This window comes from Paractinoplanes tereljensis (genome assembly GCF_016862435.1).
Lineage (GTDB): Bacteria > Actinomycetota > Actinomycetes > Mycobacteriales > Micromonosporaceae > Actinoplanes > Actinoplanes tereljensis.
Genome location: NZ_BOMY01000039.1, coordinates 1 through 114,342 on the forward strand (window position 1 = coordinate 1; position 114,342 = coordinate 114,342).

Sequence of the window (114,342 nt, forward strand, 5' to 3'; positions counted from 1 at the left end):
CCGGGCCAAAGCCGCCAGTTCCGGAAGCCCGACCCTGGTGAGAGTGGACGGTTATCGTGGAAATCGGCGCGCGTCGATCAGCGTGGCGAGTGCGGCAGGTGTCTAGATGGCTGGGCCGAGCGCCCGCAGGCCGGCTGCGAGCAGGGCCGGGACTGCCTGTTCGGCCTGGGCCGAGGTGGCGTCGGCGGCGGCTCCGCGCCGGGCCCGGTAGCTGATGCCCTGGGCGATCACGGCCAGTTTGAAGTTGGCCAGGGCCAGGTAGAACGGCCAGTGGTCGAGGGAGACACCGCGCCGCCGGGCGTACGCCTCGGCGATCGTGCCGGCATCCGGCAGGCGGTCGCTGGCCCACGCCGCGTCGAGGCCGAGAATCGGGTCGAGCTGGGGCTGGCGGTAGACGCACATGAGCGCGATGTCGGTCAGGACGTCGCCGACGGTGGCCAGTTCCCAGTCGACCACGGCCAGGACCTTGCTGATGTCGGTGCTGTCCAGCAGCGTGTTGTCGATCCGGAAGTCGCCGTGCACCACGCCGATGTGCGCCGACCGGGTCGGCAGGGCGGCGACCAGCCGGGAGTGCAGGCGGGACGCGTCGGCCAGTTCCTGACTCTTGACCTCGTTCCACTGCCGCCACCACAGTCGCACCTGGCGTTCCAGGAAGCCGTCGGGCCGGCCGAGGCCGCTCAGCCCGACCTCGCCGACGTCCAGGGAGTGCAGGTCGGCCAGCACCCGGACCAGTTCGGTGACGCACGACGCGAGTTCACGGTCGGTGTACGCCTCGAGCTGGGCGCGGGTCCGCACGACCAGGCCGGTGATGAACTCGGACACCGCGAACGGGGCGCCGATGACCGTGGTGTCCTCGCAGAGCGCGACCGCGGGCGGCACCGGCACGACGCTGTATTGCAGAGCCTCGGTGACGCGCCATTCCCTGGCGACGTCGTGGGCCGACTGGGTGAGGCCGGACAACGGGGGCCGCCGCACGATCCAGCGGTGGGTGCCGTCGGTGACCGCGTACGTGAGATTGGATCGCCCGCCGCTCACGAGCGAACTGGTCAGCGGGCCGGCCACCGGGATCTGCCGGCTCTCCAGAAATCTCCGGACGGCCCCCACGTCGAGGGCGGTGCTAGTCATCCCGGCCCACGATCGAGCGCGCGATGGTCAGGTAACGGTCGAGGAGGGCGTCGACCGGCAGCGACCCGTCCGGCCGGTACCAGGAGGCGACGCCCACGCACATCGACGCGATGGCCCGGCTCGCGTCCTTCGGATAGGGCGTCGAGAACACTCCCTCCCGTACGCCGTCGAGGACCACCGAATCGAGCATGCGCTGCTGCTCGTCGCGTTTCGCCACGTACCGCTCGCGGTTCCCCGGTTCCAGGCTGCGCAGTTCCGCGGTCGACACGGTCGCACCGATCCGCCGGTGCATGTGGAACCGCAGCAGCGATTCGACAAGCACGTCGAACTGCGAACGCGGATCGGCCGACGCCGTCGCCAGGGCCTGCCGGCTGCGGTCGAGCAGCTCGTCGATGACGACGTTCATCAGGTCGAACAGGATGTCCTGCTTGGACGGGTAGTAGTGGTAGACGCCGGGCACGGAGAGGCCGGCCCGGCGCGCTAGGTCGCGGGTCGTGGTGCCGTGGTAGCCGTGCTCGAAGAAGGCCTGCAGGGCGGCGTCGAGGATGCGGGAGAAGTCGAGCTCCTCGTACACGCGCCAGTCGGACTCGGCAGACATCAGCTCGGTCGTCGCCTCTCTCATCGTGGATCCCGCCGCACGCGTGCCGCCGTGATCAGCGCGTCGAGCGCCGCGGCGTCGTCGACGGCTCCGCGGTCGATCACGCGGTCGGGGTCGGCGCCCTGCAGTATGCGTTTGACGGGGACCTCGAGCCGTTTGCCCGTACGGGTGTGCGGCAAACTCGGCACAAAAATCACATCGTCGGGTACGTGCCGGGGTGAGGTTCGCTCGGCAATGGTCCGCCTGATCAGGTCGGCCGGCTCGTGCTTGCCACTGGGCACGACGAACAGCGGCAGCCAGTAACCGCCGTCCGCCTCCTCGACCCCGACGACCAGGGCGTCGGCCACCTCGGGCAGGTCGCCGAGGGCGGCGTAGATCTCGGCCGAGCCGATCCGGACCCCGTGCCGGTTGATGGTCGCGTCGGAGCGCCCGAGGATGACCACGGTGCCGCGCGCGGTGATCTCGGTCAGGTCGCCGTGCCGCCACACGCCGGGGAACATCCCGAAGTACGTGTCGTGCAGCTTCCCGCCGCCGGGGTCGTCCCAGAAGTACAGCGGCATCGACGGCATCGGCTCGGTGATCACCATTTCTCCCGGGGTGCCGGCCGGCGCCGGTGCGCCGGTGGAGTCCCACACCTGCAGCGCCGTGCCGAGGGCGGGTGCGCTGATCTCACCGTCGTAGACGGGAGTGGTCGGCGCGCTGGCGGCGAAGATGCCGACGACGTCCGTACCGCCACTCATCGATCCTAATTGGACCTTGTCGCTGACGTGGTCCCGGAACCACGCGTTGGCACCGGCCGGCAGCACCGATCCGGTGACCCCGACCAGACGCAGCGCCGACAGGTTGAGGTCCCTACCCGGTTCCAGGCCGGCGCGCTGGGACGCGTCGAGGTAGCCGGGGCTGGTGCCGAACACGTTCACCCCGAGGTCGGCGACCAGCCGCCACAGGGCGTCCGTCGGCCGCCCGTCGTAGAGAACGATGGTCGCGCCGTGCAGCAGCCCGCAGATCTGCGCGTTCCACATCATCCAGTTCGGCGTGGTGTACCAGAAGAAGGTGTCGCCGGCCCGCAGGTCCATGTGCAAGCCGGGCGAGACCAGCTGTTCGAGCAGCACTCCCCCGTGACCGTGCACGATGCCCTTGGGCTTGCCGGTGGTGCCCGAGGTGAACAGCACCCAGAGCGGATGGTCGAAGCCGACCGCCACCGGTTCGGGCAAGGGATCGCCAGTGCCACCCCACCCGGCGCCGGGTGCGGGAACCCCGGCGGTCTCGATGGTGATCGTGTGCTGAAGCCCGGGCAGCAGGTCCCGCAGCGTCGCCGCCTCGACGCGGCGGTCGTGCACCTTTCCGCCGAAGCGGTAGCCCGTGCCCGTGATCAGGATTTTGGGCGCGAGCTGGGCCATCCGCTCGGCGGCCGAGGGCGCCGCGTAGTCGAGGCCGGTCTGCGCCCAGACCGCGCCGACCAGGGCGGTCGCCACGAACGCGACCACCCCCTCGACGCAGTTAGGCAGGTACGCGGCCACCCGGTCACCCGGTTCGACACCGAGCTCGCGCAGCCGGCCGGCCACCGCGAACGACCGGGCCCGCAGCTCGGCATAGCTGATCGCGGTGCGCGAACCGTCCTCCCCCACCAGCACCACCGCGTCCTGATCGTCCGCGCCGGCCCGCAGCAGATGCGCGCCGAAGTTGAGCGTGCCGCCCGGGAACCACACCGCCCCGGGCATCCGCCGTTCGGCGAGGGCGGCCTGCGGCGGGGTCGTCCAGTCGACCGCGAAGAACGCGGCGACCGCGGCCCAGAAGTCCCCGGGCGAGGCCACCGACCAGGCATGCAGCGCGCGATAGTCGGTCACGTCGTCGAGCCGGGCGTGGCCCCGATCGACGAGCCACTGCGCGAACCGCACGATCCGGGTCGAGCGCACCCGCTCCGGATCCGGCCGCCAGACGCCGGTCATCGTCGCCCCGGCAGGATAGATCCGCGGGTAAGAACAACATCAACGGCAACGGCGATGATGAGTACGGCTCCGGTAGCGAAGTACTGCACCTCGGTGGTCAACCCCAGCAGCTGTACGCCGTTGCTGATCGACCCGATGACCAGCGCGCCGAGGATCGCCGACCAGATCGATCCGCGACCACCGAACAGGCTTGTCCCGCCGACCACCGCGGCGGCGATCGCGTTGAGCATCAGCGCCCCGCCGCCGGAGGAGACCGAGACGCCGAGCTGACGGGACGCGTCCACCATGCCGGCGACCGCGGCGCACGCCCCGAGGATGAGGAAGGAGTAGATGACCATCCGCCGGACCGGAACACCGGCGCGCTGGGCCGCCTCGCGATCACCGCCCACGGCGTACAGATGAATGCCGTATCGGGTTTGGGTGGTGAAGTACCAGGCGATAAGCAGCATCACCGCGACGATCAGCACCGGCATCGGCAGACCCCGCTGCCGGGTCAGTGTGAAGACCCCGCCGAAGAGCACGACCGCGACCAGCAACGAGGGTACGTAGACCGAGGTCGCCGAGATCCGCGTGCCGGTCGAGCGCCGCTCGCGGTACTGCAACAGCCGGTACACCGCGAAGAACACGGTCCCGGCCGCGGCCAGCCCGTAGCTGACGCCGACCGGGATCGCCGTGCTCGCGATCTTGGCGAACGGGGTGCCGGCCACGCTGACCGTGAATTCCGGCGGGAGCACGACCAGGATGAGGCCCTGCAGGATCACCATGCCGCCCAGCGTCACGATCAGCGACGGCACCCCGAACGTGATGACCAGGGCCTCGATGAAGGTGATCACCATGCCGGCGAGGATCGCCGCCCCGATCGCGATCGGCAGCGGCAGGCCGCTGTTGACGCAGAGGCCGGCCGCGACCGCCGCGCACACGCCGGAGAGCACCGCCGATGACAGGTCGATCTCGCCGACCAGCAGGACGAAGACCACGCCCAGGGCGAGGATCGCGGTGGTGGCGATCTGCAGGGTGAGGTTGGTGATGTTCTGGAAGCTCAGGTAGGCCGAGCTCTGGCTGTAGAAGACGGTCCAGATGATGGCCAGCACCACCAGCACCGGAATGCTGCGGTGCCCGCCGGCGGCCATCTCGATGACCCGGCCGACCGGACTCCGGCGGGTCTCCGTCGCGACGCTCACTGGTCTCCGCCTTCGTCGTCGAGGGGTTCGTGTGCCCCGGTCATCGCGCTGACCAGGTCGGACATGCTGTATTCGCCGCGCCGGAACTCGGCGACCTTGGTGCCCAGCCGCAGCACCACGATCCGGTCGGCGACCTGGCGCACGTCCTTCATGTCGTGCGAGACGACGACCACGCCCCGCCCCTGGTCGCGCAGCCGGTGGATCAGGTCGAGCACCTCGGCGCGCTGGGAGACGCCGAGGGCCGCGGTCGGCTCGTCGAGGATCACCACGGCCGGGTCGCTGATCAGCGCGCGGCAGATCGCGATGCCCTGCCGCTGGCCGCCGGAGAGCGCGACCACCGGCGTGCTGAGCGAGCGCAGCTTGACCGACAACGACTCGAGGATGCGCTGGGCCTGCTCCTCCATGGCATGCCGGCGGATGCGCCGGCCGGACCAGAACGAGCCGTGCCGTTCCTGGCCGAGGAACAGGTTCTGGACGGCGTCGAGGTTGTCGCACAACGAAAGATCCTGGAATACCGTACGGATCCCGGCGTCGACCGCCGATCGGGACGACACCAGGTTGGTGGCTTCGCCGCGCACCCGGATCTCGCCGGTGTCCGGCGACTCCACTCCGGACACGATCTTGACGAGGGTGGACTTCCCGGCGCCGTTGTCGCCGATGAGCGCGACCACCTCGCCCTCGTGCACCGCCATGTCGACCTCGTGCAGTGCCCGCACGCCACCGAAGTACTTCGAGATCTCGCTCAGCTCGAGCAGAGCAGTCATGACATTCCTCCGCACGGGTGACCGGCCGGGGCCGGCCACCCGCAGCCGACGGGGATGGGCTACTTGTTCTTCGTCTTGCAGGTCGCGGTGTCGGCAGCCGGGCCGGTGCAGATCTCCGCCCAGGTGAAGATGCCGAGGTCGACGGCCTTCTGTACGGCGTCGCCCGGGTCCTTGCCGTCCTCGAGGTGGATCAGCGTCGACTCGAGCTTGGCCGTGGGCACCTGCATCGCGCCGTTGTCGATGGTGTCCTTGACCAGGTCGGCCGGGGGTTGCTGACCGTTGACCGCGGCGAGGGTGATCTTGGCGGCGCCTTCGGCCTCGACCGAGAACGCCTTCAGCACGTCGTCCTGCTGGTCGCCGGTGAGCATGTACTGCAGACCGGTGAGTTCGGGGTTCTGACCGCCGTACACCGGCGTCTTGAGATTTTTGCTCTTGAGCGCCGCGATGATGCCGGCCGTGATGCCGTCGTAGAAGCCGAAGAACGCACCGACGCCGTTCTGGGTCTTGGTCAGGCACTGCTCGGCGGCCTTGGTGGCGTTGTCCGGCGCCCAGTCCTTGATGTAGTCCTCGCAGACCACCTGGATGTCGCCGCTCTGCACGAGCGGGTCGAGGACGCTGTTCTGACCGGCCAGCATCTGGGTGGTGTAGACGTCACCCTTGTTGCCGTACTGCCGGGCGATCTTGACCGGTTTGGCGCCGAGCTTGCCCGCGGCGACCTGCTCGGCGAAGTAGGTGGCCTGCTGGGCGCCGACCTTCTCCGGGTCGAAGATCACCTGGGCGAACATCGTGCCCTTGATCGGCGGGTTCTCGTACCCGATGACCGGGACCTTGGCCTGTTCGGCGGCCTGCAGCAGACCTGCGCTGGTGTTCGGGTCGGCGGCGACCACGACCAGGGCCTTGGCACCGGCCGCGATGGCCGCGTTGGCCTGCGCGAGCTGCTGGTTCGAGTCACCGCCGGCGTTGACCTGCTTGACCTCGATGTTCGGGTCGAGAGCCTTGAGGGCCTTCTCGAACGCCGGGCCGTCCTGCTGGATGTAGCGGGTGGGGGTGGTGTTGGGGGCCATGAAGTAGACAAGCTTCTTGCCATCGCCTCCGGCGGAGCCGGAGTCGCTGTTACCGCAGGCGGCGACGAGAAGGATGCTGGACATGGCTATGGCCCCGAAATAATGACGTCTCATGGTGCTGGCTCCTCTTTGTCAGGAGGGCAGGGGGGATCGCGCCCGGTGTCCCGGGCGTAGTGGTGATGCGCGGTTTATGCCGCGTGCTTCGCGGTGATCTGCAGGGCGAGGTGTTTGGAGTAGATGCGGACCCAGGCGAGCGGGCCACCCATAAACCAGAAACCCGGGTGACCGGTACGCCGGTAGAGTCCGCCGATCTCGCCGTCCTCGCCGATGCCGAGGACGAGCGGTAGCCGGTCGGCGACACCGTCACCGAAGAGCCGGCGAGCCGTCTCGCGCATGTTCCGGTAACCGGTCGCGAGTACGACGAGGTCGGCCTCCAGGGTGCGGCCGTCCTCCAGACGGATGCCGTCGGCGGTGAACTCCGCCAGCCCGGATCCCTGGGCGAGCTTGATCTTGCCGTCGGCGATGAGCCGGGAAGCGCCCACGTCGATGTAGTAGCCGCCGCCGTACGCGAGCGCGTAGCCCATCAGCCCGGTGCCGTCCGGCCCGTCGTTGAGCTTGAACCCGGCCGCTTCCAGGTCGGCGAGCAGGTCGGCGTCCTTGCGGGCCGTCTCCTTCACGCCTTCCTTGGCCATCTCGAGGACGAGCGGCCACGGGGTGCCGGCGGCGAGCAGGTCGGCGTACTTGGTCGGCGGGCCGTCCTCGGTGAAGTTGCTGCCGAAGATGGCCGGGATGCCGTGTTCCTGGCTGATGATGTGCGTCGACGACCGCTGGATCAGGGTGACGTCGGCGCCGGCCTCGTACAGGTCCTGGGCGATGTCGTGGCCGCTGTTGCAGGCGCCGACGACGATCGCTTTCTTCCCGGCCCAGCTGGCGGCCGAGTCGTGCCGGCTGGAGTGGTAGCTGACGCCCTGGAAGCCGTCGCGCCCGGGGACGTCCGGCACCCGCGGCTCGCCGGCGGCGCCGGTCGCCAGGATGACGTCGCGCGGGTGCAGCTCCCGCTCGCCGTCCGGGGTCGTGACCAGCAGCGTCCACCGGCCGGTCGCCTCGTCGTACTCGCTGGAGGTCATGTCGGCCGACGTCCAGACATTCAATTCCATGGCCGACGCGTACGACTCGAACCAGTCGGCGATCTTGTCCTTGGGGCAGTAGACCGGCCACGACTCCGGGTACGGCAGGTACGGCAGCGCGTCCGCCCAGACCGGGTCGTGCAGGACCAGCGAGTGGTAGCGCTTGCGCCACCCGTCGCCGACCCGCTCGCTCTTCTCCAGGACCAGGGTGTCGACGCCCATCAGCCCGAGGTTCGCGGCGACCGCGAGACCGCCCTGGCCCGCGCCGACGACGACCACATCCGGGTCGGAGCCGGCGTAGCGGACGTGCTCCTGTCGCTCCTCGAGCCAGTTGCGGGTGCGGTTCGGCTGGTGGCGAGGGCCCTTCGACCGGTGCGGGCCGATCCGGCGCTCGTGCCCGCGCAGATCGTCCAGTTCGGTCAGTAGGGTCCACCCTTTCCACCCGCCGTCCTCACGGCGCAGCCGCACCGCACCCCGCCCGTACCCGCGCGGTGTCTCGAAGGTGATGAATCCTTCGACGATGTCGTCGCCCTGGTAGCGCGGGCCGAACTCGGTGGTCGGCCGGATGTTGGTGATTGCTTGCGGGTGCTCGGTCAGCAGCGTGGTGACCCGCTCCTGGCCGTGGTAGGTGCCCAGGTCCCAGGTGAGGGCGAGCAGATCGCGCCACCAGCAGTCCTCGGCGAGCAGCGCGGTGGTCCCCGTTATGTCGGCAGCGCCGAGTGCCGCCGTGAATCGGTCCAGCCAGGCGGCGAACGTGGTCTCCGCCGTGACCTCGGTTGTCATGGCTTGATGTGTCTCCGTCGCCATTGACGCGCCCTTCCGTCCGTATCAGAGTGATACAGCCCGAGCGCTCGCTCGGTAGGCCAGAGTGTGGACCTTGAACGACGTGACAAGCAACACTCCGCCGCAACATTTCTGCAATGAGACCGTCACTTGCGAGGTGCCCATGACCAGCGGAATCGACGAACTTGTCGCCCGGACACGCAACTTCATCGATGCGTACGCCATCCCCGTCGAGGACGAATGGGATGGCGACGTGAGCGCCGCCGGCGGCGAGGATCTACGCCTTTCGCTGCAGGCGACGGCCCGCGCCGAGGGGATCTTCGCCCCGCACGCGCCACGCGAATACGGCGGGCTCGGGCTCAACATGACCGACCGGGCCCCGGTCTTCGAGGCGGCCGGCCGCTCCCTGTTCGGGCCGATGGCGCTGAACATCAACGCCCCCGACGAGGGCAACCTGCACCTGCTCGACCAGGTCGCCACCCCCGGTCAGCGCGAGCGCTACCTCGCTCCCCTGGCCCGCGGCGAACAGCGCTCGGCCTTCGCGATGACCGAGCCGCCGCCCGGCGCCGGCTCGGACCCGAGCGCGCTGAACACGCTCGCCCGGCCCGACGGCGACGGGTGGCGGATCAACGGCCGCAAGAAGTTCATCACCGGCGCCGACGGGGCCGGCTTCTTCATCGTCATGGCCCGCACCGACGAGGCGACGATGTTCCTCATTCCCGCCGACCGCCCCGGGATCCGGCTGATCCGGCACGTGCCGACCATGGACAAGTCAATGCTCGGCGGCCACTGCGAACTGGAACTGACCGACGTCCGCGCCGCACCCGAGGACGTGCTGGGCGCCGTCGACAAGGGCTTCCAGTACGCGCAGGTGCGGCTCGGCCCGGCCCGGCTGACCCACGTGATGCGCTGGCTCGGCGCCGCCCAGCGAGCCCACGAGACGGCAGTGGCGTACGTCAGCGAACGGCACGCCGGGGGCCGCCCGCTGGCCCAGCACGGCATGGTCGAACTGATGATCGCCGACAACGAGATCGACCTGGCCGCAACCCGCTCCCTGCTGCTGACCGCGTGCGCGGTGCTCGACGCGGGCCGTCCCGGCCGCTCCGGCCGCGAGGAGACCTCCCTGACCAAGGTCTTCGCCGCCGAGGCCCTGTATCGCGTCGCCGACCGAGCGGTGCAGATGTGCGGCGGCGCCGGCGTCTCCGCCGACCTGCCAACCGCCCGGATAGCCCGCGAGATCCGCCCGTTCCGCATCTACGACGGCCCATCCGAGGTCCACCGCACAGCCTTGGCCCGCCGAGCCGTCCGCCGCTACGGCAACCAGCCAACCCAGCCGTAGGCGACAAACCGGCAGCGCCGGTGCGTTACGAAGATGCGGAGAACGTCGGCGAGTTCAGCTCCGCGAGCACGTGTCGCATAACCCGCTTCGCGTCTCGTCCGATGACGCCCATACACGGCGCATACCCAAGAAAATGCAAGCCCGGCTGAACCGCCGGCTGCCGGTAGTTCAAGGGGTTACCCCGCTCGTCCAGCACGCCGAGGTGACCGACGACCGATGTGAGGCCGGACGTGTAGCCGGTTGCCGCAATAATCGCATCGGGCTGCAGCATCGTCCCGTCGGCCAGCCGCACACCATCGGCGCCGACCGAGGACACACTGGCAACTATTTTGAACTGACGGTTCCGGATGGCGTCGAACACGTCATCGCCGACGATGACCGGAGGGCTACCGTCGCGATGCAGACCCGTGAAGATGCCTTCCTTGGGCCGGCCCAATCCTGATTTCCTCAGGTCGCCGATGCTCGAACGCTGCACGAAACGACCGGCCGAATCAGCGACGCGAACGGGAGCTCGGTACAACGCCGCGGCGAGTAGATCGGTCGGGAGTCCGAGTGATTTCTTGCGCAACAAGTTGGGTTGTGTTCGGACCGCAACCTGCACGTGCGCCGCTCCGCCTTGAGCGAGATCACGGGCGATATCGAGACCCGAACAACCGGAGCCGACAACAAGCACGTCAAGACCTTGGAACTCCTGCGGGTTACGGTAGTGCCAAGAATGCACGATTCGTCCGGCGTACTCATCCTTGCCGGGCCAATCCGGCAGCCATGGGGTGTGTTGATGCCCGGTGGCGACAACGACTTGGCGTGCTGTCATCGGACCCGCCGACGTGCACACGCGCCAGCCCTCGGGGACGGATTCGATAAGGTCGACCTGCACACCGAACTGCACATCGACCTCGTGCTTCGCGGCGAAATTCTCGAGGTACGCAACAGCGTGCTCGCGCAACGGGAAAAACGGCGTTCCCGGCGCAAACCGATCGCCGACCCGAAGCACGGAATTCCAACGGCAGGTGTTGAGCCGAAGCGCGTCGTACCGGGTGCGCCACGACGACGCAACGGCGTCGGCACGATCGATGATCCGCGACGGAACGCCGTGGTGACGAAGCTCGGCCGCCGCAGCCAGCCCCGCCGGCCCCGCCCCGATGATCAAAACCGGTTCGACGTCCGGACCGACCCGCGTCGATTGTTTGTTGACCCCTCGGCTTGCCATCCTGCTCCCACCGCGTAGCACAGAGACCTCCCCCGTCGCAGGATGAACTTAGGCTTGTTCCGTTTCGACGGACAGGGTCGATGTGTTGATCTTAGGGCAACCTTGAGGACGGGATCAGCCAGACGTTGGTGCCTTCTCATAGGCGGCGCGCCTGTGGTAGGCAACGCCCGAGGCGGGTGTTGCACCAGCCTTCGCGAGGTACTCGAATACCGCTTACCGGGGCCGCGGTACGGGTGCACGGCATTGATCTTCGATCGCTGCGCTGCAGGTCAGCGGCTAAGGCTGCGGGTCGCTGCGGTAGGTCAGAAGTTGGTGGGCGGCGGGGGCGGCGGTGAGGTCGAGGGCTTCGATCAGGTGGGTGGTGCCGGGCAGGACTTTGCATTCGGTCGCCAGCGCGATGGCGGTGTCCCACAGTGCTGCGGCGGTGCCGGTCCAGGGCGGGTCGAAGGACGACCGCCCGAGGGGCATCCGATCGGCCTGCCGGTCGTCGGGCAGCAACTCGTGTTCGAGCAGTTGTGGCTCGGCGGCCTGCTGGGCGGCGGTGAGCGTGAGTCCGCGGTTGCGGAGTAGTTCGCCGCCGCGGTTGTGCTCGGTGTAGGCGGGGCGGAGTTCCCGTTTTGCCGCGGTTGCCTGCACGTCCATGCTCAATACGGCGAGCAGGATTGCGCTCGATTGCACGGCCGGGTGGCCGAGGATGACGGCCTGACGTGCGACCTCGAGCATGAGGACGGCCCGGCGGGGATCCCGCGCAGTGTGTCCCGGGCTTCTTTGACAGCGGTTCCCAGCAGATGGCCGTTTACGGCAGTTTCGGATCCGAGCCCCCCGCCGGAACATAGGACCAGACCTCGCTGTGCACCCCGACCGGCGACGGCGCGGGGTTGCCACCGCGCTCAGCGGCTGAACGGTGCCCGTGCGCGAAAGCCGGCGAGGTGACCCACGCCTGAAATGCCTCCTCGTCACGCCAGCGGGTGACCACGAGCCACGTCGTCCGCCCGTCCGCCGGCTGGAGCAACTCGAAGCCCTCGAAACCATCCTGGTCATCCACGGCACCGGCCCGCGCGGCGAAACGGCGTGCCAACTCGTCGCCGCTGTCCGCCGGCACAGTGATGGCGTTGATCTTGACGATAGTCATGCCCTGAGTCTCTCAAGCCCGCATAGCCCGATGTACCGGACCCAGCAGCATCCGGACGGTAGGCCGCCGACCGGCAGATCGCACGTACAACTGCGCACCCAGTCCGGACACCCTATGCGCCTCTCGGTGAGACTGATGATCACTATTCTTGAGTGATGTCCCCGACCCTCGATGAGCTGTTGCGGGCGCTCGCTACAGCGGGTCCGGGCGTGGATGTGCCGTCACTTGTCGATGACATCGAGGCGTTCGTAGAAGGCGATCCGGAGCGCAGCCGAACCGCGATCTGGTCCTTCGCCGGTGACGAGGGACTGCGGCTTCGGCTGGTCGGCTTCCTCGCAGATCCGCGCGACTTCGATGTTCTCGTGTCGGCCCTGGTCGATCCACGGCTGCGGTATACGGCGTTGGAAGGTCTCGCGAATCAGCCAGACGTCGAGCGCGTCGACGCGGTTGCCCGGTCGCTGCTTGACGACCCTGATCCGATGGTCCGTTCAAAGGCTGCCGGAATGGTGTCCTTCGGGGCGCGACCCGGGGCACTCGAGGTGCTGCTGCCGCTCGCCGGCGACCCAGTTCCGCACGTCCGGATGGTGCTCGGGTGGCACCTGGGCGGCCTGCGCGACCGAGCAGCCGAACCCGTCCTTCGCGGTCTACTCACCGATCCGGACGAGCAGGTTCGCAAGTTCGCCGCCCGCGGCCTAGCAAGGCTGAACAGGCAGTAGCCGACCCCGCCGACCGCCGGACGGCCCAATCGCGGCTCCGCACCACGAGCTAACGATCATGCACGGCGGGAAACTCGACGATCTCGTGTTCAATCTTGCGGCCCGTAACGAAGGCTTTCATACGACGTAGCGGATAGCTGCTGCCCAAGCGCGTCGAGGCACCGCTGATGTCCAGTATCAAAGAGGCACTGACGGTGATGCCTTTTGCGCTGTCCCGGATGAGCCGGGTAGGGCCACGCATGACGAGAACCGCCAGGTCGATCCGCTCCTGCAGTACTTCGAGCCGGTCGCTGTCCTCGTAGGCGAAGTCAACGCTCTCCGCGCCGGCGAAGGCAAGGATGAAGACCTCGGCCCCAAGGAAGACCCGCACCGTGGCCGGCCTTTCCGGGGCAGCATCGAGACGCAGCCGAAGTACCAGGTCCTCACGTGGTGCCCTACCAGAGAGCAGGTCCCACGAGCAGGTGGAGTGACGAACCATCATCTCCGGAACCAGCGCTACAAGATCAGGAACGTCCACCAGGATATTGGACCAGATCGGGATGTCCAGCAAGAATCAATCCGATAGGCGCGCCCGAATCGCGGCAAATGAGGATACTCAGCTCGCCAGGGCAAGGCTCAAGGTATGCGGGGCCCATAGACCCCCCGCCCGCGTGCTGCGCCGAATGCCAAGATCCCGAAAGTGCCGCGTGCGCACTCTAGGCATAATCGGATTATGGGCAGACAGGACATTAGCATATTGGTATCAGTCGCTTCGGGTACGGCCGCGCTTGTCTCAGTCTTGGTCGCGGTCTCTGTCGCGACGTCACAGCGCCGGCGGGCCAACTTTGACCTCGCTCGGGCATTGCATGTCGAACTCACTACCGGTGATGTTATGGCCGCGCGCGACAGGCTGACCACTTTCCATCAGCGAGGGAATGCCGCGCAGCTCAGCGGAACCGATTTCGATCGGCTGATGCTTGACTACTTCACGCTCCTCTGGTGCTTCGAGCGAATCGAGGCAGGACGCTACCTGCTCGCGGGGCGTTGGCGGAAATCAGGCCCGCAACGCTACCTGGATCGTCTCATTCGGTGGCACGTTCTGGAATGGGAGCAATCCTTGAACAAAGTGCGACGCCTGCTGGAGGCCCGCCTGGATGCGCCGCTCGACGACCGCGACTCCAGGCAGGCGCTGGCCAGACTCCATCGCGTATTTCTCGGCGGACGCTGGCACATGCTCACGTGATCTTGTGAGGTGGCACAGCGGCCCTACGAGGTTAGCGCCGGGCCGAATCCTCCGTTATCCGCGCGATGGTGGCTTCGATCTTCCGCTTGTATGCCGAATTACTGATCGCCCGCGATATCAACGGCCAGGCTCGCCGAACGTCGTCCGACGACAGCAACTCGTAGTGGTAGGAACTCGGTACGAACGGGTCATCCGTCACGGTCGACGGATCCCATATCGCCGCTGCCTTGATATGAATGCCGGCCGCAGTGAACGTCGCAATAAGATACGCGAACTCCTCGGCGGTGATCTTTGCCGCCCGCAGATCGTCGTCAGTGATCCGATAGAACCGCAGAACACTGGGCGTGTCCGCGATAGTCCGCTCCAGCGGCACAAACGATTGCTCGGCGGTGGCGAACAAGCTCGCTCGCATCTGCAGCCTGTTCTCCTCGAGTTCCCGCCGCGCGGCGTTCGCGAGTTCAGCTTGGTAGCGCAGCGCGGACTGAAGATGTTCGCGTGAGGAAAGTATGTCTGCCCGCTGGTAGATCAGCGTGCCGATGATGACCACAAATGCGAGGCCGGAGAACAGCGTATTCAGCCCGCCGAAACTCTCCCCCAATCGGGAGGCGACTTCGAGGTCCGCCGGGGAGACGCGCGTGTGCACCGGAATCAACATCAACGTGAACAGATAGACAGTGAAGATCAACATCACCATTGCGAAACACAGGGCCACGGGCAACCAGGGCCGGGTGGATTCCGCGGTAGAACGTCGGCCTGCTTGTCGAGCTGACAACTGTGTACCCCCATTTTCACCCGACTGTCGATTACATATCGACAACCGTCGCACGTTCTGGCACCAGCCCCCTCCCCCACCGGGCCGCAACATGACCTCGATCGCATGACGCACTGTCACCGGCAGACGCGAGGTGACCGATGGTCTTGTGCCCCAGCACCGAAAGGCGAGAACATCACGCATGATCGATACCTCGCCGGCCGTTTCCGCGGCGCGTTTCGTCGGTCGCGACCGGGAGTTGGCGGCGCTGCGAGGCGCCTTGGCCCGGCCTCCGGCGATCGTGCTGGTGGAGGGTGAGGCGGGGATCGGCAAGAGCCGGCTCCTGCGCGAGTGGCTGGCAGCGCCGGAAAGGCCCAGCGCTCTGGTTTCGGTGTGTCCGCCTCTTCGCGAGTCGTTGACGTTGGGGCCGATCGTCGACGCGTTTCTCGGGGTGGAGCGGCCGCTGCTCAGCGACCTTGCGGGCGCGTTACGGCCCCTGTTCCCGGAATGGGCCGCGGACCTGCCGCCCGCGCTGCCGCCGCTGGACGATGCGAAGGCGGCCCGGCATCGCCTGTTCCGGGCCCTGGACGAGTTGCTGCGGGCCTTGCGTGTCGAGGTTCTCGTGCTCGAGGACGCGCACTGGGCCGACGAGGTGACCCTCGAGTTCCTCCTGTTCGTCATCTCCCGGCAGCAGTCGGACGGTCCCAGCCTGGTGATCTCCTATCGGCCGGAGGAGGTGGGCGACGGTTCGCTGTTGCTGCGGCTGACGTCCCGGTTACCCGCCGGCGTGACCCAGCTGCGGATCGCCCTGGCGCCCCTGCGACCCGACGACACGGCGGCGCTGGTGTCCTCGATGTTGGACGGCAACCCGATCTCGCAGGAGTTCACGGCGTTCCTGCACGACCGGACCGGCGGCGTTCCCCTCGCCCTGGAGGAGTCGGTCCGGCTCATGTTCGATCGTGCCGACCTCGTCTTCCGCGACGGGCAGTGGGTTCGGCTCAAGCTGCGCGAGCTACGGGTGCCGCCGACGGTGCGCGACTCCACCCGGGAGCGGGTGAGTCGTCTGTCGCCGGCGGCGCAGCAGGCGTTGCGCGCGGCGGCCACGTTGGCCGTGCCCTCCTCGGTGGCGACGATCGCGATGACCGCCGACCTGTCACCGGACGCGTGCCGGGGCGCCATCGCGGAGGCGGCCGCCGCCGGTGTCCTGGACGGGGACGACCGCGGCCGGTGGCGGTTCCGGCATGTGCTGGCCTGCATCGCTGTCTACGAAGCGATCCCGTTGACCGACCGCCGACAATTCCACCTGCTGGCCGGCCGGGCCTTGGAGCAGCTGCATCCGCCGCCCGTGGCGCGCCTTGCCCATCACTTCCGCGAGGCCGGCGAGCCGCAGTCCTGGGCGCGGTACGCCGAGCAGGGCGCCGAGCTGGCCATGGCCTCGGGTGACCACACCAAGGCGGTCGAGCTGCTTGTCGATCTGCTGTCGCGGGCCGTACTGCCGCCGGTGGACCGGGCGCGGGTGGCGCGCATGGCCGGAGTCGCCGCGCTACGCCGTCGTGAACCGGTTGACGCGCTCTACCACCGGGTGATCCGTACCCTGCGCTCGGTGCTGGACACTCCCGGCCTCTCCGCCCGCCAGCAGGCCGAGATCCGCAACCCGCTGGGCCGGCTCCTGATCACCGGCGGCGAGGCGCAGGCCGCGCTCGGCGAGTTGGAGCAGGCGGTGGCCAACCTCGACCACGACCCGGTCGAGGCGGCCCGGGCGATGACCTACCTGGGCTGGGCGTACGCGGGACCGTGGCCGGCCTCGACCCATCGGCGCTGGCTGGATCGCGCGGCCGAGCTGACTGCCCAGATCGACTCCCCGGCGCAGCGGCTGAACCTGGCCGGGAACCGGGCCGCGGCGTTGCTCATGCTGGGCGAGGAGGAGGCCTGGGACCTCGTCGCCGGACTGCCCGTCGACGGCCCGACGACGGCGGAACGTCTCGACCTGGCCCGCATCCACGTCAACGTCGGCACCGGGGCGCTGATCTGGGGCCGGTACGCCGACGCCGAGGAACACCTGGCGGTGGCCATGCGCCTGGCCGAGGCCGAGCAGGCGTCGCGACTGCAGCACAACGTCCGGCTCGAACAGGCCAACCTGGCCTGGAACACCGGCCGGTGGGAGGGGCTCGCGGAGACGAGCGCCGAACTCGCCGACGCCGATCGGGACCGGCCGGCACATTATCTCGGCAGTATTCGCCTCGCGGCTCGGCTGGCGGCCGCGGCCGGCCGGCGGCGCGTCGCGGAGGAGCAGTTCCGGCTGGTCCTGGAGGAATCGGCCCGGCTCGGCGCGGCCGACGACACGATGGAGGCGGCCGCCGCGCTGGCCCGGCTGTGGCTGACCGACGGCAACAGCGCCCGGGCGCTGCAGATCACCGACGAGCCGATGGAGACCGTACGGCGTAAGGGCATCTGGATCTGGGCGACCGACCTCGTTCCGGCCCGGGTCGAGGCACTCCTCGCGGCCGGCGACCCGTCGGCCGCGAAACGCCTGGTCGACCAGTTCGCCCGTGGACTGCGTGGCCGCACGGCACCCGCACCCCGCGCCGCGCTGGCCGTCTGCCGGGCATTCCTGCAAGGGACGGCAACCGCCTACGACCGGGCGGCGCGCGCCTGGAGCGCGTTACCTCGTCCCTACGACGCCATGCGCGCCCGCGAGCGCCAGGCCGCGGCGCTCCTCGCGGCCGGCCACCTCGAGGAGGGCCGCGAGCTGCTCGCGGCCCAGTACGAGCAACTGTTCCGGCTCGGCGCCCGCGGCGACGCCGACCGGGTCGCCCAGCGGCTTCGCGAGCACGGCGCCGACGTGCCGCGACTGTGGCGCGGCGGCCGCCGCGGCTACGGCGACCAGCTCTCCCCGCGCGAGCTCGACGTGGTCCAGCTGGTCGTCGCGGGCAAGACGAACCGGGAGATCAGCCGGATCCTGTCCAAGTCTCCAGCCACAGTGGACCAGCAGCTGCGCGCGGCGATGCGCAAGCTGAACGTGAACTCCCGCACCGCGCTAGCGGTCAAGGCGGTCGAGGCCGGCGTCTTCGCCGATGAACTTTGACGTATCTGCTCAATAGCTAAGGGAGCTCGTTCCGCCCGAGCATGGCCCCATGCCTGAGGACGACGCCGCCACCGAGCACCCGCCACCTCCTGAGCTGTCGCGGGAGCCGCACGACGGCCCCGACGACGACGCCGACGACGCCGTCGATCACGAGTGCCACGACCCCTACCAACCCCTGTAGGCGGAGGACACCCATGAGACTCTCAGCCATCGCGGCCGCAGCGGTCGCCCTGACTATTCTCCCGTCACTACCGGCCTTCGCGGCCGAGCCGGATCCGGCCCCGGCCGCCGGCAAGATCGCGCCGGATCTGAAGGACCGCTTCCGCACGCAACCGTCCTCCGACTTCTGGATCACCTTCGAGACCGGGGCCGACCTCGCGCCGGCGAAGAAGATCACCGACTGGACCGCTCGTGGCCGGTTCGTCTACGACGCGCTGACCAAGGCGGCGAAGGACTCCGTGGCGTCGGTCTCGACCGAGCTCGACCGGGCCGGCGTCAAGTACACCCCCTACCCGATCGCCAACGCCGTGCTGGTCAAGGGCGGCACCGAGAAGCTCGCCCTCGACGTGGCAGCGCGGGTGCAGGTCGCCGAGATCCACACGACGCCGCAGGTCGCTCTCGTCGACCCGGTGGAAGAGAGAGCCGCAGAAGAGGGCGACACCGTCACCTGGGGTCTGGAGTCCATCCACGCCCCGCAGGCCTGGGCCATGGGCGCCACCGGCGCCGGCATCACCGTGTCCAACCTCGACTCGGGCGTGCAGTTCGACCACCCCGCCCTGGTCCACCAGTACCGGGGCACGAAGCCGGACGGCACCGTCGACCACAACTACAACTGGATGGCCACCCGGGGCTCGTGCACCGACGCACCGTGCGACAACGACGGGCACGGCACGCACACCATGGGCACGATGGTCGGCAGCGACGGCACCGACCACGTCGGCGTCGCACCGGACGCGCAGTGGATCGCGACGAACGGCTGCTGCGACAGCACCGGCGTCGAGTCGCTGCTGCGGTCGGGCTGGTGGCTGCTCGCCCCGACCGACCTGCGGGGCAACAACCCCGATCCGTCCAAGCGCCCGCACGTCATCAACAACTCGTGGGGTCAGAACGTCGAACACGACTTCGACGACTTCTTCCAGGCCGTCGATAACGCCTGGACCGCCGCGGGCATCTTCAGCACCTGGTCGTCCGGGAACACCTCGCCGTACGCGTCCTGCGATTCTGTCTCCTCGCCCGGCGCCGCCGCGAGCGCGTACTCCGTCGGCGCCCTTTCCCCGGATGGAACGCTCGCGTCGTTCTCCCGCAAGGGAGAAGGCGAAGGCGGCCGGATCAAGCCGGAGATCTCCGCCCCGGGTGACGGCGTCCGTTCGTCCTACCCGAACGACAGCTATATCGAGATGTCCGGTACGTCGATGGCGGCACCGCACGTCGCCGGCGCCGTCGCGGACCTCTGGAGCTACGACCCGACCCTGATCGGGCAGGTCGACGAGACCCGCCGCCTGCTCGGCGAGTCGGCCGTCGACGTCGACGACACCGAGTGCGGCGGCACCGCCGAGATCAACAACATGTACGGCGAGGGCAAGCTCGACCTCGTCCGCCTGCTGGAGCTCGCGCCCCGCAAGGGCGGCACACTTACCGGCGTCGTCACCGCCGACGGCAAACCGGTTCCCGCCGCCGACGTGACGATCAGCGGACCGTTCAGCCGGTCGATCGGCACCGACAAGGACGGCCGGTTCACCACGAACCTCCCGGTCGGCGACTACAAACTCAGCACCAGGGTCTTCGGCTACCTGACCGCGACCGCCGACGTCACGGTCACCCTCGGCCAGGACACGTCGGTCGAGCTGCCGCTCACCGCCGCCGTGAAGCACGACATCAGCGGCCGGGTCGTCGACGACAAGAAGCAGCCGGTCCCGAACGCCGACGTCACCATCAAAGACACCCCATTGAAGACGGTGCGTACGGATGCCGGCGGCGCGTTCACGATCGCCGGTGTGCCCGAGGGCGCGTACGGCCTGGCCGTCAAGCCGAACGCCTGTTTCTCGCCCACCACGGTCCCGCTGACCGTAGGCGCCCGGAACGAGCCGTCCGAGATCCCGGTCGGGCTCGTCGTCGACAAGGGCGGCTACAGCTGCGCCGTCTCCGCGGGCGACTACCTGCGCGGCAGCGACCCGGTCACCTTCACCAGCGGTGTGTGGGCGACGGTGAAGCTGCCGTTCCCGATCGCGCTCTACAACGGCAGCCACGAGACCCTCGGCATCGGGCTGCGCGGCGTCATCGCCCCGGACGGCAGCACCGGACCCGGCTACGGCGGTGCCGGCATCTTCCCGTTCTACGTCGAGAGCCCGGTCGAGTTCGCCCCCGGCGGCGGTGTCTTCACGGCGGCCACCAAGGTCAACGGTGAGGACGCATTCGTCATCGAGTACCGCAACGCCAAGCTCTGGGCCTGGCCGACCCGGTCGGAGTACACCGAGCCGGTCAACTTCTCGGCCACGCTCACCCGCTCGGGCACCATGATCTTCGGGTACGGCGACGGCGTCGGAACCGACGACCCGGTGACCGCCGGCGCGCAAGCCGTCACCGGCATCCAGGGCTGGGCCGGCGTCGACGGCATCCGGTTCTCCGACCATGCCGCGGTGCTGAGCGCCGGCATGATCGTCACCTACGACCTGCCGGACTTCGGGTACCTCGACGCGACCGTCGCCGACCAGAACGACGGGTTGCCGGTGGCCGGCGCGAGGGTCTCCTTCAGCACCAAGGACGGGCTCGTCGAGACCGTCACCACCAACGGGACGGGCATCGTGCACCGCCAGCTCCCGGTTGGCGACTACACCATGACGGTCGAGGCGCCGAACTACACGACCACGGCGTACCCCTTCGCGCTGAAGCAGCTCTACGCGAAGGCCGCCATCGACGCACGGCTGACCACGGGTGCCGCCGGGCTGAAGGCCGACGGCCTCGACGCGCTGCTGGGCACCGACCAGAACGGCGCGGGCTCGCTCACGCTGACCAACAACGGATCCGCTCCCCTCACGTACAACCTGGGCGAAGCCGCGCGGCACCCCGAGCTCGACGCCGCCGGCGCCACCGCGCGCACCGGCGCGGGTGCGGCCAGCACGATCGACCTCGCCGCCTGGAAGGCCGGTGCGAGCGGCGTCAAGCCGTCGAACGTCGCCACCTCGAGCCTTGCGGAAGCGCAGGCTGCGACCAAGGTCGGCGCGACCTCGGGCGGCGACGTCATCACCCGGATCGCCATCCCCGGCACGACCGCGGAGAAGGAACCCTCCGGCATCGGGTACGACGGCGACGTCTGGGTCCACGACTACAACGCGCGGACCAACACCGCCTACACGGTGACGGGCAAGAAGACCGGGAAGGTCTTCGACGCGTCGTGGAACCCCGACTACCGGGCGTTCGACATGGCCCTGGACACCAAGACCGGTGACATGTGCCAGATGGAGGACAGCCCCGCCAGCTACATCCACTGCTTCAACACCGAGACCGGAAAGGAGACCAGGCAGATCAAGGGTGACTGGTCCACGCTGCAGCTGACCGGTCTCGCGTACAACCCGGCCCGGGACGTCTTCTACGTCGGCGGCCGCCGGAACGGCATGATCGGGACCGTCGCCGGTACGTCGCACGACAACCCCGGCAAGCTCCTGTCCTACTGCGCCCCGCCGTTGCCCGAGGTGATGGGCCTGGCCTACAACCAGGCGTCGGACACGATCTGGTACACCGACCTCACCTACAACCGGCCCACCCGCCTGCTGCAGGTCAAACCCGACGACTGCTCACTGGTGAACGCGTGGTGGTTCCCGGGCCAGAAGGCGGGCCAGGGCGGCGGCCTCGAGACCGACAGCACCGGTGCGCTGTGGGCGGTGGACCAGCTCGCCGACGACGTCGTGCTCGTCGACGTCGAGGACGACCTGCTCACCGACCTGCCGTGGCTGTCGCTCTCCTCGACCGGCGGCACCCTCGCCCCCGGTCAGTCGACGACCGTCCAGGTCTCCCTCTCGTCGAAGGGCGCCGAGCCCGGAGTCCAGGGCGCGAACATCGTGGTCCGGTCCGACTCCGGACGCCAATCCAAGACCTACGTCCCGGTGACCCTGACGACCACGAAGTACCAGGTCGGCGTGAACGCCGGCGGCGCCAAGTTCACCGACGGCTCGGGCTTCGCCTGGTCCGCCGACCAGGCCGCCGGCAAGAAGTCCTGGGGCTACGAAGGCAAGACAAAGGTCAACATCACCAAGACCCCGATTGCCCGTACGACGGACGACGCCCTGTTCCAGTCCCAGCGCACCACGGCGGACAAGAGCCTGTTCTACCGCTTCCCGGACGCGCCGAAGGGCAGCTACGCGGTCGACTTCGGGTTCGCCGAGATAGACCGGGCAGGCAAGGGCAAGCGGGTGTTCGACGTGCTCGTGGACGGAGCGCTGACGGATTACGCGTACGACCCGACCGCGGCCGTGGGGCCGAACGCCGCCGACTGGCGTAAGGCGGTCGTGCAGCACGAGGGTGGCCCCCTGACCGTGGAGTTGCGGGGCTCGAAGGGCCTGAAGCCGCCGACCATCGCCGCACTGCGGGTGACGCTCGACCCACGCGCCGACGCGGCGGAGCCGGAGGACCAGCCCGAGGAGCCGGACCCGGGCCCGGTGCCGGTGGCTCCCGCCGGTCGCTCGTACACGATGAAGGTGACCGAGGGCCTCTACCGCCAGGGCACGCAGGAGTCCGGCTGGCACGGCGACGACCTCTGTGGCCCGCTGTTCTTCGATGCCGGCTACCTGCAGCCGTTCTACGACACCGCCTGGGACGGCGTGTGCGTGACGACGAACGGCACGCTGACCTTCGACCGCGCCTACACGTCCGGAGGCAACACGGCGCTCCCGTCCGCGTACCCGATCGACGCGATCTACCCGTTCTGGGACGACCTGGTAGTCGACGACGAGGCCGGCATCTACTTCGGCACGACCGAGGTGGACGGGGTGGCGGCGCAGGTAGTCGAATGGCGCAACGTCACCTTCTACAGCGACCAGACGGCCCGGGTCAGCTTCTCGGCAACCCTGATCGCCGACGGCCGAATCCAGATCGGTTACGGCGACGGCGTAGGCGGCGACAACCCCCTGACCCAGGGCCAATCGGCGACGGTAGGTGTGGAGAGCCTGAACCGCAACGCCGCAGCCCAGTACTCGGTGGACCAGCCCGTCCTGAAGGCCGGCCTGGGCCTGGAGTACAGCCTCCCGGCCGCAGGCACGATCGAGGGCACGGTAACCGACAAGAACGACGGAAAGCCGATCGCAGGCGCGATAGTCACGCTCAGGGGCCCCGCAGGCGAGCGGGTGATCACCACCGACACGAAGGGCCGGTGGAAGGCCCAGGCACTGATCGGCGACAACACCGTGCAGATTGAGGCGCCAAACTACGTCACCGCCAACCACCCGGTGAAAATCACCAAGAAAGACCAGGCCGAGGTACGGGACACCGCGTTGACCACAGGCATAGCCACCGTCACCGGAGCCAACCTGGATTGGCTGCTGGACAAGGCCCAGAAGGCAACGGCCGACGTAACCGTGACCAACAGCGGCTCCGCCCCGCTGGAGGTGCGAATCAGCGAGCAAACCGACCTTCCGTGGCTGACCCTCAAGGGCGCGGCGGCAACCGGCACGGTCACGCTGGCGGCCGGCACGTCCACCACGGTCACCGCGACGGCCGACAACGCCGGCCTCAAGCCCGGCGTGCTCGACGGCAACCTGCTGGTGGCGTCAACCGCCGGCAAGGGCGAGACCCAGCTCAAGCCGGTCCGCCTGGCGACATCGGCCTACTGGAAGGCCGTCGACGCCGGCGGATCCGGCTACGCCAACTGGTCACCCGACCAGGCGCTCAGCTCCCGCACCACCTGGGGCTATGCCGGCGGCAAGGTGACTACCACCCGTTCCGACATCGCCGGCACCGACGACGACGCCCTGTTCCGCACCCAGCGAACCGGCGAGACGTTCAGCTACGTCTTCAAGAACGCCCCGGCCGGCACCTACCGGATCGGCCTGGACTTCGCGGAGCTGGAGAGGGTCAAACCCGGCAAGCGCGCCTTCGACGTACTGGCCAACGGCAAGATCGCCCTCTACGACCACGACGTGCAGGCAAAGGTGGGTGCACTGGCCGCCGACACAAACACGGTCACCGTCGAACACCTCGGCGGCGACCTGACGATCGTATTCACCCGTGAGAAGGGCGAGGACGACCCGATCCTCAACGCCCTGAAGGTCCAGGAGGACCCGCGCCTCTAGCCCACCGACAAGGTCAGAGCCTCCTCGGCAAAGTAGCCGGGGAGGCTCTCGGCCCGGTTGATCAGTACGCTCGCCAGTGGCGCTGGTCGAACGCCCACCGCGGGTCCAACAGGCGTAGGGTTGGTGCCGGATCAGTTCGTCAGTGCGTTGACGGGCCGGCGCCCACCGGGCGTGCTGCTCAAGATCTCGGCAGTCCCATCGGACCACCCTCAGGTTCAAGGGCCGAGCGCCGCCCGGGCGACACTTGTCGCCGGCGGAAGGCGAACCATCATGACCGCGACAACCAGCTATCCCGACGGTCTCTACAACCTGATCCTCGGCCTGAACCGGTGGGTGCTGCGGGTCGCCGCGTACACCTCGCTGATGACCGACGCCTACCCGCCGTTCCGCCTCGACACCGGCGGCACCGACCCGGCCGAACCCGTCATCCTCCCAACCCGTTGACCACGACCCTGACAACGCCGCCGGGGCCTCGGCCGAGATATTGATCAACGCCACCACCGCGGCGGCTCGAGCTCCGTCCGTCCACGACACCCGGCCGTGGCGGTGGCGTCTCGGCGACGGCCGGATGGACCTGTTCATCCAGGACAGTCGCATTCTTGACCGCACCGAACCAGCTCACCGCCTGGCTGTCCTGAGCTGTGGCATGGCACTGCATCACGCCTTGAACAGCCTCGCCTCGGATGGCCGGCACACCACCGTCACCCGCCTTCCCGACGCGGCCGACCCACGGCACCTGGCCACCGTCCGGGTCGGCGCCGACATCCCCATCGAGGCGGGCGCGGTCCGGCATCTTCGGACCACCACCCTGCGACATACCGACCGCCGGCCGGAACTCAGCACTCCGGTCGACGCCGACAAGCTGCGCTCGATCGCCGCTGCCGCCGGCTCGGAAGGGGCGATGCTGCGCCTACTGCGTCCCCGCCAGGTCCTCGACCTCGCCTCCGCCGCCGGCCGCGCGCAGAACGCGGAGGCCGAGGAGACCGTGTGGGCGGGATTCCTCGGCTTCGCCGCGTGGGCCACCGGGGACGTGTCCGGCGCCCTGGAGACGTTCACCCAGGCGGTGGCCGGCCTGCACGCCGCCGGCAATTTCGTCGACGAGCTGAGCGCCACCGTGGTGCTCAGTGACCTCTGGCTCGCCGCGGGCCGGCCGGACCAGGCCCGCCGGCTCTGTGCGCAGGCACTGGCCTCGGCCGAAGCGTACGGATCACCGGTGCGGCGGGCCGCCGCCGCACTGCACGTGGCGCTGAGCGAGATGGACATCGAGGCGGAGGACCTGGAGGGCGCCGCGAGCCATCTCGGTGCCGCCGCCCCGGACGACCGGCCGATGACCGAGAGCAGCCATCGCTGGTTCGTCGCGAAGGGACTCCTCGCGTGGGCTCGCGGCGACGCGGAGGGGGCGGTCCAGCTCCTGAACCAGGCCGAGCAGCTCCACCGTCCGGGCTTCTTCCCGGACGTACGACCCATCGCCGCGCTCAGGGCACGGGTCTGGATCGAGCAGGGCCGGTTGCCGGAGGCCGCCGACTGGGCCCGCGAGCGAGGAGTGGCGGTCACCGACGACGCCCGCTATCTCCGCGAGTTCGACCACCTCACCCTCGTACGGTTGCTCGTCGCGCAGCATCGGGCCCGGCCCGACCGCGACCTGATCGCCCACGCGGCTCAGCTGCTCGATCGGCTGCTGGAAGCGGCTGAGGCGTCCGGACGGACCGGCAGCGTCCGGGAGATCCGCCGGCAGCAGACCCTGGTCCGGGAGGCGCAGGGCCTCCGGCCGTACGCCCGCGAGCCCTCGGCCCGGATGGCCGAGTCGTTGAGCGGACGGGAACTCGATGTGCTCAGGCTGCTCGACAGCGAGCTGACCGGGCCGCAGATCGCCCGCGAGTTGTTCGTCTCGCACAACACGGTGCGCACCCACACCAAGCACGTCTTCACCAAGCTCGGCGTCACCAATCGCCGGGCGGCGGTGCTCCGCGCCCGCGAATACGGCCTGATCTGACGGCACCCGGCCCGAACTCACCCGGTCGGTCACATCGTTGGGTGACGCCCGCTCACCCCGTCCGTCCCTAGGTTCAGGTGGTCCGGCGGCGCTCGCCACGGACCACCCAGGACACCTAGGACTCGACATGACGATCACCACCACCGCACTCACCCGGGCGGCCGGTCTCGCCGCCGTCGCCGGCGGCCTTCTGTTCATCGCCGTACAGATCAAGCACCCGCTCCTGGACGCCCCCTTCACCACCACGACCGAATACGCGGCGCGGGAAACCGCGAAGATCTTGATGGCCGTCCTCTCGTTGGTCGGCATCACCGGCATCTACCTGCGGCAGGTCCGGGAGTCCGAGGTGCTCGGCCTGGTCGGGTACGCCGTACTCGCCGTCGGCTACCTCACTCTGCTGAGCTTTCAGGTCGTCGGTGTGTTCGTCCTGCCGGATCTTGCCGGCCGTCAGCCCGGCTATGTCAACGACGTCCTCGCGGTAGCCACCAGCGGCACCCCGGTCGGTGACGTCAGCGGGCTGCAGAACCTGAGCACGGTCGCCATCACCTACATCGTCGGCGGCGTCATCTTCGGCATCGCGTTGTTCCGGGCCAACGTCCTCGCCCGATGGGCCGCAGCGCTCATGTCCGTCAGCGCCGCGGCGACAGTGGCCACCTTCCAGCTGCCGGAGCTCACTCAACGGCTCTTCGCCGTTCCGGCCGGCGTCGCCCTGATCGGCCTCGGCTACTCGCTCTGGCGCGACCGGCGAACCGCGGACGCTCGCCCCCTGACCACCTCGCAGCTGCATCCGGCCGACGCCCGATGACCGGGAAGATCGGTTTCTGATGAGCCACTACCGGCTGAGGGTCGGCGGACACCTCGACCAGCACTGGTCGTCCTCGTTCGGTGGCCTCACCCTGACCCGCGAGGACGACGGAACCACGAGCCTCACCGGTGCCGTCACGGATCAGGCCGAACTCCATGGGCTGCTCAGCAGGATCCGGGACCTCGGGGTCACCCTGGTCTCCGTGGAGGTCATCGACGTGGCCACCGAGCAGACGGACCGGCCGAACCGGCCGGTCGCGAACGAGCCGCTCAGTGCACCGCTTCCCCGTCAACGGTCGTAGCTCGAACATGGATGCGCTCGCCGGGCCGCCCGAAAATGCTGAGGACCTCGGCGGGACCGTCGCCGCAGCTGCCGAACCAGTGCGGCAGCTGCGTGTCGAACTCGACCGCCTCACCCATGCCGATGATGAAGTCGCGGCCGCCCAGGATAAGCCGCATCCGCCCGGACAACACGTACAACCATTCGTAGCCGTCGTGCACCCGCGGCCTGGGCGTCGACTGGGTCGCCGGAATGATGATCTTCCACGCCTGTACGCCGTTCGGCTGCTGAGTTAGCGGAAGCACGGTGCGGCCATGAATCCGTCGCGGCTTGAGCCGGATCCGGGGGTCGCCCACCTCGGGGGCACCGACGAGATCGTCCAATGGCACCCGGTAGGCCGATGCGAGTGGAAGCAGCAGCTCCAGGCTGGGACGACGCTGGCCGTTCTCCAGGCGCGACAGGGTGCTTGTGGAGATACCGGTGCGCTCGGCCAGCTCGGCCAGGGTGACCTCTCGCTGGGCGCGGATCCGTTTCAGTCGCGGACCGACCAGGTCCAGCGCCACAGCGATCCGCGACAGGTCGTCCATCGGCTCATCACACTGCGCTTTCCCGGTTTTAGCAACAATCATTGCTGCATCTGCAAAGGAAGGCGACGGTGAGCACCTGAGCGAACGAACCCGATGCATCACCAGAGGAGTTGCGCCCATGTCCGTACAACCGCCTTCGAAGCACCAGCTGGCCCTGATGATCTGGCTGGCTGTGTTCCCCACCCTTGTCGTCCTGAACCTGGCCCTCAGCCGCCTGCTCGACGGACTGCCCGTCGTGGTTCGGACCTTCGTTCTGGTCACGATCGCCGTGCCGATCGTCATCTACGGCCTCATGCCCCAGCTGCACCGGCTCCGCGCACGACTCGTCACCGTCAAGGAGATCTCGTGACCTACCTGCAGCAGTCCGCACCCGCGGCAGCGCCGGCCGGGCAGCTCGCCCTGTGGCGCCTGAACCTGCTCCGCATCGGCTACCTCGTCATGGGAGTCGGCCTCGTCGTGGTCAAATGGCCTCTCCTGTTCGCCGACCGGTCCTGGGGCCTGGCCGAAGGCACCGTCGAGTGCCTGCTCGTGGCCATGTCGGTCCTGGCTCTGTTCGGACTTCGGCATCCCCAGCGGATGCTGCCCATCCTGCTGTTCGAGGTCGCGTGGAAGCTGCTCTGGCTCGGCGTCTTCGCCCTGCCGCCGTGGCTGGACAACCAGCTCGACAGCGGCACCCGCGAGCAGGCCGGCACCATCCTCTGGGTGGTAATCATCATCGTCGTCATCCCCTGGCGCCATGTGTTCACCCAGTACGTGCTGGCCTCGGGGCAGCCGTGGCGCCGACATACCTCTTGACCGGTAGGAAATATCCTACCTATTGTTGGGGCATGACGATCACACACATCGACGTGGTGTCCCTGCCGGTGAGCGACCAGGAGCGGGCCCGCGACTTCTACGTCGGAACGCTCGGCTTCGAGCTGGTGCGCCAGAACAAGATGGGCCCGGCCCAGCAGTGGATCCAGGTCGCGCCGAAAGGTGCGCAGACCTCGATCACGCTGGTCACCTGGTTCGACACCATGCCGGCCGGGTCGCTGCAGGGCCTGGTCCTGCACGCCGACGACATCGACGCCGAGGTCGCGGCGCTGACCGCGAAGGGAGTGCAGATGCCCGACGGGGTCCAGGACGCGCCGTGGGGCCGGTACGCGGTGTTCACCGACCCCGACGGCAACCGGCTCGTCCTGCAGGGACGACCGCCCCGTGCCTGAGGTCGACGTCTTCACCGCGATCGCCAACCCGGCCCGCCGCGAGGTGCTGCGACTGCTGCGCGACGGCGGCCCGCACCCCGTGGCGCGGCTGGCCGAACGGTTCGACATGAGCCGGCCCAGCCTGTCGGAGCATCTGCGCCTGCTCAAGGACGCCGGCCTGGTCACCGAACGCCGGGCCGGCCGCCAGCGGCTCTATTCCTTGGAGGCCGGGCCCTTGCAGGAGCTGGCTGGATGGCTCGCGCCCTACGAACAGTTCTGGCGCGGGAAGATGAGCGATCTCGCGACGTTCCTGGATGCCGACGATGACTGACGAGCCGACCTCGATCGAGGTCGACCAGTACCTGCCGCATCCGCCGGGCAAGGTGTGGCGGGCGCTGACCGACCCGGCCCGGCTGGCCACCTGGTTGATGCCGAGCGACTTCGCGCCGGTCCTCGGGCACCGGTTCACGTTCCGCACCGCACCGCGGCCCGGGTTCGACGGCATCGTGCACTGCCAGGTGCTCGATCTGGAGCCCGAGCGGCTGCTGCGCTGGTCCTGGTGCAACGGCACCCTCGACAGCACGGTGACCTGGACCCTGACCGCCGAGGGCCACGGCACCCGCCTGTTCCTGCGCCACGACGGCTTCGACCCCGGCGATCCCTGGCAGCAGCAGGCCATGCGGATCATGGGCGGCGGCTGGCGGTCGCACATCATGCGGGCTCTGGAGGCCGAACTCGCCGCCGGATGAATCGCTGCTAAGTTGATCGGAGGTGTGCCGGGAAGTCTGGTCGGCGATCGATGACGGCTGACCGAGTTCCAGGGAGAAACCTGCGTGGGCGTGCTCGCCTGGATCGCGGTGGCGGTGTTCGTGACGGCGTACGCACTGATCGCCACCGAGAAGATCAACCGGGTGGCGGTGGCGCTCGCCGGAGCGTCGATCATGCTGGCGCTCGGGATCACGGACGCCGAGCACGCGTTCTTCTCCGAGGACTCGGGCATCGACTGGAACGTCGTCTTCCTGCTGCTCGGCATGATGCTCATCGTCGGCGTGCTGAAACAGACCGGCCTGTTCGAGTACGTGGCGATCTGGGCGGCCAAGAAGGCGCGCGGCCGCCCGTTCCCGATCATGGTGATTCTGATCGTCGTCACCGGTGTCGTGTCGGCCGCGCTCGACAACGTGACCACCGTACTGCTGGTGGCGCCGGTGACGCTGCTGGTGTGCGATCGGCTCGGCGTACCCCCGGTGCCGTTCTTGATCTCCGAGGTTCTCGCCTCGAACATCGGTGGCACGGCGACGCTGGTCGGCGACCCGCCGAACATCATCATCGCCAGCCGGTCCGGGCTGACCTTCAACGACTTCCTCAGCGTGCTGGCCCCGTTCATCGTGGTCGTGCTCGCGGTGCTGGTGGTGCTGTGCCGGTTCATGTTCCGGGCGGCGTTCCGCTACGACGCCGCCCGGGTCGAGCGGGTGATGGCGCTCCACGAACGCGACGCCATCCGGAATCCCCGCCTGGTCGCGCTCAGCCTGGCGGTGCTGGGCGCGGTCCTGGTCGCGTTCGGCCTGCACACCCTGCTCGGCCTGGAGCCGTCGGTGGTGGCGCTGCTCGGCGGGTTGCTGCTGCTCGCGCTGTCTCGCCTGGACGCGACCGAGGTCGCCAAGGATGTCGAGTGGCCGACCCTGGTGTTCTTCGCCGGCCTGTTCGTCATGGTCGGTGGGCTGGTCGCCACCGGGGTCATCGACAGCCTCGCGCACGCCGCCACCGACGCGGTCGCCGGCAAGCTGTGGCCGGCCACCCTGCTGCTGCTCTGGGCCTCGGCCGGTCTGTCGGCGGTCGTCGACAACATCCCGTACGTGGCCACGATGAGCCCGATCGTCGCCGAGCTGGTCGACGCCTCGGGCGGCAACGACCACGCCCAGGTGCTGTGGTGGGCCCTCGCCATCGGCGCCGACCTGGGCGGCAACGCCACCGCCGTCGGCGCCTCGGCCAACGTCGTCGTGCTCGGAATCGCCGAACGGGCCGGGCATCGCATCTCGTTCTGGGGCTTCACCAAGTACGGGCTGATCGTCACCGCCATCTCGGTCGCGCTGGCCGTGCCGTACCTCTGGCTGCGCTTTTTCGCCTTTTCCTGATTCTCAGGTCCCGAGCATCCGGTCGAGCAGACCGTCGAGCGTTATCGCACCGGTCATCACCCGGTCGGCGTCGACCACCGCGACCAAGGGCACGTTCGAACGGGCCATCACCGAGGCAACCTCCAACAGCGTCGCGTCGGCGCTGACCGCCGGAAGCTCCGGCCGGTTGCGTGGCAGCAGGTCGGCCACCGTGCGGTCGCCGATCCCGTCGAAGATCACGTCGGCGGCGGCCTCGTCGATCACCCGGGCCAGGGCCGGATCGTCCTGGCAGTAGGACGGCAACGCCATCCGCAGCACCTGCGTGCCGGCCAGCACCGTCAACGGACGACCCTTCCCGTCGACCACCACCAGACCCGGCAGATCCTGCGCCGCCAGCACCCGGGCCGCCTCCCGAGCCGGCATGCTCTCCACCACCGTGGTCATCTGGACAGCCACGTCCCGTGCGCGCATGACCCGACCCTACGCTCAAGCGCGCAGGTCCCGGCGCTGGTAGATGTCGGGGATGTCGTCGCGGTCGCGATCCACCTGCTCGGCCTCCCGGATCCGCCGGTAGACGCGGTTGCGGGCCCGCAACACGACCGACGCCAGCATCGCGGCGACCAGCGAGCCCAGCAGCACCGCCACCTTCACGTGGTCGTCCCGCTCGCCGGCGCCGAAGGCCAGCTCGCCGATCAGCAGCGACACCGTGAACCCGATCCCGGCCAGCACGGCCAGGCCGGCCATGTCGATCCAGGACAGGCCGGAGTCGATCGTCGCCCGGGTGAAACGGGCCGTGAGCCACGTCGCGAGCAGGATCCCGATCGGTTTCCCGACGACCAGCCCGACCATGATCCCGATGGCGATCGGATCGGACAGCGCCGAGGTCAGACCCTCGACGCCGCCGATCGCGACGCCCGCCGACATGAACGCGAAGACCGGCACCGCGATCCCGGCCGAGATCGGCCGGAACCGGTGCTCGAAGTGCTCGGCCAGACCCGGGCCGGCGTCCGGGCCGCCGGCCCGCTCGGAGCGCAGAACCGGGACCGCGAAGCCGAGCAGCACCCCGGCAACGGTCGCGTGGATCCCGGAGGCGTGCACGAGTGCCCACGCCGCGAACGCCAGCGGCAACAGCAGCCACCAGGATCGAACCCGCCGCTGCACCAGCACGGTGAACAGCGCCAGCGGCAGCAGAGCCGCGAGCAGCGGCAACACGGACAGGTGGGCGGTGTAGAAAACGGCGATGATCACGATCGCCAGGAGGTCGTCCACGACCGCCAGGGTCAGCAGGAACGTGCGCAACGCCGTCGGCAGCGACCGCCCGACCACGGCCAGCACGGCCAGCGCGAACGCGATGTCGGTCGCCGTCGGGATCGCCCAGCCCTGCACCTCGCCGCCCAGATTGACCAGCGTGTAGAACACCGCGGGCACGATCACGCCACCGGCCGCGGCGGCCACCGGCACCGCCGCCCGCCGCGGATCGCGCAGATCACCGGCCACGAACTCGCGTTTGAGCTCCAGCCCGGCGACGAAGAAGAAGATCGCCAGCAGGCCGTCGGCCGCCCAGGTGCCCAGCGACAGGTCCAGGTGCAGCGCGGACGGGCCGACGGTGAAGCCGACCAGTTTGTCGTAGCCCCCGGACCAGGGCGAATTCGCCCAGATCAGCGCGACCAGGGTGCCGGCCAGCAGCAACGCGCCGCCGATCGTCTCCTTGCGGAGCACGTCGGCGATCCGCCGCGCCTCACCCCAGGAGCCGGGGCTGAACAAACGGGGTGCTTCACTCACGGACGGGCCAGCTTTCGGGGTCGGGACAGTCACTTGCCGACCAGACTTCCCGGCGCACCGTGGACCAACGTACCCGCTCCGGAGCCGAATATCCGGTCAGGCCGACAACAGCAGTGGGGCGACGATCGCGTACGCCAGGGTCAGCAGGACACCGTCGAGCCGGGTGAGCCGCAGGCCGCGGCGCAACAGCAGCCAGGCCAGGCCGGCGCTCAGGACCATGGTCAAGGTCAAGACCATTCCGGCGTACGCCGTGGCGCCGTCCGCGAAGCCGATCACCGCGCCGCCGACGAGGCTGTTGAACAGGTTGCTGCCGAACAGGTTCCCGACGACCAGGTCCGACTCGCCCCGGCGTTGCGCCTGCACCGAGGTGACCAGCTCGGGCAGGGAGGTGCCGAGCGCCACCAGGGTGAAGCCGATGACCAGCTGCGACACGCCGAGACTGGCCGCGACCGCCGACGCGCCGGTCACCAGCAGCTGAGCTCCGTCCAGCACGCCGAGGAGGCCGAGAACCGCCCGCAGCACCTCCAGGCCGGTGCGGTGTGGACGAGCGACGAACTCCTCGACGTCGCCGGCCAGCCCGGCCTCGGCGCGGCCGTCGCGGGCCCACCGCACCAACAGCCACAGGGCGGCCAGGCCGGCCGCGGCCAGGATCACGGCGGTCCGCACGCCCAGGCCCACGACGACGGCGATCAGCCCGAACAGGCCGACCGCGGCGACGGCGAGCGGCACCTCACGCCGGATCACTCGCGACGCCACCGGGATCGGGGCGATCAGCGCCGCACGCCGAGCAGCAGCGTCAGGTTCAGGATGTTCGAGCCGACGATGTTGCCGACCGCGATGCCGTTGTCACCGCGGGCCGCGGCCAGACCGGAGACCAGGAACTCCGGAGCCGAGGTACCCAGGCCGATCACCACGACACCGACGACGACCGGAGATATCCGCAACCGGCGGGCGAGCCGGGACGAACCGAGCACGAGATGGTCGGCCGCAACGGCCAGCAGGATCAGGCCGGCGACCGCGCCGGCAATGTCGAGGATCATGGTGTGCCCCCTGTGGACGGCCTTCTACCTCATCGCCGACCAGGCTTCCCGGCACACCTTCATTCACCGTACCGGACGCAGCGGAGCTCCGGGTGGGGTCGCGGCTCAGACGACGCGGCCCGAGAACGCGACGAGGCGGTCCAGCACAGGCGCATCCTCGCTGATCGGGATCGCGGGGCCGAAGCCCGCGCTCTCGCGCAGCTCGGGCGTGACGATCTGCTCGGCGAGGCCGAGGACGTAGGTGGCGACCTCATCGGACACGGTCACCTTCCGCCCCGTGGCCGAGGCGAAGTCCCACGCGTGCACGAGAAACTCCACGGACAGGATGCCCGCCGCGAAGGCCGCCGGCAGCTCCTGCGGCCCGGCCTGCACCGTGCCCTCAAGGCCCCGCCGCATCCAGGTCTCGACCGCCTGCCGCGCCGCCTCGGCGATCCGCGACTCGAGGTCACCGGCCGGCGCGGGCGCGAGCGTGCCGCCGGCCAGGCTGGCCAACGAGGTCAGCGAACCCCGAAGGTGCGTTTCGAGCTGACCCACGGTGAACTCGGTGCACGGCGTCGACTTGCCGAGGTCGTCCTCGCCGAGGCCGCGCAGCACGTGCTGCAGCACGGCGAGCGTCGCGTTGGCCGAGGTGAGTGGATCGAGGCGCTCCGGGGCGGCGGCCCACTCGTCGGGACCCGCGTCACCGGCGGCGGCAGCCCGCTCGAGCCGCTCGAAGAAGTGGGTCCAGCCTTCGAGCACACCCTCACCCTTGTCCGCGGGCAGGCCGTCGTGGACCAGGCGCACGAGGGTGCCGCCGTCGACCGGCTCGATCGTGATGACCACCGTGTCCATCCGGGAATCGGGCGAATCCTCCCAGCCGAATCCGAGCACGAGACGCCGGCCGGGGTCGACCTCGATGATCGTGCCGACCGCGACCGCCATCGGGGTGAGAGTCCAGCGGAACTCCCCACCCGCCCGCAGATCGACCCGGGCGGAGACGGTGAGCCAGCGTCGCAGACGATCGGGCTCGGTGATGAGCGCAAAGGCCTCGTCGGCGGAGACGGGCAGCAACGCGGTCTTCTCAACGATCACGAGTGATGCTCCTCGGGGTGCGTAGTGGCTCTCTTGGTGGCGTCGGCCACCAGGAGCTCGAGCTCGGTGCTCCAGAAGCGGTCGATCTCGGCGCGCAGCTGGGCGATGCCGGCGGGCACCACGCTGTAGTGGCGGTGCCGGCCCTCCTTGCGGGCGGTCACCAGCCCGGCGTCGGCCAGCACCGCAAGGTGCTGGGAGATCGCCGGCCGGGTGGCCGTGAAGTGCTCGGCCAGCTCGCTGACCGTCTTCGGACCGGCCGCCAGCAGCTGCAACAGGCGTCGCCGGGTCGGCTCGGCGGCTGCGGAGAAGGCGTCGGCCACCCGAATAGGTTAGCGTGGACTTACGCATTTGCAAGAGACTCCGCCCACCGCGCTCGACTAAACAGGACAGCGGGAACACACTTGCGCGATGCCGACCGTCTACCGGAACGCGCGTGGTGAACAAGCGGTACGACGGTGGTGCTCCGACGCATTGGCGCGGGCGGACTTCCCCGTCCAGCAGCGAACGGTGCAAACCGGTGCCGGGCAGGTGTCATTGACCTCCGCCGGAACCGGGCCGCCGCGGATCGTCCTGGTGCCCGGGACCGGATCCAACGCCGCGGTCGCGCTGAGGTGGCTGCATGCCCTGTCGGCGCGGTGGGCGACCACGGTGGTAGATCTGCCGGGCCAGCCCGGACTCAGCGATCCACGCCGCCCGCCCCGGTCCCGGCTCGCCTGGTACGGCCGGACGCTGGACCAGATCCTGACCGCGTTGGACGGCGACGGAGTGGTGGTCGTGGGCAATTCCCTGGGCACCGCCGTGGCCCTGGCCGCCGGGTCGCCGCGAATCGCGGGGCGGGTGCTGATCTCCCCCGCCGGGATCATCCGGCTCAAGGTGGACCCGGAACTGGCACTGGCCTCGGCCCGGTGGCTGCTCCGGCCCACCGCCGAACACACCCGCACCATGCTTCGGCTGTTCGTCGCCCCCGGCACCGAGCCGCCCGACACCGAGGTGCAGTGGATGACCCTCATGGCCACCAGCTGCCGCACGACTCTGGCGCCACCACCGTTGCCCGCCGAGCTACTTGCCCGCCGCGCCGAACAGCCGTGTGTCGTCGGCGTGGGAGAACACGACCGGTTCCTGCCCCCGGGGCGGCTGGGACCGGCCTTGCGCCGAACCATGAACCTCGACCTGCGGGTCATGCCAGGCCTCGGTCACCTCACGACCCCGGAACACCTCGGCAAGGTGGTCGCCCTGGTCGCCGAGGCGACCGATCCGCCCACCCCGACGTCGTCCAGCTCAACACCACCGTGACCGGTGTCGGGCGCCACGCTTGATGACCGGCACGGGACATCGGTGGCTTGTTCGCCGACAGGTCAGTTGATCGCGTGCAGTGGCTCGCCCTCAGTGTGCAGCAGGCAGCGGACGGTGCGGTCCTGCCAGGTGATGGCGGGTGGATCCTCGGTGGCGCAACGGTCGAAGGCGACCGGGCAGCGCGGGTGGAAGCGGCAGCCGGGCGGCGGCGAGGCCGGGTCGGGGACGTCGCCGGGCAGCTCGTCGGGCAGCCGGTGCAGGCCGTCGGGGCGCGGCACCGCACCGATCAGCGCCGAACTGTACGGGTGCGCGGGCGTGTCCCACAGCTCGGCGGTGGGGCCGGTCTCGACGACGCGGCCGAGGTACATGACGGCGGTGCGGTCGGCGATCTGCCGGACGATGGCCAGGTCGTGGGAGATGAACAGCAGGCTGACGCCCTCGGAGCGGGCCAGGTCGACCAGGAGGTTGGCGATCTGGGCCTGGGCCGAGGCGTCGAGCGCGGCGATCGGCTCGTCGGCGACGATGAGTGACGGCTGCGCCGCCAGGGCCCGGGCGATCGCGATGCGCTGCCGCTGCCCGCCGGAGAACTCGTGCGGGTATCGCCCCGCCGCCGACTCGGGAAGCCCGACCCGGGTGAGCCACTCGCCGACCGTGGTCGGCGAAGGGTTGAGCCGTAGCGCGTCGCCGATCTGGGCGCCGACCCGGCGGCGGGAGTTCAGCGACGCGAACGGATCCTGGAAGATCATCTGCAGGCGGCGCTGGGCGGCCGGCCGGGGCCGCCGCCCGAGCGGGGTGACCGGGGCGCCGTCGAAGTGCACGGTGCCGCCGCTGGGGCGCAGCAGGCCGAGGCAGGCGCGGGCCAGGGTCGACTTGCCGCAGCCGGTCTCGCCGACCAGCCCGACGATCTCGCCGGGCGCCACCGACAGGTCGGCGCCGGCCACGGCCATGACGTCGGGGTGACCCGCCCGCCGATAGCTGACCTGCAGATCCTCTATTTGGAGCAGACTCATGAGCGCACCAGGGGGTTGATCGGACACGCCAGACCGTCGACCAGCTCCGGCCGGTCGACGGCGCACGAGGCTTCCGCGAAAGCGCATCGGGGATGGAAGGCACAGCCGGCCGGGACCGCACCCAGCGAGGGCGGTGTGCCGCCGATCGGGGTCAGCCCGTCCTCCGCCCGCGGCAGGGCGCGAAGCAGGCCCTGCGTGTACGGGTGCCGGGGCTGCTGAATGATGCCCGACGTCGCCCCGGTCTCCACGATCCGCCCGGCGTAGTACACGTACAGCCGGTCGGCGACCGAGGACAGCACCCCGAGGTCGTGGGTGATCAGGATGATCGACAGGCCGTTCTCCGTGCGCAGCCGGTCGAGCAGCCGCAGGATGCCGGCCTGCACGGTGACGTCCAGGGCGGTGGTCGGCTCGTCGGCGATCAGCAGGTCGGGCGAGCAGCCCAGTGCCATGGCGATGGCGATGCGCTGCCGCATGCCGCCGGAGAACTGGTGCGGGTAGCGGCCCAGCGCCCCCCGCGGGTCGGGGATCCGGACCAGGTCCAGCAGCTCGGCGGCCCGGTCGAGGGCGGCTCGCTTGGACAGGCCCAGGTGGTGGCGGACGTGTTCGGTGAGCTGCCGCCCGATGGTGAGCATCGGGTGCAGCGACGTCATCGGGTCCTGGAACACCACGGCGATCGACCGGCCGCGCACGTCGCGCAATGCCTTTCCCTTCAACGCCAGCAGGTCCTGCCCGCCGAAGCCGGCCGAGCCGGTGACCCGGGCGCCGGGCGGGGTCAGGCCGAGCAGGGCCAGCATGCTGATCGTCTTGCCGCTGCCGCTCTCGCCGGCGACACCGACGATCTCTCTTTCGCCGACGGTGAAGCCGACGCCGTCGACGGCCGGTTGCAGGCCATCGGCGGTGGGCAGCAGCACCCGCAGATCGGACACGTCGAGAAGGCTCACTGGATCACCGCCCGGGCCGTCCGCGGGTCGAGCATGTCGCGCAGTGTGTCACCGAGGAAGTTCACCGCCAGTACGAGAGTCAGGATGGCCAGGCCCGGAAACAGCCCCAGCCACCACTTGTCGAAATTGCTGGCCCCGGCGGCGACCATGGCACCCCACTCCGCGGCCGGCGGGCGGGCCCCGAGGCCGAGGAACGACAGCCCGGAGAGCAGCAGCGCGGCGTTGCCGACGTCGAGGGTCGCCAGCACCAAGATCGGCCCGGCCACGTTGGGCGTCACGTCGACCAGCAGGCTGCGCCGGCCGGACGCGCCCAGCAGCCGGGTGGCCAGCACATAGTCGGCGTTACGGGAGGACAGCACGAGGCCGCGCGCCACCCGCGCGTACGACGGCCAGGAGACGACCACGATCGCCAGCACCGCATTGGTCAGATCGGCGCCCAGCGCCGCGACGACCGCCATCGCCAGGATGATGGCCGGGAACGCGAAGACCAGATCGGCGGTACGCATGACGAGCATCTCCAGCCAGCCGCCGTAGTAGCCGGCCGCCGCGCCGACGACCGCACCGATCACCAGCGAACACACCACCAGCAGCAGCGACAGCGGAATCGTCACCCGGGCCCCGTAGACGACCCGGCTCAACACGTCCCGGCCGAGCTCGTCGGTGCCGAACCAATGTGCGCCCGAGGGCGACAGGAACCGGTCGAACTGCTGCCCGAGCGGGTCGTGCGGGGCCAGCACGGGCGCCAGCGCCGCGACCAGGATCCAGATCACGAGTACGACCAGCCCGGTCACGCCGAGCGGACGCCACACCCGCCGCCGGTTCTTGCGCAGCTTCAGGCCGGGCGACAACGCGTCGGCGACATTTTGAGTACTCATTGCAGCCTCACCCGTGGATCGACGACGCCGTAGAGCAGATCCACCACGAAGTTGACGGTCACGTAGATCACCGCAACCACCAGGCTCACCCCCATGATGGCCGGAAGATCAAGATTCAAGGCACTTTGGTACGCGTACTGGCCGATGCCGTTCCAGGAGAAGATCTGCTCCACCAGCACGGTGCCGGACAGCAGGCTGCCGAAGGCCAGACCGGCGACGGTGAGGATCGGCACCAGCGCCGGCCGCAGCACGTGCCGGAACACGATCGTGCGGCCGGGCAGGCCCTTGGCCTGCGCGGTGCGGATGTAGTCGTTGCCGAGCACCTCCAGCATCGACGCCCGGGTGAAGCGGGTCAGCAGTCCCACCGTGTACGCGGCCAGCACCAGCGCCGGCATGATCAGATGGAACACCGCGTTGCCGAAGATGTCCCACTGCCCGGCCAGCAGCGCGTCCACCGTGTACAGGCCGGTCACCTGCGGCGGCGGATCCAGCCCGGGATCCAGCCGCCCGCCGCCGGGCAGGATGCCCCACTTGTAGAACAGCAGGAAGAACGCGGCCAGGGCCAGCCAGAACGTCGGCATCGACACCCCGGCCAGGCTGACCACCCGCAACAGCTGGTCCAGCCAGCTGTTGCGGCGCATCGCGGCCAGCATGCCGAGGCCGACGCCGACCACCACGGACAGCACCACCGCGGTGCTGGCCAGCTCCAGCGTCGCCGGAACGTACTCGGCGAGCTCGTCACCGACCGGCCGGTTGCTGCGCTGCGAGGTGCCGAAGTCGCCCTGCACCAGCCCGGTCAGGTACTTCCAGTACTGCACCGGAAGCGGCTGGTCCAGGCCGTGCTGATGCCGGAACGCGGCCACGATCGCCGGGTCGGACAGGGCTCGCTGCCCGAGGTTCGCCGCGGCCGGGTCACCCGGGACCAGGTTGGTGAGGATGAACGACACCAGGGTGATCCCGACCGCGAGCAGGACCAGCGCACCCAGCCGGACCAGCACGAACCGCAGATAAGGACGCGACCTCACTTGCGCATGTTCCTCACTTGAGCGCCCCGAAGTCGACGGTCCACACCGCGTTGTAGACGAAGTTGCTGACGGACTTGGCCATCACCGAGATCTGCGCCGACTGGAACAGCGGCATGAACGGTCCGACCTCGTTCAGCTTGCGCTGCAGGTCCTGGTACAGCGCCGCGCGCTTGCCGCTGTCGGTCTCGATCGCGGCCTGGTCGCCGATCGTGGTCAGGTCCGGCGACGACCCGGCCTTCCAACCGGCCCGCAGCCCGACCAGCCCGCCGGGCAGGAACGCCAGGTAGTCACTCGGGTCCGGGTAGTCGGCACCCCACAGCCACAGGCCGAGCTTCTCCTTGCCGTCGCGGTAGTTCGGCAGCGCGGTCGCCACCGGCGCGGGCGCCAGCTTCACCTTGATGCCGACCTCGGTGAGACCGGCCTGGACCTTCTGGGCCAGCACTCCGAAGTCGATGCCGTTCTTGGTGATGTCGCTCGGGTACTCCATCGGGATCTCCTGGCCGCTGTAGCCGGAAGCGGCCAGGGCGGCCTTGGCCCGGTCGAGATCGCGCTTGAGGCTGTCGCCGGCCGCGAGGGCGCCGAGCAGCTTGTCCGGCACCAGGCCGGGCGCCTGCACCGCCCCCTCGCCGGCCAGCGACATGATGCCGGCGTAGTCCAGGCCGTAGCGGACCGCCTCCTGGAACTTCGGGTTCGACGTCACCGGGCTGATCGCCGGGTTCATGTTGGTGAACAGGAAGAACGTCGTGGTCGTCGACGCCCGGTCGACGGTCACCGCCGCGCCGAGGTCCTTCGCCTGGTCCGGCGACAGGTCGAGGGCCAGCTGGCTGGCGTCCTTCACCACGTCGAGCTTCTGCACGCTGTTGGTGACGTTACGCAGCACGATCTTGGTGTAGACCGGCTTGGTGCCCCAGTACTTGTCGTTGGCGACGAGCACCACCTCGGTGGTGGTGCTGAAGCTCTGCAGCGTGTACGGGCCGCTGCCGGCGGAGTTGGCGTTGAACCAGGTCTCGGCCTTGTCGCTCTTGTCGGCCCCCTCGGCGTCGACGGCGCCCTGCGCCTTGGCGACCTTGGAGTTGACGATGCCCAGCGCCGGCGTCGGCAGCAGGTACGGCAGGGCCGGGTTGGCCTTGGCCGAGGTGAGCACCACCGTCTGCGCGTCGGGTGCGGTGACCGTCACCCCGTCGAGCAGGAACGACGGGTTGCCCTTGACGTTCTTCACCCGGTTGAACGAGAACACGACGTCATCGGCGGTGACCGCGCTGCCGTCGGAGAACTTCGCGGTCTCGTCCAGCTTGAGCGTGAGGACCTTGCCATCGGCGGAGGCCTCGAACGACTTGGCCAGCAACGGCACCGGCTTGCTCACGTCGCCGCCCGCGAAGGTGAGCAGCGGCTCGTACATCGCGTGCGCCACCATGCCGCCGGTGACCTCGTAGACGCGGCCCGGGTCGGCGGTGGTCAGGTCGAAGGAGTTCTCCACGACCAGGGTGGTGTTCTTCGTACCGCCGCTGTCGGTGCCCTTGTTGGTCTTGCCGCAGGCGGCCTCGGTGGCCAGCAGTGCGCCGGCGGTCAGGGCCAGCTGTATCGCGCGACGGCGGGTCAGGTTCATATCGTCGTACTCCCTCTTTCCAGATCGGCTTTCGTATCGGCCGCGTTCCAGTCGTCGTGCAGACCCAGGAATTCGGCGCGGAGCAGCGCGATCGGCACATTGCCGTTGCGCCAGAGATAGTCGTGTACGTCTCGCAGGTTCATGCCCTCGCGGCGCATCGCGTCGGCGACGAACCGCAGGATCTGCGTCTTGCCGACCTGATAGGTCATGGCCTGGCCGGGGAAGGCGGCGAAGAACGTCGCCTCCTCCCGCGCGGTGGCCTTGTCCATCGGGACCTTCTCCATGAGGAACGCCTCGGCGCCGTGCACGTCGAGCTCGCCGATGGCCAGCCGCACGTCGATCTCGACGCGCAGCGCCCGTAACCGCATGAAGTTGTAGATGATCTCCCGGCTGTGCGGGGCGTCGTCGAACAGCCCGGCCGCCAGCATCAGTTCCTCGTTGTAGAACGCGATGCCCTCGTTGGGCACCGAGTCGTAGTACCAGCGCCGCAGTGGCCGCGGGTTGCGCCAGGACAGGGCGAGCTGCTGGTAGTGCACACCTTCGTGGGCGATGCCGCAGCGCGGGTCGCGCGCCTGGGCCGCATAGAAGTACGGCAGGTCGGCGGACGGCTCCGGCAGGTAGCTGACCCCGTCCTGATCGAGCCGGCTCGGCCCGGTGAGGTCGTCGGTCACCCCGAGCCACGCGATCGGCGCCAGGTATGCCGGCATCGGCAGCCACCGGTAGTGCCGCAGATCATCCGGCTGGCTCAGCAGGTCGTGCCGCTCGTAGAAGTCGCGCACCGACTGCTCGGCGGCTTTCTCCAGCTCCCCTTGCGCGGCCGAGTCGGCGGGCAGCGGCGACATCGGCACGTCTCGGTTGCGGTTGCGCTCCACCGCCTCGAGGACCACCGCCCGATCGAACTCCTGCCGCGAGATCGCCAGCAGTTCCTCGACGGAATAGGGCAGCACCGCCACATCGCGCAGGAACGCCTCGAACGCGGACCGCCCGACCGCCTCGACCGGCCGCATCGCCGGCTCCTGCTCGATCAGCCAGTCGCGGTATGCGGCCAGTTGTTCGCCGGCCGTGGTGAGCTCCGGCGTCAACGACGGGTCGAGAGCGGCGGCCACTTCGTCGAGCTGACCGCGGATGTCGGCGAGTTCCTCGATCGTCGCCCGGGCGAACGCGGCCACGGCGTGCCCGGCCAGGTTGGTGCGGGCATGGCCGAGCGTGTCCGGAATGGTCCGCAGCACCGTCCGGACCCGCTCGAGGTCCGGCTTCGGCGGGGTGAGCAGCTCGAACACCTCGCCGATGGTCTGGTCGACGTAGAACCGCGGCTGCCGGCGCCACATGGCCAGCACGTCGAGCTCCCACCGCACCCGCGCCAAGGCACTGCGCAGCAGCCGATGCTCGACCCGGTCCTCGATCGGCGCGGCGCTGACGTCGAGCGCTTTCCACCGTGCTTCGAATTCGCTCGTACGTTCTCGGCGGGCCTGCACCGCGTCCGGTGACCAGTCCGGCTGCCACTGCGCCGGCCGTTCGATGCGCGGGATGTCGTCGGCGGAGCGGGGCTGCGCGGCGGCGCGCCAGGCCCAGAAGTCATCGCCGAACTGCGGTAACGAATCCATCTTCACGCTCCTCGAAGTTTCGGCAGCACCTCGTCGGCCAGCAGCGCCACCGCGGCCTCGGGATCGGGTCCCAGCGGTGGCCCGAACGACAGATGCCGGGCGCCCGCGGCGATCAGGCCCCGGCACCGCTCGACGACCTCTTCCGGGCCGCCGGCGATGCCGAGCGCCAGCATCCGCTCGCTCACCTGGTCCGGCCGGATGTCCTTGAAATCAGCCGGCTCCAGGCCCACCCGGCTCAGCAGGTACGGCGCGAACGCGGCGCCGTAGTAGGCGATCTTCTCGGCCAGCGCGAGCTTTGCCGCGGCCGCGTCGGTGTCGACCGAGACCCAGAAGCACGCCGGTAGATCGAAATCCGCAGCGTCGCGCCCGGCCCGGTCCAGGCCCTGCTGCACCTGGTCGCGGGCGGTGGCGAAGTGCTCCGGCGGATACAGCAGCGGCAGTGCTCCATCGGCGATCTCCCCGGCCAGGCCGAGCATCCGCGGGCTCATCGCGCCGAGGTAGATCGGCGCGGGCATCGGGAACCGCAGATGCCCCTCGGGCGCCCAGCCGGCGGGCCGCTCGCCGTTCAGCAGCGTCCGCACGTCCCGAACCGCCTCGGCCGTCCGGGCCAGAGGCCGCTCCCGGGCAATGCCGGCCCAGTTGAGGAACTCCGCGGCCCCGGCGGCCAGACCGAGCCGGAACCGGCCGCCGGACACCTCCTGCAGGGTCGCGGTGAGCATCGCCAGCTCGGCCGGGTGAATCGAGTACGGGTTGAAGATGCCGGCGCCGATGTGGATCCGCTCGGTGCGCTCGGCCAGCACGGTGAGCAGCACCGGCGCCGAGCGCAGGAACAGGTCGTTGGACACCCACACCTGGTCGAAGCCGCTGGCATCGGCGATGCGGGCCAGCCCGACGAGCCGGTCGACGGACAGGTCGTTGTTGATCCGGATACTGAATCGCAGGCCGGCGCTCACGGCTTCGCCACCTCGGCGTCCAACTCGACCTCGACCAGGAACTCGGCACCGATCAGCGAGTGCACCACAAGCGTGGTGTTCGCGGGCCGGACCGCCCCGAACAGTTCGGCGTGGGCTTTGGCCGCCGCCCGCCAGTCGGCCGCGGGGGTGAGGAACATGCGGGTCCGAACGACGGTGTCGACGCCGCCGCCCAGCGCCCGCACCGCGTCGAGAGCCCGGCGCAGCGCGTTCACGGTCTGCCGGTAGGTGTCCTCGCCGTCGGCGGTGGTGCCGCTGACCGCGATGCGCCCACCGAGCCGGGCCGCGCGCGCATAACCGGCCTCGGTCTCCCAGCCGCTGCCGTCCAGATACCGGTCATCCATCGGATCCACCGGCCAGCTTCGGCAGGTAGGCGGCCGCGGCCGCCGCGGGCAGGACGTCCTCGTGGTTGTGCGAGGCCCGCCAGCGCCCGTCGGACTTCCGCCACACCGACGTGTTCCGTACGACCTCCGGCACCCGCGTGTCGAAGCGGACCACGAGCACGTGGCGCAGCACGGCCGTGTCGCCGTACACGTCGATGACGGGTAGATACGTTTCAATGCCGGTGACGGCCGGGGCATCCGGGCCGGACGGCCGGGCGGCGCGCAGCGCGTCGAGTTCGGCCTTGCCGTGGGCGAGGGCCGGCTCCTCGCTGTCCCAGACGGTGGCGTCCGGCCGCAGATGCCCGTCCACCCTGGCCCGGTCCCCGGCCAGGAACCCCTGGTACAGGTCATTGATCGCAGCCCAGATCGCCTGCTGGTCGTCGGTCATCGGAGGCTCCTGTCAGGGGTTCGGGGGTGTCACGGCGACCACGAACCGGGCGGTCACCCGGCCGGCGTTGAGGTAGCGATGGGCCAGCCGCGAGTCAAAGGTGATGCTCTGGCCGGGGCTGATGCGGTACTGCTCGCCCGCCACCTCGGCGGTCAGCTCACCCTCGATGACCAGCGCACACTCCGTCGAGGCGTGCGCCCAGCCCTGCGCCGAGCTGCACTCACCCGGCTCGAGCCGGCCCAGCAGCACCTCCAGGTCACCCCGCCCGGGGGTGAGCCGCTCGTAGGCGTTGTGCCCGCCCGACGCGGTCAGCTGTGGCCGGTCCCCGGGCCGGCTGATGTGCACCGCCGGCGCGTCCGGCTCCTCGAACAGGCTGGAGATCGGCTCGTCGAAGACCGCGGCCAGCTTGCGGATGGTCGACAGGCTCGGGTCGGTCGCATTGTTCTCGATCTGACTGAGCAGCCCCGGCGAAACCTCGGCCGCCGCGGCCAGCTTCCGCAGCGACAGGCCCCTCTTCGTCCGCAGGTCGCGCAGCCGGTCCCCGATCACTGCCACACCACCTCGCCTCCACCCGACACGTGGAGATCACTACACAACCCGCGTCACCGTTTAGGCAAGGCATACGCTGTTTAGTTCGTGTAAACGGGCAGGCCGAAATCGGTCAGCAGGCCCACTTACCCGACAACCCGATTTAGGTACGATCGAACAAGATTTCGTCACGCAGGAGGTCAGCGTGCCCGTCACGGAACCGGTCAGGGACACCTCGCCGGCACAGGTCGGTCCGCGCATCCGTGAGTTCCGCAAACAACGCGGCCTGACCCTGCGCAGCCTGGCCGCGCGCTCCGGGCTGTCGATCGGCTTCCTGTCCCAGGTCGAGCGGGGCATCTCGTCGATCGGGCTGACCGCGCTGGGCAGCGTAGCGAGCGCGCTGGGGCACCCGGTGTCCGAGTTCTTCGGCGACATCCCGGCCGCGAACGACCCGGTCGTCGTGCCGATGGCCGGCCATTTCACGCTCACCCGCGGCGAAAATGCCGCCACGCAGTACGTTTCCGGCCAGCAGACCTACCGGATGCTGTCCGAGCGGGGCGCCGGCCTGGTGCTGGAGCCGATGATCGTGCACATCGCGCCGGGCGGCCGGCGGGAGAATGCCTACGGGCACGCCGGCGAGGAGTTCGCCTACGTGATCTCCGGGGAGCTGCTCTACGAGGTCGACGGCGTGGAACACCGGCTGCACCCGGGCGACAGCGTCCACCTGCGCTCCTCGGTGCCGCACCGGATGTACAACGACACCGGCACGGTGACCACCGTGGTCTCGGTGGTCACCCCGCGGCTGTTCTGACCCCGCGCTGTTCACCAGGGTGAAATCCTATCGGGACAGCAGGGGCAGGACCTCGGTGCCGAGCAGGTCGACGCCGCGCTCATCGGTGAGGCCGTGCGGGGTGCCGAACTCGACCCGGTGCACCCCGGCGTCGATCAATGCCTGAGCCTGCTTCGCGACCTGTCCGGGGGTGCCGGAGAAGGCGAACCGGTCGAGCACGTCGCCGGGGATCAGGCGGCCGGCGGCCTCGTGCTCGCCGGCGGCGACCAGCCGGGACACCTCGGCGACCAGGCCCGGCGGCAGGGTCACGGTGGGGTCGAGGTCGGCGACCACGGCCAGGTACATGGCTACCTCGGTGCGCGCCCTGGCGCGGGCTGCCTCGCCGTCGGTGTCCACGACCGTGACCGCGCCCAGCACGATGCCGATCTCGGCGACGTCCCGGCCGGCCGCCGTGGCACCCGGCCGGAGCCGTTCGCGCATCACCGCGACCATGTCCGGGTTGGCGCTGCCACCCACCTTGATCTCGTCGGCGATCCGGCCGGCCAGCGCGGCACCGCGGGGCCCCCACGCGCCGAGCAGCAGCGGCACCCGCGGGCGATGCCGGTCGTAGCGGAGCGCGGCGCCCGCCTGAAGGGTGAACATCCGGCCGGCGTACCCGGTGCGGTCGCCGCTCAGCAGCCGGCCGACGACCTCGGCCGCCTCGGCCAGCGCGGTGAGCGGGCGTGGCTGCGGCAGGCCGACCGCGTCCAGCCAGGTGCCCCGGGCCAGGCCCAGGTAGGCCCGGCCGTGCGAGGCCAGATCGAGCGCGGCGATCTGCCCGGCGATCTCGTACGGCGCCATCGAGTACGGGTTCAGGCAGGCCGGCCCGAGCCGCACCCGGTTGGTGGCGCCGGCCATCTCCAGCAGCGGGAAGATCGGCGGCTGGTACATCAGGTCGCCGAACACGGTGAGCACGTCGAAACCGGCCGCCTCGGCCGAGCGCGCCAGCCGGGCGTACGCGCCGGCCGGTTTGTCGCTCTGCAGGCCGAGACCGATCTCCACCATCAGGTGAGGTCCGCCGAGTTCATCCGCCGCTTGCCGGTGCGCTCCACCTTCATCACCAGACGCTCCCCCGGGTCCGGGCAGATGAAGTGGGAGTCCTGGGCGAGCCAGTCACCGGCGGCGAGCTCGCGCTGCTTGGCGGCGAGGAACGGCAGCACCGAGGCGAGCGCGTACACGCAGAAGTGTTTGCCGTCGGGGATCGTCAGGTGCGCGCTCTCGGTCAGGTCGAAGTGGTCGCCGACCGCCATGCCGCACACCGACCGGCCCTCGATCCGGTCGACGCTGACCCGCAGGTCGTAGATCTCCATGTCGCCGTCGTCGCTCATCGCTGCTCCTCATCCCGGACTAGGCGGCCGCCCTTCATCACCCAGCGCACGCCGCGAAACGCCGAGGTGTCGTCCAGCGGGTCGTCATCCATCGCGATCAGGTCGGCGTACTTGCCCTCCTCGACGGTGCCCAGGTCGTCCTCGGCCCCCAGCCACCGGATCGGGCCGCGGGTGCCGGCGTGCAGCGCCCGCGCCGGGCCGAGTTGCTCGGCCAGATTTTCCAGCTCCCGGACGGTGGCGTTGGTGCCCTCGAACGACCAGAACGGCGGCATGTCGCTGCCGAGCAGGATCTCCACCCCGGCCTCCACCGCCATCGCGAAGCTCTCCAGGTGCCGCGGGCCGGCGCCGAGCGAACGGCACTGCATCCACTCCGGCACCCCCAGCTCGTCGAAGAACTCCTTGCAGCGGGTGACCAGCAGGGTCGGCACCAGCGCCGTGCCGCGCTCGGCCATCCGGGCGGCGACCTGCGGGGTGAGCTGGTAGCCGTGCTCGACGCAGTCAAGGCCGAGCTCGACCGCGGCCGCGATCACCTCGGCCGGGCCGGCGTGCGCGGTGACTTTGCGGCCCCAGGCGTGCGCGGTCTCGATGACCGCGGCCATCTCGTCGGCGAACAGCTGCGGGGTGGCGATGCCCTCGTGCTCGCCGGCGATCCCGCCGGAGATCATCACCTTGATCAGGTCGGCGCCGGCCTTGATCTGGCTGCGAACGCCGTGCCGGAACCCGACCGGGCCGTCGCACTCCATCGTGTCGCCGCTCTCGTGACCGTGGCCGCCGGTGCAGACCAGTGCCCGGCCGGCCGTGTACATCCGCGGCCCCGGCACCCAGCCGGCCCTGATCGCCCGGCGCAGCGCGAAGTCGGCGTGGTCCTTCTCGGCGACGTTGCGGACCGTGGTGACCCCGCAGTCGAGCGTGCGGCGGGCCCCGTCGGCCATGTAGAGAGCCAGATCGTGCGGACCGAGGTCCTTGACGCCGTCGCCGCCGCTGCCGGGCAGCGACAGCGAGAAGTGGGTGTGCATGTTGACCAGGCCGGGTGTCACGTACGCGCCGTTCAGGTCGCGTTCGACGACCGGCCCGGCGGCCCGGGCGCGGGCGGCGACCTCGGCGTAGGGGCCGGTCGCGGCGATCCGGTCGCCGTCGATCCACACCCCGGCGTCCTTCTGCGGTGACACGCCGTCGAGCACCCGGGCGTCCACCACGGTGCAGTTGCCCAGAAGCTGGTTCGGCAGAGCCATGAACGGAGTTCTACCGCATAACGTGAGAGTGAACAAGGGTTCCGATCTTGTTCACAAAAGGCCCGATGAGCTGCGAGGAAAGAGTTCCCACCCGTTCACACAGCCGACACAGACGCCTGTTCACGGTTGGCCCGGCTGCGGCGTGACCTGAAACGCGATCACGCCGCGCTCGGTACCCGCCACGACGTGCCCGCCTCGTCCGGCGACCGCCAGAATCGGCGTGTCGAGCACGATCTTCCGTTCCGGTTCGGCGCCGACACCACCGAGCAGCAGCGCCGGGCCCGCCGCCAGCGCCAACCGGCCGTCGCCGAGGTGGGCCAGCCCGTTGACCGCCGCGCCGGCGCGGACCTCGCCCGGGTGCGACACCTGGCGTTCCCGCCGTAGCGACCAGCGGCGATGCCGACCCGCCGTCAGATTCCAGGCCCGGACGGTGCCGCCGGCGTCGGCGGTGACCGCCACCGGATGTTCGTCGACCTGGTACACCGCGACGGCGGTGACGGCGGCGGCGTGCCCGATCAGCGGCTCGCCCAGCGGGTGCCCGGTGGCGAGGCTCCACAGCCGGACGGTACGGTCCGCCCCGCCACTGACCACGATGTCCGTTTCGTCGATTCGCCCGACCGCGACGCAGGTGATCCCACCGGTGTGCCCGGTCAGCGGCCCGCCCCGGGCTCGGCCGGTCGCCAGATCCCACAACCGCACGGTGCGATCGTGACCGCCGGTGACCAGCACGGGCTCCCGGTCGACGCGGCCGGCAGCCAGGCACGCCGCCCCGCCGGGGTGCCCGGTCAGCGGGTCTCCGAATGCCCGGCCGGCGGCGAGGTCCCACACCCGGACGGTCCGGTCCGGCCCGGTGGACACGGCGACGCTGCGGCGGTCGACCTCGGCCAGGGCGAGCGACGTCACCGGAGCGGTGTGACCGGTGAGCGCCACCCCGACCGGCTGCCCGGTGTTCAGATCCCAGATCCGTACGCGGTGGTCGGCGCCGCCTGCGACCACCACCGCAACGCCGTTCAGGTCGCCGACCGCCACGGCGTCGACGGCGTCGTGCTCGAACTCGGCGTATTCCAGAGGCGTGCCGGTGGCGAGGTCCCAGACCCGGATGGTGTTGTCGTGCCCGCCGGAGACGACGACCGGGGTGCCTTCGCGCTCCACCACGGCCACCGCCCGGACACCGCCGCTGTGCCCGGTCAGCGGTTTGCCGACCGCCTTGCGGGTCGCCAGATCCCACACCCGCACGGTCCGGTCGTCGCTGCCCGAGACCAGCACCTCCCGCTCGTCGAGCCGGGCCACGGCCAGGGCGGTGACCGTGCCGTGGTGTCCGGTCAGCGGCCGGCCGAATTGCTCGCAGGTGGTCAGGTCCCACAGCCGCACCGTGTTGTCGGCGCCACCGGAGATCGCGACCGGCCGCTCGTTCACCTCACCGAGCGCCACCGCCCAGACGGTGCCGGAATGGCCGGTCATCGTCTGCTCGACCGGGCGGCCGCTGTCCAGATTCCACAGCCGCAGTTGTTTGTCGCGTCCGCCGGAGACGGCGATCGGCCGATCATCGAGCCGGCCGGCGGCGAGTGCGGTGACGCCGCTGCTGTGGCCGATGCCGTTGTGCAGCTCCACCAAGGCGTCCAGGTCCCAGACGCGCACGGTCTGGTCGTCGCCACCGGACACCGCGACCGGGCGGCCGTCGATCTCGGTCAGCGCCACCGCCCACACCCAGGCGCTGTGACCCGTCAGCGGCCCGCCGAGTCGCCGGTGTTCGAGGAGATCCCACAGCCGCACGCGGAAGTCGGCGCCGCCGGAGACGACGACCGGACGGCCGTCGCGGTCGCCGGCCGCGATCGACCAGACCGCACCGGTGTGGCCGGCGATCGGCCGGCCGATCGGATGGCCGCTCAGCAGGTCCCACACCCGCAGGGTGTGGTCGGCACTGCCGGAGACCACGATCGGTGTCCCGTCGAGGCTCAACGCGGCCAGCGACATCACCGAGTCGCTGTGTCCGGCGAACGGCCGGCCGGAGTGCCATTTCAGAGCCAGATCCCACAGCCGTACGGTGTGGTCGTGGCCGACGGACACCACGACCGGCCAGCCGTCGACGTGTCCGAAGGCGACGGCGGCGACCCCGCGCGTGTGGCCGGCGAGCGGCTCGCCGACGGTGCGGCCGGTGACCAGGTCCCAGGCCCGTACGGTCCGGTCGTCGGAGCTCGACAGGACGAGCGGTGCGCCGTCCAGGTCGGCCAGGGCGAGGCCGGTGACCGCCTCGGTGTGACCGATCAGCGAAGACCCGATGGGGCTGTGGCTGCTGACGTTCCACCGCCGGACGATGCCGTTCTGATCCGCCGTGACGGCGATCGGCACCTCGTCGTGGACGGCGAGGACCACCGCGGTCAAGGGCGCGTCGTGCCCGCTGATCGGCTTGCCCAGCAGGGCGCCGTCGGCCAGGTCCCAGACCCGCATGGTGCTGTCGTGCCCGCCGCTGACCACGATCGGGGATCCGTCGAGCTCGCCCAGCGCCACCGCGGTGACCGCACCGGTGTGCCCGGTCAGGGGCGGGTTGATGGGGCGGCCGGTGTCCGGATCCCACCGCCGCACGGTGCCGTCCCGTCCGGCCGAGACCAGCCAGGTGCGCCCGCCGACGGCGCCGAGTGCGAGCGCGGTGACGCCACCGGTGTGCCCGGTCAGGGGCTCGCCGATCGGCGAGCCGGTGACCAGGTCCCACCTTCGGATCGTCCGGTCGTCGCTGCCGGAGACGGCCACCGGGCGGTCACCGATCCAGCCGGTCGCGACGGCGGTGACCCCGGCGGTGTGGCCGCACAGCGGCTCGGCGATCGGCTCGCTGCTCGTCAGGTCCCACAGACGCAGGGTGTGGTCGTCGGAGCCGGTGACGGCCACGTCGGCGCCGGCCCGCTGGCCGACCGCGGCGCACAGCACGGCGCCGGTGTGCCCGGCCAGCGGGCGGTGCGGGAGATCCACGTGCCATGACGCCCACCGGGCCGACCACGGCCGCGGGAACTCGGCGAAGGCGTCGGCGAGGGCGGTCGCCCCACCGCACCGGGCGGCCAGCTCCAGGTAGGCGGCGTGGGTACCCTCCGTGGCCTGCTCCTCGGCCCGGCGGTACGCGTCGACCGCCGCCTGGGCGGCCTCGCTGCGGGCCGCCGGCAGCGCGGCCACCATCTGGGGGTGGGCTGCGACGATGAGGAAGCCGACATCGGTGAACAGGTCGTCCACGTCCTGTCCGGCGGCGGCGTGGGTGATCAGATGGGTGCGGGTGTACGCCTGCGCGTCCGCCCAGCTCGGTCCCCGCCCGGCGCGCAGCGCACCGGCGATGGCGCGGTGGTCGGCCGTCTCGTCGCGGCCGGCGCGCAGGCAGTCGGCCAGGGCGGCGTGGCTCAACCGGTACACGGACTGGCCGTCGCTCAGGTCCTCCACGAGGTAGCCGGGCACGCTGTCGCAGAGCCAGCACACGTCGTCATGCCCGTACCGGTCGCCCGGGTGCAGCGCCTCGGCCAGTGCCGGCCAGGTGTCCTCCCACGGCAGGCCGGCTCCCTGGGCGTACGCCAGCGGCAGCAGCAGCGCCCGGGCCCGGGCGGCATCGTCCCCCAGCCGGCCGGACAGGTCGGCGTTCACGGCCGCGCTGAGGTCATCGGGCAGCGCCGCGAGCCTGGCACCGGCGGCGACCGACGCGGCGACGATCCGGGCGGTGAGGAACGACCGTCCGGGCGCCGCCGCGATCGCCTCGGCGGCCCGGGCCGCCGCGTCCGCCGTCGCGAACGACCCGTCCGGCATCGCCCGCCGCAGTTCCTCGCCGGCCAGTTCGCGGACCGCGTCGCGGTCGAGGTACTCCGCGGCATCCAGGTCGACGATCTGCGCCTCGGCGACGAACAACGGCAGCAACTCACTCCGGGCGGCGAGCAGCACCCGCAGCTCACCACCGTAGGCCGCGAGCAGGGCCGACACGGCACGGATCAGCTCCGGCGGGTCCACCGCCTCGTCCACGCCGTCGACCACGACGGTCAGTGGCCGGCCCGCCTCCAGCGCAGCGGTGATCCGGGCCACGACCGCGTCCTCGGTGCGGCCCTCGGCGTCCAGCCAAAGATGGGGGCCGGTGCCGGCCGCGGCCCGCAGCAGTGCGGACTTACCGGAGCCGGCCACCCCCGTGACCACCTGCAGGGCCGGGGCGTCCCGGCCGCCCGCCAACCAGCCGGTGACGGCGGCGAGGGCTGCGCGGCGGCCGATGAACCGCGCCGCGGCGACGGCAGTGGGCGTGTACCGGGGGTTCGGAAAGGTCACCGCCGCCGTCCCGGCTGACCCGAAGCTGTGGTGGGTGACGGTCAGCGCCTCGGACGCGTTCCCGCTCGACAGGTCGGCTCGCAGCGTACGGACGATTCCGGCCGGCGTCAGCAGCGGTTGGGCGGGACCACCGCTGGCCGGCAACATCGCGGCACGGGCGAACAGAACGGCGAACGGCGAGGGTGCCTGGGCGGTGGCCGGGGTCGTGGCGAGGACCACCTCCAGCACGGCGCCGTCGGCCGCAGTTGCCGGCACCGCCCAAGCGGCCGCCTCGGGATCACCGCCCACGTCCAGCAGGAGCGCGAGCCGGCCCATCGGGGCAGCACCGGCGAGCAGCGATGCCACGATCTTGCCCACCCGCACACCCGGCGCGTCGCCCGGCGGCTCGGGCAGCAGCACCAGGTCGTCCTCGACGACGGAGCCGCGGGCGGTGATCGCTACGACCAGGGTGTCGCCGCCGGCGCACTCGCCGGCCAGGTCGCGCAGCTGCTCACACAGCGTGTCGGCGCGGCCGAGGTCCAGGTCCGGCCCCCGCCGGAAACCGAGGGACGTGGTGAACAGCGCCGCCACCGGGTCGCCGTCCTCGGGACCGGCAGCCGCCACGGTCGTCACGAACAGCCGCCCCGCGCTGCCCGGTGTCGAAGGATCGGGGGTCATCGGCCACCTCGCGTTGCGCACCTGAACATACGAAATGCTAGGTTTGCGAAGCCTGTGAGGGGTGCGAACCCGTAACCTGACCCGGGTTTGGTGCCAGACCGCTCTCGCGGGTTATTCGATGCGGACGTTGTCCAGGTCCACCGTTCCCGGGTTGAGGTAGATCCAGAGCACGCGGACGTCGCTGAGTGCGGCGCTGTCGCAGGACATCTGGGTCTGCAGGTCGATCGTCGCCGTCGTCGTGGTGTCCTGGTTGATCCAGGTGAAGCCGGACTGGCACCAGGCGAAGCCGGACCCGGTCTGCACCGCGATCGCCGCGTTGGTGCCCGCGGCCGGGCTGGTGCGCAGGTCGTACTTCAACGCCGACCGGCTCGACATGTCGACGGGCTCGGCGAAGGTGACGCCGAACCAGCCGCCGTCGGCCGCCGCGACGCGCAGGCCGTGCGTGCCCTCGGTGGCGAACTCGGTGGTCTGTTCTACGGTGCCCGCGTTCGTCTGCCAGGACGCGGACGCCCAGCCTTCGACGCCGTCCTCGAACGAGTAGAGCAGCTGCGCCGCGGCCGGGTCCGGCTTGACCGTCACCGTCACGGTGGCCACGTTGGACCAGCGACCGGCCTGATCCTGTAGCACGTACGAGGTGATCGCCTTGCCGGCGAAGCCGGTCTGCGGGGTGAAGGTGAGCGCGCCGGCGCTGTCGGCGGTGAAGACGCCGCCGGTGACCGAGACGCTGGTCCGCCGTCCCGCGGTGGCCGGGTCGAGGTCGATGCTCGCCGGGCGGATCCTGGTGCGGTAGGCGATGTCGTTGGCGGCCGGTTGCAGGGTCACCGGGGTATTCGCCGCGGTGATCGCGGTGTCGTTGTCGGCGACCGGCGGGAGCGACCGCTGCCCGTGCGCGATCTCGGTGGTGGCGTTCGAGATCGTGGTGCAGACCGGGCTCGGGCAGTAGACGGTGAACCCGTCGTAGTCCGGGTAGAGCGTGCCGTCGTCCTGGGACCCCGACAAGATCCAATACAAGAAACCATTCCCGCCCGTACGGGTAAAGGTGTTGGTCCATTCTTGATAGATCGGGTTTCGGGTTGCCTTGTCCTTCCAGCCGAACTCGCCGAGCATCACGGCCTTGCCGAGCTGCTTGGCGGCGGTGTTGTGCCGGGTGATGTAGTCGTCGGCCCATTGCGGCGTGCGGTTGCCCCAGCCGTCCGGGTACAGGTGGTAGGACATCACGTCGACGGACGGCAGCGAGGCCAGCGCGATGCTGTCCACGCCCTCGCCGCAGTTGTCGATCCAGTCGGGCGCGTCCGGCCCGTCGCAGAAGAAGCCCTCGTCGCCGACGCTCACCAGGTGGTTGCGGTCGAGCGACTTGAGGTACGAGGTCATCTCGCCGGCCCAGCCGGTCAGCGTGTCCGTGGTGCAGTGGTCGCTCTGCGGGTAGATGCCGGAGCCTTTGCAGCGCGGCTCGTTGCCGAGCTCCCACGTCATGATCGTCGGGTCGTCCTTGTACTTGACGCCGGTGATCGTGTTGACCCGGTTGAGGACGTGGCTCAGGTAGTCCTGGTACCAGCCCTTGATCACCGGGTCGGTGTAGAAGTCGTCGTGGTACGAGGCGCCACGCCAGCGCACGTACTGGTCGATGCCGCCGAAGTCGGACCAGTTGTTGGTCAGCGGCAGCACCAGCCGCTGCCCGGCCTGTTGGGCCGCGTAGATGACGTAGTCGAGGCGCTCGAGCCCGTTCGGCCCGTCGTTGAAGGCCGGCTTCGCGCCGTCCCAGTACTGGAAGTACACGCCGTCCGGCGCCGGGGCGACCGAGTTGCTGCCGTCGGCGTTGCCGATCAGGCCGAACGCCCAGGTCCGCATCACGTCGAAGCCGGCCGTCCGCGCGTCGGCGAAGACGTCGTCGACCATCGCCCGGCTCTTGTAGAACAGGTAGTAGTTGTTGGTGCCGCCGAAGCGGAACGGTTTGCCGTTCAGCTTGAGCGTGCTTCCGGAGCGGGTGACAAAACCCGCGTTCGACGCCGGCTGCACCGCGGCGACGGCCGGGCCGGCCGCGACGAGCACCCCGGCAAATGCAGCGAGAACAGCGACGATGGCTCTCCGCATGACACGGTCTCCTCGGTAGCAATCGACCACGACCGATGTTCAAGCTAGCAGTTTCGGGAGCGCTCCCATAGGCTTAGCAGACGCCGCCACCGCCGTCGTTGCCGAAGTAGCGGTCCTCGAAGAACTTGATGCTCCAACCGGTGTCCGTGTTGGCGCCCGGGACGTTCTGCCGGCTGTAGGTGCAGCCGCCGCGCCAGCCGAACCCGCCGGAGAACCACTCGCGGTTCGCCCAGCTGTACGCCGTTCCCTTGGGCACGGCGTGGTACATCAGCGGGAAGTTCTTCCCGGCCGGCGGGCTGGTGCCGATGTCGCCGTCGAGCAGCACGAAGCTGTGACTGCCGGGGCCATTGGCGTACAGGGCCGGATCCCAGCCCGCCATCATCGTGTCCCGGTTCGAGCCGAACAGGCAGCCGTTGGACTTGTACCAGTCCCACACGTACATCGGGTCGCCGCCGGCCCGCAGGCGCAGGTCGGCGATGCAGTACTGGTCGCTCCAGGAGCCGTTCGCCGAGTACGTGATGTGCAACTGGCCGTTGGGGTCCTTGAGAGGCGCCGGCGCCTCGTTGATGTAGGGATTGCCGACGATCCTCTCCCACGGCTCGCGCGCCTGCGAGATGATCTTTCGCGGGCCCTTCACGTCGGACGGGCTGGTCATCTCGGCGATGTAGATGTTCTGCTCGATGTTGGAATCGCCCTCCCAGCCGGACCAGACGAACCACATCTTGCTGCCGAAGTAGAAGGCAGTGCCGTCCACCGACCACTTGTCGTCCGGCAGATTCAGCTTGATCGGGTCGCTGAACCCGCGGTCCGGCGAGTTGGACCAGGTGTAGTACATCCGCTGGCCGGCGCCGCCGTCGCCGGAGGCGAAGTAGATGGCGTACACCTTGGTGTTCAGAGCGGCGGTGACCTTGACCAGCTCGGGCGCCCACACGTTGGGCATGTTCTTCGGGGCCGACCAGATCAGCGCCTTCGGCGCTCTGGCCAGGTCCGGCACGGAGGCCGCCGATCGCGAGTAGATGTTGCCGCCGTCCGACTCGACCGAGTAGTACGTGCTGCCCACCCGCATCACGCTCGGGTCGGCGGCTCTGAGGCCGGTGCGTCCGGGCGTGGTGGCACCGTTGGTGGTGCAGGCGCCGCCACCGCCGTCGTTGCCGAAGTTCCGGTCCTCGAAGAACTTGATGCTCCAGCCGGTGTTGAGGTTGTCGCCCGGCACGTTCTGCCGGCTGTACGTGCAGCCGCTGCGCCAGGCCCAGCCGCCGGCGAACCGCCGGCGGTTGTCCCAGCTGTACGGGATGCCCTTGGGCACGGCGTGGTACATCAGATCGTTGTTGTGCCCGGCGCCCGGGCTGCTGTTGATGTCGCCGTTCTCCAGCACGAACGTGTGATGCCCGGGACCGTTGACGGACAGCGTCGGGTCCCACTCCGGCATCATCGTGGCGCGGTTGGAACCGAACTCGCAGCCGTTGGACTTGTACCAGTCCCACACGTACGTCGGGTCGCCGCCGGCCCGCAGGCGCAGGTCGGCGATGCAGTACTGGTCGCTCCAGGAGCCGTTCGCCGAGTACGCGATGTGCAGCTGGCCGTTCGGATCCTTGACCGCCTCCGGGCCCTCGTTGATGGTGGGGTTGCCGACCACCTGTTCCCAGGGCTCGCGCGGCTGCGAGATGACGTACCGGGCCCCGGTCGGCTGGGTCGGGCTGTTCATCCGGGAGATGAAGAGAGTCTGCTCGCCGTCGGCGTCGCCCACCCATCCCGACCAGACGAACCACCGCTGATTGTTGAACGTGAAGGTGGTCCCGTCGATGGCCCACTTGTCGTCCGGCAGGTTGAGCTTTTGCGCGGCGGTGAACGCCACCCACGGGGAGGTCGAGCTGATCACGTACATCCGGTGGGCGCTGCCCCGGCCGGCCGAGAAGTAGACGTAGTAGCGGCCGTCGATCCGTACGATCTCCGGGGCCCACACTTCGCCGATGTTGGTCTCGTCGGCCCAGAGCAGCGAGCGTGGCGCCGTGGGCAGTGCGGCCGGACCGGCGGCGGTTCGGAGGAAGATCTTCGCCCGGCCCGGTTCGGACGAATCGACCTCGACGGAGTAGTAGGTGCCGCCGACGCTGATGGTGCTCGGGTCAGCCCCCTTGGTGGGAATACTGTTCGGCCTGATCAGGGCGGCCGCCTCCTCGAGCTTCGCGACGATGGTCTCGGCGAGCGAGGTGAGCTGGGCGGCGACCCAGACCAGTGCGTCGGCGATCCGCTGCCCCGCCCAGCGCGCCGAGGTCTTGGCGAACTCCACGAAGGCGTCCCGGAACTTGATCAGCAGAGGCCGCATGTTCGCCTTGGCCCACGCGCTGGTGAACTCCCAGGCGTCCGCTCCGATCGACCTGATCACCGCGATCGCCAGGTTGAGCCCCCACGCCTCGGCGCTGGTCAGCTTGCCATCGACCCACTGGATGATGATCCCGCTGATCAGACTGCCGAGAAAGGTGGCGACAGCCGCGCAGACCGGACCGGACACCGGCGCTCCCACCGGGAAGAAGCCGATGCACAGGTACCGCGTGGTGAGCTTGATGATCTCACCGACCACCACCGCGATGATGTAGTAGTACCAGGAGGCCTGCGGCTGCACCTCCGACCCGGAGATCACGACCCGCAAACCGGTGCTGGTCACCGAGATGTCGCCGTCAAATGGATGCCGCGGAATGGATGCCCGGAGCGGCGCGTCCATCTCGTACGTTTCCATGTCCTGATAGATCGTGTCGCTGAGCCGGGCGTTCTGACCCTCGGCCTCGTCGACGAACCGCTGCAGCAGCGCGGCGTCAAACCCGGCCGGCATGGAATAGTCGATCTGCACGTCGCCGTCGGCCACCAGGGCCATCTGGAAGTCGCCGATCGGCGACGAGGAAGCCGGCTCCGTGGCCGACGCCCCCTGAAACGCCCGGCCAGGAGTCCCGGCGACGAGCACAACGAGCACCAGGAGGGCGGCCAGCGAAGGCCCCAGACGCCACGATTTCATTCGACTCACCCCTGTCGATGGAATCGCTTGATGATCGCCGCGCTCCGTGACCTCCCCACAGACACGCTGTGAACGAACAATGACGAGTCTCAATATCCCGGCTCGATGGCCGGGGCAGCCCTCAGGCCGCCCCGGCCGGTGACGAGTCAGACGTGGTCGATCGCGAGGTCGGTGACCTGGTCGCCCTTGATGCCGAACACGAACGCGAAGGACAGCGGCCCGCCGGGGAACTCACCGTCCCCGGAAGCCACCAGCCGGTCGCCGGCGAACGAGGTCAGCGTGAGCACGACTTCGGGGTTGATCAGGTGCCCCTGGATCCACTCGCGGATCTCGGCCTCGCCGGCGTAGGTCGTCCCGTCATCGAGCACGGTGGCCCCGTCGCCGAAGACCGCGGCCAGCGCGTTCAAGTCGTGCGCGTTGGTGGCCGCGATGAAGTTCTCGACAGCCTTGGGAAGAGCGCTGGTGTCCATTTCCGCTCTCCGATCATGTTTCGCGAAGTCCGCACCGCGCGAGAGCTTCTCGTTCGCGTGCAGTTCCTCGAGTGCGGTCTCGTGCATCGCAACAACGACGTCGTAGCCGGAGTTGCCGAGCACGATCCGGTGCGGCGGAACGGGTGCGTTCATCGCGCTGATCACGGCCTGCACTCCGCGTTCGGGGTCTCCCGCCTGCTTGCCGTCATGGTCCACGAACGCCGCCTTGACGCCCTCGACCATCGGCACGTAGGCGTCGACGGTCTCGTTGACGGGCTCGTCCTGGAAGCCGGCGAAGGCCCTGGTGCGGAACGCTCCCGGCTCCACGACGAGCACGCGCACACCGAACGGCTCAACTTCCTGGCGCAGTGTCTCCGACAGTCCTTCGACCGCGAACTTCGCCGCCGCGTAGTAGCCGAAACCCTGTACGCCGACGAGGCCTGCCACCGACGACATGTTCACGATCCAGCCGTCGCCGCGTGCCCGCATGCCTGGCAGGACCGCGCGGATCACGTCGACCACGGCGAACAGGTTGAGGTCGAACGTGCGGCGGATCGTCTCGTCCGGGGCCCCCTCGACCGAGCCGAACCAGCCACGGCCCGCGTTGTTGACGAGCACGTCGATCCCGCCGAACCGCTCCTCGGCCGTCCTGACCGCCGCACGCACCTGGTCGGCATCGGTGACATCGACCCGGACAACCAGCACCCGGTCGCCGTGCGGTTCGGCCCATTCCTGCAGTTCAGAGGGCCGCCGCGCGGTCACGACCACCTGATCGCCCAGTTTCAGTGCGGCCTCGGCATAGACCAGGCCGAACCCTCCGGGCGTCCCACCCGTGATGAACCAAGTCCTCATGGACTTCTCCTTTCGCTACACGGCGCAATGTAGCGCTACATGCGCTACTGTAGCAATCATGCAGAACGCACGGGATCGACTCCTGCTCGCCGCGGCGGAGTTGCTGGAGGGCGGCGGCACGGTGTCCACGAGGGCGGTGTGCGAACGCGCCGGGGTGCAGGCCCCCACGCTGTACCACCACTTCGGCAGCAAGCAGGGCCTGATCGACGCCGTGGTGAACCACGGCTTCACGCAGTACACAGCGGTCGAGAGCTCTGGCGACCCGCTGGACGACCTGCGCGAGGGCTGGGACAGGCACGTGCGGTTCGGGCTGGAGCACCCGTCGTTCTACGGGCTGCTCTACGGCCGCGCCGAGCCGGGAAAGCCCTGCGCCGTCACCGCTCCCGCACACGCCGCGTTACGCGAGCGGCTCACCGGCGCCGCCGCCCAGGGCCTGCTCAAGGTTCCGGCGGAGGATGCCGCCGAACAGGTGCTCGCCGCCAACGTCGGCATCACGCTCACCTTGATCAGCCAGCCGGAGCCGGATTTCGGGCTGTCCGCACGCGTCCGCGAGGCCGCGCTGGCCGGAGTCCTGCACACGCCCTCCGCCGCCGCGCCCGCGACCCGTGCGAGCGCCGCACTGACGCTGCGTGCGCTGGTCGGCAACGACCCGGCCGACCTCACCCCCGGCGAACGCGCACTGCTCGGCGAACTGCTGGACCGCCTGGCCCGCTAGAGCACGCGGCGTTTCTCCGAAGAACCCGAGCCGGACTCGGCGGCGGCCAGACCGGCCGGTCCGGCCCCGACCACCACCACATCCGGGGTACGCCCACCGGGCCGGCGGCCGTCCTCCGCCGTCCCTACTCCTCCACCCCGTACTGCGCGAGGCGCTGGAACTGCTCGTCAGTGCCCGTTGACGTAGTCGGTGCTGGTGGTCGGGCGGCCGGTGTCGCTGGTGATCCGGTATGCGAAGGCGGCCTGCCCGATCGCGTCGTCGCTGCCGGTCAGGTCGAAGACCAGGTTCTGCAGGAACTCGTCGCCCGGAAAGACAGCCTGGCCCGGGGTGGTGTCGCCGGCGCACAGCGCGGTGGTGCGGGCGAGCTCCCGCGGGTTGTTCCCGGCCTCGCCGACCGGAACGCCGGAGACGACCAGCGTGACCCGCCCGCGGCCGGTGCACACGAGCGAGAGCGTCAGCTCCCCCATGTAGCCGGCCGGCCGGGCGGACAATCGCGGCGAGAACTGCTATTGACGTAAGCGCCCTTGCAGCATGCTGGTGCCGTGCTGCTGCTGACCGAGCTGCTGCGTTGACACGTCGACGATGCTGAACCGGGTGAGATCGCTCGCGGCCGCCGGCACGTTCAGGGCCGCCGAACCCGGCGAGCCGATGGGAACCATCACGCTACGGCCGTCGTAGAGCCAGACCGAGTAATACCCGCCGGTCGTGGGCATCCCGGACATCGCCACACGCATCTCCAGCCCGTGGCCGGTGTCCACGATCGTCGCCCGTCCTTTCGCCGCGGCCGGCGCTGCGGGCTGCGCAACGAGGTCAGCCTCGGCGACGATCCGCTCGGCGGCCGGGCGTCTCGACCACGTGACCGCGGCCGCTGCCACGGCGGCCAGCACTACCGCCGCGCCTACCGCGACCGGGAGTCGCCATCGGGGACGACGAGCCCGCGCACGGGATCGTCCGGTCGCGGCCGAAGTGAACGAGCGCAGGCCCGCCGCATCGTCGCGGGGAGCCGCGTCATTCGGTGCTACCTGCGTCTCCGGCGTCTCGAAGGCGGCTGCGGCGATCCGGGTCCACAGGTCTTCCGACGGCGCCGGCAGGTCGCGGACGTGCTGGGACTGCCGGCCGATGGTGACCGTCGCGCGGGTGGCGGCCAGGTCAGCGTCACAGATGTCGCAGGTCCGCAGGTGTCCGGTTTCGGAGGCGTCCGGGTCCTGCTCACCGAGAGCGATGAGCACCAGGCGTTCAGGATCCAGATGCGGCACGGTCGACCTCCCATCGGCTGCGCAGCCGCGCCAGTCCGCGGCGTAGATGACTTTTCACGGTACCCAGCGGCATTCCGGTCCTCGCGGCGATCTGAACGTGGGTCAGATCGTCGAAGAAGCTCAGTTCCAGCACGCAACGCTGGGCCGGTTCCAGGGTGCTGAGCTCATCAGCGATCACCAGCCGGTCGACCACGGTGTCGGCCCCCGCCTCGGCGTCATCGACACCGCTGTCGAGCTGACGCAACGTCGCGGCCACTCGGTCCTGGCGTGACTTCAGCCGCAGCGTGTCGATGGCCTTGCGGCGGGCGATGCCCAGCAGCCAGGCGATCGGACTGCCGAGATCCGGCTCGTACCGCTCACGGCTCTGCCACGCCGCGACGAACGTCGCCTGCACCACGTCCTCGGCGTCGTAACGGTTGCCGACGGTGGCGTACGCGAGGTGGAGCACGGCCGCACCGTACCTGTCATACATCCACCGCAGTGCGCGTTCGTCGCCCGATTTGAACCGGTCGACTATCTCTTCGTCACCGCCGATGCCCGAGCGGTCGATCGCATTCACCGCTTTCGCTGCCATCCCCCATTGACCGCCCGACCCTAACGTCTCGGAATCTCCCCCGCCATTCGGTGCCGGAGGCGTCCACGGATGCACCCGGCCCAGGAAATCTTTCTTCCTCGCGGCGCATCCGTGCGTACCGCAGCCGACGAATCGATCGGCAAACGCGGATTGATCAGCGGAGGTAACTGTGTTCCACAAACGCGTACGGCGCGTAGCTCTGGCCGGCCTCGCCCTCACCGTCACCGTCGCCACTGGCCTCGGCATCTCCTCGACACCCGCCGCGGCCGCCGACACGTCGCAGGTGTCGGTCGTGCACGGCATCCCCGGCCAGCCGGTTGACGTGTACGTCAACGGCAAGAAGACCCTCACGTCGTTCAAACCGGCCACCGTAGCCGGACCGCTCGCGCTGGCCGCCGGAACCTACGACGTCGCACTGACCAAGCCGGGCGAGCCGGTCAGCAGCGCGCTTCTGGAGAACAAGTCGCTTCAGGTACCCGGAGGCAAGAACCTCAGCCTGGTCGCGCATCTCGACGGCTCAGGGAAACCGGCGCTGACGGCCTACATCAACGACACCTCCAAGATCAAGGCGGGAATGGCCCGGCTGGTCGTCCGGCACGACGCGCAGGCCCCCGCGGTCGACGTACGGGCCGGCGGCAAGCCCGTCTTCTCCGGTCTGACCAACCCGAAGGAGGACATGGCCGAGGTCCCGGCCGGCACCGTGAAGGCCGACGTGGTTCTCGCCGGCACCACGACCGTCGTGCTGGGTCCGAAGGACCTCGATCTGGCCGCGGGCAAGGACACCATCGTCTACGCGATCGGATCGGCCGAAGGCAAGTCCCTGGCGCTTGTCGCCCAGACCATCGACGGCCTCGGCGGCGCGCCGGGCGGAATGCCGGCCGGGACCGGCGGCCAGAACGCCACCGGCGTCTCCCCCGCCTGGTACGCGCTGACCGGGTCCGGTCTGCTGTTCCTGCTCGCCGCCGGCCTGACCCTGGTCCGGCGTCGCCGCGTCCGTGCCTGAAACCGACGGCGGCCTGCCCTCCGGGGCAGGCCGCCGGCCCCGGCGGCGGCTCGGCATAGCCGTGACCCTGCTGGCGATCGGCGCCGCGATCCTGGTCGGCGCCGGGCTGCTGCGGCACCGCGAACAGCCCGCGCCGAACGTCGGCGTCGGCCACGTCGACCGCTTGGCCGGAGTCGCATCCCCGCCGCCGGCCGCCGCATCGCCGCCGACAGTCACCGCAAGCGAGATACCGACGCTGGCAGCGACCTTGCCCACGTCGGCACCGGTGATCCGGCCGGCCCGGATCCGCATCGACCGGCTGAACGTGTCGGCCACCGTCGTCCCGGTCGGGGTGGACGCAGCGGGAGAGGTCGTGGTCCCACCGAGTGTGGACACGGTCGGCTGGTACCGGTACGGACCTGGCCTCGGCATGCCCGGCTCGATGGTCGTCGCCGGGCACGTCGACAGCGCCCAGCAGGGCAACGGCGCCTTCGCCCGCCTGCGGATGCTCGGCACCGGCGACCGGGTCGAAGTCACCGGCACCGACGGGCACGTCGCCGCCTACCGCGTCGTCGGCCGCGAGGAATACCCGAAAGCGACCATCCAGCTCGACCGTTACTTCACCAGCACCGGCCCGCAGCGGCTGACCCTGATCACCTGCGGCGGACCCTTCAACCAGGCTACCGGCCACTACCGCGACAACGTCGTCGTCACCGCAGTGCCCGCGTCTTCCTGACGTCCGCCAACCTTTGAACGCAGTTGACCAGGGGAGGTGTAACGAATCAGCGGCGAAACCGTCCCTCTGGCACGAAGATCATCGATCCTTGGGTAGATCTTCACCACCGTCAGATGGCAGGCACAGTCGCTCGGCGCGAGGCGGCGCATCTCCTCTCTACCCCCGTCGGCCTTGGAGCCCCGCATGAGCAGATCGATCTCACGTGAGCAGTTCCCGGCGGTCCATGCCGCAGCCGCTATCGCTCTTGTCGCCACGGGCCTCATCTCGCTGAAGTTGGTCGGCGTGGTCGACTGGCCCTGGCCGGCGGTCCTGGCCCCGTTGTGGGTGACCGCGGCATTGGTGGAACTCTTCATCGAGCTGCTTCTGATCCTGGCGTTCCTGGCTTTGCGACGATCCCCGAGCCACTGAACGTAGCGGCGTCCCCAGCCGCTGACTCGCCCCGGCCGGCGATGCGCACGACGCGGCGGAAACCCTGGATCAGTGCGGGCTGATCTTGACCCGTTCGGGTGCCCAAGCCGCCTCACCGATGGTGCGGAGGATCCGCTCTATGCCGTCCGCGTCCTGCCGGTCGACGAAGAGCACACCGTCCAGATGGTCGGTCTCGTGCTGAATGCAACGGGCCAACAGTCCGTTGCCTACGATCTGCACGGGATCGCCGTGCTTGGTCAATCCCCGGGCGACGACGTTCATCCGTCTCCTGGTGTCCAGGTAGATGCCCGGGATGGAGAGGCACCCCTCAGGCCCGTTCTGCTCCTCGTCGTCGGGGAACTCGAGCCCCGGGTTGATGAAATGGTCGAGCTTGCTGTCGTTGCCCGGCAGGTTCGGGTTGATGGCGAACAGCCGCAGACTCACGCCGATCTGTGGGGCGGCGAGACCCGCGCCGCCCGAGTCCATCAGCGTCTCGTTCAGGTCTTTGACGAGCGTGGCCAACTCCGCGTCGAAACTGGCCACCGATACTGCGGCCTGCCGCAGCACCGGATCGCCGATCTTGCGGATAGACAGAACGGTCATGTGCTACCTCCATATTGCTGGTCGCGGTTCATCCTTCCGCATACGGAGGGGCCCTCATCGCGGAGCTCGCTCAACGGGATCAACAAGCTTGTAGACCGCCGCCCAGGGCGCACGCAACGCCGATCTTCGCCACGACCGATTCCTGCGCGCCAGAGCTGGCCGATGCCATGCGCTACCAGCGAGGCGTCATCCTCTGAGCACCGCCGGGCGCTCCAGTAGCGCAGCTCGGCGGGGCCGAGGCCAGGACCGAAGCATCAGGTACGAGTTCGCACGGCTACGGCCAGGGTGGCGTGGTAGCCGCCAGTGGCGTTGCCGCCCATTCGAGCGGTCTGCCGCGCCGCTCGATCGTCGCGGAACACCATGTCGGTCGCCAGGCTGATGTCGGCAAGGTTCGACACCGAACTCTCGTACCCCGGCTCCCGGTAGGCTGCCTCGCTGACATCCTTCGGGAAGGCCAGTTGCGATGTGGCGATCACGGTGGTGTGGTCGGTGATGCTGTCCCGGTCGGGGTAGACCTCGAAATGGATATGCGGCCAGCGTCCTGGATAGCAGCCGGGGAAGACCGTGGTGAACCGGACCGCGCCGGTGCTGTCGACGATCTGGACGCCACGGAGAAAGGTCTGCTGGGCCACTCCGTCGGAGTACATCGAATAACGCCCAGCTTGGTCGCACTGCCAGATGTAGACGGCCGCTCCGGCGAGGGGCCGGCCGCCGTCGGCGAGGTCGCTGATCGACAGTTGCAGGGTCAGCGGCACACCGGCGGCCACGATCGCCGGATTACCCAGGTTCGTACGGATGTCGCCGCGTACGATGCCGCTACGTTCCAGAACGTCCGGGCCGTTGGATCCGTCGCCGGGGAACGGGCCCTGAGTCTCCTCGGGAATTTCGGCGCTCGCCGCCGCGACCGACGAGGTGACCCCGGCCGCCGGGGCGCCGCCGGTGGCCGCCGGCGCGCCGGCAGGCTCTTCGGCGCAGGCGGCGATACCCAGGACGGCCGCTCCGGCGCCCATCACTCGCAGGAGCCGGCGGCGGCTTATGAGGGTGGCGAGGTCGAAGCCAAGCCCTTGGTCGGTGACCTCCTCGTGCGGCCGGGGAAGTCGACGTCCCTGATACTGAGACTGCGGGCTCTGATGCACGATCCTCCTATCGGGGTTGGACTACCGACGATGACTGCGAGGTTCTGGCCACTGGCAGCACCCGGGCCGGCGGGACGACCATGCGCACGGCGGCGCAGTCCGGCCGAGTGCGGTGACCTCCAGCATGATCAAAGAATCCCTGAAGAACTTGCAAAGGCGCTGGGCAATGGCTGAAGAACCCCTGCGACCGCGTCGGTCAGGGCTGTGCCGCGTCGCGGACGCCGGCAGTGTCGGTGAATTGCTCGAATCGGACGATCCTGCCGCCGCGGACGACGAAGTGGTGGGCGACGCGTACGTCCAGAGGTTTGCCGGTGGCCCGGTTGACGGCGGTGTATCGGGCGAGCACGACCACGTTCTCGCCGTCGGCGACGTAGGTGTCGTCGTGCGCGGTCCAGTCGTCCCACTCCGCCGCGAGCTTCTCCATCACGTTGGTGGTGACGCCTTCGGGGGTCCGGTAGGTACCGGCGAGCGGGAACCCGGCCATCTCGGTCCATTCGACGTCCGGGGCCAGGGTGGCGCGCAGGGCCTCCAAATCGCCGGCGGCGGAGGCCAGGTACTGGCGGCGGACGACGTCTGCGGGTGCGGTCATGGTCAGCCCCAGCTCATCTCGCCCTTGGCGACCTTGGCGCCGATCTGGGCGGCGATCAGCATGCCGTGGTCGGGGAAGCGCCGCACGAGCGCCTCGGTCAGGGCGGCCCCGTCGGCGGCCAGGCTCAGCTCCTCCTCGAAGGCCACCAGGTAGTCGCGGGTACCGGTCACGGCGCTCAGGTCGGCCGAGGTGCCGGGCAGCCGATGCCCGGGCACCACGAGCTCGGGGCTGAGCCCGGCGATCTCGTCGAGCGCGGCGATCCAGGCGGCCCGCTGCTCGGGGCGGGCAGTGTCCGCCGTCCAGACATGCTCCCGCTGGAACAGCAGGACACCGCCGAGGACAGCGCGGTGCTCGGCCTGCCACAGGTAGTGCCGGTCGGGCAGCTCCGCCGACCCGCCCTTGAGCTCGAACCGGTAGCCGTCCAGGGTGAGGTCGCCGTCGAGCGGTTTGATGTCGACGAGCCGGGTGGGCAGGTTGGCACCGGCCGACGCCCAGGCCTGGAGCTTCTTGTCGTACGAGCGTCCGATGTGGGCGATGACGTGCGGGGTGGCGACGACCGTGGCGTCCGGGAAGGCGTCGGCGATCACCTCGGCCCCGAAGTAGAAGTCCGGATCGCCGTGGCTGATGACCAGCGAGGTCAGCCGTTTACCGGAGTCGAGCACCGCGGCCGCCAGGCGGTGACCGTCGGCGCGGGTGAAGCCGGCGTCGACCAGGATGGCCTCGGCGTCGCCGGTGATCAGGGTGGCGGTCTTGTTCCGGCTGCCGACCGGGAAGTCGAGGTCGAATACCTGGAAGTCCAGCGTGCTCATGGTTTTCCCGTCTGGAGGATTGCCTCTTTGCGTCAACGGTAGGATCCGGTCATGCCATTTGCCAGGTAAGATCCGGACTGGTGATGGTTGATTTGCGACAGGACAGGGCAGCCCCGATTCCCGAGGTCGGCTTTGCCGCGCCCGGTCGGATGCCGGTGGGGCTGGAGGTGCTGTCGCTGGCCGAGTTACGCGAGCGCGGCCGCCGCAAGACCGTTCTGGCGACACTGCAACGCCCGACCTTCCACCACCTGATCACCCTCGACCGCGGCAGCCTGCGCCACACCGTGGACTTCACCGACTACACGCTGCGGCCGGGCTCGTGGCTGTGGGTCCGCCCCGGTCAGGTTCAGCAGTGGCACGACCTGCGCCCGGCGGAGGGCACGCTGATTCTGTTCGAGCCGGACTTCCTCGACCCCGCCACCGCCGAGCAGGCGGCACCGCACGACTCCCACGCCCCGGTCCTGCGCACCCCGTCGAACGAGAGCCAGTCCTCGCTGATGCTCGCTACCGAGCATCTCCGGCACGAGTTCGAGGCGCCGTCGCCGTTGGCGCCCGACGTCCGGACCACCGCGCTGCGCCACCTGCTGGCCGTTCTGGTGCTGCGCCTGAGCGACCTGAGCGGCACGGCCGGCAGCCCGCCTGGCGAATATCCAGGCATCTTCCTGGAGTTCCGCGACGCCCTGGAGGAAAACTTCGCAGGCACCCGCCGTGTCGAGGACTACGCGAAGCTGCTGGGTTACTCCCCCCGCACGCTTTCCCGCGCGTCGATCGCGGCGGTGGGCCTGGGCGCGAAGGCACTCATCGACCGCCGCATCATTCTGGAAGCCAAACGCCTGCTGGCACACAGCGACCTGACCGCGGCACAGGTCGCCTCGAGCCTGGGTTTCTCCGACGCTACCAACTTCAGCAAATTCTTCCATCAACGAACAGGCAACAGCCCGCTCACGTTTCGTACCTCGGTCCGCGGCGACCCAACACCCTGACTCACGTCGCGGACGAGTGGGGGGTCCGAAAGGTTTCACGAATCGGCGGCACCTTTGCCGAGGCTTGCCCGTCTTCATCGGCGTAGGACCCACGCGCGGTCGACGAATCCTGGAAGAGGGAAGCCATGCTGAAAGCCCGGAAGACCACAATGCTCCTGGTCACGCTCGCACCGATGCTCGTCATCGCCGGACTGAGCGGCTGTGGCGACCCGGCGCGGACCGCAGCCGGGCCCGGCAGCACATCGACAAACTCGGCGGCCGTTCCACTGACTTCAGTCCCCACCACCGTGTCGGCCAACAGCCCCAGCAATCACCCGACCGGCAAGGACGGAGCCCGACTCGGCACGCTGATCCACACCGGGCTGGATGCCACCCCGGTGAGCGAATTCGCCATCCAGGGAGTCCGGATCACCAGCCCGAATCAGCCGGGCATCACCTTCGGATTCCAGCTGCTGCAATACGACAATGACGGCAAGCGCACCAGCTACGTGCTCACCAGCGCGGTCGACAACGAGAAGAAGCCCGGATTCCGGGCCGTGGAGCACTCCTACCGGCTGGAGGACGACGTCCAGCAACCGGCCTTCGGGTATTTCGTCGGTCATCCCGCGAAGATCACCGGGATGCTCCGCGGCAAGGTCGTACCGGCGAACACCGCCGTTTGGAGCGCCGACCGTGACGTCACCATCTTCTGGTTCGACAACACCAAGGTCAACGGCAACGACAAACTGACCACAGTGCAGGCGTACGACTCCAGCGGCACGCGCATCGCCGAGGAGACTGTCTACTACGAATAGCCGAGGTCAGAAGTCTGGGGAGTTTCGCGCCGGCGGCTCCCCGGATTCGGCGTTGTTCGACGTGGCTAGAATCGAAAAACGTGAATTGTGGGAAGAGTCGCCGTGGCTCGCGGTGACGACGAGTTCGTCGAGTTCGCCCAGGCGAACTCGGGTCGGCTGCAGCGGGCGGCCTATTTGCTGACCGGCGACCGGCACGCTGCCGAGGACGCAGCCCAGACCGCGCTCGTCCGAACCTATGCGGCCTGGTCACGCATCCGTAACGACGAGCCGTACAGCTACGCTCGCCGGGTCCTGACGAACTACGTGACGGACCAGTGGCGTCGGCCGATCCGCGAGAACGCCACCGAGATAATGCCGGAAACCGCCGAGTGGCGCGACGTTGCCGAGGAAGTCACGAAGCGTCGAGCCCTGATCGCCGCGCTGGACTCGCTATCGGCGAAGGAGCGAGCGGTGATCGTGCTCCGGCACTACATGGACCTGCCGGAGGCTGAGGTGGCGCGGGAGCTGGGCTTGTCAATCGGCACGGTGAAGAGCCTGAACTCGCGTGGTTTAGCCAAGTTACGAGTCTCACTCGCCTCGGACGCCGACTCCGAGGCGGCAAACGAGCCTGAGCAGGAGCCGCGCGGCAGCCGCCCGAGCCGAACGATCGCAAGGTTGTGGCGATGATGGACTTGGAAGAGTTTCACCGGGAACTGCGCTCGGATGCGGACTTCGAGCCCCGCGTTCTCAACCTTGATGCGATCATGACCGCTGGAGGGCGGCTCCGGCGCCGGCGACGCCTCACCGTTGCCGCCGGCGCAGCGGCAGTGGCGATCGCCGTGGTGGCCGGACTGACGACCCTCGTGCGACCCACACCCCAGTTCGGGCCGTCGCCGGCCGCACCAACAACGGCTTCGGCTGCTCCGAGCGTTTCCGTGTCGGCAAAAAGCCAGAAGCTCAACAGCATGAACGGCTACCACGGTCCGATCGGCACAGTTATCGATACGGGACTGGTCAACGACAAAGACCAGGAGAAATGGACAATCTTCGGGGTACGCTCCGCGCAGAGCTCCGGATCTCGCGCAACCGGCCTGTGCCTCGGGACACAAAACACCCTCGGCGATCTGACCGAATCCCTGACGCTCGATGATGTCGTCGCCACCCCACCCGGTTTCCATGACATCCAGGCCGCGATGTCACTCGAAGGCGGCGTCAAGCAGCCGGCCTTCGGCTACTACGCCGGAACTCCGGCCCGAATCACCGTCTCAGCGGCGGGCCGGACGGTCGACGCTCAGCTGGCCCGATGGAGCGAGGATGCCAACATCACCGTCTTCTGGTTCCCGGTAACCGCGGTGAAACCCGACGAGACCATCAAGAATCCCAAGGCGTACGACATAGCCGGAGCCACCCTGGCAGCCGGCCAACCGCGAATCTTCACGTACTAGTCTCGGCCAGCAGCCGGGTTCCCCGATGGTCTTGCCATACGGTGTCGCAGGCACCTGAGTACGGGCTCACCCGGCCCACCGATGGTGCGGATCGCAGCCAGACCTACCTTGTCATTTCCAGCACAACCTGATCCTGCCACTCGGCGAGGAGTTTCTGGTGGGCGAGGTCAGTCATGTCGTAGTAGCGGTCGGCGAGCCGGGCCGCCAGGTCGGCGCCGTCGTCGTGCAGGGTGACCGGGCCCTCGACGGCGACCCAGTGTTCGCGCTCGCCGGTGGGGGCGGCGACTACCACGGAGGCGCTGGGCTGCTCGCGCAGACGATCGACCTTGGGGGCGCCGGGGTCGGAAAACATCTCCAGGTTGCCCTCGGCGCTCACGCCGAACCACACCGGTCGCGGGGCCGGCCACCGGTCGCCGCGCGGGGCGACGGTGAGGAAGGCGTACAGGGGGCGGTTCAGCAGGGCGAGATCGTCGTCGCGAAGCATGCTCTTCAGCCTATGTCAGCAGGTGGTCGAGGAAGCGAGCACGCTCACCATCAGGGCCGGCGCGCGAGGCACCCCATCAGCCGCGAAGACGACCTCGAAGATGTCGCCAAGCATTGCAACCTTTCGCGACGTTGCCGCCGACAGACAGGATGACGGCGTTCGTCGGGAGGAGTGGGATGCGCGCGGAGCTTGAACGCGAGTATGAGGAGTTCGTGCGGGGGCGGCTGGCCCGACTGCACCGGACGGCCTACCTGCTGTGTGGCGACGCGCACCGGGCTGATGACATCGTGCAGGCCACCCTCACGGCGCTCTACGTGAACTGGAAGAAAGCCTCGGGCATAGACAACATCGACGGCTTCGCGCATCGGGTTCTGGTGCGGCGCTACTTGGACGAACGAAGACTGCCCTGGTCGCGGGTCCGGCTCGGGGACGTACCGGACCGGACGGCGACCAGCCCTCGTCCGGAGCAGTCGATCGGTGACCGGGACGAGCTGATGGCCGCGTTGCGCGGCCTGCCGAAGGGGCAGCGGGCCGTGATCGTTCTGCGCTACTTCGACGATCTGTCGGTCGAGGCGACTGCGGCGGCTCTGAACTGCTCGGCCGGGAACGTGAAGAGCCAGTGCTCGCGGGGGCTCGCCGCGCTACGCGAGGTACTGGGCGGGGAACAGCGGATCAAGATGGGTGGGCTGGCGTGCTGACGGAACATGACCTGCGGGAGCGACTGGGCGCGGTGCACGTACCGCCGTCGCGGCTGGACACGGAAACGATGCTAATCGCCGGCCGCCGCGCCGGCCGGCGCCGGACGGCTGGTGCGGTGGCCGGGGCGGTGCTCGCGGTGGGCGCGCTGGTCGCGGTGCCGTCGGTGGTTTTCGGGGCCAGGGGTACGCCGGACGTAGCCCCCGCCGCACCCCGGAGCACGACATGCGCGGTGACGGGGTTGCCCGTCCCGGTCGGGATGAACGACGTGCTGGTGAGCGGGATCGACCCGGCCGGCCGGTACATCACCGGGTTCAACACCACCGAGGAGGCGGGCACCAACCAGAAGACCGGCAAGGTCGACGGGCTGCCGGCCGCCCAGCCGGTCCTGTGGGTCGACGGTCGCCCGCAGCGACTTCCCGGCTCGTACCGGTCGGTGATCCCGTCGGGGGTGAACACGGCCGGGGTGGTGGCGGCGGTGGCCGGTAACGGCAAGACGTTCGACACCGTGTTGCGCTACGTGGCCGGGACACCGCAGAAGCTGACCACGCCGGCGGGGCGGTGGTCGTTCAACCAGGGGGTGTACGTGAACGCGGCCGGCGACATCGCAGCCGCCGACGACCAGCGCGGCGTCCTGCTCTGGAAGGCCGGTTCGACGACCGCCGCCAAGCTGCCGCTGCCGGCCCACGCCATGATCAACGGGCTTTCCGACGACGGCCGGATCATCGGCGCGGTGGTCACCGCCGACGGCCAGACGCTGACCTCCTACTTATGGACCCAGACCGGCACCGCCAGCAAGTTCGTCACGCCGGACGGGCAGCAGATGTCGGTCAACGCGGCCCGCGGTGAATGGGTGACCGGCAACGTGTGGCCCTCCGGCACGGCGGTCCGCTGGAACACCCGGACCGGCCAGTTCACCGACCTCAAGCTGCACACTCCGGCGCACGGCGTCAACGCTCAAGGATGGGTCCTGGCCGACGACACGATCGAGCGCCCGGACGCTCCGGCGCTGAAGCTCGAACATGTCGCCGGAGACGACGAACCGCCCTTCGTCGGTTTCCTGTCCGACCGCGGTCTGGCCGCCGGCAACCGCCTCACCTCGGACAAGGACGGCCACACAGTCAGCAAGGGCGTGATCACCTGGAACTGCGCCGACCGAAAGTAGTCGGGGCGGACTGACCGCTCAGCCACCAGATCGGCGGGCGCGCCCTCGAAAGACGGCACACCCGCCGTCGTGGCCCTGCGCGCCGGCGAGCGGCCGCTGCCGGCCGACGCCCTCGGCCAGCGCAGAGCGATGGCTAGGCACCTTTCAGGATCAGGGTCCCGAGAAACAAACCCTCTTCCGGTACGGGTGACACCGTCGACAACCGCAATTCCCCCCGGCCGCCGCCACCGCGCGACCGAGGTGCAATACCGGCGCGTGCCGCGTCTTTCGCGCAACCGACCACCCACCCCCGCGGGGCTTTATATATCTAACGGCTGCGAGCGAGAGTCTGCGCGATCTTGCGGGGCTCCTGTTGGGTCCCACCGGTAAGCCTTCAAGGTCTTCGAGCCGGAGTGGGCCGGAAGACCCGGATGCGAAGCCGGCCAGTACGGAAGGGGCAAAACCCGCGAAACGCCCCTGCCGCCTGGAGTGGTCCGTCTGGCGCTTACCCGAGGTGCGCAGAGCAGGGCGTATGGGTAAGCAGTGCAAACTGTCGAACAGGCTGGTTTTGTCCTGGTCGGCCGGGGTGAGCCGGCGCCCGCCGGCGGAGCGGGTGGGGGTTGAGGTCTTGGGCCGGAACCGCCCGTAGCGGGCGCGCGGAGGGTGAGCTGCACCCGCCGGGGCCGAGTGCCACGGGAGCGGTCCGGCGCGTACCGAAGAGGGATCTTTCTTTCCGGGCCAAAGCCGCCAGTTCCAGCGCACGTCGATCGGCGCGGCGAGTGTGGAACGCCAGACCTCGAGTGCGAAAGATGTCTAGCGTCGGCGACCCGGTGGGCCGAAATCAAATGTGGGCTGTGATGAGGTAAAAGGTGAAGCCAGCGAGGAACGGTGCTGTTGGCAGACGTTCGAGCCATTCGCGGGTGTCTCGCTCGGGAAGTGCTCCAGCTTCGACGGCACGGGCTGAGTTGCGCTGTAACCCGAGAATCTGGTCGGCCGTCGCGAAGTCCCGGAAGACCACCGCGATGGCCTGCACCGCCGAGATCTTGAATCCGGCGGCAGCGGCAAGACGCACGACGTCACGTCCGATCGTCGTGTTGCGTACGCGTTCCGCGACGAATCGGGAGAACCGCCGGCTGATCTCCACGTCCTGATCGGCGACGGTGAGAGTATCCCAGTCGGGCTCGGCCATACCGAGCACGCCGCCGGGCCGCAGCACACGCCTGAGCTGCACGATGGCTGCGGCCGGGTCGGCCACGTGTTGCATAACGCGGTCGGTCCGGGCCCGATCCACGCAGGCGTCCGGCAACGGAAGCCGGCGCATGTCGCCCAGGCGCAACTCGATGTGGGGGCGGTTGGCGTATCGCCGGCCGGCTTCGGCCAACATCCGCCGGTCATGATCGACGCCGATCACCGAGCCGGACGGCCCGACCACGTCGGCCAGCCGACCCAGATCGGTGCCGGGCCCGCAGCCGACGTCGATCACCGTGTGGCCCGGCATCAGGTCAAGAGCACTCAGGAAACGCTGCTTGTAGTACCGGCCGACCGCCGTGGTGGCGGCGATGTCCATGTATTCGATCTGGTCCGAGACGCCGGTCGCGTCGGGGCTCATGGTCACTCGTCCACCCAAGCACCTTGGACGAGGCCGTTGGTGAAGATGTTGTGGAGATACCGGACCGGCGTCGCAGGATTTCCGCTGATGCAAGACCTGCCTACCGGGCTGGGCCGAGTTCATCCCACGCGACTTCGTTCCACGCCCGCAGTAGCAGCGTCGTCAACGACGCGAACTCGGGGAGGATGACGGCGTCGATCGCGCCGATCGGCTGGGCCGGGCAGTGTGAGTTGACGGCGACAGCGGCACGCATCCCGGCCAGTGATGCGCCGGTCAGACGTCGTTGCTCGTCGGGAATGCCGAGCTTCGCCAAGCCGATCCGCAGCACCTGCATGGTGATCCCGGGCAGCTGGGGGGCGCTGGGCCAGATCACTCGTTCGCCGTCCCAGAAGGCGATGTTCCAGACCGATCCCTCCGCCAGCCGACCATCGTGGCGGACGAACAGGACGTCGTCGAACCCCGCCCTGCGTGCCTGCAGGTGGTGGTACGTCAGGCCCATCGTCGCCACGTGCTTGAGGTGCGGCAATTCCCGTTCGTACCCGACGCTACAAACCCGCAGCGGAGCCCTCGCATTATCCGGGACCGGCTCGCCGACCGACACCATGACGTCCGTGCCCCGCACGTCGAACACGTCCGGAAGCACGGTGACCCGCACCGAGGCGTTCCGCTGTTCACCCAGGGCATGATTGATCAGATCGACGATCATGCGGTCGGACGGTGTCGCCCTGCCGGCGAACAGTTCCGCCGACGCTTCCTGAAGCCGGCGAAGATGAAACGCGAGGCCTGCCACCGCGCCGGACCGTACCTGCATCGACGTGAAGTGTCCATAATTCCCGGTCGCCGCCCGATGGAGCCCGTCGATAGACGCCGGCACCCCGTTGATCTCCACGCGTGTCACGAGACCATGCTGCCAGCAGGGACCACCAACTACGGGCCCGGACAAATCGACACCCGCTCACACCTAACACGGTGCGTGACACCGCGCCGTCAGCCAGCGCCCGATCGGCTGGACCTTCGAAGCCACGGCCAGCTGGTTCAAAGTCGGGGCTCGGGCCTGTCGTCCGCTGATACCGCTGCAACAAACGGCACATAGGCTCATCCGATCGGTGTTCGGTGATGGCAGGAGCGATCTGTGCGGGAGAACTTCGACGACGAACTCGCCCGGGTCACCAGCTGCCTGATCACCATGGCCAAGGCCGTGCGAGAAGCCATGCGGCAGGCCGGCGCCGCCCTCCTCACCGCCGACTACACCCTGGCCCAGCAGGTGGCCGTCAACGACGCGGAGGTCGACGTGCTCTACCGCGTCGTCGACGACCGGGTATTCCACCTGCTCGCCCACCAGCGGCCCACTGCCGACGAACTGCGATCGACCCTGACCGCCCTACAGGCAGCCGCCGACCTGGAGCGCATGGGAGACCTGGCCGTACACGTCGCCCGTGCCGCGCTGCGCCGGTACCCGGCTACCGCCGTCGGACCGGAGCTGACGGAACTGTTCCGCGCGATGAGTAGCACGGCCGACCGGCTGGCCGGAAAGATTGTCCTGGCGTTGTCCGACCAGGACGAGGTACTGGCCGGACAACTCGACGGTGATGACGACGCGATGGACCAGCTGCATCGACAGCTGTTCGGGGTGATGCTCAGACCGGACTGGCCGCTAGGGGTCGAGGCCGCCGTCGACGGCGCGCTGCTGGGCCGCTACTACGAGCGGTACGCCGACCACGCCGTCAACGTCGGGCAGCACGTCCTCCTCCTGGGAACCGGCAAAACTGCTGGTGCTCCGGGGTCAGTTTGATGCTCTGGTTGAACTCAAATGCGAACCCGGCCCAAGAGCGCCGCTCGCGCGGAAGCGCCGGCGCCGGCGAACGCCCGGACCGGCAAGGCTCGTCTGTCGCTTGAATGTGTGACCTTCCGGCGACACCGCGAGCGGCCGTCTCCACCTTGTTCGCGTGATGTGCGCGGCCTCGTCCGGCGGTCTGATGAATCGGCCAAACCGATCATCAAGTCATCGGAGCAAAGCATGAAACGCACCACCCTGATCCGCGGCGCGGCCGTGGTCTTCACCGCGGCGGCCCTGTCCGCAGCAGTCGCCGTGTCGACCGGCGCCTACGCCTCGACGGCACCGGCGACCGCCAAGCACACGAGCGGCCCCAAGCCGACCATCGTGCTCGTGCACGGCGCCTGGGCCGATGGCTCCAGCTGGTCCGGCGTCACTGACCGGCTGGAGGCCGCCGGATACACCGTCGACGTCTTCGCGAACCCGTTGCGCGGCGTCCAGTCCGACTCGACCGTGCTCGCCACCTTCCTCGAGCACATCACCGGCCCGATCGTGCTCGCCGGCCACTCCTACGGCGGCATGGTGATCACCAATGCCGCCAGCGGCAACGCCAACGTGAAGGCGCTGGTCTACGTCGACGCCTTCATTCCCCGGCAGGGCGACACGGTGAACGCGCTGACCTCGGAGAGCCCCGGATCCGCGCTGGCCGACCAGTCGGTGATCGACCCGATCACGTTCGCCGACAAGACCGGCGCCGACCTCTACATCAAGCAGGCCGCCTTCCCGGCGATCTTCGCGGGTGGGGTGCCGGCCCGCACGGCTGCCCGTCTCGCGGCCGGGCAGCGGCCCCTCTCGTACAGCTCGCTGACCGAGGCGTCACCGAGTGTGCCCGCTTGGAAGACCATTTCCTCCTGGGCCGTCATCGGCACCGGCGACAAGCTGATCCCGCCGGCCGAGCAGGCACTGATGGCCTCCCGGGCCGGCGCCAAGGTCGTGAAGGTCAAGGACGCGCCGCACCTGTCCATGGTCAGCAACCCGGACGCGGTAACCGCCGTCATCGGCACCGCGGTGTACGCGACCCGCTGACCCCCGCAAGACGTATGGCCGGCCACCGCAGACGGTGGCCGGCCATTGCCGCGAAGGAGACGCCATGCCAATCCATGACAACGTCGACGCTTTCACTGTCCACCCGGTCTACGCCCTCGTCGCCGCCCTCCCCGACCGCGAAACGGTTGACGCCGTGCTCGGCGCGATCGACTCGGGCGAGACCGTCGAACTGCTGCACGGCCCGGTCGGGCTGAAGATCCTCGACCAGCGCGGCAGCGGGCATGGCCTCAGCGCCCGCCTGCACCGGCTGCTGCAGAACTGGACCTACTACGAGCAGATCCTCGGCTCCTTCGCCGAAGCCCTCCGCGCCGGCGATTTCCTGTTGCTGGTGCCCTGCCCGCCCGAGGACCGGCATCGGATCGGCCGGCTGCTGGCGACCGGTGGCGGCCACGCGGCCTACTACTTCGGCTACAACACCGTGGAGTCGATCACTAGACCGTGACTGTCAGTACGACTCGTAGACGTCGGGGTCGGCGCCCCACAGACGCCGGCTGCGGCCCAGCGTCGACAGCGCCTTCATCTCGTCGCCGGTCAGGGTAAAGCCGAAGATGTCGAGGTTCTGTCGCTGCCGGCCGGGGTCGCCGGAGCGCGGGATCGGCACCGCGCCGAGCTGAGTGTTCCAGCGCAACACCACCTGGGCGGCGCTCACCCCGTGGGCGCGGGCGGCAGCCGCGACGACCTCGTTGCGGCCCAGGTCGCGGCCCTCGGCCAGCGGGCTCCAGCTCTGGGTGACTATCCCCCGGGCCTCGTCGTCGGCGCGCTGGCCGGCCTGCGGGAAGTACGGGTGCAGTTCGATCTGGTTGACCGCCGGGGTGACGCCCGTTTCCGCGGTCAGCCGGGTGAGCTGTGGCGGCGTGAAGTTGCTGACGCCGATGGAGCGGACACGGCCCTGGTCACGTAGGTCGATCATCGCGCGCCACGAGTCGACGTACAGGTCGAGGCGGGGCAACGGCCAGTGGATCAGGTACAGGTCGACGTAGTCGAGGCCGAGGTTGCGCAACGACACCTCGAATCCCTCGATGGTCTTGTCGTAGCCGTGGTAGCGGCCGGGCAGCTTTGTCGTCACTTGGATCTCGGCTCGGTCGAGGCCCGAGCGGCGGACGGCGGCGCCGACCTCGGACTCGTTGCCGTACTTCAGGGCGCTGTCCAGCAGCCGGTAACCGGCCTTCAAGCCGGAGAGCACCTGCGCCGCGCTCAACGCGTACGTACCCAGGCCGATCGGCGGGATCGTCGCGCCGTCGTTGAGAACGATCACGGAATCAGTGCCAGTTTGCCGCCGGCATGCCCGGACTGCAGCAGCCTCAACGCCTGCACGGCCTCATCGAAGGGAAAGGTGCGGGCGATCGGCACGGTGAGCCGGCCGGCGTGTGCGAGGTCGATCAGGTGCGGCCGGACGCGATCGCGGAACTCCACACTGGCCCGGTTGCCACCCACGGCATGAAACCCTTCCGCGTACGCCCGGTCGTGCGCGGCCGTCGTGACAATGCGGTCGCGGTCCTCGACCAACTCGAGCGACACGTCGACGGCCTCGCCGGTGCCCACGCAGTCCAGCGCCGCCGACACATCCGCTCCGGCGAGCCGGCGGACCCGGTCGGCGAGCCCCGGGCCGTACGTGGTGGGTATGCCGCCGAATTGCCGGACGATGCCGAAGCCGGCCGGGGACGATGTGCCGATCGCCGACGCGCCGGCCTCCCTCAGTTGCTGCAGGACACTCACGCCCACGGCTCCGGCGGCGCCGTGCACCAGGACCGTGTCGCCGGCACCGATATGCGTCAGGTGCAGCATCTCCGCAGCGGCCGTGCCGGCCAGCAGCAGGTTCGCGGCCTGTGCAAACGTGAGCTCCGCGGGCTTGCGGAAGACGTCGCGGCCGGGCACGGTGAGCGCGGTCGCGTAGCCGCCCTCGACCCGGAACGCGAGGACCTCGTCACCGACCCGGACCCTTGCGGCGGGGCCGGCGGCGGCGATCACCCCGGCCACCTCGAAGCCGATCGGGCTGGGCAGGTTCTTGTAGTCGATCGGGTTCATGCCGCAGGCCCGAACGGCGATGGTGACCTCGCTGGTTCGCGGCTCGGGCACCTCGACCGGCACGGCCTGCAGGGAGTCGATGCCGCCGTACGACTGCGCGATCCATCTCGTCGCTCTCATGGTGTCCTTCCGAAGCTGGGGCCGGCGCCCCCGTGAGGCGCCGGCCCACAGGTGGGTCAGCTCTTGATGAAGTCGAGAAGTTCGGCGTTGAAGTCCTGTTCGAACCGGCCGACCAGGCCGTGCGGCGCCCCCGGGTGCACGTTGAGGGTGGCGTTCGGCAGCAGCTTGATCGAGCGTTCCGAGGAGGCCTGGATCGGTACGATCTGGTCGTCGTCGCCGTGCGAGAGAAGCACCGGGACGTCGATGCTGCGCAGGTCCGCGGTCATGTTCGTTTCGGAGAACGCGGCGATGCAGTCGTAGGCGGCCTTGAGCCCGACAGTCATGCTGATCAGCCAGAACGCGTCGCGTACGCCCTGCGAGACGTCGGCGCCGGGCCGGTTGTTGCCGTAGAACGGCTCGGCGAGTTGCCGGTAGAACTGCGACCGGTCGGCCAGCCCGGCCCGCAACTGGTCGAAGACCTCGATCGGCGCGCCGCCCGGGTCGTCGGCCGTGCCGAGCAGATGCGGAACGACCGCGCCGCGCAGAACGACCTTGGCGACCCGGCCGGTGCCGTAACGGCCTAGGTAGTGGGTCACCTCACCGCCGCCGGTCGAGTGGCCGACCAGGACGACGTCGCTCAGGTCGAGGGTATCGATCAGATCGGCGAGGTCATCGGCGTACGTGTCCATGGTGTTGCCCTGCCAGGTCTGGCTGGACCGGCCGTGACCGCGCCGGTCGTGAGCGATGCCGCGGTAACCGTGCGACGCCACCAGCTGGAGCTGGTTGTCCCAGATGTCGGCGTTCAGCGGCCAGCCGTGGCAGAAGACGACGGGGCGGCCGTCGCCCCAGTCCTTGTAGAAGATCTCGGCGTTGTCGCGTGTGCTGATGAATGGCATGGATGCCACAACACCAGCCGCCGTGGGGCGCCGGATCCCCTGAACACGTGATCGTCCCCGCGCCGCCTTCGACGACGGGGATCACCCGTTTGCGTCGGGCTCCAGCTCGGCCAACGCCGTGTGCAGGGCGGCCCGGGTGGTGATGCCCAGCTTCGGGTAGAGCCGATACAGGTGGGCGCCGACCGTGCGATGCGACAGGAACAGCCGTTCGCCGATCTGCCGGTTGGTCAAGCCCTGCGCGGCCAGCCGGGCGATCTCGAACTCCTGCGCGGTCAAGGTCTCGTTCAAACGCCGCTGGCCGTCCCCCGCGGCCCGCAGCTCACGGCGCGCACGCAACGCCCACGGTTGCGCGCCGAGGCGCTCGAAGATCTCCAGCGCCTCGTTGAGCTGCCCCCTCGCCGGGCCGTTGCGGCGGGCCCGGCGCAGCCGCTCGCCATACAGGAGCTTCAACCGGGCCAGGTCGAGCGGCCACTGCGCGGCACCCGGCGTAGCTAGCGCGGTCTCGAAGGAGCCGAGATCGGCGACCGCGGCCGCACCCGCCATCAGCAGCGACAACCGCGGCGAGACCGCGAACAACTCGATCCGGCGCATGGCATCGACGTGGGCGACCGCTTCGCGATGCCGGCCGGTGCGCACCGCCGCCTCGACCAGATCAAAGGAAACCCACAAGGCATGCGGGACGTACGGGGCGAAGGTGCCGGCCGGACCAAGAGCGACCGACTGCAGGTACGCCTCCTCGTAGTCCTCTCGGGCAATCGCGGCGAGCACCCGCGGATGCTGCGCCCATTGCGCCGCCCCGACCCCGGACCGCGCCTCGGTCACCCGGATGTGCTCGTCGGACCGCTCCCGGGACAGCCGCTGGTCGCCGCGGACGGCGGCGAGCAGCGACTGGATGTAGAGGGCGTACCAGGCGTTGAAGCCGTACCCGTTGGCCCGGCACCGGGCCAGGCCCTCCTCGGCCAGCTCCTGGCACTCGTCCCAGCGCCCGCTGAAGAAGTCGTCGATGCACAGGTACATCAGGCCGCCGACGCTGCTGCGCACCGCGCCACCGGAGCGTCCGTCGTGAACCAGCCGCCAGGCGCTGTCCCGGGTCGCGCCGAGCAGGTCCAGGTACGCGGCCGTGGTGTTGATCCGGGTGATCCGGCTCGGTTCCTGGACGGCGTCGACATCCCGGATCAGTTCCACGAAGCGGGCCCGCATCGCGGCGCTCGTGCGGGCCGGGTCCGGGAAGATGCGGCTCTGCAGAAACAGCAGCTCCGGCACGGCCGGGGTGAGCCGGTCGAGGGCGGCGTAGAAGGGCGGCCAGAGCTCGCTGCGCCCGAGCCAGTAGCAGATCAGCAGCAGCGAGCTCAGCGCGTCGATCAGGCTGTCGTCGTTCGCGTCGTATCCGTGCGTACCCGACTCGATCGCCCCGACCAGCAGCCGGTATGCGGTGTTGAGGTCGCCGTTGCCGTTGATCAGGATGAAGGTCGCCGCCATCGCCGCGTGCGGTGATCCGCTCGTGGCCGGGTCCAGTCGCTGAGCCTGTTCGAGCAGCTCCGAGGCGTTGACCATCTCGCCTGTCGTGTTGGCGCCGACATAGGCGGCCTCGGCCAGCCGGCGGCTCTGGTCCTGCTCGGCGGGGCTCAGCGCCGCGGCCCGGGTCAGGGCGGTCACCGCGCCGGTGGCGTCGCCGCGGTGCAATGTCCGGTGTGCGGCCTGCTCCAATAGGGCCGCCACCTGCTCGTCAGCGCCGGTGGCGGCCTCGGCCAGGTGCCAGACCCGGCGGTCAGGCTGATCGACCAGCCGGGCGGCGAGATCGCGGTGCGCCGCACGGCGCTGGTCCTCGGTGGCGCTCTCGACGACCGACGAGCGGATGAGCGGGTGGCGGAACGTCAACTGGGACACCGCGGTCTCCCGCCTGATCAGTTGCGCGGCCTCGGCCGGGGCCAGATCGTCGTCGGTGTCCCTGAGCAGTCGCAGGTCGCCGGTTCCGTCGAGCACCGCCCTCAGCAGCAGGGCCTGGGTGACCTTGGGCAGCCGGGCGACCCGCTCGGTGAACAACGTCTGCAACTGGCCGGTGAGCGGCAGCACGGCCGGCAGCGCGCTGACCGACCGGCGCTGCTTGTCGGTAAGGGTCGCCGGGAGCTGCATCAGGGCGAGGGGGTTGCCCTGCGATTCGTGCAACAGCCTTCGGCGTACGCCGGGAACCAGCGTGGGAAAGCGCAGGGCGAGCAATTCCGCGGCCGCGGCGTCGCTGAGCGGATGAAGCTCGACCTCCCGCAGACCGGCCGGTTCGAAGAACCCATCAGTCGCCGACCGGGAGGCGCCGAGCAGACCGATGCCGCTGCCGCCGAGACGACGAGCCAGTGAACTCAGCACCACGGCGCTGGCCCGGTCGAGCCAGGGCAGGTCGTCGACGACCAGCAGCACCGCACGGCCGGACGCGGCCCGGGCCAGCAGGGTAATAACGGCGTTGAGCAGCGACAGCCGCGGCGGCGGGGGGCCGTCGCCGATGCCCAGGGCGACCGCCAGCGCCTGACGGTAGCTGGGCTGCAGGTCGTCGAGGTGCTCCAGCAGGGGTGTGAGCAGCTGGTGCAGGCTCGAGTAGCTGACGTCGGCCTCGAACTGCACCCCGGCCGCGCGGAGCACCAGAACACCCGCCTGCCCGGCACTCTCCGCAGCAGCGTCCAGCAGCACGGTTTTGCCGACGCCGGCCGCGCCGGAGATGAGGTAGGCGCCGCCGTGCTGGGCGGCGTAGGTGAGAAAGGCACATATCTCGGCGATCTCGCGGTCGCGGCCGACCAGGCCGGAGGCGGTCATGACCTAATCCGGTACGCGCGGGCATGGTCGATCGACTCATGCATCGTGGTCGTCGCCGCACCAGACTTCATTTCGCGATGACGCTCATTCTCGACACCAACGGTATCCCGGTCATCGATCGGCGCGACGCGGTGCGGCAGACCATCGGCGAGACCGTGGTGCCGGTGGACATCGGCTTCCCGGTCGGCCGGCCCGCGGACGTCCGCGCGGCGATCACCGGTCTCGGCGCCCTGACCGTCTGTTCCGTGCGGTCCAATGCCGTCACCGTGCAACGCACGCCCGAACTGGCCCGTGACGACCTGGAACCGAGGATCTTCCTCGGTGTGCAGCTGGAAGGCTCCAGCCTGATCGTCCAAGGCGACCGCGAGGCGGTGCTGCGACCCGGCGACCTGGCCTTCTCCGAGTCGACGACGCCGTACACGCTCGCCGACGATCGGGGCATCCGCCAGCACTTCTTCTCCGTTTCGGTGTCCGCGCTCGCCCTGCCGCAGGACATGATCAGGGGAGTCTCGGCGACCATCCTGTGTCCCGGCGCGCCGCTGAGCGACCTGGCGTCGACCTACCTGCGGCGGCTGGGCAGCCGCCCGGAACTCACCGGCCATCCCGGCGCGGGCGGCACGGGACCTCCGACGATCGACCTTATCCGGTCGCTGCTGACCACCCATCTCGGCGAGGCATCGCCGTACGCCGCGCTGTCCCTGCGAATTCTCGAGTACGCCCGTCAGCATCTCGACGATCCGGATCTGGACGCGGCGCGGGTCGCGGCGGCGCACCACATCTCGGTGCGGCACCTGTACAACGTCCTGGCCCGTGACGGGATCCTGCTCGGCGACTGGATCCGCACCCACCGCCTGCAACAGAGCCGGACCATGCTCGCCCGTACCGCGCTGCCCATCGGTGAGATCGCCCACCGGTGGGGCTTCCGGAGCGTGTCGTCGTTCGGCCGCTCGTTCCGTTCGGCGTACGAGGTTTCCCCACGCGAGTGGCGCAGCAGAGAGCGCCGGTAGCCTGGGCGCGGGAGGCGATGCATGGCGCGCAGCAAGGCGTTCGACGACGCCACCGTGGTCGCCGCGGCCAGAGACGCCTTCTGGGAGTACGGCTTCGCGGCGACCTCCCTCGCCCAGTTGCAGGCCGCCACCGGGTTGAGCAAGTCGAGCCTGTACGAGACGTACGGCAGCAAGCGGGCCTTGTTCGACCGGGCCGTACACAGCTATCTCGATGTCATGATGTCGCCGCTGCTCGAGCCGATGGAGCGCGACGGCGCCGGCGGGGCCGACATCGAGGCGTTCTTCCGCGCGTTCGGTGAATACTTCCGCAGCAGTGCGCCGCGGGTCGCGACGCGGGGATGCCTGATCCTCAACACCGCCACCGAGCTGCCACATCTCGACGAGGCGGCGGCCGAGATGATCCGTGACTTCCGGGCCCGGGTGCGTGGGGCGTTTCTGAACGCGGCCCGTGGCGCACTGCCGGCCGCCGAGGCGCAGCGGCACGCCGATCTGCTGACGGCCTGGCACGTCGGCCTGATCACCACGTCGCGAATGGATCGCGACCGCGCCGTCGAGCTGGCCGGGACGATCGCCGACGAGGTGCGTCACCGTATGTAACCCGCCCCCCATTTTCCGGACCGATCGGTTCAGAATACTAGCGTGCGGGGCGGCCGCCGCGAAAATCCACCCGGGCTGCACGGCGCTCCGCAATGTCTGCATGTCCTGGTCGCAGTGCCCTCCCCGGCATCCGCCGAGACCTAGCGTGTTCGAGTGACGACACCGCGGGGGCGTCGCGGGAAGGACGGCGGATCATGGCACGCCTGGTTCTCAGAGGGCGATCGGCGGAGATGACGCACGCGCTGAGCGCGCTGCGACGAGCCGTGCGCACCCGGCACGGCGCCGTGCTCGCCGTGGTCGGGGCGGCCGGTATCGGCAAGAGCGTCTTCGCCGTGGCGGTAGCCGACGAGGCGCGCTCGCTGGGCTTCGGGACCGGTTTCGGTCAGGCCGGGCCGGAGACTCGGGCGATACCGGGCGGATCGCTGCTGGTGGCCTTGCGATCCGGGCGACAGCCGCTGCTCGACAGCGAGGGCTTCAATGACCTGGCCGCACTGTACGAGCGGCCGCTCTGGCTGATCGACAGAATCGGCGACCTGCTCGCCCGGATCGCCGCGGGCACGCCTCTGCTGGTGATCATCGACGATGTCGAACTCGCCGATGACCTCACCCGATTGGCTCTGAAGCTGCTGCCGGCCCGGCTGAGCGGCCTGCCGATCGTATGGATGCTGACAAGCCGCACTCTGTCGACCGCTGTCATCGACGAGACAACGTCCGCGGCGGAGTCGGCGGCCGTGGCCCGGATCAGCCTGGGACCACTGGCCGGCACGGACATCGACGATCTGGCCCGCGACCGGCTCGGCGAGACTCCCCCGGGTAATGTCCGGACCGCCCTGGGCTCAGCCGGCGGAAGCCCGTTCTGGGCTGACCAGCTTGTCCGTGGCCTCGGCTCAGCGGCGCAATCGCAGGACCACGTCGGTGTGATGGCCACAACCCGGCGCAGGCTGGCCACTCTGTCCACCGGCGCCGCCGAACTCGTTCGACTGGCGGCGGTGTGGAAGACGCCGCTTCCGGTGCCGGACGCCACTGCACTGCTGGAAAGCCCAGCCCGCGGCTGGGTCGCCGAAGCGGCCCAGGAGGCTGCCGCCGGCGGGATGCTGGTCCGAGCCGGCGATGAAGTGTCATTCCCGCACGCCTTGGTGCGGGACGCGGTCTACGCGCAGATCGATGCGGACGACCGGCGGTCGTGGCATCTGCGCTGCGGAGAGATGCTCCTCGGCCGAGTGGGAGACGAGCAGGCGGCTGCGACACATCTGCGCTTGGCCGAGCCGGGGAGCGACACTGTCCTGGCCGGCCGTGTTCTCCGTACGGCAGGCGATCGCGTGGCCGCATCACCCGGAGGAGCGGCCGCTCTTGCGCGATTCGCCTGGCAACTCGTCGCCGATCCTTCCGACGAGCATGCGCCACAGCTCGCTCGGACCGCCGCCGAAATCCTCGGCGCCACCGAACGGCACAACGATGTGGTCGCCATCGCCGACGCCGTCCTCGCCTCCGATGCCGGCCACCCGAGCGGGGCGGCCGTCGCCGGGCTGCAGTGGCGGCTCCTCGCGCTCCACGCTCTCGTCGCATCCGGCCGCTGGGACATCGCCGCACAGCGCATCGACATCCTGCTCGACGACGTACGGATCACCGGCGCGCCGCGGGCCCGGCTGGAGTCGCTGCGTGCCGCGTCGGCCGCCGGCGAAGGACCTCGATCCGCCCTGAAGGCAATCGCCGCCCAGGCCGACCGGGTCCTGGCCGATCCCGGTGCGGAGGCGGCGACCCGGCGGCTGGCAGCGACCACCCGAGCCACCGCGGCACGCCGGCTCTCCCGTTTCGGCGATGCCTGGCGGGCCGTGGCCGACCTGCCGCTGGCGCCGACCCCGGCCTCGACGGCCGAGCGCATCCGCGCGCTTCAGGACATCGACCGCCTGGCCGAAGCCGCGCCGCTGCTCGAGGCGGTCGGTGCCGGGGCAACGTCGGCCGGCGACTTCCGGCACCTCGAACCGTCGGTCCTGCTGGCCGCGGCACGCCAGGAGCTCGACCTCGGTCGCCTCGGCGGCGCCGACGCCCTGGCCCGGGTGCTGGCCGAACAGGCGCGGGAGACGATGGTCCCGGCCCAGCGGGTCGGCGCCGCCGTAGTACTCGCGGAGGTCGCGCTGCACCGCGGCGACCCGTTCGATTTCATCGCCGCCGACCTGCCGCAGTCGCCGGTGGTCGAGTGGTCGATGGGCATCCGGGTTCTGCACGCGACCGCGGCGCTGCGGGCCGACGACGTCGACGGCGCTCTGCGGCTGATCCTGCCGGCCGTGAGCGCCTACCGCGCCGGATACTGCTCCTCGCAGTGGTCGCCGTCGTTGTCCCGCCCGCTGCTCGCCGTCGCGTTGCGCGCCGGAAATCGGCCGTTGGCCGAGCAGATCGTCGAGACCGCGGCGATCTCCGCGCGCAACAACGAGCAGGTGGCCAGCTGGGTCGGGGTGGCCAAGCAGTCCGCCGGAGTGCTGACCCGAGATATCGGCGAACTGGAATGCGCGGTCGACGTCCTGCGGACCGGCCCTCGGCCACTTTTACTGGCCGGGGCCCTCGTCGACCATTCTGACCTGCTTGTTTCGGCGCAGCGACAGGGCGAGGCCGTCAAGCGGCTCGAGGAGGCAGCCGATCTCTACGCCCGAGCCGGCGCCGAGTTCGACGTGAAGCTGGCCACGTCGGCGCTGGCCCGGCTCGGGGTGCGGCGGCGCCGGGAGATCCCGGCACAGAACCGGGCGGTCACCGGCTGGTGGTCACTGACCGACAGCGAGCAGACGGTCGCTGAGCTGATCAGTGCCGGTCACACCAACAGGTCGGCCGCGACCGAGTTGGGCATCTCCCCGAACACGGTCAACACCCACCTGCGGTCGGTGTTCGGCAAGCTCGGTGTTCGATCCCGGGTTCAGCTGGCGAACGTCGTCCGCGATCGCGCCCCTCAGACCTGATCGACCGCGACCATCGACAGCGTGACCGTGCCGTCCATGACCCAGGGCAGCCTGGTCATCGACTCCTGCGCCTCCACGCCGTCGCCCGCCTCCACGATCAGGTAAAGCCTGCGACCGTCCGGGCGGCACCACGCGTTCGTGATCACCCGCTCGTCCCGCAGCTCCCGCCACCTCGGGCCGCCGGCCTCGAAGGTGCGACCTGACGCCGAGTCGGCAAGGTCCGCCGTCACATGGAAGTACAAACCGCACTCCATCCCTCACCGGGGCCGACAGACACCGGTGCGATGTGACCTCCGGCTCACCGATGAGTAGAGCATGGTGACAAAACACCGTCGATCGCGTGAACGTGCGACTCCTTACGCCCCGCGCCGGCGAGGCGCCCCACCGCATTCGGGTGAGGTTCCTGAGCCAGAACGCCGATCTGATGAACCTGGCCAAGTTCTTTCGGGCACTTCATCGGGGAGAGTCATGCGTCATCTCGGTCGTCGAGGCACGTTCTGGGTTGCCACCTGCGTGGCCGGCGCAGGCCTGTGGACCAGCGCCGCTCCTTCGCTCACCTACCCCCTGTACGGCCAGGAGTGGGACCTGGACACCACCGTCACCACATCGCTGTTCGCGGTCTTCCCCGTCGCGCTGATCGTCGTGCTGGTGTTCGCCGCCGACCTGCCGGACCGCATCGGGCACCGCTCGTCGATCCAGCTCGGAATCACGGCCTCCCTCGCCGGCGCCATCCTGTTCGCGGTAGCGCCGTCGGTGGCATGGGTCTTCGTGGCTCGGGCGCTGACCGGAGCGGGCGTGGCCTTATCGATGGGGCCCGCCACCGCAGTCCAGGTCGAGAGCACCGGAGATCTTCGCCCGGGACGGGCCGGCACGGCGAACACGGTCGCCACGGCGATCGGCGTCATCGCGGCCGCGCTGATCGGCGGCACCCTCATCGAGTACGCACCCCAGCCGACCCGGCTCAACTTCGCGGCCCTGGCCGTGGTGCTCGCGCTGCTGCTGATCATGACCGCTCAGATTCCCGGATCGTCGGGACAGCGCACGAACATCCCGCCATGGCGTCCGGCCCGGTTCACGATCGAGCCCGGCCGGCGCCGTGCGGTCCTGACCGGGATCGCCGTGGTCGCCGCGAGCTATGCCATCGGCGCACTGATGTTCTCGCTCGGCGCCCAGATCGGGCACGCCCTGATCGGCTCGTCCAACGCAGTCACCCTGGGCGCGACCATCGCCCTGTTCGCCGTCGTCATCGCGGTCGTCGCCGCCCTCGCGCGAAACCTTGATGCCCGCCCTGCCGTCACCGCCGGCACGCTCGCCGCGGTAGCCGGTCTGGGCGTCCTGATCGCCGCCGCCACCGGCCAGTCCCTCGTCCTGTTCTTTGCCGCCGCCGCCCTGCTCGGCGCCGGCTACAGCCTGCTGTTCCTCGGCGGACTCTCGCTGGTCTCCAGGCTGACCACCGCCTCGACGAGGGCGTCGGCGTTCTCGGCCATGTACCTGCTCGCCTACCTGGCCCAGGCCGTCACGGCACCCAGCCTCGGCACGATCGCCAGCCACACCGGCCTGCGCACCGCGGTCATCTCCGGGGCCGTCGCGCTGAGCGTCCTCACGGCGACGGCTGCACTCGTCGCGCTCCGTACCTCACCCCGGGGACCCGCCTCACCACAGCCCGACGCGTTCGAGTCGCCCCTGGCCGCCGCACCCCTGGCCGCAGAGGCAAAACCCGGTGGGCCGACAAGGCCATAAATGGCACGCGTCTCTCGGCAAGACCTACCTCTGGCGAGCGGGGGTGTCGTATCGGAGACCTGGGAACCGGACCGGAGGTCTTCGACAGCGCGGTCACCGCGCTGTTCGACTGGCGCGTGCACCGGGAGGCCGGGCTCACCGTGGTTTGGTCCGGCGGGGGCGGGCTGGATTCGTCTACGGAACCCGGCCCGGCCCATCCGGAAAGGGGCGAGGCTGCAACCAGGCTCGCACGGCTGCGTATTCCGCGGCTACGCGCGACAGCAACACGTCCGCCGCAGAATTTCGCCGAAAGTCTTGGCGCTGAGCATGTCCGAGTGCTAGAAAATCAACTGTCGCTGCTGGTCGATCGCGGTGATGTACCCGCGAGAGACCTCCGCAGCGGTTCGGCGAAACTGATCTTCAGCCGAGCGCCACGCGTCCGCCGGACAGGCCGGCGGACCGCTACGAGAGGAGTTCGTGGTGCTGACTTTCGATCCTTTCCGCGAGGCCGACGGGCGCCTTCGAGCGGCGGGTGAGCCTCGGCGACGGCCTGGACCTTGATCGCATCACCGCGACATCCCAGGACGGCGTGCTCACGCTGACCATTCCGGTCGCCGAAAAGGCCAAGCCACGGCGCATCACGATCGCTCCTGGCTCACGCTCTGACGCCGCCGAGCGGCCGACCGCGCCGACACCCACGCTCACGAGTTCCTGATCGCCCTCCCCGGCGGGTCCGGGACCGGCGGATTGCCGTCGGCCCCGGACTCCGCACCCCTTTGCGGTACCGACCCGACAAAGATCGCTCGGGTTCGGCAGAGAACGCCGCGGCGAACCGGATCCGGAGGTCAGCAGTCCGTGATCACCAATGCGGAAGACGATGCCAGGTTGGCTGTTCAGCTACAGGCACGGACCGAGTCCGGGTTAGCTGTTGCCGTGCTCGGTGAAGTGGACATGAGCAATGCCGACGAACTGGTGCAACAGATGGCGCAACTGCTACCCACGGACGGTTCCAGCTTGGTCATTCTCGATCTCGGCGAACTCACCTTCCTCGGCTCCGCCGGCGTTCGTGCGTTGCTCGATTGCCGCCACATCGCCGAGCAACGCGGCATGCAGCTCCAGATCGCTATCGCTCACGACAATGTGCGGCAGGTCCTGACGATGTGCGATCTCGCAGAGGTCCTCGGGCTGCCGGCGGTTCCTTCTCCGACTGTGCGTTCCGGCGGCTCTGACAGCCGACCAAGCGCTTGACGCCGGCACGACCGCCAAGTCCGATGGTCTGGCCGGCCCGCACCGTCCGACCATAGATCTGAGCCGGCAGCTACCCCTCTCCCGGACTGTCGCTCGGGCTGACCGCCCTGATCGACACCATCAGCCGAGTCCAGCCGCAGCAAAGGTTCGGCAGTCGAGCACCAAGCTGGCCATGGAATCGACCCCGGCCGATCGAGGCTCATCAGAGGGCGGCCGAATGTGACGGGAAGTCGAGGCGTGGTCCCGGTCCAGGCGTCAGAAACGACCGTCGCGGACTGTGAGACGTTCAGCCGGGCAGATGACGAGGTGGCCGGGTGGTGTCCGCGCGCCGGGTGGGGCGGTCGCGGGGCCGTGTCGCGCGTTGCATGAAGTGAGATACCCGGTGGGCCGGGTGCCGGACACCGGTGGCTGCGGCTGTCCATTGGCCGAGTGGGTCGGCTATGGGCACTCGGCGTTCGTCCAGCAGCCGACGCATGGTGGTGTCGCAGCCGGCGCACCGGCCGTGCTGGATGACGATGCCGCACGGATGGGTCGACTCGCCGACGACGGCGACGTGGCCGCCGCATGATGCACATACAACACTTCGAGCCGCATCCATTCGCCCACCGTAAGCGTTGGCCACGGTGAGCGCGACCGCTGCCGGATGCGGGCGTGAGCGCTCGCCGGGCTGGTGCGACGAACGCCTTCGCCGGTCGAACGGACGTAGTTCGGGTCACGGACGCCGCCGGGTACCTCTGAAGGGTGGCGGGTTCTGAACGCCGATGCGTACAAGAAGCATAAGTAGGGCCGATGACGGGCACAGAGGGCCGAACGATCCGCACGGCACGCGCCGCCCCACCGGCACAGCAAACGAGTAAACACGTACGACGAAGGATTCTGATGACTGCCACTGCCCACGAGGTCGCCGACACCCTGAACCTCGCCTTCGACGAGCCGTCGATGACGATGGCGATTCTGCTCGCCGACATCATCCCGGCGCTGGCGGAGTTCGACCAAGAGGCCACGACCGCCGCCGACCCGGAGAGCTACCGCGACCGGATCGTCCTGAACGACGGCAGCATCATCCTGTACGACACCCGCACGGAACGCTGGACGGTCAGCAGTACCGAGGAGGTCGCCGCGTCTGACCAGCGACGTGTGACCTCACCCTGAGTAGGCGCCCGGCAGTGCTCGGTAAAAGCGCCTGCCTGATGTGTCTGGCGACCGGGCCCCGCATACGCCGGTGCAGATCCTCAGGTCCCGGCTCGTTTTGCCTGCTCACGGCTGCGCACTTCGCCGATATCGGTTGTAGCGTGACCGGATCGTGCCTTGCCTCCCAGCTCTGATGTCATACCTGCCTGTTAGACATGCCGGTTGTGAACACTTCACCCTTCGAGATCATCTCTGAGCCCATTCCTGGTGGGTTGTTTCGTGTGAGGCTGGCCGGCGAGTTCGACATGAGTGTCGGCGACGTGCTGTCCAAGGCTCTGGTGGACGCGGCCCGCCATCCCGGAGTCACCGCGGTGGTGGTGGATCTGGGCCGCACCAGCTTCCTCGATTCGCACGGCGTGGCCGGCCTCGTCGCCGGCTACGAAGCCGCGGCCCGGGCCGGGCGGCATTTCACCGCTGTCAACGCGCGGGGTCTGGTCAAGGACGTCCTGGATATCACTGGCCTTTCCGAGGTACTTCTCGACCGCGACCATCCGGCGGCACCTGCTGATCCGGCATCCTGACGGCCCGGGGACCGGCCGGGCCGTACTGCGTTCAGATGTCGCCGGCGGCGTCCTGGTCGGAGGCCGCGTCGGCCGGAAACGACACCCAGACATGCTTGGCGTGCTCGGTGGTGTACCAGCTGAGTTCTCCCGCCAGCGATCGCGCGATGTGCAGCCCGCGGCCGCCGTGGTCGGTGTGCGCGCCGGCAGCCGGTTCGGGGACGGACTCGCGATCCTGATCCGCGACGTCGAGGATGAAGCGGCCATCCACCATCAGCAACCGCACGACGGCCGGTGACCGGCCGTGCCGCAAGGCGTTGCCGGCCAGCTCCGTGGCAACCAGAGCCGCTCGCTCTGCGACCGGGGACGAAGTGTGAGCAGCAAGCCGGTGCGCCTGTAAGGCTTCGCGCAACTCGATCCGCATCTGCCGGAGCGTGGCACCGTCCGTGAGAGTCCATCGGTTCAGCTCAACGGCCTGCGGCGGGGGCGATGATCTCGGCAGGGCACCCATGGACCGCCTCAATTCCCCGTTGCGTCATGCGGAAACACCCGCCCGGAACGGGCGTCGTCGACCGACGGCTGCTTCTCGACGAGGACACCGTCCAGCGATAGGAATTCGGGCCGAGGGACTTCTCAGGTACCCACGTCGTGCTTACGGTGAATGCTGGCATGTTTTAGCTGTTCGACCGGCGACGCGTTCGGTGCTCGCGGTCGGTCGCCCCAGTCCCCGGCGGCGTTCTTCTCCAACGTCGCCGCAGGGGGTCCCGTGTCACCGCCGATTCAGCCTGGGCCAGATCGTCCTGTCCCCGAGGCGACTCGGCCTGCGCCGAGTCGGCCGGTTACGACGCCGGCCGGCGTTGCCGTTGCCTGCGCGGAGCGGTCGATCGTCGTCAGCGTGGACGGTGCGGTGGTGTTGACCATCCGACGCCGCTGGGACCCCCTATATGGCCTCATGGTCGAGGCCGATGGAGCACTCGACGCCGACACCTGCCCCGTGCTGCAAGCAACACTGTTGACAGCCTTGACCGAGACGGCGGTGTGTTGCGACCTGGGCGGCGCCAGCGTCTTCGGTGCCGCGGCCGCCGACACCCTGGCCGTCGTACATCTACACGCCGCATACCTGCGCCAGCCGTTCTCGATACGAGAGATATCCGATCTCGCCGCCTCGGTGCTGCGCATCACCGGCCTTGATGCCATCCTCACCATCGTCTAGCGGCCGCCACACCCTGAAGACTTTCCCGGGGCCATGGCCCGGCGGCCGCCGGTTCGTTCGTCTGACCGCATTGCGGAACCGGCGGTCGGGTCGGACGGGACCGTCGACTGCGGGCAAGTCCTCCGCCTGCCGCTGCTGGGCGGCGCTGGAACTTGTCGGCCATGACCTTGCAGCCCACCGACTCTGGTCACCGACTCCCAGAAAATCTATGTCCGCGATACTAGACATTCTGACTGGCTGTGGTTAATGTTCCTCTGGTCGAGAACGAAGTAGCCGTAAAGACGCAGACGAGTGCCGCCCGACGGAGGCGGAGAGGCCGGACCGACACCGACCCGGCTCAGGTTTCACGCAGTCAACAGGAAAGTTCGGCAGCACCCCGGGTTCCCGGGCGCATCAGGTGGCGGGGCCGACGTCAGGTATCAGGGCTTCGCCGCAAGTCAGAACGTTCGTCGTACGTGTTCGGGGCCATGAAGTCGCGTGGGGTTCCAGGACCGGCGGACCAGAACGAGGCACGCAGATAGAAGCAAGTCAGAGGAAAGGGAGGGCCGTACACCGTTGGATCGCCCGCCGCCGGCCGCATCACCAAGGGCTGGGCGCGGACACCGAAGTTTTCCATCGAACGAGAGGTGGTCTCCGGTCACGCTTATGCGATCCTCGCACCCGAAACCCGAATACCGGGCTGGTGCGGATACGACAACCCGACGCTCCTGTCGGTAGATGGTGTTTCTGACCCGCAACCCTTGGGCCCTGGCGCTTTCCAGCGCCGGGGCCCTCGTTATGCAGGTGACATGGCTCAACCCGACGACCTGCCCGGCGACCTGATTGACCCGCTCCGCTCCGAGGGGACCGCTGGAGGTGCTCCCACTCGGGGGCGCTGCCCGGCGGTTCGCGACCAGGGCGGCCGCCGGGCAGCGACGCCGATGTCTCAGTCGGCCGGCGGTACGGCGGAGGCCATCACGGCGTCGGCCCGGTCCCAGACGCGGTGCAGACCGAGCGCCGTGACAAGGTCGTCGATGAAGGCCTTGGCGACGACGTCACCGGCGAGGACGCCCGGCCCGTCGAGGTCGACGCCGACTGCCTGCAGCAGCCGGCCGCCGTCGCCCCACGCGCCGAGCGCCTTGAGGTGCCGGTACGCCTCCTGCAGGAGAAGGACCGTTTTGATGTCGGTGTCGGGGGCGGTACCGGCGGCCACCAATACCGCGTCGAACTCGATCGAGCGAGCGGTCAGGATGCTCCGGTCGATCGGGAGGACCGAGCGGCCCTTGCCAAGAGTCCCGCCGTGCGGCGCGATGACCAGGACCTGCGCCCCGAGTTTCTCGGCCGCGGTGCGCAGTTTGCGGATCCCGGCGAGGTCCGAACCGTCGTCCGCGATCACGCCGATCTTCCGGCCGGCGATCGGGCCGGGTTCGACCACCACCTGCGACAGAGCGGCCGACACCGGAACGTCCTCCACCGGCGTACCGCTGGGGGCGGGAAGGCCGAGTCCGGCCGCCACCTGCGCACACAGGTCGGCGTCGACGTTGGCCAGCACCGTTAGTTGGCGTTCCTTGATCTTCTGCTCGAACACCTTGCCGAGCTCGAACGTGAACGCCTCCACGATGTGCGCCTGCTCGACCGCGCTCAGGGAGCGGTAGAACATGGCCGGCTGGGTGAAGTGGTCGCCGAACGACACCGGGTTCTCCCGCACCGTGAAGCCGCTGACCGGGCGGGCGGTCTGCACATATCCACCGTCGCCGGCCCCGGCCACCTCCGGCAGGCCGTCGTCGAGGCTGTTGGGCCGGTACGGTGCGATGCCCGTGGGGACGGCCTGCTGGTGCATGCCGTCGCGGAGCATGTCGTTGACCGGGCAGTGCGGCGCGTTGATCGGCAACTGGGCGAAGTTGGGACCGCCGAGCCGGGTCAGCTGGGTGTCGAGGTAGGAGAACAGTCGGGCCTGCATCAGCGGGTCGTTGGTGACCTCGATGCCGGGGACGAGGTGGCCGGTGTGGAAGGCGACCTGTTCGGTCTCGGCGAAGTAGTTGACCGGGTTGCGGTCCAGGGTGAGCTTGCCGATCAGCTGAACCGGGGCCAGTTCCTCCGGTACGAGCTTGGTCGGGTCCAGCAGGTCGATGTCCTCGAACGTTTCGGTGCCGTCGTCGGGCATGACCTGAATGCCCAGCTCGAACTCCAGCGGCACGCCGGCGGTGATGCCGTCGGCCAGGTCGCGGCGGTGGAAGTCCGGGTCGACGCCGGCGGCGATCTGCGCCTCCTCCCACACCAGGGAGTGCACGCCCGCGACCGGCTTCCAGTGGAACTTGACCAGGTTGGTCTCGCCGTCCGCGTTGACCAGCCGGAAGGTGTGCACCCCGAAGCCTTCCATGGTCCGGTACGAGCGCGGGATGCCACGGTCGGACATGTTCCACATGACGTGATGGGTGGCCTCGGTATGCAGGGAGACGAAGTCCCAGAACGTGTCGTGCGCGGACTGGGCCTGCGGGATCTCGACGTCCGGGTGCGGTTTGCCGGCGTGGATGATGTCCGGGAACTTGATGCCGTCCTGGATGAAGAACACCGGGATGTTGTTGCCGACCAGGTCGAAGGTGCCTTCGCCGGTGTAGAACTTCACCGCGAACCCGCGGGTGTCGCGGACGGTGTCAGCCGATCCCCGGGAACCGAGGACGGTGGAGAACCGGACGAACACGTCGGTGCGCTCGCCGGCACGAAGGAACGCCGCCCGGGTCACCGACTCCGCCGTGCCGTACGCCTCGAACACGCCGTGGGCGGCCGCGCCACGCGCGTGGACCACCCGTTCGGGGATGCGCTCGTGGTCGAAATGGGTGATCTTCTCGCGGAGGTGGAAGTCCTCCAGCAGGCTCGGGCCGCGTTCCCCGGCCTTCAGCGAATGATCGGTGTCGGGCAACCGCAGGCCCTGAGCCGTGGTGAGAAACGAGCCGGTCTGCGACAGCTCCCGGGTCGCCGAGCCGGTGCTGTCGGCAGCATCCTTGCCAGGTGTGGCCATGACAAACTCCACCTAACCTTGGTACGGGGGTGGAGGCGACCTGTTTCACCTTCGCCGCCAACGTAACACCGGACCGGCCCGACTGCCGGAATGATCCAACGAGGGAGTGTCGTGACCGGCAGTGACGAGGACGCGCTGGAACAACTTGGCCGCGCAGCCCGGGCGCTACGGGTGGACGGTTCTTTCCCCTCCGATGGGCTGGACACGATCGTCACCCAGGCCGTGGAGACCGTCCCGGCCGCCGCCTGGGCGGGTTTGATCGAGCTGGAGAACGGCCGGCTCGAGCCCCGGGCCACCTACGGTCAACCGCCGCACGTGCTCGATCAACTCCAGCAGAAGCTCGGCGCCGGCCCGTGCATCGAGGCCGCCCGTGAGCAGGATGTGGTGGTCATCGACGACACCGGCACCGACGCGCGCTGGCCGGAATTCGCCTCGGTCGCCGGGCAGGAGGGCGTGGGCAGCATGCTGTGTGCGCCGCTCTGGGTCGATCGCCGCCGGCTCGGCACGCTCAGCCTCTACGGCGACACCACGCACGCCTTCGGCGACGCCGAGCGGCGGCTCGCGACGCTCTACGCCACGCTGGCCGCCCTGGCGCTCGCCGACGGTCAACGCGTCGCGAACCTGACCCTCGCTCTCGACAGCCGTGACCTGATCGGCCAGGCCAAAGGCATTCTCGTCGAGCGACTCAAGATCACCCCGGACGCCGCTTTCGCCATGCTGTCCCAGGCATCGCAGAACACCAACCGGAAGCTCGTGGCCGTCGCCGAGCACCTGGTGAGCACCGGCAGCCTGGACTGATAAGCCGGAAGCCGGCCGCTGAGGCCGTGATGCTGCGTCCTGATCGCCGACCCGGCCCTCCGGATTTTAAGCGGTGCAACGGGGTACAAAGTGTTTGAGCCGCCCGGGTGGCGGTATCCCGTCGTTGTGAGGACAACGAGATGAGTGACTCGTACGAGTTCGTGGTGGTCGCCAACCGCCTCCCGGTCGACGAGGTCACCGCGGAGGATGGCAGTCGCAGCTGGGCGCGGAGCCCTGGCGGTCTGGTCAGCGCGTTGCAACCGATCGTGCGGCGGCAGGGCGGCGCCTGGGCCGGGTGGACCGGTCAACCGGGTGACGCGCCGGAGCCGTTCGACACCGACGGCATGCACCTGCACCCGGTCGGCTTGAGCGCCGACGACGTCGACCGGTACTACGAGGGCCAGTCCAACGGCACCATCTGGCCGTTGTTCCATGACGCCGTCGAGCAGCCGACCCACCGCCGTCCGTGGCGGCAGGCGTACGAGGCGGTGAACCGCCGGTTCGCCGAGGCGGCCGCGCTCCTAGCCGCACCCGACGGCACGGTGTGGGTCCACGACTACCAGCTGATGCTGGTGCCGGCGATGCTGCGTGAGCTGCGACCGGACCTGCGCATCGGGTTCTTCCTGCACATCCCGTTCCCGCCGGTCGAGCTGTTCATGCAACTGCCCCGCCGGGCCGACATCCTGCGTGGCCTGCTCGGCGCGGACCTGGTCGGCTTCCAGCGCCCGCTCGCCGCCCAGAACTTCCTGCAGCTCACCGGCCGCCTCCTCGGCCTGGACCCGCAGGAGGAACACGTCGTCGTGGACGGACGGACCGTCACCGCACGGGCCTTCCCGATCTCGATCGACGTCACCGAGGTCGAGGAACTGGCCGCCGACCCCGCCGTACAGGCCGAGGCCCGCCGGATGCGCACCGAACTCGGCGGCGACCGCCGCCTGCTGCTCGGCGTCGACCGCCTCGACTACACCAAGGGCATCGAACAAAGACTTGAGGCGTACGGCGAACTACTCGCCGACGGCACCGTGTCCAACGACGACGTGGTGCTGGTGCAGGTCGCCACCCCGAGCCGGATGCGGGTCAAGGAATATCAGGAGCTGCGCGCCCGGGTGGAACGCGAGGTCGGCCGGATCAACGGCGAGTACGGAGCGGTCGGCCAGGTTCCCGTGCACTACCTGTTCCAGTCGATGAACCGCGCCGAGCTGGTCGCGCTGTACCTCGCCGCCGACGTCATGGTCATCACTCCGCTGCGCGACGGCATGAACCTCGTCGCCAAGGAGTACGTCGCGGCCCGCCACGACGATCAGGGCGCCCTGGTGCTGAGCGAATTCGCCGGAGCCGCCGCCGAGCTGCCGACCGCATTCCTGGTCAACCCGCACGACGTCGAGGACCTCAAACGCGCCATCACCGACGCCCTGCACGCCGATGGCGCGGAGCAGGCGGAACGGATGAAGCCGATGCGTACGCAGGTCCGCGACAACGACATCGACAAATGGGCAAGCGACTTCCTCGAAACTCTCGGAACCATTTCAGAGGACAACGACAAAGGGCTCGGCGGGCTCATTCTGGATGGCGACGATCTCCGCCATGGCGGTAACCGCTGACCCGTTCGGTTGACGGCGTGGTGCCCGGCTGATCGACGTCGATCCGTACGGAACCAGGGTCGATGCCTTCCGAATGATGCATACGGCGCCAAAGGAAATGTCCCCGTAGTCAAGCATGTCTACGACGACTTCGGGTAACAGCCGCGCATGGACGCCGGACGGGACAGCGGCAGAGCACGAACCAGGACCGCCGCCCTGATGCGCTCGACCGTTGAGCAGTTAAGGCTCGCGGCACGACGACTCCGATCCCTGGCTGAGACGTCGCCGAGCGAGCAGACCGCGACGCGGCTGCGGGCATTAGGTCACGATGTGTCGGCGAAGGCTGACGACATTGAAGAACGCGCTGACCAGATAGACGACGGCACTCCGACCAACACCTGAGCGCGGTCCTGCGCGACGCTGTGCAGCATCTACGCCCGGGACGACCCCGTTGGCGCGGACTGCGGACGTCGCAGTAACGGTCTGCCTCGGGTCTTGTCTTGCACGGGGTGGTCACCAGTCCAGGAGCACCAGCTCCGAGCAGAAGCCCGGCCCCATGGCGAGCATCACGGCCGGACGGCTCGCCGCGACGGGGTCACGGGTCGCCAGCGTCTCCTGCAGGACGTGCAGTACGGACGAGGAGGACAGGTTCCCGACCGACGCCAGACTGCGTCGCGTCACGTCGAGCGCATCCGGTTTCAGCCCCAGGGTGCGAACGATGGCCTCGATGACTTTCGGGCCGCCCGGATGGGCGATCCAGGTGTCGACGTCACTCACGGCCAGCCCGTGCGCGGCGAGGAAGGTCTCGACGTCACCCTTCAGGTAGGTGTCGACGATGTCGGGGACCGTGGCCGCGAGCACGAGCTGGAAACCGGTCTCGCCGATGTCCCAGCCCATGACCCGCTCGGAGTCCGGGTAGAGCCGGCTGCGCGTCGCCCGTACCCGGGGAGCGTGGTCGTGCCCGGCCGCCGCCGCCCGCCGTTCCCCCAGGACCACGACCGCCGCCGCGCCATCCCCGAACAGACCGGAACCGACCAGGTTCGCCGTCGAGGTGTCGCCCCGCTGGAAGGTGAGCGAGCACAACTCGACCGACAGGAGCACCGCCACGTCGTCCGGGCGGCCCTGGAGGTAGTCGTGGATCCGGGCGATACCGGCCGCACCCGCGACGCATCCCAGTCCGAACAGCGGCATCCGCTTGACGTCGTCACGCAGCCCGAGCCGGTGGGCGATGCGCGCGTCCAGGCTGGGGACGGCCAGCCCGGTCACCGAGGTCGTCACGATCAGGTCCACGTCGGACGGCACCAGGCCGGCCGCGGCCAGGGCCGCGGCAACGGCGTCCGAACCGAGCCGGCGGCCCACGTCGATCCACACGTCGTTGGCCGCGCCGAAGCCGCCGAGGTCGCGGTAGCGGTCCAGGGGAAGAGCAAGGTGCCGGGTACGGACTTCGGCCGCGGTGTGCAGCCGCCGCATCAGCTCGCGACGGACAACGGCCGCCGGCTCGTCACCGAGGAGGGCATCGGCCAGCACCCCGGTTATCTGCTCCTGCGAATACACGTGCTCAGGCAGGACAGCCCGGGCGGCAACGATTCTTGACATCCCGGAACCGTATCGTTGTCGATCACTGCGACAGGTGTCACCGCTCGCAGAAGCGGGCGCCGCCAGGCTGGTGATCGCAGAGAGTGGGGAACCGCATCCGATATCGATTACGCCTCGCGGGTCGTGAGGTGGGCCACCACCAGGTCGCCGACCATCCGGCGCAAATGCTCCCGGCTTTGCGGATCGAGCAGGTCACGGTTGAAGATGGCCTGAAAGGTGTAACGGTTGGCGCCGCGGAAGACGCAAAAGGCGCTGATGATCATATGGACGTCGAGGGCGTCGACGTCGTCGCGGAAGACGCCCGCGGCAACTCCTCGCCCAAGAATTCGGGTGAGCACTTCGAGAGCGGGTGCAGCAAGGACATCCCGAGCTTCCGAACGCCGCAGATGCTGGGCGTAATGGATGTTCTCGATGGCGACCAGGCGGACGAAGTCCTGATGGGACTCGTGGTGGTCGAAGGTGAGCTCGGCCAGCCGGCGCAGTGCGTCAACCGGCGCCAGGTGGTCGACATTGAGTTGCTGCTCCAGGGAGCGGATGTGCCGGTACGCCCCCTCCAGCACAGCCAGATAGAGCCCTTCCTTGCCACCGAAGTAGTAGTAGATCATCCGCTTGGTGGTGCTGGTCTTGGCGGCTATCTCGTCCACCCGGGCACCGGCATAGCCTTGATCAGCGAATTCGTGCGTCGCCACCTCGATGATCTCGGCGCGGGTCCGCTCGGCGTCGCGGGTCCGGGGCGGGGCGATGTCAGATGCCATGAGTCGACTCTAGTAGCCCGACGGCCTAGAGTGTACGAACTAGTTCGTACACTTCTGGAGGACTTCCGATGGCGCGCACGAGCATCGCGACAGTGTGTCTCTCCGGCACTCTCGAGGATCGTCTCGACGCTGCGGGGGCCGCGGGATTCGACGCCGTCGAGATCTTCGAGAACGACCTGATCGCGGCCGCGAGCACACCGGAGCAGATCCGGGCCCGGGTGGCTGACCTCGGCCTCACCATCAGCCTCTACCAGCCGTTCCGCGACGCCGAGGGAGCGCCGGCCGAGCGATTCGCCGCCGTCCGGCGCCGGATGACGGCCAAACTCGACCTGATGGCCCGCCTCGGCGCGGACACCGTGCTGATCTGCTCCTCCGTCGCTCCCGACACCATCGACGACGATGACCTGGCCGCCGAGCAGTTGCGCACGCTCGCCGAGCTGGCCGACGACCGCGGGATGCGCATCGCCTACGAGGCCCTGGCCTGGGGACGGCACGTCTCCACCTGGCAACGCTCGTGGGAGATCGTCCGGCGGGCCGGCCATCCGGCGCTCGGCCTGTGCCTCGACAGCTTCCACGTGCTGTCCCGCACCGATCAGTACGCCGACATCGCCGGGATCCCCGGCGACCGCGTCTTCTTCCTGCAGCTGGCGGACGCTCCCCGGTTGTCGATGGACGTGCTGCAGTGGAGCCGGCACCATCGCCTGTTCCCCCTGCAGGGCAGCCTCGACCTGGTCGGATTCACCAAGGCGGTGCTGGCGACCGGCTACCGCGGACCGCTGTCGCTGGAGGTGTTCAACGACGTCTTCCGGCAGGCCGATCCGCATCGTACGGCGGTCGACGCGCGCCGGTCGCTCACCGCGTTGCAGGACTGCCTCGACGGCGGCGGGTTCCCCGCCTCGTCGCTGACCGGTCTCGCGTTCACCGAACTGGGCGTTGACGCCGACTCCGGGCCTCAGATGGAGGCGCTGCTCGGCGCCCTCGGCTTCACCCATTCCGGGCAGCACCGGTCCAAACCGGTCCAGCTGTGGGAGCAGGGCGACGCCCGGATCCTACTGAACTCCGGCGTCGGCGAGGCGGCGATCAGCGCGTTCGCCCTGGAGAGCAGCGACCCGGAGGCGGCCGCCCGCCGCGCGGCGCACCTGCACGCGCGACCCCTTCCGCGCCGCCGACGACAGCGCGAGGCCGATCTGACCGCGGTCGCGGCTCCCGACGGCACGGCGGTGTTCTTCTGCCGCACCGAGCCGGTCGGCGAGCACGGCTGGCTGGACGACTTCCTGCCGACCGGCGAGCCGCGCGCCCTGTCGACCGGCATCACGGCAATCGACCATCTCTCGCTGGCTCAGCCGTTCGACCGCTACGACGAGGCGGCCCTGTTCTACCGCGCCGTGCTGGGCCTGACCGACGACGAGGCGGGCGAGTTCGCGGCGCCGTTCGGACTCGTGCGCACCCTCGCCATCCGCAATGCCGACCGCAGCGTACGGGTCGCGCTCAGCGTGCCGGTGCTGCGCCGCGGTGACTGGGCTCCGGCGATCCCTCATCCCCAGCACATCACCCTGGCCACCGATGACCTGCCGCGGACGGCCGCCGCACTGGCGGCGGCCGGGATGATCCTGCCGATCCCGGCCAATTACTACGACGACCTCGACGCCCGCATCTCCGCGCCGGCCGCGGTCCGCCGCCTCGGTGTGATGTACGACGAGGACGAGCACGGCAGCTATTGGCAATTGTTCACCCCCGTCATCGGTTCGCGGGTCTTCGTCGAGGTCGTGCAGCGGGTCGGCGACTACCGTGGTTACGGCTTCGCCAACGACCCGGTACGGATGGCGGCGCACCGGCAGCAGCGGCTGCGCGAGGAGATCAAGGACTGACCCCGGCGCCCCGGCGGATCGCTTCGGCGGCGTCGGCGGCCGCGTCCAGCACGACGGTCCGCCATGCGCCCCGAGCCTCGACCTGCCGGGGAACGATGCCCTGCGCGACGACGACCGGCCCGCGCGCCGCACACCACTCTCGCTCGCCACCGTGGCCGAGCAGCAGCCGATCGTCCTCGATGGACTCCAGGGTGGTCTCGCGCCGGATCTCGACGTCCGGGTTCTCGGTCAGCCGGCGCACCATCAGGCCTTTCTCCCGCGGGCCGGCCTCCGGTGCGAGTTCGCCGGCGGCGGTGAGCAGAAGCACGCGATGCCCGACGGCTGCGGCCTGGTCGGCGACGGCCACGCCGGCCCGGTCGGCGCCCCAGACGGTGACCACCTCACCCGCTGCCACCCGGGCCGGACCGGCGACCCAGTCGAGCAGATCGACGACCCGCGACCCGGTGACGCCCGGCACCGATGGGCGCCGGCCGACTCCCCCGGTCGCCACCACGACGGTGTCCGGCGTGAGGCCGCGAATGATCGCCGGGTCGGCGCGGGTCGATAGACGCACGTCGACGGCCAGGCGGCGCAGCTCGGCCGCGTACCAGTCGAGCAGCCGGCCGAACTCGGGTTTGCTCGGCAGGGACGCGGCCAGCCGGAACTGTCCCCCGATCTTGTCGCCGGCCTCCACGATCGTCACGTCGTGACCGGCCAGCGCCGCAGTCCGCGCCGCCTCCAGGCCGGCCACACCCGCGCCGACGACGAGAACTCGCCGGCCACCGGCCGGTTGCGGAGCGGGGACGGAAACAGGCGGGACGGAGACGGCGGGATTGGCCAGGCACCAGATCGGCTGCTGGGTGTGCAGCGCGTCGATGCAGCCCTGGTTGCAACCGATGCAGGGCCGCGGCCGGCGACCGGCGAGTGCCGCGTTCGTCCAGGCCGGGTCGGCGTGCTGCGCGCGGCCGACGGCCACCAGGTCGGCGGCCCCGGATCGCAGAATCCGCTCCGCCTCCTGCGCCGTGGGGATGCGGCCGGCGACGCAGACCGGTTTGCCGAGATCCCGGTACCGCGCCGCGTACGGTGCCAGCACTCCGCGTTCCACCTCCCCTGGCTGCACCATCCACTCGCCGGCCTCGTAGCAACCGGCCGAGATGTCCAGCACGTCGATCAGGTCGAGCGGAAGCCGCCCGGCCAGTGACCGGGTCGCGTCCGCATCGAGACCGCCCGGGACGCCCTCGAACGCCGACAGCCGCAGGAACACGGCAAGATCCGGGGCCGCCGCCCGGACCGTGGCGAGCACCTCGGCGAGAAACAGCGTCGGTTCCGCGTACCGGTCGGCGCGCCGGTTGGTACGCGGCGACAGGAACTGGTGGATCAGGTAGCCGTGGGCCGCGTGCACCTCCAGTACGTCGACCCCGGCCCGGGCACACCGCCAGGCGGCCGCACCGAACGCGTCGACGATGCCGGCCACCTCCTCGGTTGCCAGTTCCCGCGGCCGGCTGCCACGGAACGGCACCGGTGACGGCGCGACCGGCTGGAACCCGGATACGGACGCCTCGGCCACTCGTCCGGCGTGGTTGAGTTCGACGCCGAGCAGCGCGCCCTCCGCATGGATGGCGGCCGCCAGCGAACGCAGGCCCGGCAGCACGTGGTCACTGTGCGCGCCGAGTTGCCGGACCCGCCCTCGCCCGTCGGCGCGCACGTAGGTCGCCTCGGTGAAGACGAGTCCGGCTCCGCCCGCAGCCCGCGCCGACAGGTAGCCGATGTAGTCGGCGGTCACCCGGCCGTCCGCCGTGCCGTAGTTGCGCTCCATCGGCGGCAGGACCACCCGGTTGCGCAGTCGGCGTGTGCCCACCACCAGCGGCTCGCCCAGCCGTTCGGGCCGGGTCACAGCCCGAGGTAGATGCGCCGGACCTGCGGATCGTGGCGCAGCTGAGCCGAGGTGCCACTCATCGCCACCTCGCCGTTCTCGACCACCAGGCAACTGCTCGTCGCCTCGAAGGTCAGCTTGGCGTTCTGCTCGACCAGCAACAGGCTCAGACCTTCGGCCCGCAGGCGTTGCAGCACCTCGAGGATGTTCTCGACCAGCTTCGGGGACAGCCCCATCGACGGCTCGTCGAGCAGCAGGAGCCGGGGTTTCGACATCAGCGCCCGGCCGATCGCCAGCATCTGCTGCTGACCACCGGAGAGCGCACCGGCCAACCGGCCCCGCATCTCGCCGAGGACCGGGAACAGCTCGTAGATCTCGGCCAGGGTGGCCCTGGTCTCCGCGTTCCACTTCCGGGCGTACGCGCCGAGCAGCAGGTTCTTCTCGACCGGCAGGCCGGTGAAGACATGCCTCCCTTCCGGGACGTAGCCGATACCGTGCCGCACCATCGATCGGGCACTCACCCTGGTCAGATCGACGTCGCCGAAGCTCAGCGTGCCCACTTTCCGGGGAATGAGACCCATGACGGCCTTCAGGGTGGAGGTCTTCCCGGCGCCGTTGGCGCCGATCACCCCGATCGCCTCGCCGGCCGGCACCGAGAAGCTCAGGTCCCGCACCGCGCACACCCCGCCGTAGTGCACGGTGAGCCCCTCCACCCGCAGGACGTTGGTGGTCGCGGTCGTGGGTTCGGATACGGTGGTCATCCGGTCACCTCCGGTACGGACGGCAGATCGTCGGAGCTCATCGAGTCGCCGAGGTAGGCCTCGATCACCGCCGGTGTGCTCGCCACCTCGGCGGGCTCGCCTTCGGCGATGACGTGACCGCTGGCCAGCACCGTGATGCGCTCGCACAGCGACATCACCAGGCCCATGTTGTGCTCGATGATGATCACGGTGACACCGCTGTCCCGGACGGAACGCACGATCTCACTGAGCTGGCGCACCTCGTCACCGTTGAGGCCGGCGGCGGGTTCGTCGAGCAGCAGCAGGGCCGGGCCGGCGGCAACCGCGCGGGCGATCTCGACCCGCCGTTGGATGCCGTACGGCAGCGACTTCGGCGGCAGCGCGGCGAACTCGGCGAGGCCGTACCGCTCGATCACCTCCGCCGCGCGACGGTGCAGGTCGCGGTCCCGGCGCAGCACGCTGATCGGCCGGGCTACGTAGCGCCAGCTGTGCCAGGTGGCGTTGCGGTCGATGGCGACGAGCACGTTCTCCTCGACCGTCAGGTCACCGAACAGCCGCAGGTTCTGGAAGGTGCGCGACATCCCGGCTCGGGCCAACCGGTACGGCGCGAGGCCGGTGGAGTCCTGGCCGCGGAACCGGATCCGGCCGCGAGTCGGCCGGTACAACCCGCTGATCACGTTGAAGAGCGTGGTCTTGCCGGAGCCGTTGGGTCCGACGATGCCGCGGATCTCGCCCGGCGTGATCGACAACGAGACGTCATCCAGAGCGCGCAGGCCTCGGAAGTACATGCTGATGCCATCGACCTCCAGGATGGGCGACTGGCTGCCCGACTCGTCCGGGCGCACCGTCTCGTACGGCTGGAACGGCTGCAGCCGGGCCGCCTCGCCCTGCCCGCCGCGACGCCGGGTCACCAGATCCCGGATCCTCTTCGGCAGGCCGGCGAGTCCGGTCGGTGCGAACACCACGACGAGCACCACGACCGTGCCGTAGCCGATCTGGGCGACGGTGGGATGGTCGGCCAGCAGCTCGCGGACGAGGTAGAGGCCGGCCGCGCCGACGACGCAGCCGATCAGGCTCTGCCGGCCCCCGATGATCACCATGCCGAGCAGCAGGAACATGTTGGCGATCGAGAACGTCTCGGGTGCGACGTAGCGGATGAGCCCGGCGTAGAGCACTCCGCCGAGTCCGCCGTAGACGCTGGCGAGCAGGAACGCGGTCATCCGCAGCACCGGTACGTCGGCGCCGAGCGCGCCGGCGGCGAGGGCGTCGTCGCGCATCGCGCGCATCCGCCGGCCGAGCGCGGTGCGGACGATGAACAAGCCGAAGACCAGTCCGACCGCGAAGACCGCCAGCTCAAGGTAGTAGTAAAGGTATTCGTTGGAGAGGTCGACGCCGGGGATCGTCGGCACCGGGATCGCGGAGATGCCCTCGGCGCCGCCGGCGACCTGGGCGTTGGTCACCCAATTGGTGAAGGCGAGCGCCAGGCCGAGGGTGACGATGCCGAGGTAATGCGATTGGACGCGCAACGCCGGCGTGCCGACCAGCAGCCCGACGGCGATGGTGGCCGCGAGGGCGAGCACCGCGGACAGCCAGAAGCCCCATCCTGTCTTGGTCGTGAGGATGGCCGTGGTGTACGCGCCGACGCCGAAGAACGCCACCTGGGCCAGGTTGACCTGACCGCCGACGCCCATGCAGAGGCCGAGACCGATCGCGAGAATGGCGAAAATCAAGATCACGTTCACCACATGGATCGCGTACGAATCCAGGCCGTACGGCAGGAACCAGGCCGCCAGTGCGGCCAGCGCGATGATGCCGATGCGGTACCTCATGCGCGGTTCACCGTCCGTTCGCCGAAGACTCCGGTCGGCCGGATCATGATGATCACGGTGAAGACCAGGAAGGTGACCAGTTCGGAGTAGCCCTGAAAGTGCCCGGCGGTGAACGAGTCGAGCACTCCGATGGCGATGCCGCCGACGATCGCGCCGGGGATGCTGCCGAAGCCGCCGAGGATCGCCGCCGCGAACCCTTTGATGCCGAGCGCGCCGCCGAGCGCCGGGCTGACGTAGAGCAGCGGCCCGACCAGGCCGCCGGCCAGAGCGGCGAGTCCGGCACCGATCATGAAGGCGATGGCGTTGCTGCGTCCGACGTGGATGCCGACCGCGGTGGCCGCCTCGTGGTCCATCGCCACCGCCTGCATCGCGGCACCGCGCTTGGTGCGCGACAAGAACAACACGAGCAGAACTGTCGCCGCCGCCGCGATGGCGAGAACGACCAGGTCGTACGTGCGGATGCGGATCCCCCACAGGTCGATCGGGGCGGACGGGACCGGTGACGGAACGGCCCGCCCGGTGGCGCCCCAGATCATGATGACGAGGGCGTCGAGGACGATGCCGAAGCCGATCGTGCCGATCAGCATCAGGTCGAAGTCGCGGTTCTCGAGCGGCCGCAGCACCCGCTCGATGACCAGGCCGATCACTCCGGTCACCGCGATCGCCACGAACATCGCCAGGGCGAATGGCAGCTTCGAGGTCAGATAGAAGGTGGAGGCGAGGTAGGCGCCGACGGTGACCACGTTGCCGTGCGCGAAGTTGACCAGGCCCATGGTGCGGTAGACCAGCGAGAACCCCAGCGCCACCAGGGCATAGATGGCGCCGAGGCTGATCCCGCCGATGATCGTCTGAAAGAAGACCTGCATGGCTCTCCTGGATGGCCGACGGTCCCGGCGCCGGTGGCGGCGCCGGGACTTTGCTGGGGCTGGATTGTCAGCTGGAGGCAGCGGTGAGCTTGCCGTTCTCGATCTTGCCGATCGAGGTGGCGAAGATTCCGACACCGGTGTTGTCGAAGGCGAAACTGCCGAGCAGACCCTGGTACTTCGTGCCACGGATCGCGTCGGCCAAGGGCTTGCCGCTGGCGACATTGCTGGACTTGAGCGCCGTCAACAGGATCTGTGCCCCGTCGTACGCCTTCGCCCCGTGCAGTTCGGCCTCCTCGTTGTAGGCGGCCTTGTAGGCGGTGGCGAACTTCTTCGACGCCTCGTTGATGTCGTTGCTCAGGTACGGCGAGCTGACGATCGTGCCCTCGGCGTTCTTCGCACCGGCGGTGTCCAGGAACACCGGCGTGCCCTGCGGCGCCGCGCCGGCGAACGGGACGGTGATGCCGAGGTCGCGGGCCTGCTTGACGATCAGGCCGGACTCGACCTCCTCGGCACCGAGGAAGATGAGCTTCGGGTTCTTCTGCCGGATCGTGGTGAGCGCCGCGCTGAAGTCCTTCTGGTCGGCGGTGACCACCTGGTCGACCAGCGGGGTGACGTTGCGGGTCTTGAGCGCCTTGGTGAACGCGTCGTGCTCGCCCTTGCCGTACGAACCGTTGTTGGTGATCAGCGCGATGTCCTTGATGCCCTGCTGGTCGACGATGTACTTGGCCAGGGTCTCGTCGTAGGTCGTACTGGTCGGGCCGTTGAGGAACAGGAACTCGCTGCCGACCGCGACCAGGCCCGGCGACTGGCCGGAAGTGATGTTCGGGATCTCCGCGGTCTTCAGCGTGGGCGCCATCGCGATGGTCACCGCGCTCTCCGCGGTGCCGAGCATGGCGATGTAGCCCTCGCTGTCGATCTTGCGGGCGAGGTTGGTGCCGGTGGTCGGGTCGCCCTGGTCGTCGAAGACGTCGAGCTGGATCTGCCGGCCGTTGATGCCGCCGGCCGCGTTCCACTCGGTCACCGCGAGCTTGGCGCCCTTGAGCTCCCACGCGCCGAGCGAGCTGAGCTGCCCACTCTGCGCGTCGACCAGGGCAATCTTGATGGGGCCGCTATCGTCGCCGGCTTTCTTGTCGTCGCCACCGGGAGCACTGCACCCGGCGGCGACGACCAGAGCGAGCACGACGGAGGCGGATATGGCGGTGGCGCGGAGTCGGACCATGTGCGTCTCACCTCTTATCTGATTGAACGGGGGAAAGGACACCTTCACTCGAAGACGCCCTGGTAGATGTCCTTGATGTTCCAGTGGCCGGGGGTCGGCACCGGTTCGTTGACCATCGGTACGTCGATCACCGCCGGCCGGCGGCGGTCGACGGCCGCCTTGAGGGCAGTGGTGAGCTCGCCCGGTTCGGCGATCAGATAGCCGTCGAGACCGCAGGAGCGGCCCAGGGCGGCAAAATCCGGGCTGTACGGCTGCCCGTCCGGATCGGTGAAATCGCAGCCGTAACTGCGGCCGAAGAAGCTCGACTGCAGGTCGGAAATGGTGCCGTGGGCCCGGTTGTTCATCACCAGGAAAATCACCGGCAGCCCCTGCTCGGCGGCCATCGGCAGCGCCGGCAGCTGCGCGCTCATCCCGCCGTCGCCGATCAGCGCGACCACCACCCGGTCGGGCTGGGCGATCTGCACACCGAGCGCGGCGGCCGGGCCGAAGCCCATGGTGGACGCGCCGCCCGGGGTGATGAAGCGGCCCTCGGCCGGCAGCGGGTAGCACTGGGCCACCCCGTTCTTGTTCCAGCCCACGTCGGTGACCAGCACGGCGTCCGGCGGCAGCGCGGCCCGGACGTCGGCAAGGATCCGCTCGGGACGCAGCGGGAAGTTGTCGCTGCGGCCACGTTCGGCGCTGGCGGCGAACAGCTCGGCCCGCGCCGCACCGATCCGTGCCCGCAGTTCCGGTCGCTGGACCGGGTCGAGTTCCCGGACCCGGTCGCGGATCGCGGTGACAGCGAGGGCCGCGTCGGCCACGACGCCCAGCTCGACCGGGTAGTTCCGGCCGATCTCGGCCGGGTCGATGTCGATCTGGATCAGCCGCGACGGCGGGAAGCTCCACGTGTACGCGGGATTCCAGGAGCTCGAGTCGGTCTCGGCGAACCGGGTCGCGATGGCCAGCACCAGGTCGGCGTTGCGGGCGTACTCGTTGGTGACCTCGAGGCCCCAGAACCCGGTCATGCCGAGCACGAGCGGGTGGTCGTCGGGAAGCGCGCCCTTGGCCATCAGCGAATGCGCCACCGGGATGTCGAGGTGCTCGGCGAGTTCGCGCAGCGCCCGCCGGCCGTCGGGGCCGCCGAGTCCGCCGCCGATGTAGATGAGGGGACGTTCGGCGGCGGCGAGGGCGGCCGCGATCCGGTCGGCGTCGGCCGGTGGCAGGTCGGGGCGGGTGGCCGACACCGGCAGGGGGTAGGTCGGGACCGTTGCCGGCAGCTCCCGGGAGAACAGGTCCATCGGCACGTTGAGCAGCACCGCGCCCGGACGCCCGGAGGTGGCGGTCCAGAACGCCCGCTCGGTGAAGCGCGGCAGGTCCTCCACCCGGTGCACGTTCCAGGCCCGCTTCACGAACGGCCGGTAGATCGCCGTCTGGTCGGCGTCGGCGTGCAGGTTCACTTCCTGGTGCGGGTGCCGGCCGTACATGTAGGACGGGATGTCGCCGGAGATCGCGATCAGCGGCACCGAGTCGAGGGCGGCCGTGGCCACGCCGGTGACCGCGTTCATCATGCCCGGCCCGACATGCATGAGCAGGACGCCGGGTTTGCCGGTGGCGCGGGCGTAGCCGTCGGCGGCGTGCGCGGCGGTCTGCTCGTGCCGGGCGATCACGAACTCGATGTCGCTGCGGCCGATCGCGTCCAGCAGGGCGATGTTGGTGTGCCCGCAGGTGCCGAAGATGTATTCGACGCCGTAGTCGGCCAGTTGCGCAACCAGGGCGTCGGCGGCGGTGCTCATCAGTTCTCTCCCCAGATCGACATTCCGCGCAGGATCAGCGTCTTGACGACCGTGTAGTCGTCGATCATGAAGCGCGGTGATTCCCGGCCGAAGCCGGAGTCCTTCACCCCGCCGAACGGCACGTGGTCCAGGCGGAAGTTCGACGAACCGTTCACGATCAGCCCGCCGACCTCGAGCTCGCGCCAGGCCGTGAGGATGCGGCCGATGTCGGTGGTGAACAGGCCGGCCTGCAGCCCGAAGCGGCTCGCGTTGCAGGTGGCGAGCACGTCGTCGAAGTCGTCGAACGGCAGGACGCTGACCAGCGCACCGAACACCTCTTGAGTGACGACGGTGGCATCGGCCGGCGGGTCGGCGACCACGGTCGGACTGACCGTGGCGCCGTCGCGGGTGCCGCCGACGGTGATCCGCGCGCCGCCGCCGACCGCTTCGGTGGCCCAGCTGAGCACCCGTTCCGCCGCCTGATCGTCGACCATCGATCCGACGTCGGTCTGCGGATCCAGCGGGTCACCGACCCGCAGGGCGGCGACCTCGGCGGTCAGCAGGTCGACGAACGCGGCGAAGCTGCCGCGCTGCACGTAGATCCGCTGCACGGAGATGCAGCTCTGGCCGGAGTTGCTGTATCCGGTGCGGGCACAGGTCTTGGCGGCGGCCGCCAGGTCCGCGTCGTCGCAGACGATCGTGGCCGCATTGCCGCCGAGCTCGAGCACGAGCCGTTTGGCGCCGGCCGCCCGGGCTACCGCAGCGCCGGTCTCGGCGCTGCCGGTGAAGCTGATGACCGCGACCTCCGGTGCGGCGCAGAGCTCGGCGCCGACCTCACCGCCGCCGTGCAGCAATTGCACCGCTTCGACCGGCGCCCCGGCCTCCAGCAGCAGCGCGACGATCGCGGCGGAGACGGCCGGTGCCTGCGGTGGCGCCTTCACGATGGTGGTGTTGCCGGCGGCGAACGACGCGCCCAGCTTGTGGGCGAGCAGGTTGGCCGGCGCGTTGAAGGGCGTGATCGCCAGGGCCACCCCGGCGGGTGCCCGGTAGGTGAGAGCGGTGTTGCCGACGCCGCGCTCCCAGCCGGCGACCGGAAGCATGTCGCCGCCGATCTGGCGGGCCTCGGCCGCGCAGACCGTGAACGTGTCGGCCACCCGGTCCAGCTCACCGCGGCCGTCCTTCAACGGCTTGCCGAGCTCGAGGGCGATCAGGCGGGCGATCGGCTCCCGGTGCTCGGTGGCCAGCGCGGCGGCCCGGTCGAGTATCGCGGCTCGGGTGGCCGGGGCCAGTCGCGCGATCGTCCGGGCGAATGCCTTGGCGTGTTCCGCGGCGGAGCGCGCGTCGCCGGGCTCCGCGACCCGGGCCCGACTGACCACCGTACGGGTGAACGGGCCGATCCGGTCGTCCGATGGCCCCTCGTTGACCCACTTGCCACCGAGTAGAGCGGGCGCTGAGACCAATGATCCCGGGGAAGTGTTGAGAATGGCCTCGAGCATAAGCACCTCCAATAAAGTCCGTCACGTGGACCACACTTCGTCTTATGGACCGCTGTACGGACTACGGTGTAACGTACGGTTGGCCTCCAGCCGATGGCAATAGCCCGAGGCCGAAAAGTTACGGGCCGATGACGTGAGGGATCAGGCGGCAGAATTCAGGTGTCCAGGACACCTGTGGCCGCACCGTGCGGCCACTCCGCGACGCGGCCATCCGCCGCGCCGCGAGGAAAGGAAGTGAGCGACCGTGACATCCGCGACCAGGCCGAGCCGTGCGTCCGGCGATGACGCGTCGGAGGGCAGCGGCGTCCGGAGCGTCCAGCGAGCGCTGGACATCCTGTCGTTGCTGACCGAGGATCGTCCGCTGATCGCCGTACGA

Annotated in this window: 105 protein-coding genes and 1 pseudogene (1 of these 106 only partly in view); 45 read left to right on the forward strand and 61 right to left on the reverse strand. The window is 69.5% G+C overall.

The window, feature by feature from the left end; genetic code table 11:
* Positions 1-102 precede the first annotated feature (102 nt).
* The 7 genes from Ate02nite_RS29595 to Ate02nite_RS29625 all read right to left on the reverse strand — a co-directional run bounded on the left by Ate02nite_RS29595 (position 103) and on the right by Ate02nite_RS29625 (position 8,591).
* On the reverse strand, positions 103-1,125 hold the full coding sequence (locus Ate02nite_RS29595) for a phosphotransferase family protein (RefSeq protein ID WP_203811130.1): 1,023 nt from the start codon (positions 1,123-1,125) through the stop codon (positions 103-105).
* Positions 1,118-1,747: a TetR/AcrR family transcriptional regulator gene (locus Ate02nite_RS29600; RefSeq protein WP_203811131.1), complete on the reverse strand. Its 630-nt coding sequence runs from the start codon at positions 1,745-1,747 to the stop codon at positions 1,118-1,120. The genes Ate02nite_RS29595 and Ate02nite_RS29600 overlap by 8 nt, the downstream gene beginning before the upstream one ends.
* Entirely contained in the window at positions 1,744-3,672 is a 1,929-nt protein-coding gene (locus Ate02nite_RS29605) for an acetoacetate--CoA ligase (protein ID WP_203811132.1), read from the reverse strand. Before Ate02nite_RS29605 ends, Ate02nite_RS29600 begins: the two co-directional genes overlap by 4 nt.
* Positions 3,669-4,853: a sugar ABC transporter permease gene (locus Ate02nite_RS29610; RefSeq protein WP_203811133.1), complete on the reverse strand. Its 1,185-nt coding sequence runs from the start codon at positions 4,851-4,853 to the stop codon at positions 3,669-3,671. Before Ate02nite_RS29610 ends, Ate02nite_RS29605 begins: the two co-directional genes overlap by 4 nt.
* Positions 4,850-5,617, reverse strand: coding sequence for an ATP-binding cassette domain-containing protein (locus Ate02nite_RS29615; protein ID WP_203811134.1), 768 nt, complete (start codon positions 5,615-5,617; stop codon positions 4,850-4,852). The genes Ate02nite_RS29610 and Ate02nite_RS29615 overlap by 4 nt, the downstream gene beginning before the upstream one ends.
* 59 nt (positions 5,618-5,676) lie before the next feature.
* Positions 5,677-6,795 carry a substrate-binding domain-containing protein gene (locus tag Ate02nite_RS29620; RefSeq protein WP_203811135.1) on the reverse strand — a complete coding sequence of 373 codons (1,119 nt, stop codon included), beginning with the start codon at positions 6,793-6,795 and terminating at the stop codon, positions 5,677-5,679.
* Positions 6,796-6,869: 74 nt separating this feature from the next.
* Positions 6,870-8,591, reverse strand: coding sequence for a flavin-containing monooxygenase (locus Ate02nite_RS29625; RefSeq protein ID WP_203811136.1), 1,722 nt, complete (start codon positions 8,589-8,591; stop codon positions 6,870-6,872).
* 163 nt (positions 8,592-8,754) lie between these two features.
* Between Ate02nite_RS29625 and Ate02nite_RS29630 the strand changes: the two genes are divergently transcribed.
* Positions 8,755-9,930, forward strand: a complete 1,176-nt coding sequence (locus tag Ate02nite_RS29630; RefSeq protein WP_203811137.1) for an acyl-CoA dehydrogenase family protein — start codon at positions 8,755-8,757, stop codon at positions 9,928-9,930.
* Positions 9,931-9,955: 25 nt separating this feature from the next.
* On the opposite strand, the gene Ate02nite_RS29635 is transcribed toward Ate02nite_RS29630, so the two are convergent.
* The 3 genes from Ate02nite_RS29635 to Ate02nite_RS29645 all read right to left on the reverse strand — a co-directional run bounded on the left by Ate02nite_RS29635 (position 9,956) and on the right by Ate02nite_RS29645 (position 12,272).
* Positions 9,956-11,140: a flavin-containing monooxygenase gene (locus Ate02nite_RS29635; RefSeq protein ID WP_203811138.1), complete on the reverse strand. Its 1,185-nt coding sequence runs from the start codon at positions 11,138-11,140 to the stop codon at positions 9,956-9,958.
* Between the two features lie 276 nt (positions 11,141-11,416).
* Positions 11,417-11,863 carry a hypothetical protein gene (locus Ate02nite_RS29640; RefSeq protein ID WP_203811139.1) on the reverse strand — a complete coding sequence of 149 codons (447 nt, stop codon included), beginning with the start codon at positions 11,861-11,863 and terminating at the stop codon, positions 11,417-11,419.
* Between the two features lie 73 nt (positions 11,864-11,936).
* Positions 11,937-12,272 carry an antibiotic biosynthesis monooxygenase family protein gene (locus tag Ate02nite_RS29645; protein WP_203811140.1) on the reverse strand — a complete coding sequence of 112 codons (336 nt, stop codon included), beginning with the start codon at positions 12,270-12,272 and terminating at the stop codon, positions 11,937-11,939.
* Between the two features lie 155 nt (positions 12,273-12,427).
* On the opposite strand from Ate02nite_RS29645, the gene Ate02nite_RS29650 reads away from it, so the two are divergent.
* Positions 12,428-12,988, forward strand: a complete 561-nt coding sequence (locus Ate02nite_RS29650; protein ID WP_203811141.1) for a HEAT repeat domain-containing protein — start codon at positions 12,428-12,430, stop codon at positions 12,986-12,988.
* A gap of 49 nt (positions 12,989-13,037) precedes the next feature.
* Here the strand turns inward: Ate02nite_RS29650 and Ate02nite_RS29655 are convergent, their stop codons facing one another.
* Positions 13,038-13,538, reverse strand: a complete 501-nt coding sequence (locus tag Ate02nite_RS29655; RefSeq protein ID WP_203811142.1) for a hypothetical protein — start codon at positions 13,536-13,538, stop codon at positions 13,038-13,040.
* 321 nt (positions 13,539-13,859) lie between these two features.
* Here Ate02nite_RS29655 and Ate02nite_RS29660 point away from each other — a divergent pair, with 321 nt between their 5' ends.
* The gene (locus tag Ate02nite_RS29660) at positions 13,860-14,210 is read left to right on the forward strand and encodes a hypothetical protein (RefSeq protein ID WP_203811143.1); all 351 of its coding nucleotides are present in this window, start codon (positions 13,860-13,862) and stop codon (positions 14,208-14,210) included.
* Positions 14,211-14,241: 31 nt separating this feature from the next.
* Here the strand turns inward: Ate02nite_RS29660 and Ate02nite_RS29665 are convergent, their stop codons facing one another.
* Positions 14,242-14,904: a hypothetical protein gene (locus tag Ate02nite_RS29665; protein ID WP_203811144.1), complete on the reverse strand. Its 663-nt coding sequence runs from the start codon at positions 14,902-14,904 to the stop codon at positions 14,242-14,244.
* Positions 14,905-15,163: 259 nt separating this feature from the next.
* Here Ate02nite_RS29665 and Ate02nite_RS29670 point away from each other — a divergent pair, with 259 nt between their 5' ends.
* The 7 genes from Ate02nite_RS29670 to Ate02nite_RS29695 all read left to right on the forward strand — a co-directional run bounded on the left by Ate02nite_RS29670 (position 15,164) and on the right by Ate02nite_RS29695 (position 27,426).
* Positions 15,164-18,046 (forward strand): ATP-binding protein, encoded by a 2,883-nt coding sequence (locus Ate02nite_RS29670; RefSeq protein ID WP_203811145.1) that lies wholly within the window; start codon positions 15,164-15,166, stop codon positions 18,044-18,046.
* 49 nt (positions 18,047-18,095) lie between these two features.
* The gene (locus tag Ate02nite_RS49540) at positions 18,096-18,227 is read left to right on the forward strand and encodes a hypothetical protein (RefSeq protein ID WP_275422970.1); all 132 of its coding nucleotides are present in this window, start codon (positions 18,096-18,098) and stop codon (positions 18,225-18,227) included.
* A 13-nt stretch (positions 18,228-18,240) separates the two neighbouring features.
* Positions 18,241-24,327 (forward strand): S8 family serine peptidase, encoded by a 6,087-nt coding sequence (locus tag Ate02nite_RS29675; RefSeq protein ID WP_203811146.1) that lies wholly within the window; start codon positions 18,241-18,243, stop codon positions 24,325-24,327.
* A gap of 270 nt (positions 24,328-24,597) precedes the next feature.
* Complete coding sequence (locus Ate02nite_RS29680) at positions 24,598-24,771, forward strand: hypothetical protein (protein WP_203811147.1); 174 nt, start codon at positions 24,598-24,600, stop codon at positions 24,769-24,771.
* 202 nt (positions 24,772-24,973) lie between these two features.
* Positions 24,974-26,320 carry a LuxR C-terminal-related transcriptional regulator gene (locus tag Ate02nite_RS29685; protein ID WP_203811148.1) on the forward strand — a complete coding sequence of 449 codons (1,347 nt, stop codon included), beginning with the start codon at positions 24,974-24,976 and terminating at the stop codon, positions 26,318-26,320.
* A 127-nt stretch (positions 26,321-26,447) separates the two neighbouring features.
* Entirely contained in the window at positions 26,448-27,125 is a 678-nt protein-coding gene (locus tag Ate02nite_RS29690; protein WP_203811149.1) for a hypothetical protein, read from the forward strand.
* Positions 27,126-27,144: 19 nt separating this feature from the next.
* Positions 27,145-27,426, forward strand: coding sequence for a DUF8691 family protein (locus Ate02nite_RS29695; protein WP_203811150.1), 282 nt, complete (start codon positions 27,145-27,147; stop codon positions 27,424-27,426).
* Here Ate02nite_RS29695 and Ate02nite_RS29700 read toward each other — a convergent pair.
* Positions 27,395-27,991: a helix-turn-helix domain-containing protein gene (locus Ate02nite_RS29700; RefSeq protein WP_203811151.1), complete on the reverse strand. Its 597-nt coding sequence runs from the start codon at positions 27,989-27,991 to the stop codon at positions 27,395-27,397. The two genes, Ate02nite_RS29695 and Ate02nite_RS29700, sit on opposite strands and share 32 nt — an antisense overlap.
* 118 nt (positions 27,992-28,109) lie before the next feature.
* Here Ate02nite_RS29700 and Ate02nite_RS29705 point away from each other — a divergent pair, with 118 nt between their 5' ends.
* From Ate02nite_RS29705 to Ate02nite_RS29730, 6 genes are all read left to right on the forward strand, one after another.
* The gene (locus Ate02nite_RS29705; RefSeq protein WP_203811152.1) at positions 28,110-28,340 is read left to right on the forward strand and encodes a putative antibiotic biosynthesis monooxygenase; all 231 of its coding nucleotides are present in this window, start codon (positions 28,110-28,112) and stop codon (positions 28,338-28,340) included.
* A complete protein-coding gene (locus tag Ate02nite_RS29710; RefSeq protein WP_203811153.1) occupies positions 28,337-28,786 on the forward strand; it encodes a hypothetical protein in 450 nt (149 codons plus the stop codon). The genes Ate02nite_RS29705 and Ate02nite_RS29710 overlap by 4 nt, the downstream gene beginning before the upstream one ends.
* Positions 28,787-28,818: 32 nt before the next feature.
* Positions 28,819-29,196, forward strand: coding sequence for a VOC family protein (locus Ate02nite_RS29715; protein ID WP_203811154.1), 378 nt, complete (start codon positions 28,819-28,821; stop codon positions 29,194-29,196).
* Positions 29,189-29,506 (forward strand): ArsR/SmtB family transcription factor, encoded by a 318-nt coding sequence (locus tag Ate02nite_RS29720; protein WP_203811155.1) that lies wholly within the window; start codon positions 29,189-29,191, stop codon positions 29,504-29,506. The genes Ate02nite_RS29715 and Ate02nite_RS29720 overlap by 8 nt, the downstream gene beginning before the upstream one ends.
* The gene (locus tag Ate02nite_RS29725) at positions 29,499-29,924 is read left to right on the forward strand and encodes an SRPBCC family protein (protein WP_203811156.1); all 426 of its coding nucleotides are present in this window, start codon (positions 29,499-29,501) and stop codon (positions 29,922-29,924) included. The genes Ate02nite_RS29720 and Ate02nite_RS29725 overlap by 8 nt, the downstream gene beginning before the upstream one ends.
* Positions 29,925-30,008: 84 nt before the next feature.
* Positions 30,009-31,307: an ArsB/NhaD family transporter gene (locus Ate02nite_RS29730; RefSeq protein ID WP_203811157.1), complete on the forward strand. Its 1,299-nt coding sequence runs from the start codon at positions 30,009-30,011 to the stop codon at positions 31,305-31,307.
* 3 nt (positions 31,308-31,310) lie between these two features.
* Here Ate02nite_RS29730 and Ate02nite_RS49545 read toward each other — a convergent pair whose 3' ends face one another.
* From Ate02nite_RS49545 to Ate02nite_RS29755, 5 genes and pseudogenes are all read right to left on the reverse strand, one after another.
* Complete coding sequence (locus Ate02nite_RS49545) at positions 31,311-31,757, reverse strand: CBS domain-containing protein (protein WP_203811158.1); 447 nt, start codon at positions 31,755-31,757, stop codon at positions 31,311-31,313.
* A 15-nt stretch (positions 31,758-31,772) separates the two neighbouring features.
* A complete protein-coding gene (gene nhaA, locus Ate02nite_RS29740) occupies positions 31,773-33,068 on the reverse strand; it encodes a Na+/H+ antiporter NhaA (RefSeq protein WP_203811159.1) in 1,296 nt (431 codons plus the stop codon).
* 96 nt (positions 33,069-33,164) lie between these two features.
* Positions 33,165-34,108: pseudogene (locus tag Ate02nite_RS29745) on the reverse strand (calcium/sodium antiporter).
* A gap of 105 nt (positions 34,109-34,213) precedes the next feature.
* Entirely contained in the window at positions 34,214-35,179 is a 966-nt protein-coding gene (locus tag Ate02nite_RS29750) for a TIGR03086 family metal-binding protein (RefSeq protein WP_203811160.1), read from the reverse strand.
* Entirely contained in the window at positions 35,176-35,499 is a 324-nt protein-coding gene (locus Ate02nite_RS29755) for an ArsR/SmtB family transcription factor (RefSeq protein WP_203811161.1), read from the reverse strand. Before Ate02nite_RS29755 ends, Ate02nite_RS29750 begins: the two co-directional genes overlap by 4 nt.
* 208 nt (positions 35,500-35,707) lie before the next feature.
* Here Ate02nite_RS29755 and Ate02nite_RS29760 point away from each other — a divergent pair, with 208 nt between their 5' ends.
* Complete coding sequence (locus Ate02nite_RS29760) at positions 35,708-36,472, forward strand: alpha/beta fold hydrolase (protein WP_203811162.1); 765 nt, start codon at positions 35,708-35,710, stop codon at positions 36,470-36,472.
* A gap of 62 nt (positions 36,473-36,534) precedes the next feature.
* On the opposite strand, the gene Ate02nite_RS29765 is transcribed toward Ate02nite_RS29760, so the two are convergent.
* From Ate02nite_RS29765 to Ate02nite_RS29810, 10 genes are read right to left on the reverse strand one after another with little or no spacing between them, the layout of a single operon-like run.
* Positions 36,535-37,482 carry an oligopeptide/dipeptide ABC transporter ATP-binding protein gene (locus tag Ate02nite_RS29765; RefSeq protein ID WP_239147792.1) on the reverse strand — a complete coding sequence of 316 codons (948 nt, stop codon included), beginning with the start codon at positions 37,480-37,482 and terminating at the stop codon, positions 36,535-36,537.
* Entirely contained in the window at positions 37,479-38,423 is a 945-nt protein-coding gene (locus Ate02nite_RS29770) for an ABC transporter ATP-binding protein (protein WP_239147793.1), read from the reverse strand. Before Ate02nite_RS29770 ends, Ate02nite_RS29765 begins: the two co-directional genes overlap by 4 nt.
* The gene (locus tag Ate02nite_RS29775; RefSeq protein WP_203811164.1) at positions 38,420-39,298 is read right to left on the reverse strand and encodes an ABC transporter permease; all 879 of its coding nucleotides are present in this window, start codon (positions 39,296-39,298) and stop codon (positions 38,420-38,422) included. The genes Ate02nite_RS29770 and Ate02nite_RS29775 overlap by 4 nt, the downstream gene beginning before the upstream one ends.
* Positions 39,295-40,323: an ABC transporter permease gene (locus Ate02nite_RS29780; RefSeq protein WP_203811165.1), complete on the reverse strand. Its 1,029-nt coding sequence runs from the start codon at positions 40,321-40,323 to the stop codon at positions 39,295-39,297. Before Ate02nite_RS29780 ends, Ate02nite_RS29775 begins: the two co-directional genes overlap by 4 nt.
* A 13-nt stretch (positions 40,324-40,336) precedes the next feature.
* On the reverse strand, positions 40,337-41,929 hold the full coding sequence (locus Ate02nite_RS29785; RefSeq protein WP_203811166.1) for an ABC transporter substrate-binding protein: 1,593 nt from the start codon (positions 41,927-41,929) through the stop codon (positions 40,337-40,339).
* Positions 41,926-43,533 (reverse strand): DUF885 family protein, encoded by a 1,608-nt coding sequence (locus Ate02nite_RS29790; RefSeq protein ID WP_203811167.1) that lies wholly within the window; start codon positions 43,531-43,533, stop codon positions 41,926-41,928. The genes Ate02nite_RS29785 and Ate02nite_RS29790 overlap by 4 nt, the downstream gene beginning before the upstream one ends.
* Before the next feature lie 2 nt (positions 43,534-43,535).
* Positions 43,536-44,486, reverse strand: a complete 951-nt coding sequence (locus Ate02nite_RS29795; protein ID WP_203811168.1) for an LLM class flavin-dependent oxidoreductase — start codon at positions 44,484-44,486, stop codon at positions 43,536-43,538.
* Positions 44,483-44,848, reverse strand: a complete 366-nt coding sequence (locus Ate02nite_RS29800; RefSeq protein WP_203811169.1) for a Rid family hydrolase — start codon at positions 44,846-44,848, stop codon at positions 44,483-44,485. Before Ate02nite_RS29800 ends, Ate02nite_RS29795 begins: the two co-directional genes overlap by 4 nt.
* On the reverse strand, positions 44,841-45,275 hold the full coding sequence (locus tag Ate02nite_RS29805; RefSeq protein ID WP_203811170.1) for a YybH family protein: 435 nt from the start codon (positions 45,273-45,275) through the stop codon (positions 44,841-44,843). Before Ate02nite_RS29805 ends, Ate02nite_RS29800 begins: the two co-directional genes overlap by 8 nt.
* 12 nt (positions 45,276-45,287) lie before the next feature.
* Positions 45,288-45,830, reverse strand: coding sequence for a cupin domain-containing protein (locus Ate02nite_RS29810; RefSeq protein ID WP_239147794.1), 543 nt, complete (start codon positions 45,828-45,830; stop codon positions 45,288-45,290).
* A gap of 178 nt (positions 45,831-46,008) precedes the next feature.
* Between Ate02nite_RS29810 and Ate02nite_RS29815 the strand changes: the two genes are divergently transcribed.
* A complete protein-coding gene (locus Ate02nite_RS29815; RefSeq protein WP_239147795.1) occupies positions 46,009-46,614 on the forward strand; it encodes a helix-turn-helix domain-containing protein in 606 nt (201 codons plus the stop codon).
* A 27-nt stretch (positions 46,615-46,641) separates the two neighbouring features.
* Here Ate02nite_RS29815 and Ate02nite_RS29820 read toward each other — a convergent pair whose 3' ends face one another.
* The 7 genes from Ate02nite_RS29820 to Ate02nite_RS29855 all read right to left on the reverse strand — a co-directional run bounded on the left by Ate02nite_RS29820 (position 46,642) and on the right by Ate02nite_RS29855 (position 60,550).
* The gene (locus tag Ate02nite_RS29820; RefSeq protein WP_239147796.1) at positions 46,642-47,637 is read right to left on the reverse strand and encodes an LLM class flavin-dependent oxidoreductase; all 996 of its coding nucleotides are present in this window, start codon (positions 47,635-47,637) and stop codon (positions 46,642-46,644) included.
* Positions 47,637-47,960, reverse strand: a complete 324-nt coding sequence (locus tag Ate02nite_RS29825) for a TIGR04076 family protein (protein ID WP_203811171.1) — start codon at positions 47,958-47,960, stop codon at positions 47,637-47,639. The genes Ate02nite_RS29820 and Ate02nite_RS29825 overlap by 1 nt, the downstream gene beginning before the upstream one ends.
* Complete coding sequence (locus Ate02nite_RS29830; protein ID WP_203811172.1) at positions 47,957-49,192, reverse strand: amidohydrolase family protein; 1,236 nt, start codon at positions 49,190-49,192, stop codon at positions 47,957-47,959. The genes Ate02nite_RS29825 and Ate02nite_RS29830 overlap by 4 nt, the downstream gene beginning before the upstream one ends.
* A 120-nt stretch (positions 49,193-49,312) precedes the next feature.
* A complete protein-coding gene (locus tag Ate02nite_RS29835) occupies positions 49,313-54,130 on the reverse strand; it encodes a hypothetical protein (protein WP_203811173.1) in 4,818 nt (1,605 codons plus the stop codon).
* Positions 54,131-54,241: 111 nt separating this feature from the next.
* On the reverse strand, positions 54,242-56,221 hold the full coding sequence (locus Ate02nite_RS29840) for a cellulase family glycosylhydrolase (RefSeq protein WP_203811174.1): 1,980 nt from the start codon (positions 56,219-56,221) through the stop codon (positions 54,242-54,244).
* 73 nt (positions 56,222-56,294) lie between these two features.
* Positions 56,295-59,228, reverse strand: coding sequence for a glycoside hydrolase family 43 protein (locus Ate02nite_RS49045; protein WP_239147797.1), 2,934 nt, complete (start codon positions 59,226-59,228; stop codon positions 56,295-56,297).
* 146 nt (positions 59,229-59,374) lie between these two features.
* Positions 59,375-60,550, reverse strand: a complete 1,176-nt coding sequence (locus tag Ate02nite_RS29855; RefSeq protein ID WP_203811175.1) for an SDR family NAD(P)-dependent oxidoreductase — start codon at positions 60,548-60,550, stop codon at positions 59,375-59,377.
* A 58-nt stretch (positions 60,551-60,608) separates the two neighbouring features.
* Here Ate02nite_RS29855 and Ate02nite_RS29860 point away from each other — a divergent pair, with 58 nt between their 5' ends.
* Positions 60,609-61,265, forward strand: a complete 657-nt coding sequence (locus Ate02nite_RS29860) for a TetR/AcrR family transcriptional regulator (RefSeq protein WP_203811176.1) — start codon at positions 60,609-60,611, stop codon at positions 61,263-61,265.
* A gap of 167 nt (positions 61,266-61,432) precedes the next feature.
* Here Ate02nite_RS29860 and Ate02nite_RS29865 read toward each other — a convergent pair whose 3' ends face one another.
* The 3 genes from Ate02nite_RS29865 to Ate02nite_RS29875 form a co-directional block, all read right to left on the reverse strand.
* Positions 61,433-61,708: a hypothetical protein gene (locus Ate02nite_RS29865; protein ID WP_203811177.1), complete on the reverse strand. Its 276-nt coding sequence runs from the start codon at positions 61,706-61,708 to the stop codon at positions 61,433-61,435.
* Positions 61,709-61,771: 63 nt separating this feature from the next.
* A complete protein-coding gene (locus Ate02nite_RS29870) occupies positions 61,772-62,521 on the reverse strand; it encodes an anti-sigma factor domain-containing protein (protein WP_203811178.1) in 750 nt (249 codons plus the stop codon).
* Positions 62,502-63,095 (reverse strand): RNA polymerase sigma factor, encoded by a 594-nt coding sequence (locus Ate02nite_RS29875; protein ID WP_203811320.1) that lies wholly within the window; start codon positions 63,093-63,095, stop codon positions 62,502-62,504. Before Ate02nite_RS29875 ends, Ate02nite_RS29870 begins: the two co-directional genes overlap by 20 nt.
* A gap of 169 nt (positions 63,096-63,264) precedes the next feature.
* On the opposite strand from Ate02nite_RS29875, the gene Ate02nite_RS29880 reads away from it, so the two are divergent.
* From Ate02nite_RS29880 to Ate02nite_RS29890, 3 genes are all read left to right on the forward strand, one after another.
* Positions 63,265-64,098: a DUF4397 domain-containing protein gene (locus Ate02nite_RS29880; RefSeq protein ID WP_203811179.1), complete on the forward strand. Its 834-nt coding sequence runs from the start codon at positions 63,265-63,267 to the stop codon at positions 64,096-64,098.
* 13 nt (positions 64,099-64,111) lie between these two features.
* Positions 64,112-64,813 (forward strand): class F sortase, encoded by a 702-nt coding sequence (locus tag Ate02nite_RS29885; RefSeq protein ID WP_203811321.1) that lies wholly within the window; start codon positions 64,112-64,114, stop codon positions 64,811-64,813.
* 183 nt (positions 64,814-64,996) lie between these two features.
* Entirely contained in the window at positions 64,997-65,221 is a 225-nt protein-coding gene (locus Ate02nite_RS29890) for a hypothetical protein (RefSeq protein ID WP_203811180.1), read from the forward strand.
* Positions 65,222-65,290: 69 nt separating this feature from the next.
* On the opposite strand, the gene def is transcribed toward Ate02nite_RS29890, so the two are convergent.
* The 4 genes from def to Ate02nite_RS29910 form a co-directional block, all read right to left on the reverse strand.
* Complete coding sequence (gene def / locus Ate02nite_RS29895) at positions 65,291-65,824, reverse strand: peptide deformylase (protein ID WP_203811181.1); 534 nt, start codon at positions 65,822-65,824, stop codon at positions 65,291-65,293.
* Between the two features lie 254 nt (positions 65,825-66,078).
* Positions 66,079-66,960 (reverse strand): dioxygenase family protein, encoded by an 882-nt coding sequence (locus Ate02nite_RS29900; RefSeq protein WP_239147799.1) that lies wholly within the window; start codon positions 66,958-66,960, stop codon positions 66,079-66,081.
* Between the two features lie 196 nt (positions 66,961-67,156).
* Positions 67,157-67,549, reverse strand: coding sequence for a nuclear transport factor 2 family protein (locus Ate02nite_RS29905; RefSeq protein ID WP_203811182.1), 393 nt, complete (start codon positions 67,547-67,549; stop codon positions 67,157-67,159).
* A gap of 2 nt (positions 67,550-67,551) precedes the next feature.
* Entirely contained in the window at positions 67,552-68,358 is an 807-nt protein-coding gene (locus Ate02nite_RS29910; RefSeq protein ID WP_203811183.1) for an MBL fold metallo-hydrolase, read from the reverse strand.
* An 83-nt stretch (positions 68,359-68,441) separates the two neighbouring features.
* Here Ate02nite_RS29910 and Ate02nite_RS29915 point away from each other — a divergent pair, with 83 nt between their 5' ends.
* From Ate02nite_RS29915 to Ate02nite_RS29930, 4 genes are all read left to right on the forward strand, one after another.
* Positions 68,442-69,341, forward strand: a complete 900-nt coding sequence (locus Ate02nite_RS29915) for a helix-turn-helix domain-containing protein (protein WP_203811323.1) — start codon at positions 68,442-68,444, stop codon at positions 69,339-69,341.
* A 125-nt stretch (positions 69,342-69,466) separates the two neighbouring features.
* Complete coding sequence (locus Ate02nite_RS29920; protein ID WP_203811184.1) at positions 69,467-70,135, forward strand: hypothetical protein; 669 nt, start codon at positions 69,467-69,469, stop codon at positions 70,133-70,135.
* A 102-nt stretch (positions 70,136-70,237) separates the two neighbouring features.
* A complete protein-coding gene (locus tag Ate02nite_RS29925) occupies positions 70,238-70,801 on the forward strand; it encodes a SigE family RNA polymerase sigma factor (RefSeq protein ID WP_203811185.1) in 564 nt (187 codons plus the stop codon).
* On the forward strand, positions 70,798-71,559 hold the full coding sequence (locus Ate02nite_RS29930) for a hypothetical protein (RefSeq protein ID WP_203811186.1): 762 nt from the start codon (positions 70,798-70,800) through the stop codon (positions 71,557-71,559). The genes Ate02nite_RS29925 and Ate02nite_RS29930 overlap by 4 nt, the downstream gene beginning before the upstream one ends.
* Before the next feature lie 103 nt (positions 71,560-71,662).
* On the opposite strand, the gene Ate02nite_RS29935 is transcribed toward Ate02nite_RS29930, so the two are convergent.
* A complete protein-coding gene (locus tag Ate02nite_RS29935) occupies positions 71,663-72,043 on the reverse strand; it encodes a pyridoxamine 5'-phosphate oxidase family protein (protein WP_203811187.1) in 381 nt (126 codons plus the stop codon).
* Positions 72,044-72,219: 176 nt separating this feature from the next.
* Between Ate02nite_RS29935 and Ate02nite_RS29940 the strand changes: the two genes are divergently transcribed.
* Together Ate02nite_RS29940 and Ate02nite_RS29945 are read left to right on the forward strand one after the other, a co-directional pair.
* Positions 72,220-72,741, forward strand: a complete 522-nt coding sequence (locus Ate02nite_RS29940; protein ID WP_203811188.1) for a SigE family RNA polymerase sigma factor — start codon at positions 72,220-72,222, stop codon at positions 72,739-72,741.
* Positions 72,735-73,904, forward strand: coding sequence for a hypothetical protein (locus Ate02nite_RS29945; protein ID WP_203811189.1), 1,170 nt, complete (start codon positions 72,735-72,737; stop codon positions 73,902-73,904). The genes Ate02nite_RS29940 and Ate02nite_RS29945 overlap by 7 nt, the downstream gene beginning before the upstream one ends.
* Before the next feature lie 820 nt (positions 73,905-74,724).
* Here the strand turns inward: Ate02nite_RS29945 and Ate02nite_RS29950 are convergent.
* A complete protein-coding gene (locus tag Ate02nite_RS29950; protein ID WP_203811190.1) occupies positions 74,725-75,492 on the reverse strand; it encodes a methyltransferase domain-containing protein in 768 nt (255 codons plus the stop codon).
* A gap of 100 nt (positions 75,493-75,592) precedes the next feature.
* Entirely contained in the window at positions 75,593-76,390 is a 798-nt protein-coding gene (locus Ate02nite_RS29955; protein WP_203811191.1) for an aminotransferase class IV, read from the reverse strand.
* A 234-nt stretch (positions 76,391-76,624) separates the two neighbouring features.
* Here Ate02nite_RS29955 and phoU point away from each other — a divergent pair, with 234 nt between their 5' ends.
* The 3 genes from phoU to Ate02nite_RS29970 all read left to right on the forward strand — a co-directional run bounded on the left by phoU (position 76,625) and on the right by Ate02nite_RS29970 (position 78,815).
* Entirely contained in the window at positions 76,625-77,284 is a 660-nt protein-coding gene (phoU, locus tag Ate02nite_RS29960) for a phosphate signaling complex protein PhoU (protein WP_203811192.1), read from the forward strand.
* A 225-nt stretch (positions 77,285-77,509) separates the two neighbouring features.
* Complete coding sequence (locus Ate02nite_RS29965; protein ID WP_203811193.1) at positions 77,510-78,352, forward strand: alpha/beta fold hydrolase; 843 nt, start codon at positions 77,510-77,512, stop codon at positions 78,350-78,352.
* Positions 78,353-78,416: 64 nt separating this feature from the next.
* Positions 78,417-78,815, forward strand: coding sequence for a hypothetical protein (locus tag Ate02nite_RS29970; protein ID WP_203811194.1), 399 nt, complete (start codon positions 78,417-78,419; stop codon positions 78,813-78,815).
* Positions 78,816-78,818: 3 nt separating this feature from the next.
* Here Ate02nite_RS29970 and Ate02nite_RS29975 read toward each other — a convergent pair whose 3' ends face one another.
* The 4 genes from Ate02nite_RS29975 to Ate02nite_RS29990 all read right to left on the reverse strand — a co-directional run bounded on the left by Ate02nite_RS29975 (position 78,819) and on the right by Ate02nite_RS29990 (position 84,195).
* Positions 78,819-79,628: an aldo/keto reductase gene (locus Ate02nite_RS29975; RefSeq protein ID WP_203811195.1), complete on the reverse strand. Its 810-nt coding sequence runs from the start codon at positions 79,626-79,628 to the stop codon at positions 78,819-78,821.
* A complete protein-coding gene (locus Ate02nite_RS29980; protein ID WP_203811196.1) occupies positions 79,625-80,518 on the reverse strand; it encodes an NADP-dependent oxidoreductase in 894 nt (297 codons plus the stop codon). Before Ate02nite_RS29980 ends, Ate02nite_RS29975 begins: the two co-directional genes overlap by 4 nt.
* A 56-nt stretch (positions 80,519-80,574) precedes the next feature.
* Positions 80,575-81,393, reverse strand: a complete 819-nt coding sequence (locus Ate02nite_RS29985; RefSeq protein ID WP_203811197.1) for an alpha/beta fold hydrolase — start codon at positions 81,391-81,393, stop codon at positions 80,575-80,577.
* 81 nt (positions 81,394-81,474) lie between these two features.
* Positions 81,475-84,195, reverse strand: a complete 2,721-nt coding sequence (locus tag Ate02nite_RS29990) for an ATP-binding protein (protein ID WP_203811198.1) — start codon at positions 84,193-84,195, stop codon at positions 81,475-81,477.
* A 77-nt stretch (positions 84,196-84,272) separates the two neighbouring features.
* Between Ate02nite_RS29990 and Ate02nite_RS29995 the strand changes: the two genes are divergently transcribed.
* The 3 genes from Ate02nite_RS29995 (at position 84,273) to Ate02nite_RS30005 (ending at position 88,747) form a co-directional block, all read left to right on the forward strand.
* Positions 84,273-85,202 carry a helix-turn-helix domain-containing protein gene (locus Ate02nite_RS29995; RefSeq protein WP_203811199.1) on the forward strand — a complete coding sequence of 310 codons (930 nt, stop codon included), beginning with the start codon at positions 84,273-84,275 and terminating at the stop codon, positions 85,200-85,202.
* A gap of 21 nt (positions 85,203-85,223) precedes the next feature.
* On the forward strand, positions 85,224-85,799 hold the full coding sequence (locus Ate02nite_RS30000; protein WP_203811200.1) for a TetR/AcrR family transcriptional regulator: 576 nt from the start codon (positions 85,224-85,226) through the stop codon (positions 85,797-85,799).
* Positions 85,800-85,993: 194 nt separating this feature from the next.
* On the forward strand, positions 85,994-88,747 hold the full coding sequence (locus tag Ate02nite_RS30005) for a helix-turn-helix transcriptional regulator (RefSeq protein WP_203811201.1): 2,754 nt from the start codon (positions 85,994-85,996) through the stop codon (positions 88,745-88,747).
* Here Ate02nite_RS30005 and Ate02nite_RS30010 read toward each other — a convergent pair.
* Positions 88,738-88,977 (reverse strand): hypothetical protein, encoded by a 240-nt coding sequence (locus Ate02nite_RS30010; RefSeq protein WP_203811202.1) that lies wholly within the window; start codon positions 88,975-88,977, stop codon positions 88,738-88,740. The genes Ate02nite_RS30005 and Ate02nite_RS30010 overlap by 10 nt on opposite strands.
* A 238-nt stretch (positions 88,978-89,215) precedes the next feature.
* On the opposite strand from Ate02nite_RS30010, the gene Ate02nite_RS30015 reads away from it, so the two are divergent.
* The 6 genes from Ate02nite_RS30015 (at position 89,216) to Ate02nite_RS30040 (ending at position 93,426) form a co-directional block, all read left to right on the forward strand.
* Entirely contained in the window at positions 89,216-90,487 is a 1,272-nt protein-coding gene (locus Ate02nite_RS30015) for an MFS transporter (RefSeq protein ID WP_203811203.1), read from the forward strand.
* A gap of 472 nt (positions 90,488-90,959) precedes the next feature.
* On the forward strand, positions 90,960-91,181 hold the full coding sequence (locus Ate02nite_RS30020; RefSeq protein WP_275422971.1) for an Hsp20/alpha crystallin family protein: 222 nt from the start codon (positions 90,960-90,962) through the stop codon (positions 91,179-91,181).
* A gap of 140 nt (positions 91,182-91,321) precedes the next feature.
* Entirely contained in the window at positions 91,322-91,714 is a 393-nt protein-coding gene (locus tag Ate02nite_RS30025) for an STAS domain-containing protein (protein WP_203811204.1), read from the forward strand.
* Positions 91,715-92,084: 370 nt separating this feature from the next.
* Complete coding sequence (locus tag Ate02nite_RS30030; RefSeq protein WP_203811205.1) at positions 92,085-92,282, forward strand: hypothetical protein; 198 nt, start codon at positions 92,085-92,087, stop codon at positions 92,280-92,282.
* Between the two features lie 311 nt (positions 92,283-92,593).
* Positions 92,594-92,866 (forward strand): hypothetical protein, encoded by a 273-nt coding sequence (locus Ate02nite_RS30035; protein ID WP_203811206.1) that lies wholly within the window; start codon positions 92,594-92,596, stop codon positions 92,864-92,866.
* A 194-nt stretch (positions 92,867-93,060) separates the two neighbouring features.
* On the forward strand, positions 93,061-93,426 hold the full coding sequence (locus Ate02nite_RS30040) for an STAS domain-containing protein (protein ID WP_203811207.1): 366 nt from the start codon (positions 93,061-93,063) through the stop codon (positions 93,424-93,426).
* 31 nt (positions 93,427-93,457) lie between these two features.
* Here the strand turns inward: Ate02nite_RS30040 and Ate02nite_RS30045 are convergent, their stop codons facing one another.
* On the reverse strand, positions 93,458-93,916 hold the full coding sequence (locus tag Ate02nite_RS30045) for an ATP-binding protein (protein WP_203811208.1): 459 nt from the start codon (positions 93,914-93,916) through the stop codon (positions 93,458-93,460).
* Positions 93,917-94,300: 384 nt separating this feature from the next.
* On the opposite strand from Ate02nite_RS30045, the gene Ate02nite_RS30050 reads away from it, so the two are divergent.
* A complete protein-coding gene (locus Ate02nite_RS30050; RefSeq protein WP_203811209.1) occupies positions 94,301-94,618 on the forward strand; it encodes an STAS domain-containing protein in 318 nt (105 codons plus the stop codon).
* Between the two features lie 925 nt (positions 94,619-95,543).
* Here the strand turns inward: Ate02nite_RS30050 and Ate02nite_RS30055 are convergent.
* Positions 95,544-97,616, reverse strand: a complete 2,073-nt coding sequence (locus Ate02nite_RS30055; RefSeq protein WP_203811210.1) for a catalase — start codon at positions 97,614-97,616, stop codon at positions 95,544-95,546.
* Positions 97,617-97,727: 111 nt separating this feature from the next.
* Between Ate02nite_RS30055 and Ate02nite_RS30060 the strand changes: the two genes are divergently transcribed.
* Both Ate02nite_RS30060 and Ate02nite_RS30065 read left to right on the forward strand, forming a co-directional pair.
* Complete coding sequence (locus Ate02nite_RS30060) at positions 97,728-98,414, forward strand: GAF and ANTAR domain-containing protein (protein ID WP_203811211.1); 687 nt, start codon at positions 97,728-97,730, stop codon at positions 98,412-98,414.
* A 140-nt stretch (positions 98,415-98,554) separates the two neighbouring features.
* On the forward strand, positions 98,555-100,015 hold the full coding sequence (locus tag Ate02nite_RS30065; RefSeq protein WP_203811212.1) for an alpha,alpha-trehalose-phosphate synthase (UDP-forming): 1,461 nt from the start codon (positions 98,555-98,557) through the stop codon (positions 100,013-100,015).
* Between the two features lie 492 nt (positions 100,016-100,507).
* Here Ate02nite_RS30065 and Ate02nite_RS30070 read toward each other — a convergent pair whose 3' ends face one another.
* Together Ate02nite_RS30070 and Ate02nite_RS30075 are read right to left on the reverse strand one after the other, a co-directional pair.
* Positions 100,508-101,698, reverse strand: a complete 1,191-nt coding sequence (locus Ate02nite_RS30070) for a type III polyketide synthase (RefSeq protein WP_307873294.1) — start codon at positions 101,696-101,698, stop codon at positions 100,508-100,510.
* The gene (locus Ate02nite_RS30075) at positions 101,698-102,345 is read right to left on the reverse strand and encodes a TetR/AcrR family transcriptional regulator (protein ID WP_203811214.1); all 648 of its coding nucleotides are present in this window, start codon (positions 102,343-102,345) and stop codon (positions 101,698-101,700) included. Before Ate02nite_RS30075 ends, Ate02nite_RS30070 begins: the two co-directional genes overlap by 1 nt.
* 68 nt (positions 102,346-102,413) lie before the next feature.
* Here Ate02nite_RS30075 and Ate02nite_RS30080 point away from each other — a divergent pair, with 68 nt between their 5' ends.
* The gene (locus Ate02nite_RS30080) at positions 102,414-104,213 is read left to right on the forward strand and encodes a sugar phosphate isomerase/epimerase and 4-hydroxyphenylpyruvate domain-containing protein (protein ID WP_203811215.1); all 1,800 of its coding nucleotides are present in this window, start codon (positions 102,414-102,416) and stop codon (positions 104,211-104,213) included.
* Here Ate02nite_RS30080 and Ate02nite_RS30085 read toward each other — a convergent pair.
* The 7 genes from Ate02nite_RS30085 to Ate02nite_RS30115 all read right to left on the reverse strand — a co-directional run bounded on the left by Ate02nite_RS30085 (position 104,203) and on the right by Ate02nite_RS30115 (position 113,966).
* Positions 104,203-106,086: an NADH:flavin oxidoreductase gene (locus Ate02nite_RS30085; RefSeq protein WP_203811216.1), complete on the reverse strand. Its 1,884-nt coding sequence runs from the start codon at positions 106,084-106,086 to the stop codon at positions 104,203-104,205. The two genes, Ate02nite_RS30080 and Ate02nite_RS30085, sit on opposite strands and share 11 nt — an antisense overlap.
* Entirely contained in the window at positions 106,083-106,826 is a 744-nt protein-coding gene (locus tag Ate02nite_RS30090; protein ID WP_203811217.1) for an ABC transporter ATP-binding protein, read from the reverse strand. Before Ate02nite_RS30090 ends, Ate02nite_RS30085 begins: the two co-directional genes overlap by 4 nt.
* Positions 106,823-108,634, reverse strand: coding sequence for a branched-chain amino acid ABC transporter ATP-binding protein/permease (locus Ate02nite_RS30095; protein ID WP_203811218.1), 1,812 nt, complete (start codon positions 108,632-108,634; stop codon positions 106,823-106,825). The genes Ate02nite_RS30090 and Ate02nite_RS30095 overlap by 4 nt, the downstream gene beginning before the upstream one ends.
* Positions 108,631-109,500, reverse strand: a complete 870-nt coding sequence (locus tag Ate02nite_RS30100; RefSeq protein WP_203811219.1) for a branched-chain amino acid ABC transporter permease — start codon at positions 109,498-109,500, stop codon at positions 108,631-108,633. Before Ate02nite_RS30100 ends, Ate02nite_RS30095 begins: the two co-directional genes overlap by 4 nt.
* A gap of 67 nt (positions 109,501-109,567) precedes the next feature.
* Positions 109,568-110,719, reverse strand: coding sequence for an ABC transporter substrate-binding protein (locus Ate02nite_RS30105; protein WP_203811220.1), 1,152 nt, complete (start codon positions 110,717-110,719; stop codon positions 109,568-109,570).
* Positions 110,720-110,763: 44 nt separating this feature from the next.
* A complete protein-coding gene (locus tag Ate02nite_RS30110) occupies positions 110,764-112,491 on the reverse strand; it encodes a thiamine pyrophosphate-binding protein (RefSeq protein WP_203811221.1) in 1,728 nt (575 codons plus the stop codon).
* Positions 112,491-113,966: an aldehyde dehydrogenase family protein gene (locus Ate02nite_RS30115; protein WP_203811222.1), complete on the reverse strand. Its 1,476-nt coding sequence runs from the start codon at positions 113,964-113,966 to the stop codon at positions 112,491-112,493. Before Ate02nite_RS30115 ends, Ate02nite_RS30110 begins: the two co-directional genes overlap by 1 nt.
* 244 nt (positions 113,967-114,210) lie before the next feature.
* Here Ate02nite_RS30115 and Ate02nite_RS30120 point away from each other — a divergent pair, with 244 nt between their 5' ends.
* On the forward strand, positions 114,211-114,342 hold the 5' portion of the coding sequence (locus Ate02nite_RS30120; protein ID WP_203811223.1) for an IclR family transcriptional regulator. The gene runs 669 nt beyond the window's last position; 132 of the gene's 801 nt are visible here — the first part of the coding sequence; it begins with the start codon at positions 114,211-114,213; the stop codon falls past the right edge of the window.

Coding starts and splice junctions, on each gene's coding strand:
- Ate02nite_RS29785 (WP_203811166.1), bottom strand. CDS start 41,929: ATGAACCTGACCCGCCGTCGCGCGATACAGCTGGCCCTGACCGCCGGC.
- Ate02nite_RS29935 (WP_203811187.1), bottom strand. CDS start 72,043: ATGCTTCGCGACGACGATCTCGCCCTGCTGAACCGCCCCCTGTACGCC.
- Ate02nite_RS29920 (WP_203811184.1), top strand. CDS start 69,467: ATGCTGAAAGCCCGGAAGACCACAATGCTCCTGGTCACGCTCGCACCG.
- Ate02nite_RS30080 (WP_203811215.1), top strand. CDS start 102,414: ATGGCGCGCACGAGCATCGCGACAGTGTGTCTCTCCGGCACTCTCGAG.
- Ate02nite_RS29675 (WP_203811146.1), top strand. CDS start 18,241: ATGAGACTCTCAGCCATCGCGGCCGCAGCGGTCGCCCTGACTATTCTC.
- Ate02nite_RS30095 (WP_203811218.1), bottom strand. CDS start 108,634: ATGAGGTACCGCATCGGCATCATCGCGCTGGCCGCACTGGCGGCCTGG.
- Ate02nite_RS29860 (WP_203811176.1), top strand. CDS start 60,609: ATGCAGAACGCACGGGATCGACTCCTGCTCGCCGCGGCGGAGTTGCTG.
- Ate02nite_RS29820 (WP_239147796.1), bottom strand. CDS start 47,637: ATGGTGGAGATCGGTCTCGGCCTGCAGAGCGACAAACCGGCCGGCGCG.
- Ate02nite_RS29640 (WP_203811139.1), bottom strand. CDS start 11,863: ATGCTCGAGGTCGCACGTCAGGCCGTCATCCTCGGCCACCCGGCCGTG.
- Ate02nite_RS30110 (WP_203811221.1), bottom strand. CDS start 112,491: ATGAGCACCGCCGCCGACGCCCTGGTTGCGCAACTGGCCGACTACGGC.
- Ate02nite_RS29990 (WP_203811198.1), bottom strand. CDS start 84,195: ATGACCGCCTCCGGCCTGGTCGGCCGCGACCGCGAGATCGCCGAGATA.
- Ate02nite_RS30100 (WP_203811219.1), bottom strand. CDS start 109,500: ATGCAGGTCTTCTTTCAGACGATCATCGGCGGGATCAGCCTCGGCGCC.
- Ate02nite_RS29915 (WP_203811323.1), top strand. CDS start 68,442: ATGGTTGATTTGCGACAGGACAGGGCAGCCCCGATTCCCGAGGTCGGC.
- Ate02nite_RS29835 (WP_203811173.1), bottom strand. CDS start 54,130: ATGACCCCCGATCCTTCGACACCGGGCAGCGCGGGGCGGCTGTTCGTG.
- Ate02nite_RS30045 (WP_203811208.1), bottom strand. CDS start 93,916: ATGGGTGCCCTGCCGAGATCATCGCCCCCGCCGCAGGCCGTTGAGCTG.
- Ate02nite_RS29910 (WP_203811183.1), bottom strand. CDS start 68,358: ATGAGCACGCTGGACTTCCAGGTATTCGACCTCGACTTCCCGGTCGGC.
- Ate02nite_RS29620 (WP_203811135.1), bottom strand. CDS start 6,795: ATGAGACGTCATTATTTCGGGGCCATAGCCATGTCCAGCATCCTTCTC.
- Ate02nite_RS30035 (WP_203811206.1), top strand. CDS start 92,594: ATGACTGCCACTGCCCACGAGGTCGCCGACACCCTGAACCTCGCCTTC.
- Ate02nite_RS29700 (WP_203811151.1), bottom strand. CDS start 27,991: ATGGACGACCTGTCGCGGATCGCTGTGGCGCTGGACCTGGTCGGTCCG.
- Ate02nite_RS29635 (WP_203811138.1), bottom strand. CDS start 11,140: ATGGCAAGCCGAGGGGTCAACAAACAATCGACGCGGGTCGGTCCGGAC.
- Ate02nite_RS30115 (WP_203811222.1), bottom strand. CDS start 113,966: ATGCTCGAGGCCATTCTCAACACTTCCCCGGGATCATTGGTCTCAGCG.
- Ate02nite_RS29645 (WP_203811140.1), bottom strand. CDS start 12,272: ATGACTATCGTCAAGATCAACGCCATCACTGTGCCGGCGGACAGCGGC.
- Ate02nite_RS29650 (WP_203811141.1), top strand. CDS start 12,428: ATGTCCCCGACCCTCGATGAGCTGTTGCGGGCGCTCGCTACAGCGGGT.
- Ate02nite_RS49545 (WP_203811158.1), bottom strand. CDS start 31,757: ATGCGCGCACGGGACGTGGCTGTCCAGATGACCACGGTGGTGGAGAGC.
- Ate02nite_RS49540 (WP_275422970.1), top strand. CDS start 18,096: ATGCCTGAGGACGACGCCGCCACCGAGCACCCGCCACCTCCTGAGCTG.
- Ate02nite_RS30065 (WP_203811212.1), top strand. CDS start 98,555: ATGAGTGACTCGTACGAGTTCGTGGTGGTCGCCAACCGCCTCCCGGTC.
- Ate02nite_RS29690 (WP_203811149.1), top strand. CDS start 26,448: ATGACGATCACCACCACCGCACTCACCCGGGCGGCCGGTCTCGCCGCC.
- Ate02nite_RS29765 (WP_239147792.1), bottom strand. CDS start 37,482: ATGAGTCTGCTCCAAATAGAGGATCTGCAGGTCAGCTATCGGCGGGCG.
- Ate02nite_RS29665 (WP_203811144.1), bottom strand. CDS start 14,904: ATGGTGATGTTGATCTTCACTGTCTATCTGTTCACGTTGATGTTGATT.
- Ate02nite_RS29630 (WP_203811137.1), top strand. CDS start 8,755: ATGACCAGCGGAATCGACGAACTTGTCGCCCGGACACGCAACTTCATC.
- Ate02nite_RS29950 (WP_203811190.1), bottom strand. CDS start 75,492: ATGAGCCCCGACGCGACCGGCGTCTCGGACCAGATCGAATACATGGAC.
- Ate02nite_RS29980 (WP_203811196.1), bottom strand. CDS start 80,518: ATGAGAGCGACGAGATGGATCGCGCAGTCGTACGGCGGCATCGACTCC.
- Ate02nite_RS29615 (WP_203811134.1), bottom strand. CDS start 5,617: ATGACTGCTCTGCTCGAGCTGAGCGAGATCTCGAAGTACTTCGGTGGC.
- Ate02nite_RS29940 (WP_203811188.1), top strand. CDS start 72,220: ATGCGCGCGGAGCTTGAACGCGAGTATGAGGAGTTCGTGCGGGGGCGG.
- Ate02nite_RS29715 (WP_203811154.1), top strand. CDS start 28,819: ATGACGATCACACACATCGACGTGGTGTCCCTGCCGGTGAGCGACCAG.
- Ate02nite_RS29705 (WP_203811152.1), top strand. CDS start 28,110: ATGTCCGTACAACCGCCTTCGAAGCACCAGCTGGCCCTGATGATCTGG.
- Ate02nite_RS29830 (WP_203811172.1), bottom strand. CDS start 49,192: ATGGCTCTGCCGAACCAGCTTCTGGGCAACTGCACCGTGGTGGACGCC.
- Ate02nite_RS29905 (WP_203811182.1), bottom strand. CDS start 67,549: ATGACCGCACCCGCAGACGTCGTCCGCCGCCAGTACCTGGCCTCCGCC.
- Ate02nite_RS29775 (WP_203811164.1), bottom strand. CDS start 39,298: ATGAGTACTCAAAATGTCGCCGACGCGTTGTCGCCCGGCCTGAAGCTG.
- Ate02nite_RS29790 (WP_203811167.1), bottom strand. CDS start 43,533: ATGGATTCGTTACCGCAGTTCGGCGATGACTTCTGGGCCTGGCGCGCC.
- Ate02nite_RS29825 (WP_203811171.1), bottom strand. CDS start 47,960: ATGAGCGACGACGGCGACATGGAGATCTACGACCTGCGGGTCAGCGTC.
- Ate02nite_RS29970 (WP_203811194.1), top strand. CDS start 78,417: ATGCCAATCCATGACAACGTCGACGCTTTCACTGTCCACCCGGTCTAC.
- Ate02nite_RS30075 (WP_203811214.1), bottom strand. CDS start 102,345: ATGGCATCTGACATCGCCCCGCCCCGGACCCGCGACGCCGAGCGGACC.
- Ate02nite_RS30055 (WP_203811210.1), bottom strand. CDS start 97,616: ATGGCCACACCTGGCAAGGATGCTGCCGACAGCACCGGCTCGGCGACC.
- Ate02nite_RS29670 (WP_203811145.1), top strand. CDS start 15,164: ATGATCGATACCTCGCCGGCCGTTTCCGCGGCGCGTTTCGTCGGTCGC.
- Ate02nite_RS30040 (WP_203811207.1), top strand. CDS start 93,061: ATGCCGGTTGTGAACACTTCACCCTTCGAGATCATCTCTGAGCCCATT.
- Ate02nite_RS29595 (WP_203811130.1), bottom strand. CDS start 1,125: ATGACTAGCACCGCCCTCGACGTGGGGGCCGTCCGGAGATTTCTGGAG.
- Ate02nite_RS29805 (WP_203811170.1), bottom strand. CDS start 45,275: ATGACCGACGACCAGCAGGCGATCTGGGCTGCGATCAATGACCTGTAC.
- Ate02nite_RS29930 (WP_203811186.1), top strand. CDS start 70,798: ATGATGGACTTGGAAGAGTTTCACCGGGAACTGCGCTCGGATGCGGAC.
- Ate02nite_RS29695 (WP_203811150.1), top strand. CDS start 27,145: ATGAGCCACTACCGGCTGAGGGTCGGCGGACACCTCGACCAGCACTGG.
- def (WP_203811181.1), bottom strand. CDS start 65,824: ATGACCGTTCTGTCTATCCGCAAGATCGGCGATCCGGTGCTGCGGCAG.
- Ate02nite_RS29660 (WP_203811143.1), top strand. CDS start 13,860: ATGGCCGCGCGCGACAGGCTGACCACTTTCCATCAGCGAGGGAATGCC.
- Ate02nite_RS29685 (WP_203811148.1), top strand. CDS start 24,974: ATGGCACTGCATCACGCCTTGAACAGCCTCGCCTCGGATGGCCGGCAC.
- Ate02nite_RS30090 (WP_203811217.1), bottom strand. CDS start 106,826: ATGACCACCGTATCCGAACCCACGACCGCGACCACCAACGTCCTGCGG.
- Ate02nite_RS30105 (WP_203811220.1), bottom strand. CDS start 110,719: ATGGTCCGACTCCGCGCCACCGCCATATCCGCCTCCGTCGTGCTCGCT.
- Ate02nite_RS29680 (WP_203811147.1), top strand. CDS start 24,598: ATGACCGCGACAACCAGCTATCCCGACGGTCTCTACAACCTGATCCTC.
- Ate02nite_RS29890 (WP_203811180.1), top strand. CDS start 64,997: ATGAGCAGATCGATCTCACGTGAGCAGTTCCCGGCGGTCCATGCCGCA.
- Ate02nite_RS29625 (WP_203811136.1), bottom strand. CDS start 8,591: ATGACAACCGAGGTCACGGCGGAGACCACGTTCGCCGCCTGGCTGGAC.
- Ate02nite_RS29605 (WP_203811132.1), bottom strand. CDS start 3,672: ATGACCGGCGTCTGGCGGCCGGATCCGGAGCGGGTGCGCTCGACCCGG.
- Ate02nite_RS30015 (WP_203811203.1), top strand. CDS start 89,216: ATGCGTCATCTCGGTCGTCGAGGCACGTTCTGGGTTGCCACCTGCGTG.
- Ate02nite_RS30005 (WP_203811201.1), top strand. CDS start 85,994: ATGGCACGCCTGGTTCTCAGAGGGCGATCGGCGGAGATGACGCACGCG.
- Ate02nite_RS29985 (WP_203811197.1), bottom strand. CDS start 81,393: ATGCCATTCATCAGCACACGCGACAACGCCGAGATCTTCTACAAGGAC.
- Ate02nite_RS29600 (WP_203811131.1), bottom strand. CDS start 1,747: ATGAGAGAGGCGACGACCGAGCTGATGTCTGCCGAGTCCGACTGGCGC.
- Ate02nite_RS29875 (WP_203811320.1), bottom strand. CDS start 63,095: ATGGCAGCGAAAGCGGTGAATGCGATCGACCGCTCGGGCATCGGCGGT.
- Ate02nite_RS29800 (WP_203811169.1), bottom strand. CDS start 44,848: ATGGATGACCGGTATCTGGACGGCAGCGGCTGGGAGACCGAGGCCGGT.
- Ate02nite_RS29995 (WP_203811199.1), top strand. CDS start 84,273: ATGACGCTCATTCTCGACACCAACGGTATCCCGGTCATCGATCGGCGC.
- Ate02nite_RS29840 (WP_203811174.1), bottom strand. CDS start 56,221: ATGCGGAGAGCCATCGTCGCTGTTCTCGCTGCATTTGCCGGGGTGCTC.
- Ate02nite_RS29965 (WP_203811193.1), top strand. CDS start 77,510: ATGAAACGCACCACCCTGATCCGCGGCGCGGCCGTGGTCTTCACCGCG.
- Ate02nite_RS29855 (WP_203811175.1), bottom strand. CDS start 60,550: ATGAGGACTTGGTTCATCACGGGTGGGACGCCCGGAGGGTTCGGCCTG.
- Ate02nite_RS49045 (WP_239147797.1), bottom strand. CDS start 59,228: ATGAAATCGTGGCGTCTGGGGCCTTCGCTGGCCGCCCTCCTGGTGCTC.
- Ate02nite_RS30000 (WP_203811200.1), top strand. CDS start 85,224: ATGGCGCGCAGCAAGGCGTTCGACGACGCCACCGTGGTCGCCGCGGCC.
- Ate02nite_RS29725 (WP_203811156.1), top strand. CDS start 29,499: ATGACTGACGAGCCGACCTCGATCGAGGTCGACCAGTACCTGCCGCAT.